The organism is Citrobacter sp. 172116965, assembly GCF_013458095.1.
In the GTDB taxonomy this organism is placed as follows: domain Bacteria; phylum Pseudomonadota; class Gammaproteobacteria; order Enterobacterales; family Enterobacteriaceae; genus Citrobacter; species Citrobacter braakii.
In genome coordinates, this window is the sequence record NZ_CP046673.1 from 2,813,142 (window position 1) to 2,923,679 (window position 110,538).

The 110,538-nt window shown below is 51.3% G+C and carries 126 protein-coding genes, 1 tRNA gene and 3 pseudogenes (1 of these 130 cut by a window edge); 39 read left to right on the forward strand and 91 right to left on the reverse strand.

Annotated features, from left to right (window positions below; translation table 11 throughout):
• The 5 genes from manX to mntP all read left to right on the forward strand — a co-directional run.
• Positions 1-653, forward strand: partial view of a PTS mannose transporter subunit IIAB gene (manX, locus tag GPJ68_RS13575; protein ID WP_019076976.1) — the 3' portion only. Its footprint begins 310 nt before the window's first position; the window shows 653 of its 963 coding nt (coding positions 311-963); the start codon falls outside the window, past its left edge; it ends in the stop codon at positions 651-653.
• A 58-nt stretch (positions 654-711) separates the two neighbouring features.
• Positions 712-1,512, forward strand: coding sequence for a PTS mannose transporter subunit IIC (gene manY / locus GPJ68_RS13580; RefSeq protein ID WP_016153395.1), 801 nt, complete (start codon positions 712-714; stop codon positions 1,510-1,512).
• A 12-nt stretch (positions 1,513-1,524) separates the two neighbouring features.
• On the forward strand, positions 1,525-2,376 hold the full coding sequence (locus tag GPJ68_RS13585) for a PTS mannose transporter subunit IID (protein ID WP_016153396.1): 852 nt from the start codon (positions 1,525-1,527) through the stop codon (positions 2,374-2,376).
• A 60-nt stretch (positions 2,377-2,436) separates the two neighbouring features.
• Positions 2,437-2,895: a DUF986 family protein gene (locus GPJ68_RS13590; RefSeq protein WP_016153397.1), complete on the forward strand. Its 459-nt coding sequence runs from the start codon at positions 2,437-2,439 to the stop codon at positions 2,893-2,895.
• Positions 2,896-3,328: 433 nt separating this feature from the next.
• A complete protein-coding gene (gene mntP, locus GPJ68_RS13595) occupies positions 3,329-3,895 on the forward strand; it encodes a manganese efflux pump MntP (RefSeq protein ID WP_146086834.1) in 567 nt (188 codons plus the stop codon).
• Here the strand turns inward: mntP and rlmA are convergent.
• The 6 genes from rlmA to mgrB all read right to left on the reverse strand — a co-directional run bounded on the left by rlmA (position 3,892) and on the right by mgrB (position 8,234).
• Positions 3,892-4,701: a 23S rRNA (guanine(745)-N(1))-methyltransferase gene (rlmA, locus tag GPJ68_RS13600; RefSeq protein ID WP_103283743.1), complete on the reverse strand. Its 810-nt coding sequence runs from the start codon at positions 4,699-4,701 to the stop codon at positions 3,892-3,894. The genes mntP and rlmA overlap by 4 nt on opposite strands.
• A gap of 63 nt (positions 4,702-4,764) precedes the next feature.
• On the reverse strand, positions 4,765-6,510 hold the full coding sequence (gene ftsI / locus GPJ68_RS13605; RefSeq protein ID WP_180836714.1) for a peptidoglycan glycosyltransferase FtsI: 1,746 nt from the start codon (positions 6,508-6,510) through the stop codon (positions 4,765-4,767).
• 219 nt (positions 6,511-6,729) lie between these two features.
• A complete protein-coding gene (gene cspE, locus GPJ68_RS13610) occupies positions 6,730-6,939 on the reverse strand; it encodes a transcription antiterminator/RNA stability regulator CspE (RefSeq protein WP_001062678.1) in 210 nt (69 codons plus the stop codon).
• 12 nt (positions 6,940-6,951) lie between these two features.
• Positions 6,952-7,095: a DUF2627 domain-containing protein gene (locus GPJ68_RS13615; RefSeq protein ID WP_006684179.1), complete on the reverse strand. Its 144-nt coding sequence runs from the start codon at positions 7,093-7,095 to the stop codon at positions 6,952-6,954.
• 636 nt (positions 7,096-7,731) lie between these two features.
• Positions 7,732-8,016, reverse strand: a complete 285-nt coding sequence (locus tag GPJ68_RS13620) for a YebO family protein (RefSeq protein ID WP_016156797.1) — start codon at positions 8,014-8,016, stop codon at positions 7,732-7,734.
• A gap of 74 nt (positions 8,017-8,090) precedes the next feature.
• A complete protein-coding gene (gene mgrB / locus GPJ68_RS13625) occupies positions 8,091-8,234 on the reverse strand; it encodes a PhoP/PhoQ regulator MgrB (protein ID WP_016153402.1) in 144 nt (47 codons plus the stop codon).
• Between the two features lie 164 nt (positions 8,235-8,398).
• Here mgrB and GPJ68_RS13630 point away from each other — a divergent pair, with 164 nt between their 5' ends.
• The gene (locus GPJ68_RS13630; RefSeq protein ID WP_016153403.1) at positions 8,399-8,638 is read left to right on the forward strand and encodes a YobH family protein; all 240 of its coding nucleotides are present in this window, start codon (positions 8,399-8,401) and stop codon (positions 8,636-8,638) included.
• 112 nt (positions 8,639-8,750) lie between these two features.
• Here GPJ68_RS13630 and kdgR read toward each other — a convergent pair whose 3' ends face one another.
• A complete protein-coding gene (gene kdgR, locus GPJ68_RS13635; protein WP_016156798.1) occupies positions 8,751-9,542 on the reverse strand; it encodes a DNA-binding transcriptional regulator KdgR in 792 nt (263 codons plus the stop codon).
• 174 nt (positions 9,543-9,716) lie between these two features.
• Here kdgR and GPJ68_RS13640 point away from each other — a divergent pair, with 174 nt between their 5' ends.
• A complete protein-coding gene (locus GPJ68_RS13640; protein WP_047416598.1) occupies positions 9,717-11,090 on the forward strand; it encodes an MFS transporter in 1,374 nt (457 codons plus the stop codon).
• Between the two features lie 49 nt (positions 11,091-11,139).
• Here GPJ68_RS13640 and icd read toward each other — a convergent pair whose 3' ends face one another.
• Positions 11,140-12,390, reverse strand: coding sequence for an NADP-dependent isocitrate dehydrogenase (icd, locus tag GPJ68_RS13645; protein ID WP_003030769.1), 1,251 nt, complete (start codon positions 12,388-12,390; stop codon positions 11,140-11,142).
• A 202-nt stretch (positions 12,391-12,592) separates the two neighbouring features.
• On the opposite strand from icd, the gene rluE reads away from it, so the two are divergent.
• From rluE to purB, 5 genes are read left to right on the forward strand one after another with little or no spacing between them, the layout of a single operon-like run.
• Positions 12,593-13,216, forward strand: a complete 624-nt coding sequence (rluE, locus tag GPJ68_RS13650; protein WP_053389061.1) for a 23S rRNA pseudouridine(2457) synthase RluE — start codon at positions 12,593-12,595, stop codon at positions 13,214-13,216.
• 13 nt (positions 13,217-13,229) lie between these two features.
• On the forward strand, positions 13,230-13,691 hold the full coding sequence (locus GPJ68_RS13655) for an NUDIX hydrolase (RefSeq protein ID WP_016153407.1): 462 nt from the start codon (positions 13,230-13,232) through the stop codon (positions 13,689-13,691).
• Between the two features lie 53 nt (positions 13,692-13,744).
• Positions 13,745-14,851: a tRNA 2-thiouridine(34) synthase MnmA gene (gene mnmA, locus GPJ68_RS13660; protein WP_104651392.1), complete on the forward strand. Its 1,107-nt coding sequence runs from the start codon at positions 13,745-13,747 to the stop codon at positions 14,849-14,851.
• Positions 14,852-14,885: 34 nt separating this feature from the next.
• Positions 14,886-15,527 (forward strand): high frequency lysogenization protein HflD, encoded by a 642-nt coding sequence (gene hflD, locus GPJ68_RS13665; RefSeq protein WP_016153409.1) that lies wholly within the window; start codon positions 14,886-14,888, stop codon positions 15,525-15,527.
• Positions 15,528-15,530: 3 nt separating this feature from the next.
• Positions 15,531-16,901, forward strand: coding sequence for an adenylosuccinate lyase (gene purB, locus GPJ68_RS13670; RefSeq protein ID WP_016153410.1), 1,371 nt, complete (start codon positions 15,531-15,533; stop codon positions 16,899-16,901).
• Between the two features lie 74 nt (positions 16,902-16,975).
• Here purB and ruvB read toward each other — a convergent pair whose 3' ends face one another.
• The 6 genes from ruvB to aspS form a co-directional block, all read right to left on the reverse strand.
• The gene (gene ruvB, locus GPJ68_RS13675; protein ID WP_016153411.1) at positions 16,976-17,986 is read right to left on the reverse strand and encodes a Holliday junction branch migration DNA helicase RuvB; all 1,011 of its coding nucleotides are present in this window, start codon (positions 17,984-17,986) and stop codon (positions 16,976-16,978) included.
• 8 nt (positions 17,987-17,994) lie between these two features.
• Positions 17,995-18,606, reverse strand: a complete 612-nt coding sequence (gene ruvA / locus GPJ68_RS13680) for a Holliday junction branch migration protein RuvA (RefSeq protein ID WP_016153412.1) — start codon at positions 18,604-18,606, stop codon at positions 17,995-17,997.
• Positions 18,607-18,686: 80 nt separating this feature from the next.
• Positions 18,687-19,208, reverse strand: coding sequence for a crossover junction endodeoxyribonuclease RuvC (gene ruvC / locus GPJ68_RS13685; protein ID WP_003034867.1), 522 nt, complete (start codon positions 19,206-19,208; stop codon positions 18,687-18,689).
• A gap of 34 nt (positions 19,209-19,242) precedes the next feature.
• Positions 19,243-19,986, reverse strand: coding sequence for a YebC/PmpR family DNA-binding transcriptional regulator (locus GPJ68_RS13690; protein ID WP_016153413.1), 744 nt, complete (start codon positions 19,984-19,986; stop codon positions 19,243-19,245).
• 28 nt (positions 19,987-20,014) lie between these two features.
• Positions 20,015-20,458 (reverse strand): dihydroneopterin triphosphate diphosphatase, encoded by a 444-nt coding sequence (gene nudB, locus GPJ68_RS13695; protein ID WP_016153414.1) that lies wholly within the window; start codon positions 20,456-20,458, stop codon positions 20,015-20,017.
• Between the two features lies 1 nt (position 20,459).
• A complete protein-coding gene (gene aspS, locus GPJ68_RS13700; RefSeq protein WP_016153415.1) occupies positions 20,460-22,232 on the reverse strand; it encodes an aspartate--tRNA ligase in 1,773 nt (590 codons plus the stop codon).
• A gap of 264 nt (positions 22,233-22,496) precedes the next feature.
• On the opposite strand from aspS, the gene GPJ68_RS13705 reads away from it, so the two are divergent.
• Positions 22,497-23,063, forward strand: coding sequence for a hydrolase (locus GPJ68_RS13705; protein WP_016156803.1), 567 nt, complete (start codon positions 22,497-22,499; stop codon positions 23,061-23,063).
• Positions 23,060-23,155 (forward strand): annotated as a pseudogene (locus GPJ68_RS25210) (hypothetical protein); the annotation flags it as partial. The gene GPJ68_RS13705 and the pseudogene GPJ68_RS25210, both read left to right, overlap by 4 nt.
• Before the next feature lie 256 nt (positions 23,156-23,411).
• Here GPJ68_RS25210 and GPJ68_RS13710 read toward each other — a convergent pair.
• The 34 genes and pseudogenes from GPJ68_RS13710 to GPJ68_RS13870 form a co-directional block, all read right to left on the reverse strand.
• On the reverse strand, positions 23,412-24,584 hold the full coding sequence (locus GPJ68_RS13710; protein WP_180836716.1) for a tail fiber domain-containing protein: 1,173 nt from the start codon (positions 24,582-24,584) through the stop codon (positions 23,412-23,414).
• Positions 24,585-24,992: 408 nt separating this feature from the next.
• Complete coding sequence (locus tag GPJ68_RS13715) at positions 24,993-25,685, reverse strand: hypothetical protein (protein ID WP_104651395.1); 693 nt, start codon at positions 25,683-25,685, stop codon at positions 24,993-24,995.
• Positions 25,685-25,996: a hypothetical protein gene (locus GPJ68_RS13720; RefSeq protein WP_104651396.1), complete on the reverse strand. Its 312-nt coding sequence runs from the start codon at positions 25,994-25,996 to the stop codon at positions 25,685-25,687. The genes GPJ68_RS13715 and GPJ68_RS13720 overlap by 1 nt, the downstream gene beginning before the upstream one ends.
• Positions 25,989-29,159: a host specificity protein J gene (locus GPJ68_RS13725; protein WP_180836718.1), complete on the reverse strand. Its 3,171-nt coding sequence runs from the start codon at positions 29,157-29,159 to the stop codon at positions 25,989-25,991. Before GPJ68_RS13725 ends, GPJ68_RS13720 begins: the two co-directional genes overlap by 8 nt.
• Before the next feature lie 52 nt (positions 29,160-29,211).
• Complete coding sequence (locus tag GPJ68_RS13730; protein ID WP_180836720.1) at positions 29,212-29,811, reverse strand: tail assembly protein; 600 nt, start codon at positions 29,809-29,811, stop codon at positions 29,212-29,214.
• Positions 29,812-29,865: 54 nt separating this feature from the next.
• A complete protein-coding gene (locus GPJ68_RS13735) occupies positions 29,866-30,198 on the reverse strand; it encodes a hypothetical protein (RefSeq protein WP_223861874.1) in 333 nt (110 codons plus the stop codon).
• Between the two features lie 29 nt (positions 30,199-30,227).
• The gene (locus GPJ68_RS13740; RefSeq protein WP_088728406.1) at positions 30,228-30,938 is read right to left on the reverse strand and encodes a C40 family peptidase; all 711 of its coding nucleotides are present in this window, start codon (positions 30,936-30,938) and stop codon (positions 30,228-30,230) included.
• 1 nt (position 30,939) lies between these two features.
• A complete protein-coding gene (locus GPJ68_RS13745; RefSeq protein WP_047352799.1) occupies positions 30,940-31,698 on the reverse strand; it encodes a phage minor tail protein L in 759 nt (252 codons plus the stop codon).
• Positions 31,695-32,033, reverse strand: a complete 339-nt coding sequence (locus GPJ68_RS13750) for a phage tail protein (RefSeq protein WP_063856272.1) — start codon at positions 32,031-32,033, stop codon at positions 31,695-31,697. Before GPJ68_RS13750 ends, GPJ68_RS13745 begins: the two co-directional genes overlap by 4 nt.
• A gap of 2 nt (positions 32,034-32,035) precedes the next feature.
• Positions 32,036-35,539: a phage tail tape measure protein gene (locus tag GPJ68_RS13755; RefSeq protein WP_180836722.1), complete on the reverse strand. Its 3,504-nt coding sequence runs from the start codon at positions 35,537-35,539 to the stop codon at positions 32,036-32,038.
• A 46-nt stretch (positions 35,540-35,585) separates the two neighbouring features.
• Complete coding sequence (locus tag GPJ68_RS13760; RefSeq protein WP_032665364.1) at positions 35,586-35,921, reverse strand: zinc ribbon domain-containing protein; 336 nt, start codon at positions 35,919-35,921, stop codon at positions 35,586-35,588.
• Positions 35,922-35,976: 55 nt separating this feature from the next.
• Complete coding sequence (locus GPJ68_RS13765; RefSeq protein WP_180836724.1) at positions 35,977-36,258, reverse strand: DUF4035 domain-containing protein; 282 nt, start codon at positions 36,256-36,258, stop codon at positions 35,977-35,979.
• Between the two features lie 8 nt (positions 36,259-36,266).
• Positions 36,267-36,650, reverse strand: a complete 384-nt coding sequence (locus GPJ68_RS13770) for a phage tail assembly chaperone (protein ID WP_001549114.1) — start codon at positions 36,648-36,650, stop codon at positions 36,267-36,269.
• Between the two features lie 32 nt (positions 36,651-36,682).
• Positions 36,683-37,102: pseudogene (locus GPJ68_RS13775) on the reverse strand (phage tail tube protein); the annotation flags it as partial.
• Between the two features lie 59 nt (positions 37,103-37,161).
• Positions 37,162-37,509 carry a DUF3168 domain-containing protein gene (locus GPJ68_RS13780; RefSeq protein WP_180836726.1) on the reverse strand — a complete coding sequence of 116 codons (348 nt, stop codon included), beginning with the start codon at positions 37,507-37,509 and terminating at the stop codon, positions 37,162-37,164.
• Positions 37,506-37,955: an HK97-gp10 family putative phage morphogenesis protein gene (locus GPJ68_RS13785; protein ID WP_058671167.1), complete on the reverse strand. Its 450-nt coding sequence runs from the start codon at positions 37,953-37,955 to the stop codon at positions 37,506-37,508. The genes GPJ68_RS13780 and GPJ68_RS13785 overlap by 4 nt, the downstream gene beginning before the upstream one ends.
• Entirely contained in the window at positions 37,952-38,290 is a 339-nt protein-coding gene (locus GPJ68_RS13790) for a phage head closure protein (RefSeq protein WP_104717539.1), read from the reverse strand. The genes GPJ68_RS13785 and GPJ68_RS13790 overlap by 4 nt, the downstream gene beginning before the upstream one ends.
• 8 nt (positions 38,291-38,298) lie before the next feature.
• Positions 38,299-38,619 carry a head-tail connector protein gene (locus GPJ68_RS13795; protein ID WP_016150483.1) on the reverse strand — a complete coding sequence of 107 codons (321 nt, stop codon included), beginning with the start codon at positions 38,617-38,619 and terminating at the stop codon, positions 38,299-38,301.
• Positions 38,616-38,828, reverse strand: a complete 213-nt coding sequence (locus GPJ68_RS13800; protein ID WP_180836728.1) for a hypothetical protein — start codon at positions 38,826-38,828, stop codon at positions 38,616-38,618. Before GPJ68_RS13800 ends, GPJ68_RS13795 begins: the two co-directional genes overlap by 4 nt.
• A gap of 38 nt (positions 38,829-38,866) precedes the next feature.
• Complete coding sequence (locus GPJ68_RS13805; RefSeq protein WP_180836730.1) at positions 38,867-40,075, reverse strand: phage major capsid protein; 1,209 nt, start codon at positions 40,073-40,075, stop codon at positions 38,867-38,869.
• 13 nt (positions 40,076-40,088) lie between these two features.
• Positions 40,089-40,742 carry an HK97 family phage prohead protease gene (locus GPJ68_RS13810; protein WP_016150486.1) on the reverse strand — a complete coding sequence of 218 codons (654 nt, stop codon included), beginning with the start codon at positions 40,740-40,742 and terminating at the stop codon, positions 40,089-40,091.
• The gene (locus GPJ68_RS13815) at positions 40,729-41,958 is read right to left on the reverse strand and encodes a phage portal protein (RefSeq protein WP_016240220.1); all 1,230 of its coding nucleotides are present in this window, start codon (positions 41,956-41,958) and stop codon (positions 40,729-40,731) included. Before GPJ68_RS13815 ends, GPJ68_RS13810 begins: the two co-directional genes overlap by 14 nt.
• The gene (locus GPJ68_RS13820; protein ID WP_008323320.1) at positions 41,958-42,143 is read right to left on the reverse strand and encodes a hypothetical protein; all 186 of its coding nucleotides are present in this window, start codon (positions 42,141-42,143) and stop codon (positions 41,958-41,960) included. The genes GPJ68_RS13815 and GPJ68_RS13820 overlap by 1 nt, the downstream gene beginning before the upstream one ends.
• Positions 42,144-42,153: 10 nt before the next feature.
• A complete protein-coding gene (locus GPJ68_RS13825) occupies positions 42,154-43,911 on the reverse strand; it encodes a terminase large subunit (protein ID WP_180836732.1) in 1,758 nt (585 codons plus the stop codon).
• Positions 43,911-44,408 (reverse strand): phage terminase small subunit P27 family, encoded by a 498-nt coding sequence (locus GPJ68_RS13830; RefSeq protein ID WP_003841734.1) that lies wholly within the window; start codon positions 44,406-44,408, stop codon positions 43,911-43,913. The genes GPJ68_RS13825 and GPJ68_RS13830 overlap by 1 nt, the downstream gene beginning before the upstream one ends.
• 191 nt (positions 44,409-44,599) lie before the next feature.
• Complete coding sequence (locus GPJ68_RS13835; RefSeq protein ID WP_180836734.1) at positions 44,600-44,800, reverse strand: hypothetical protein; 201 nt, start codon at positions 44,798-44,800, stop codon at positions 44,600-44,602.
• A complete protein-coding gene (locus GPJ68_RS13840) occupies positions 44,797-45,147 on the reverse strand; it encodes an HNH endonuclease (protein ID WP_180836736.1) in 351 nt (116 codons plus the stop codon). The genes GPJ68_RS13835 and GPJ68_RS13840 overlap by 4 nt, the downstream gene beginning before the upstream one ends.
• A complete protein-coding gene (locus GPJ68_RS13845) occupies positions 45,135-45,368 on the reverse strand; it encodes a hypothetical protein (RefSeq protein ID WP_180836738.1) in 234 nt (77 codons plus the stop codon). Before GPJ68_RS13845 ends, GPJ68_RS13840 begins: the two co-directional genes overlap by 13 nt.
• A gap of 907 nt (positions 45,369-46,275) precedes the next feature.
• Positions 46,276-46,473 carry a hypothetical protein gene (locus GPJ68_RS25220; protein ID WP_224774718.1) on the reverse strand — a complete coding sequence of 66 codons (198 nt, stop codon included), beginning with the start codon at positions 46,471-46,473 and terminating at the stop codon, positions 46,276-46,278.
• The gene (locus GPJ68_RS13850) at positions 46,430-46,699 is read right to left on the reverse strand and encodes a hypothetical protein (protein WP_104651375.1); all 270 of its coding nucleotides are present in this window, start codon (positions 46,697-46,699) and stop codon (positions 46,430-46,432) included. The genes GPJ68_RS25220 and GPJ68_RS13850 overlap by 44 nt, the downstream gene beginning before the upstream one ends.
• A gap of 7 nt (positions 46,700-46,706) precedes the next feature.
• Complete coding sequence (locus tag GPJ68_RS13855) at positions 46,707-47,321, reverse strand: glycoside hydrolase family 19 protein (protein WP_180836740.1); 615 nt, start codon at positions 47,319-47,321, stop codon at positions 46,707-46,709.
• The gene (locus GPJ68_RS13860; protein WP_044702861.1) at positions 47,322-47,603 is read right to left on the reverse strand and encodes a phage holin family protein; all 282 of its coding nucleotides are present in this window, start codon (positions 47,601-47,603) and stop codon (positions 47,322-47,324) included.
• Positions 47,590-47,976, reverse strand: coding sequence for a phage holin family protein (locus GPJ68_RS13865; RefSeq protein WP_001283172.1), 387 nt, complete (start codon positions 47,974-47,976; stop codon positions 47,590-47,592). Before GPJ68_RS13865 ends, GPJ68_RS13860 begins: the two co-directional genes overlap by 14 nt.
• Before the next feature lie 93 nt (positions 47,977-48,069).
• Positions 48,070-48,321, reverse strand: coding sequence for a hypothetical protein (locus GPJ68_RS13870; protein ID WP_233615108.1), 252 nt, complete (start codon positions 48,319-48,321; stop codon positions 48,070-48,072).
• Positions 48,322-48,561: 240 nt separating this feature from the next.
• On the opposite strand from GPJ68_RS13870, the gene GPJ68_RS13875 reads away from it, so the two are divergent.
• Complete coding sequence (locus tag GPJ68_RS13875; protein ID WP_128612392.1) at positions 48,562-49,647, forward strand: hypothetical protein; 1,086 nt, start codon at positions 48,562-48,564, stop codon at positions 49,645-49,647.
• Positions 49,648-49,665: 18 nt separating this feature from the next.
• Positions 49,666-50,178 (forward strand): hypothetical protein, encoded by a 513-nt coding sequence (locus GPJ68_RS13880; RefSeq protein ID WP_128612393.1) that lies wholly within the window; start codon positions 49,666-49,668, stop codon positions 50,176-50,178.
• Between the two features lie 22 nt (positions 50,179-50,200).
• Here GPJ68_RS13880 and GPJ68_RS13885 read toward each other — a convergent pair whose 3' ends face one another.
• The 12 genes from GPJ68_RS13885 to GPJ68_RS13940 all read right to left on the reverse strand — a co-directional run bounded on the left by GPJ68_RS13885 (position 50,201) and on the right by GPJ68_RS13940 (position 56,562).
• Positions 50,201-50,563: an antiterminator Q family protein gene (locus tag GPJ68_RS13885; RefSeq protein WP_180836742.1), complete on the reverse strand. Its 363-nt coding sequence runs from the start codon at positions 50,561-50,563 to the stop codon at positions 50,201-50,203.
• 14 nt (positions 50,564-50,577) lie between these two features.
• Positions 50,578-51,567: a DUF968 domain-containing protein gene (locus GPJ68_RS13890; RefSeq protein WP_180836744.1), complete on the reverse strand. Its 990-nt coding sequence runs from the start codon at positions 51,565-51,567 to the stop codon at positions 50,578-50,580.
• A 7-nt stretch (positions 51,568-51,574) separates the two neighbouring features.
• Positions 51,575-52,366: a KilA-N domain-containing protein gene (locus tag GPJ68_RS13895; RefSeq protein ID WP_180836747.1), complete on the reverse strand. Its 792-nt coding sequence runs from the start codon at positions 52,364-52,366 to the stop codon at positions 51,575-51,577.
• A 109-nt stretch (positions 52,367-52,475) separates the two neighbouring features.
• A complete protein-coding gene (locus GPJ68_RS13900) occupies positions 52,476-52,844 on the reverse strand; it encodes a RusA family crossover junction endodeoxyribonuclease (protein WP_180836749.1) in 369 nt (122 codons plus the stop codon).
• Positions 52,841-53,161, reverse strand: a complete 321-nt coding sequence (locus GPJ68_RS13905) for a LexA family transcriptional regulator (protein ID WP_180836751.1) — start codon at positions 53,159-53,161, stop codon at positions 52,841-52,843. The genes GPJ68_RS13900 and GPJ68_RS13905 overlap by 4 nt, the downstream gene beginning before the upstream one ends.
• A 1-nt stretch (position 53,162) precedes the next feature.
• Complete coding sequence (locus GPJ68_RS13910) at positions 53,163-53,381, reverse strand: hypothetical protein (protein ID WP_071692359.1); 219 nt, start codon at positions 53,379-53,381, stop codon at positions 53,163-53,165.
• The gene (locus GPJ68_RS13915) at positions 53,368-54,036 is read right to left on the reverse strand and encodes an MT-A70 family methyltransferase (RefSeq protein ID WP_104651420.1); all 669 of its coding nucleotides are present in this window, start codon (positions 54,034-54,036) and stop codon (positions 53,368-53,370) included. The genes GPJ68_RS13910 and GPJ68_RS13915 overlap by 14 nt, the downstream gene beginning before the upstream one ends.
• A complete protein-coding gene (locus GPJ68_RS13920; protein WP_180836753.1) occupies positions 54,036-54,479 on the reverse strand; it encodes a hypothetical protein in 444 nt (147 codons plus the stop codon). The genes GPJ68_RS13915 and GPJ68_RS13920 overlap by 1 nt, the downstream gene beginning before the upstream one ends.
• 2 nt (positions 54,480-54,481) lie before the next feature.
• Positions 54,482-55,465 (reverse strand): hypothetical protein, encoded by a 984-nt coding sequence (locus GPJ68_RS13925; RefSeq protein WP_047715876.1) that lies wholly within the window; start codon positions 55,463-55,465, stop codon positions 54,482-54,484.
• Positions 55,422-55,634 carry a DUF4222 domain-containing protein gene (locus GPJ68_RS13930; protein WP_077888139.1) on the reverse strand — a complete coding sequence of 71 codons (213 nt, stop codon included), beginning with the start codon at positions 55,632-55,634 and terminating at the stop codon, positions 55,422-55,424. Before GPJ68_RS13930 ends, GPJ68_RS13925 begins: the two co-directional genes overlap by 44 nt.
• A 240-nt stretch (positions 55,635-55,874) precedes the next feature.
• Positions 55,875-56,339 (reverse strand): YmfL family putative regulatory protein, encoded by a 465-nt coding sequence (locus GPJ68_RS13935; RefSeq protein WP_032207800.1) that lies wholly within the window; start codon positions 56,337-56,339, stop codon positions 55,875-55,877.
• 25 nt (positions 56,340-56,364) lie between these two features.
• Positions 56,365-56,562 carry a Cro/CI family transcriptional regulator gene (locus GPJ68_RS13940; protein ID WP_032207801.1) on the reverse strand — a complete coding sequence of 66 codons (198 nt, stop codon included), beginning with the start codon at positions 56,560-56,562 and terminating at the stop codon, positions 56,365-56,367.
• Between the two features lie 92 nt (positions 56,563-56,654).
• Here GPJ68_RS13940 and GPJ68_RS13945 point away from each other — a divergent pair, with 92 nt between their 5' ends.
• The 17 genes from GPJ68_RS13945 to cmoB all read left to right on the forward strand — a co-directional run bounded on the left by GPJ68_RS13945 (position 56,655) and on the right by cmoB (position 67,477).
• Positions 56,655-57,314: a LexA family transcriptional regulator gene (locus GPJ68_RS13945; RefSeq protein WP_072284236.1), complete on the forward strand. Its 660-nt coding sequence runs from the start codon at positions 56,655-56,657 to the stop codon at positions 57,312-57,314.
• A gap of 958 nt (positions 57,315-58,272) precedes the next feature.
• Positions 58,273-58,349: transfer RNA gene (locus GPJ68_RS13950), tRNA-Arg, on the forward strand.
• 362 nt (positions 58,350-58,711) lie between these two features.
• A complete protein-coding gene (locus GPJ68_RS13955) occupies positions 58,712-59,032 on the forward strand; it encodes a hypothetical protein (RefSeq protein WP_047416128.1) in 321 nt (106 codons plus the stop codon).
• A 102-nt stretch (positions 59,033-59,134) separates the two neighbouring features.
• A complete protein-coding gene (locus tag GPJ68_RS13960; RefSeq protein ID WP_255489266.1) occupies positions 59,135-59,617 on the forward strand; it encodes a hypothetical protein in 483 nt (160 codons plus the stop codon).
• Positions 59,617-60,447, forward strand: coding sequence for a chromosome partitioning protein ParB (locus tag GPJ68_RS13965; RefSeq protein ID WP_137361859.1), 831 nt, complete (start codon positions 59,617-59,619; stop codon positions 60,445-60,447). The genes GPJ68_RS13960 and GPJ68_RS13965 overlap by 1 nt, the downstream gene beginning before the upstream one ends.
• Positions 60,444-60,938: a hypothetical protein gene (locus GPJ68_RS13970; protein WP_180837436.1), complete on the forward strand. Its 495-nt coding sequence runs from the start codon at positions 60,444-60,446 to the stop codon at positions 60,936-60,938. The genes GPJ68_RS13965 and GPJ68_RS13970 overlap by 4 nt, the downstream gene beginning before the upstream one ends.
• On the forward strand, positions 60,935-61,147 hold the full coding sequence (locus tag GPJ68_RS13975; RefSeq protein ID WP_180836755.1) for a hypothetical protein: 213 nt from the start codon (positions 60,935-60,937) through the stop codon (positions 61,145-61,147). Before GPJ68_RS13970 ends, GPJ68_RS13975 begins: the two co-directional genes overlap by 4 nt.
• Positions 61,144-61,341, forward strand: a complete 198-nt coding sequence (locus GPJ68_RS13980) for a hypothetical protein (protein WP_255489268.1) — start codon at positions 61,144-61,146, stop codon at positions 61,339-61,341. Before GPJ68_RS13975 ends, GPJ68_RS13980 begins: the two co-directional genes overlap by 4 nt.
• 1 nt (position 61,342) lies before the next feature.
• Positions 61,343-61,531, forward strand: coding sequence for a hypothetical protein (locus GPJ68_RS13985; protein WP_101701132.1), 189 nt, complete (start codon positions 61,343-61,345; stop codon positions 61,529-61,531).
• Positions 61,532-61,534: 3 nt separating this feature from the next.
• Complete coding sequence (locus tag GPJ68_RS13990; RefSeq protein WP_180836759.1) at positions 61,535-62,308, forward strand: hypothetical protein; 774 nt, start codon at positions 61,535-61,537, stop codon at positions 62,306-62,308.
• A gap of 1 nt (position 62,309) precedes the next feature.
• On the forward strand, positions 62,310-62,882 hold the full coding sequence (locus GPJ68_RS13995; protein ID WP_104651429.1) for a 3'-5' exonuclease: 573 nt from the start codon (positions 62,310-62,312) through the stop codon (positions 62,880-62,882).
• Between the two features lie 37 nt (positions 62,883-62,919).
• Complete coding sequence (locus GPJ68_RS14000; protein WP_065944758.1) at positions 62,920-63,156, forward strand: excisionase family protein; 237 nt, start codon at positions 62,920-62,922, stop codon at positions 63,154-63,156.
• 58 nt (positions 63,157-63,214) lie between these two features.
• Positions 63,215-64,528, forward strand: coding sequence for a site-specific integrase (locus GPJ68_RS14005; protein WP_104651430.1), 1,314 nt, complete (start codon positions 63,215-63,217; stop codon positions 64,526-64,528).
• The gene (locus GPJ68_RS14010) at positions 64,507-65,280 is read left to right on the forward strand and encodes a DUF72 domain-containing protein (RefSeq protein ID WP_172452814.1); all 774 of its coding nucleotides are present in this window, start codon (positions 64,507-64,509) and stop codon (positions 65,278-65,280) included. Before GPJ68_RS14005 ends, GPJ68_RS14010 begins: the two co-directional genes overlap by 22 nt.
• A 52-nt stretch (positions 65,281-65,332) precedes the next feature.
• Complete coding sequence (locus GPJ68_RS14015; RefSeq protein WP_016153418.1) at positions 65,333-65,728, forward strand: MAPEG family protein; 396 nt, start codon at positions 65,333-65,335, stop codon at positions 65,726-65,728.
• A 40-nt stretch (positions 65,729-65,768) separates the two neighbouring features.
• The gene (gene cmoA / locus GPJ68_RS14020; RefSeq protein WP_016153419.1) at positions 65,769-66,512 is read left to right on the forward strand and encodes a carboxy-S-adenosyl-L-methionine synthase CmoA; all 744 of its coding nucleotides are present in this window, start codon (positions 65,769-65,771) and stop codon (positions 66,510-66,512) included.
• Positions 66,509-67,477 (forward strand): tRNA 5-methoxyuridine(34)/uridine 5-oxyacetic acid(34) synthase CmoB, encoded by a 969-nt coding sequence (cmoB, locus tag GPJ68_RS14025; protein ID WP_016153420.1) that lies wholly within the window; start codon positions 66,509-66,511, stop codon positions 67,475-67,477. Before cmoA ends, cmoB begins: the two co-directional genes overlap by 4 nt.
• A gap of 166 nt (positions 67,478-67,643) precedes the next feature.
• Here the strand turns inward: cmoB and cutC are convergent, their stop codons facing one another.
• Both cutC and GPJ68_RS14035 read right to left on the reverse strand, forming a co-directional pair.
• Positions 67,644-68,390, reverse strand: a complete 747-nt coding sequence (cutC, locus tag GPJ68_RS14030) for a copper homeostasis protein CutC (protein WP_080858819.1) — start codon at positions 68,388-68,390, stop codon at positions 67,644-67,646.
• 2 nt (positions 68,391-68,392) lie between these two features.
• A complete protein-coding gene (locus GPJ68_RS14035; protein WP_016153422.1) occupies positions 68,393-68,959 on the reverse strand; it encodes a VOC family protein in 567 nt (188 codons plus the stop codon).
• Positions 68,960-69,197: 238 nt separating this feature from the next.
• Between GPJ68_RS14035 and argS the strand changes: the two genes are divergently transcribed.
• Together argS and mrdA are read left to right on the forward strand one after the other, a co-directional pair.
• Positions 69,198-70,931: an arginine--tRNA ligase gene (argS, locus tag GPJ68_RS14040; protein WP_016153423.1), complete on the forward strand. Its 1,734-nt coding sequence runs from the start codon at positions 69,198-69,200 to the stop codon at positions 70,929-70,931.
• Positions 70,932-71,114: 183 nt separating this feature from the next.
• On the forward strand, positions 71,115-73,034 hold the full coding sequence (gene mrdA / locus GPJ68_RS14045; RefSeq protein WP_180836771.1) for a penicillin-binding protein 2: 1,920 nt from the start codon (positions 71,115-71,117) through the stop codon (positions 73,032-73,034).
• On the opposite strand, the gene GPJ68_RS14050 is transcribed toward mrdA, so the two are convergent.
• From GPJ68_RS14050 to tar, 15 genes and pseudogenes are all read right to left on the reverse strand, one after another.
• Complete coding sequence (locus tag GPJ68_RS14050) at positions 73,006-74,145, reverse strand: glycoside hydrolase family 105 protein (protein ID WP_180836775.1); 1,140 nt, start codon at positions 74,143-74,145, stop codon at positions 73,006-73,008. The two genes, mrdA and GPJ68_RS14050, sit on opposite strands and share 29 nt — an antisense overlap.
• Entirely contained in the window at positions 74,146-75,732 is a 1,587-nt protein-coding gene (locus GPJ68_RS14055; protein ID WP_016153426.1) for an MFS transporter, read from the reverse strand. It lies immediately after the preceding gene.
• Between the two features lie 262 nt (positions 75,733-75,994).
• Positions 75,995-76,387 (reverse strand): flagellar protein FlhE, encoded by a 393-nt coding sequence (flhe, locus tag GPJ68_RS14060; RefSeq protein ID WP_016153427.1) that lies wholly within the window; start codon positions 76,385-76,387, stop codon positions 75,995-75,997.
• Entirely contained in the window at positions 76,387-78,465 is a 2,079-nt protein-coding gene (gene flhA / locus GPJ68_RS14065; protein WP_016153428.1) for a flagellar biosynthesis protein FlhA, read from the reverse strand. Before flhA ends, flhe begins: the two co-directional genes overlap by 1 nt.
• On the reverse strand, positions 78,458-79,609 hold the full coding sequence (gene flhB / locus GPJ68_RS14070) for a flagellar biosynthesis protein FlhB (protein WP_180837424.1): 1,152 nt from the start codon (positions 79,607-79,609) through the stop codon (positions 78,458-78,460). The genes flhA and flhB overlap by 8 nt, the downstream gene beginning before the upstream one ends.
• A gap of 140 nt (positions 79,610-79,749) precedes the next feature.
• Positions 79,750-80,079, reverse strand: a complete 330-nt coding sequence (locus GPJ68_RS25225) for an alpha-L-rhamnosidase C-terminal domain-containing protein (RefSeq protein WP_255489845.1) — start codon at positions 80,077-80,079, stop codon at positions 79,750-79,752.
• 12 nt (positions 80,080-80,091) lie between these two features.
• Positions 80,092-82,416 (reverse strand): annotated as a pseudogene (locus GPJ68_RS14075) (family 78 glycoside hydrolase catalytic domain); the annotation flags it as partial.
• Between the two features lie 24 nt (positions 82,417-82,440).
• Positions 82,441-83,742 carry an MFS transporter gene (locus GPJ68_RS14080; RefSeq protein ID WP_047416581.1) on the reverse strand — a complete coding sequence of 434 codons (1,302 nt, stop codon included), beginning with the start codon at positions 83,740-83,742 and terminating at the stop codon, positions 82,441-82,443.
• A 106-nt stretch (positions 83,743-83,848) separates the two neighbouring features.
• A complete protein-coding gene (locus tag GPJ68_RS14085; RefSeq protein ID WP_047358306.1) occupies positions 83,849-84,700 on the reverse strand; it encodes a helix-turn-helix domain-containing protein in 852 nt (283 codons plus the stop codon).
• A gap of 487 nt (positions 84,701-85,187) precedes the next feature.
• Complete coding sequence (gene cheZ, locus GPJ68_RS14090; protein ID WP_029139578.1) at positions 85,188-85,832, reverse strand: protein phosphatase CheZ; 645 nt, start codon at positions 85,830-85,832, stop codon at positions 85,188-85,190.
• 13 nt (positions 85,833-85,845) lie between these two features.
• A complete protein-coding gene (gene cheY / locus GPJ68_RS14095) occupies positions 85,846-86,235 on the reverse strand; it encodes a chemotaxis response regulator CheY (RefSeq protein WP_016153434.1) in 390 nt (129 codons plus the stop codon).
• An 18-nt stretch (positions 86,236-86,253) separates the two neighbouring features.
• Complete coding sequence (locus tag GPJ68_RS14100) at positions 86,254-87,303, reverse strand: chemotaxis response regulator protein-glutamate methylesterase (protein ID WP_016153435.1); 1,050 nt, start codon at positions 87,301-87,303, stop codon at positions 86,254-86,256.
• The gene (gene cheR, locus GPJ68_RS14105) at positions 87,300-88,172 is read right to left on the reverse strand and encodes a protein-glutamate O-methyltransferase CheR (protein WP_016153436.1); all 873 of its coding nucleotides are present in this window, start codon (positions 88,170-88,172) and stop codon (positions 87,300-87,302) included. Before cheR ends, GPJ68_RS14100 begins: the two co-directional genes overlap by 4 nt.
• Positions 88,173-88,191: 19 nt before the next feature.
• Complete coding sequence (gene tap / locus GPJ68_RS14110; protein WP_104651435.1) at positions 88,192-89,793, reverse strand: methyl-accepting chemotaxis protein IV; 1,602 nt, start codon at positions 89,791-89,793, stop codon at positions 88,192-88,194.
• A 43-nt stretch (positions 89,794-89,836) separates the two neighbouring features.
• On the reverse strand, positions 89,837-91,492 hold the full coding sequence (gene tar, locus GPJ68_RS14115; protein ID WP_046275660.1) for a methyl-accepting chemotaxis protein II: 1,656 nt from the start codon (positions 91,490-91,492) through the stop codon (positions 89,837-89,839).
• 406 nt (positions 91,493-91,898) lie between these two features.
• Between tar and GPJ68_RS14120 the strand changes: the two genes are divergently transcribed.
• A complete protein-coding gene (locus GPJ68_RS14120) occupies positions 91,899-93,158 on the forward strand; it encodes a dicarboxylate/amino acid:cation symporter (protein ID WP_016153439.1) in 1,260 nt (419 codons plus the stop codon).
• Between the two features lie 75 nt (positions 93,159-93,233).
• Here the strand turns inward: GPJ68_RS14120 and cheW are convergent, their stop codons facing one another.
• The 6 genes from cheW to flhD all read right to left on the reverse strand — a co-directional run bounded on the left by cheW (position 93,234) and on the right by flhD (position 98,681).
• Positions 93,234-93,737 (reverse strand): chemotaxis protein CheW, encoded by a 504-nt coding sequence (gene cheW / locus GPJ68_RS14125; protein ID WP_003034638.1) that lies wholly within the window; start codon positions 93,735-93,737, stop codon positions 93,234-93,236.
• A gap of 20 nt (positions 93,738-93,757) precedes the next feature.
• Positions 93,758-95,812 (reverse strand): chemotaxis protein CheA, encoded by a 2,055-nt coding sequence (gene cheA / locus GPJ68_RS14130; RefSeq protein ID WP_104651437.1) that lies wholly within the window; start codon positions 95,810-95,812, stop codon positions 93,758-93,760.
• A gap of 4 nt (positions 95,813-95,816) precedes the next feature.
• Positions 95,817-96,746, reverse strand: a complete 930-nt coding sequence (gene motB / locus GPJ68_RS14135; protein WP_016153441.1) for a flagellar motor protein MotB — start codon at positions 96,744-96,746, stop codon at positions 95,817-95,819.
• The gene (gene motA, locus GPJ68_RS14140; RefSeq protein ID WP_016153442.1) at positions 96,743-97,630 is read right to left on the reverse strand and encodes a flagellar motor stator protein MotA; all 888 of its coding nucleotides are present in this window, start codon (positions 97,628-97,630) and stop codon (positions 96,743-96,745) included. Before motA ends, motB begins: the two co-directional genes overlap by 4 nt.
• A 128-nt stretch (positions 97,631-97,758) precedes the next feature.
• A complete protein-coding gene (gene flhC / locus GPJ68_RS14145) occupies positions 97,759-98,343 on the reverse strand; it encodes a flagellar transcriptional regulator FlhC (protein WP_085951062.1) in 585 nt (194 codons plus the stop codon).
• Positions 98,340-98,681, reverse strand: a complete 342-nt coding sequence (gene flhD / locus GPJ68_RS14150; RefSeq protein ID WP_016153444.1) for a flagellar transcriptional regulator FlhD — start codon at positions 98,679-98,681, stop codon at positions 98,340-98,342. Before flhD ends, flhC begins: the two co-directional genes overlap by 4 nt.
• A gap of 792 nt (positions 98,682-99,473) precedes the next feature.
• On the opposite strand from flhD, the gene uspC reads away from it, so the two are divergent.
• On the forward strand, positions 99,474-99,902 hold the full coding sequence (gene uspC, locus GPJ68_RS14155; RefSeq protein ID WP_016153445.1) for a universal stress protein UspC: 429 nt from the start codon (positions 99,474-99,476) through the stop codon (positions 99,900-99,902).
• A gap of 17 nt (positions 99,903-99,919) precedes the next feature.
• On the opposite strand, the gene otsA is transcribed toward uspC, so the two are convergent.
• From otsA to GPJ68_RS14185, 6 genes are all read right to left on the reverse strand, one after another.
• Positions 99,920-101,341, reverse strand: coding sequence for an alpha,alpha-trehalose-phosphate synthase (otsA, locus tag GPJ68_RS14160; RefSeq protein ID WP_172860486.1), 1,422 nt, complete (start codon positions 101,339-101,341; stop codon positions 99,920-99,922).
• The gene (gene otsB, locus GPJ68_RS14165; protein ID WP_172860487.1) at positions 101,316-102,119 is read right to left on the reverse strand and encodes a trehalose-phosphatase; all 804 of its coding nucleotides are present in this window, start codon (positions 102,117-102,119) and stop codon (positions 101,316-101,318) included. Before otsB ends, otsA begins: the two co-directional genes overlap by 26 nt.
• Positions 102,120-102,294: 175 nt before the next feature.
• Entirely contained in the window at positions 102,295-103,281 is a 987-nt protein-coding gene (araH, locus tag GPJ68_RS14170; protein ID WP_016153448.1) for an L-arabinose ABC transporter permease AraH, read from the reverse strand.
• 14 nt (positions 103,282-103,295) lie between these two features.
• Positions 103,296-104,810 carry an arabinose ABC transporter ATP-binding protein AraG gene (araG, locus tag GPJ68_RS14175; protein ID WP_104651440.1) on the reverse strand — a complete coding sequence of 505 codons (1,515 nt, stop codon included), beginning with the start codon at positions 104,808-104,810 and terminating at the stop codon, positions 103,296-103,298.
• A 115-nt stretch (positions 104,811-104,925) separates the two neighbouring features.
• Positions 104,926-105,915, reverse strand: coding sequence for an arabinose ABC transporter substrate-binding protein (locus tag GPJ68_RS14180; RefSeq protein WP_003034602.1), 990 nt, complete (start codon positions 105,913-105,915; stop codon positions 104,926-104,928).
• 315 nt (positions 105,916-106,230) lie between these two features.
• Complete coding sequence (locus GPJ68_RS14185) at positions 106,231-106,788, reverse strand: DJ-1/PfpI family protein (protein ID WP_095715343.1); 558 nt, start codon at positions 106,786-106,788, stop codon at positions 106,231-106,233.
• A 553-nt stretch (positions 106,789-107,341) separates the two neighbouring features.
• Between GPJ68_RS14185 and GPJ68_RS14190 the strand changes: the two genes are divergently transcribed.
• Positions 107,342-107,845: a non-heme ferritin-like protein gene (locus GPJ68_RS14190; protein WP_016153451.1), complete on the forward strand. Its 504-nt coding sequence runs from the start codon at positions 107,342-107,344 to the stop codon at positions 107,843-107,845.
• Between the two features lie 138 nt (positions 107,846-107,983).
• Here GPJ68_RS14190 and GPJ68_RS14195 read toward each other — a convergent pair whose 3' ends face one another.
• Complete coding sequence (locus tag GPJ68_RS14195) at positions 107,984-108,235, reverse strand: DUF2766 family protein (RefSeq protein WP_016153452.1); 252 nt, start codon at positions 108,233-108,235, stop codon at positions 107,984-107,986.
• A gap of 128 nt (positions 108,236-108,363) precedes the next feature.
• Between GPJ68_RS14195 and GPJ68_RS14200 the strand changes: the two genes are divergently transcribed.
• Positions 108,364-109,785 (forward strand): MFS transporter, encoded by a 1,422-nt coding sequence (locus GPJ68_RS14200; protein WP_172860488.1) that lies wholly within the window; start codon positions 108,364-108,366, stop codon positions 109,783-109,785.
• A gap of 33 nt (positions 109,786-109,818) precedes the next feature.
• Here the strand turns inward: GPJ68_RS14200 and GPJ68_RS14205 are convergent, their stop codons facing one another.
• Positions 109,819-110,457 (reverse strand): RpiB/LacA/LacB family sugar-phosphate isomerase, encoded by a 639-nt coding sequence (locus tag GPJ68_RS14205; RefSeq protein WP_016153454.1) that lies wholly within the window; start codon positions 110,455-110,457, stop codon positions 109,819-109,821.
• Between the last annotated feature and the right edge of the window lie 81 nt (positions 110,458-110,538).

The following is a 110,538-nucleotide window of genomic DNA, read 5'->3' on the forward strand; positions in this document are numbered from 1 at the left end:
CGCGTGATGACAACCCCAGCTTCGATGAATTAGTAGCACTGGCCGTTGAAACCGGTAGCGAAGGCGTGAAAGCGCTGAAAGCAAAACCGGTGGAGAAAGCCGCTCCAACCCCAGTCGCGGCGCCAAAAGCAGCAGTTCCCGCCAAACCGATGGGTCCGAACGATTATATGCAGATCGGCCTGGCGCGTATTGATGACCGCTTAATCCATGGTCAGGTGGCAACTCGCTGGACCAAAGAAACCAACGTAACACGCATTATCGTCGTCAGTGATGAAGTTGCCGCCGATACCGTGCGTAAAACGCTGCTGACCCAGGTTGCACCTCCGGGTGTGACGGCGCATGTGGTTGATGTCGCGAAAATGATCCGCGTCTACAACAACCCGAAATATGCAGGTGAGCGTGTGATGCTGTTGTTTACCAACCCGACCGACGTAGAACGTATCGTTGAAGGTGGTGTGAAAATTACCTCTGTAAACATTGGCGGTATGGCTTTCCGTCAGGGTAAAACGCAGGTAAACAACGCAATTTCTGTCGATGAAAAAGACATCGAAGCCTTCAAGAAACTCAACGAACGCGGTATTGAGCTCGAGGCTCGTAAGGTTTCTACCGATCAGAAACTGAAAATGATGGATTTGATTGCCAAGGTGAAATAACGCCCTGGCATTTACTTAGTTTTCACACTTAAGTCTGTATAGCAATAGGAGAAGTACAATGGAGATTACCACTCTTCAGATTGTGCTGGTGTTCATCGTCGCATGTATCGCGGGTATGGAGTCGGTACTCGATGAATTTCAGTTCCACCGTCCGTTGGTGGCCTGTACGCTGATTGGTGCCGTTCTCGGTGATATGAAAACCGGTATCATCATCGGTGGTACCCTGGAAATGATCGCCCTGGGCTGGATGAACATCGGTGCTGCGGTTGCACCTGATGCCGCATTGGCCTCAATTATCTCTACCGTTCTGGTTATCGCGGGTCACCAAAGCATTGGTGCAGGTATCGCGCTGGCTATCCCACTGGCAGCAGCAGGCCAGGTACTGACCATCATCGTTCGTACTATCACCGTAGCATTCCAGCACGCAGCGGATAAGGCGGCAGAAAACGGTAACCTAACGGCGATCTCCTGGCTGCACGTATCCTCCCTGTTCCTGCAGGCTATGCGTATCGCTATCCCGGCGGTAATCGTGGCGATTTCTGTTGGTACCAGTGAAGTTCAGAGCATGCTTAATGCCATTCCGGAAGTTGTGACCGGCGGTCTGAACATCGCAGGGGGTATGATCGTAGTGGTTGGTTATGCGATGGTCATCAACATGATGCGCGCAGGCTACCTGATGCCATTCTTCTACCTCGGCTTCGTCACCGCGGCATTTACTAACTTCAACCTGGTTGCTCTGGGTGTGATTGGCGCAGTAATGGCTATCCTCTACATTCAGCTGAGCCCGAAATATAACCGCGTAGCCGGTGCACCTGCTGCTGCGGCTGGCAATAACGATCTCGATAACGAACTGGACTAGCAGGTGAGCGAAATGGTTGATATGACTAAAACTACCACCGAGAAAAAACTCACTCCGAGTGACATTCGTGGCGTGTTCCTTCGTTCTAACCTGTTTCAGGGTTCCTGGAACTTCGAACGTATGCAGGCGCTGGGTTTCTGTTTCTCCATGGTGCCGGCTATCCGCCGCTTGTACCCGGAAAACAACGACGCACGTAAGCAGGCTATTAAGCGTCACCTGGAATTCTTTAATACCCATCCGTACGTAGCGGCCCCCGTATTGGGCGTTACGCTGGCGATGGAAGAGCAGCGTGCAAACGGCGCAGAGATTGACGATGGTGCCATCAACGGTATCAAAGTTGGTCTGATGGGACCGCTTGCAGGCGTGGGCGACCCGATCTTCTGGGGTACCGTACGTCCGGTATTCGCCGCACTTGGCGCAGGTATCGCGATGAGCGGCAGTCTGCTTGGACCACTGCTGTTCTTCATCCTGTTTAACCTGGTTCGTCTGGCAACCCGTTACTACGGTGTGGCATACGGCTACCGTAAAGGTATCGATATCGTTAAAGATATGGGCGGTGGCTTCCTGCAGAAACTGACTGAGGGGGCGTCAATCCTCGGCCTGTTTGTCATGGGGGCATTGGTTAACAAGTGGACGCACGTAAACATCCCGCTGGTGGTTTCCACCATCACCGGTCAGGATGGTCAGACTCGTGTCACCACTGTGCAGACTATCCTTGACCAGCTGATGCCGGGTCTGGTTCCTCTGCTGTTGACTTTCGCCTGTATGTGGCTGCTGCGTAAAAAAGTGAACCCGCTGTGGATCATCGTTGGCTTCTTCGTCATCGGTATCGCGGGCTACGCTGTCGGACTGCTCGGCCTGTAAGACTGTTGTACATCACCGGGGGCTTGCCCCCGGTTTTTCTATTTAGAGGGTTGAGGATTCATGACTATCACGGACCTGGTGCTGGTTCTTTTTATCTTTTCGCTGCTGGCGTATGCCATTTACGATCAGTTCATCATGCCCCGCCGTAATGGCCCTACTCTGCTGTCTGTCGCCCTGCTTCCTCGTAGCAGAGTCGACAGCGTTATCTTCCTTGGCTTGATTGCTATTCTTATCTACAACAACATCACCAGCCACGGCGCGCAATTTACCACATGGTTATTATGTGCACTGGTATTGATGGGACTGTATCTGTTTTGGATCCGTACGCCAAAAATCATCTTCAAACAGAAAGGCTTTTTTTTCGCCAATGTTTGGATTGAATATAACCGGATTAAAGAGATGAATTTATCTGAAGACGGTGTCCTGGTGATGCAATTAGAACATCGAAGATTACTGATTCGCGTACGGAATATAGACGATCTCGAAAACATATATAAACTTTTAATTTCAAATCAATAAGTTACAAATATAGCCTGAACTATGTTTTTTATATATCCATTCAAAAATAAACATAGCTAAGGCTATATCCCACCGCTCATAATGTTATTTATTTTAACGTTTTATTTATAAATAAATCTAAATGAAAATCGTTTTCAATTAGAGGCCAAATATTATTTCTGCGTTTCTTGTTTTATATTCTCAAAATATGTTAAGGTTGCGCCCGTCGTTGGGGAGTAGCCGATTTCCAGACTCCGGAAATGTACGTGTCAACATACTCGTTGAAAAACGTGGCGCGTACGGACTGATCTTACAGGTTCAGTCAGGCGAGACCATAGGCACATCAACTGCAATGCATACCTGAATGGCGCTGTATTTACAGTGATTCCAGCCTGTATGCATGGTTACTGGGGGCAGTGATGTGTGTTATGGATACCCCGGTCAGGACGCTGTTATGAATCTCACCGCTACTGTTCTTCTTGCTTTCGGCATGTCGATGGATGCTTTCGCTGCATCAATTGGCAAAGGCGCCACCCTGCATAAGCCCAAATTTTCTGAAGCACTGCGCACCGGCCTTATTTTCGGCGCCGTTGAAACGCTTACGCCGCTCATTGGCTGGGGCATGGGTATGCTCGCCAGCAAATTTGTACTGGAGTGGAACCATTGGATCGCCTTCATTCTGCTGATCTTTTTAGGCGGACGAATGATAATAGAAGGCTTTCGTGACGACGGGGATGAAGATGAAGAGCCACAGCGCCGCCATGGCTTCTGGCTGCTGGTCACCACCGCCATTGCAACCAGTCTCGACGCAATGGCCGTCGGGGTGGGTCTGGCTTTCCTGCAGGTCAACATTATTACCACAGCGCTGGCCATCGGCTGCGCCACGTTGATTATGTCTACGCTCGGCATGATGATCGGTCGTTTCATTGGCCCAATGCTGGGCAAGCGAGCTGAAATTTTGGGCGGGCTGGTACTGATAGGTATTGGCGCCCAGATCCTCTGGGCACACTTCCACGGTTAATTCAGGCGCTGCCAGATATGAATACTAAAGTCTGTCTGGCAGTCAAACGTCGTTTTTCCGGCTAACGTTTCCCACACTTCCGGCTTTGCCCGCCAGGCGAACGGCGTCATTTGCAGTAACGCAACGGCCTCGCTACCTTTGAGCTGCATCTGATACCCCAGCGCAAGACTCTCTTGCAGAACAAAACCGTCCAGTTGCTCAGTGTGTGGCGCATGCAAACGCACCTCATCATAAATCAGCCCTTTCAGCTCCATTAAATGACGCGGACCCGGCGTGGCGGTAATAACCCAGCCACCCGGTTTTACCACGCGAGCCAGCTCCGGCGCTTTACAGGGCGCATAGATCCGGATGGTGGCATCCATTGACTCGTCGGCAAACGGCAGGCGATGGCTGGAGGCAACGCAAAAGGTCACCTGCGAATAACGTCGGGCTGCGGACTTAATCGCCACTTTAGAGACGTCAAGACCAAAGGTTGTACAGCCCGTCAGAGCATCAGCAAACGCATGGGTGTAATACCCTTCCCCACAGCCAATATCCAGGATCGCCGCATCTTCTGAACTCAACCTCTGGGTGAGCGCATCCACAATTGCATCGCGCAGCGGCTGATAATGTCCGGCATCGAGAAATGCCCGGCGCGCCTGCATCATCTCCGCGCTATCACCCGGATCGCGCGACCGTTTGTGCTGAACCGGCAGTAAGTTGACATACCCTTCTTTCGCCACGTCAAACTGGTGCCGCCCAGGGCAGACAAAACTGTTATTCGCTTGAGTAAGAGGCTGGTGGCAAAGAGGACAGGAAAACGACATGACAACTCCGGCAGGTGACTTAAGGGCGCAAGTGTAACGCGAATTGCGCCCTGGGAAAATAACTTACAGCGACGGCGAGGATACGTTGCTGCCGTGCATTACCAGCAGATGATCGGAGCCGGGAGGCATACCGTCCGGCTTTACGTTTTCCAGACGCAGGACATCGCCCATTATCTGGCTGAATACCGGTGCGGAGACTGCCCCCCCATAATAAGCACCGTTTTGCGGGTTATTTATAACCACAACCAGCGCGAACTTTGGGTCGCTTGCTGGCGCAACGCCCGCCGTATAGGCCACATATTTATCGACATATTTGCCGTCATCGCCAATTTTCTTTGCCGTTCCGGTCTTAACCGCGACGCGATAATCTCTGACCGCGGCCTTGGTTCCCCCGCCGCCGGGTAGCGCGACACTTTCCATCATATGTTCAACCTGGTGAACCAGCGCCTCCGGCATCACCCGCGTACCGATTACCGGCGGATCGATACGTGTAATAGAAAGGGGTCGATAGATACCAAAACTGCCGATGGTGGCATATACATGCGCCAGTTGGAGCGGCGTCACCATTAATCCATAGCCAAATGCGAAGGTTGCCCGGTCCAGATCGCTCCAGTAACGGCGTTGAGGCATTAATCCGCGACTTTCCCCGGTTAAACCCAGTCCGGTTGGATCGCCAAAGCCAAAGCTTTTATAGGTATTCAGTAATTTCTGTACCGGCATCGCCAGCGAAAGGTGTGACACGCCGGTATCGCTCGATTTCTGCAAAATCCCGGTCAGCGATAGCTCCGGGTAAAATCCGACGTTGCGGATACGATGCCCATCAACAATAAAAGGATGAGTATCAATCACGCTGTCAGGCTGTACTATCCCCTGCTGCAAAGCGGTCATAATCACCAGTGGTTTTACGGTTGAACCGGGTTCAAAGGTATCGCTAATTGCACGATTACGAAAATCATCCAGTACCGCGCCATCACGGTTATTGGGATTGAAATCGGGAAAGCTTGCCATGGAGAGTATTTCGCCGGTGGCAATGTTGACCAGCACTGCGGCCCCTGATTCCGCTTTATTCCATGTCACGGCATTGTCCAGCGCGTCTTCAGTAACCGTCTGCAAGCGCTCATCAATGCTGAGCTGTAATTCATGCGCCGGCACCGGCATCACTTCCGTGATATTTTCGATGACATGGCCAAATTTGTCTTTCCGTACCAGGCGGGAGCCAGGTTTGCCCATCAACTGGCTATTGAAGCTTTTCTCCAGCCCTTCAATCCCCTGACCGTCAATGTTGGTGAAACCAATCAGATTGGCCGCAACATGTCCGGCAGGATAAAAGCGGCGGGACTCTTCACGCAGGTTGATTCCCGGCAGATCCAGTTTGTCGACCCATTCTGCCTGCTGAGGAGAGATCTGGCGCGCCAGATAGATAAACCGCCCGGCTGGATTGCTGTTAACGCGTTCAGCCAGCGTGCTGAGCGAAATATGCAGCGTCTTCGCTAACGCCTGCCAACGTTCGTTATAGCCAACGCCACCCTTGCTGATAATCGTCTTCGGATCGGCCCAGACGGCGTTAACCGGAACGCTTACCGCCAGCGGTCGCCCTTCTCTGTCGGTTATCATTCCGCGTGGCGAAGCGATGGACACCTCGCGTAAGGAACGCATGTCTTCCTGTTTTACCAGATTCGTCGGCGTGACAATTTGCAACCACGCAACCCGCCCCAGCAGCAATCCAAGGCTCAATAATATTGCCACACAAAGCAGGGCAAAACGTACGGGAGTAAAATTGCGCGCATCGCCGTCGTTTTTCTTTTTCACCCGAACTCCAACAAGATAGTTTTTCAGGTGTCTGATTTAACGGGAAATGCCGCAAGAAAGCGGGGAAAACTATGCTACGAACATCACGCCTTTGCAACAAAGCGCTAATGGATGGGCATTCAGTAATATTTTGACGTAATTTGAATTAAAAAGCCCCGCATAAGCGAGGCTTTATATCTGAGATGGATGCGCAAAAGCGCTTCAAATCAGTGGTGTCGATCAGATAGCTGTTACGTTAACAGCAGCCGGACCTTTCTGGCCGTCCTGAATTTCGAACTCAACGTTCTGGCCTTCAGCCAGAGTTTTGAAGCCGTTACCCTGGATAGCGGAGAAGTGTACGAACACGTCTTTACTGCCATCAGCCGGAGTAATGAAACCAAAACCTTTAGACTCGTTGAACCACTTAACTTGACCTTTAATCTTTGCCATTTGCAAAATTCCTTAGAGTATTTTCTTCGCCCGCGGGCATAACATAGATAAAACTGAGACATTACTGCTTGAGGCACTAATATAAGGTTCGGCAGAGAAGCGGTATTCAACGTCAACGTGTTTACTCAGGACTTCTTTACTGAAAATGCCACACATAAACAGAACTGTACCTCGTTTAACCCAAAACGTGTTATCACATACAACGTTAATAATGGCAAGCCATTTTTAAACGTGTCTCGATCGGTCGCACAAATCCCGTCGTCCATCAAACAGCAACTGCACAGTTATGCGCCAGGTCGAGTAGAATTATATTCTCGCCTCTCTCCCCTATCCCCGCCTGACTTGCGCCATAGCCGGGATATTTCTACCATAGCTCAATAGCTTCAGTTGTTCCAGGTTATCTGTTACGGGTTCTGCCAGATATCATTTTTTATGCTTAGTAATGCATAAAATGTCACAAGCGTAAAAATGAGATCCGCCTTCTGGTTTTGCACCAAAATAATGAAAGAATGATGACAAGGCACAAAAAAAGTAAGAGAAACGTTTCGCTGTTAATAAAACGATCGTTATCACAAAAATGACATAATCATATTTTTTACGTATGGAAGATTATATTTATATCAGACTGGGGATAAGATATTAATTAGTCGGAGCATCTGAAAACACTGAGAATAGATGACTGCCCGGCCGCCAATTACACGACGGGGACAGAAGAAAATAATCTGACGCGCTGACGACAGGATGAAGCAACTGAGAACAACAACAACCGTTCCTCATCCTGCCATACCTTTTTTACCGCTCAGCTACCAGGCGGATGATGTCATCGTCTTCATCCTTAATGGGCAGTGCAGTAGGCTCTGCCGCTTTCTCGGGTTCGTTAGCTTCGCAAAGGCGACGTAACAAAGCGTTCTGTCTTTTTTGCTGATCTAACAATGCTTCAAGCAGCTCAATCTGTTCGTTAGTACGCGAACTTGCCCGATTGATAAAAAACCAAAGAACAAGCCCAACAATCAGAACCACCACCGATACCGCTAAAGACGCAAAACTCAACGCGCCAGAATTCAAAACTTCGTTCATTTTACCACCTCAATGTAGACAGTGTAGTTTACCACTGCCGCACAAGAAGGTAATCAACTGTTGCGAAAATGCGCTTACCAGGGAATAAATTTATTGAAGGCACAAATACCGCTGAAAAATTGTACGTCCTGATCGCACATGATGTTGAACACCTGCGCCCACATCAGTATGCATACCAGTACAACAACAATCAGCACTACCCAGCGAATTTTTTTCACTCCAGCTCCACTCTTCAACTCCACATCTTATGTCTATAAATTATCATGCGTTACCTAAACCCAGCGTTAACTGTATAGGCATTCAATCTTTTTAGGAATGATTGACTTGTTTCATACCGTGTACAGGCTAATCTAATAACAATGAGAAAAGATAAGAGGTTGTAATGCGTCTGATTATCCGCGCTATTGTGTTGTTAGCTCTGGTTTGGATCGGTTTATTATTGAGCGGCTATGGAATTTTGATTGGAAGTAAGGAGAATGCTGCCGGTCTGGGTCTGCAATGCCAATATCTGACTGCCCGTGGAACCAGCACGGCACAGTACGTCCACACCAGTAGCGGTATCATTGGCCTGTCGGATTGTCCCTTGTTAAGGAAAAGCACGGTCATTATCGATAACGGCTAATAATGCAACATTACATTCGATACGTTATTTACGCCAGGTAACGTTATGACTGTTCATAAAAAACCCCAGGTACAAAATACCTGGGGTTTTTAACATTCGCGATTACGTCAGATTAGAACGGATAGTCATTATAGCCCATTTGTTCTGAAATCTTGCGCGCTGCCGTATGCAGCATTGCCACATACTCGTGTAAACGCTCTTCTGAGAAACGCAGCGTTGGGAATGAAATACTCAACCCCGCAATAACCACGCCGAAACGGTCAAACACCGGTACGCCGATGCAGCGCAGGCCTTCTTCCTGTTCTTCGTTATCTTCGCCGTAACCCTGCTCACGTACTTTATCCAGCAGTAGCAGTAATTCATCAGTATTCGTAATGGTACGATCGGTGCTGCGTTTGTACTCAATGCCATCCAGAATCTGCTTCACTTCATCGCGGTCACGCCATGCCAGCAGAACTTTACCGATAGCCGTACTGTACAGCGGATTACGACGACCAACTCGGGAATACATGCGCAGATTGTACATAGAGTCGATTTTGTGAATGTAGACGATGCTGTCTTCATCCAGCGCACCGAGGTGGACTGTCTCTTTAGTCAGGCGCGAAAGTTCGCGCATCTGAATGTCAGCGCTACGGATAAGATCGACGTTTTGCAACGCGCGCGCGCCCAGCTCGAATAATTTCAGGGTCAGTGAGTATTTCTCAGACTCCCCTTCCTGTGCCACATAACCCAGCGTTTTCATGGTCTGCAAAAAGCGATAAACGGTGCTTTTCGACATCATGACGCGTTGCGACAACTCGGTAATACCAATTTCGCGCTCTTCACCCAGCGCCTGCAGAATGCCAAAAACTTTCAGCACGGAAGATACAGAATCGGGTTGCTTATCCAGATCTGCGATTGCCATTTATCACCCCTTTCGAGTGTTTTATAAAAATCAGAACCGGTTTTTATTATAATTTCACGTACCAACCCTCGCAATCGCTCTTTGCTCACTTAGTTACAAATCTGCGACCTAACACCTGAATATCAATGCTAAAATTAATACTCTCATCATAAATTCCACAAATATCGACTTTCTATGGAAAAAATTCAGGCCGATGGTCTGCCATTGCCCCAGCGATATGGCGCAATTTTAACCATTGTTATTGGCATTTCTATGGCAGTACTCGACGGTGCAATAGCGAACGTGGCCCTGCCAACTATCGCCGCCGATCTTCAGGCCTCACCTGCCAGCTCAATCTGGATTGTGAACGCCTATCAAATCGCGATCGTCGTTTCGCTCCTGTCCCTCTCTTTTTTAGGCGATATGTTCGGTTACCGGCGCATTTATAAGTGTGGCCTGGTCGTGTTCCTGCTTGCATCGCTATTTTGTGCCTTGTCAGATTCGTTGCACATGCTGACGCTGGCTCGCGTCGCCCAGGGTTTTGGCGGTGCGGCGCTAATGAGCGTGAATACGGCATTGATCCGACTTATTTATCCCCAGCGTCAACTCGGGCGAGGGATGGGGATTAACTCTTTTATCGTCGCGGTCTCCTCGGCCGCGGGTCCGACCATTGCCGCAGCAATTCTTTCTATTGCCTCCTGGAAATGGCTGTTTCTGATTAACGTCCCGCTGGGAATAGTCGCCCTGTTGCTGGCGATGCGCTTTTTGCCGCCCAATGCGTCCCGCGGCACTAAACCACGCTTTGACCTGCCCAGTGCGGTAATGAATGCCTTAACGTTTGGCTTGTTAATTACGGCGCTCAGCGGCTTTGCACAAGGACAGTCGCTAAAACTGATTGGAGCCGAGCTTGTGGCGCTTATGGTGGTGGGTTTTTTCTTTATCCGACGCCAGCTCGCGCTGGAGGTGCCGTTACTGCCGGTAGACCTGTTACGCATTCCACTGTTTTCACTCTCGATTTGTACCTCGATATGTTCATTCTGCGCACAAATGCTGGCATTGGTTTCCCTGCCCTTCTTTATGCAAACGGTGCTCGGACGCAGCGAGGTCGAAACAGGCCTGCTGTTGACGCCATGGCCGCTGGCAACCATGGTGATGGCGCCGCTGGCGGGATATCTGATTGAACGCGTTCACGCCGGGCTGTTGGGCGCACTGGGCATGGCGTTGATGGCCAGCGGGTTGTTTTCGCTGGTGCTGCTGCCCGTTTCCCCCTCCGATTTTAATATCATCTGGCCGATGATTCTGTGCGGCGCGGGCTTTGGCTTGTTCCAGTCCCCAAATAATCACACCATCATCACCTCCGCGCCGCGTGAACGCAGCGGTGGGGCGAGCGGTATGCTGGGGACGGCGCGCTTGCTGGGTCAGAGTACCGGGGCCGCACTGGTCGCGCTGATGCTAAACCAGTTTGGCAACAGTGGAACGCACGTCTCGCTGATAGCCGCAGGCATTCTGGCCTCGCTGGCAGCAATTGTGAGTGGTTTACGCATTACGCAACCGCGAGTTCAGGCATAAAAAAACGGGAACCTCTCGGCTCCCGTTCTCACACAACCCAGAATCTGGATTACATGTTTTCGATGATCGCGTCACCAAACTCTGAACATTTCAGCAGTTTAGCGCCATCCATCAGGCGTTCGAAATCGTAAGTTACGGTTTTCGCGTTAATCGCGCCTTCCATACCTTTAACAATCAGGTCAGCCGCTTCAACCCACCCCATGTGGCGCAGCATCATTTCAGCGGACAGAATAATGGAACCTGGGTTCACTTTATCCTGACCTGCATACTTCGGTGCAGTACCGTGGGTTGCTTCGAACAGCGCACATTCGTCACCGATGTTCGCGCCCGGCGCGATACCAATACCACCAACCTGTGCGGCCAGCGCATCGGAGATGTAGTCGCCGTTCAGGTTCATACAGGCAATCACATCATATTCAGCCGGACGCAGCAGGATCTGTTGCAGGAACGCATCGGCGATAACATCCTTAACCACGATCTCTTTACCGGTTTTCGGGTTCTTGATTTTCACCCATGGACCGCCGTCGATCAGTTCACCACCGAATTCTTCACGCGCTAACTGGTAACCCCAGTCTTTGAACGCGCCTTCGGTGAATTTCATGATGTTACCTTTGTGTACCAGGGTAACAGAATCACGATCGTTAGCGATGGCGTATTCGATCGCCGCACGAACCAGACGTTTAGTCCCTTCTTCAGAACACGGTTTGATACCAATACCGCAATGCTCCGGGAAGCGGATTTTCTTCACGCCCATCTCTTCGCGCAGGAATTTAATCACTTTCTCGGCATCTGCAGAGTCCGCTTTCCATTCGATACCTGCGTAGATATCTTCGGAGTTTTCACGGAAGATGACCATGTCGGTCAGTTCAGGGTGCTTAACCGGGCTAGGCGTGCCCTGGTAATAACGCACCGGGCGCAGGCAGACATACAGGTCAAGTTCCTGACGCAGGGCAACGTTCAGAGAGCGAATACCGCCGCCAACTGGGGTGGTCAGTGGGCCTTTGATGGCAACACGATATTCACGAATCAGATCAAGGGTTTCAGCAGGCAGCCAGACGTCCTGGCCATAAACCTGAGTGGATTTCTCGCCGGTGTAGATTTCCATCCAGGAGATTTTACGCTCGCCTTTATAGGCTTTCTCGACAGCAGCATCGACAACTTTGATCATCGGTGGGGTTACATCAACGCCGATACCGTCGCCTTCAATGAACGGGATAATCGGATTTTCAGGAACGTTGAGTTTGCCGTTTTGCAGGGTGATCTTCTTACCTTCCGCCGGAACAACTACTTTGCTTTCCATTCACCTCTCCTTCGAGCGCTTCTGGTTCTGCTCGTCTGTCATCGCGCTGCATGTGCGTTTGCGTCCTGCTGCACGAATGCGTTAGAGCAATTTTTTGTTAATGTTTTGTAATGAGCATGTCAATACTACCCTAATGTTCGTCGCCATGAAAGACACTCGTTCTTAGGCTATAATGCGGCAATTGATATAATCTGAAAATACCATGCAAAAAACTTCTTTTAGAAATCACTGGGTTGAGCGATTCAGCTCACGACAAGTCACCAAACAGCGTAAAGAAAACCAGCCAAAACGCGTGGTTTTGTTCAATAAACCCTACGATGTTTTGCCACAATTTACTGACGAGGCGGGCAGAAGCACGTTAAAAGATTTTATTCCCGTGCCGGGAATCTATGCTGCGGGCCGACTCGACCGGGACAGCGAAGGACTTTTGGTGCTGACCAATGACGGCGCGCTGCAGGCGCGGTTAACGCAACCTGGCAAGCGCACGGGGAAAATCTATTACGTCCAGGTCGAAGGCGAGCCGACAGCAGAAGCGCTGGATGCGCTGCGTACCGGGGTGACGCTCAATGATGGTCCCACGCTGCCCGCAGGTATTGAAATAGTAGAGGAACCCACCTGGCTGTGGCCGAGAAACCCGCCTATTCGGGAACGGAAAAATATCCCCACCAGTTGGCTGAAAGTTACTTTATATGAAGGCCGTAACCGCCAGGTACGTCGTATGACAGCGCATGTTGGATTCCCGACGCTGCGCCTCATCCGCTATGCCATGGGAGATTACACGCTGGAAAATCTCGCCAACGGTCAATGGCGGGATGCAACTAACTGAATAAGGAACAGGTATGTTCAAACCGCACGTCACGGTCGCCTGCATTGTGCATGCAGAAGATAAGTTCTTAGTCGTTGAGGAAACAATCAATGGCAAAGCCCTGTGGAATCAACCTGCAGGACATCTGGAAGCGGATGAAACCCTGGTGCAAGCCGCCGCTCGCGAACTGTGGGAAGAGACGGGCATCAAAGCGCAGCCGCAGCACTTCATCCGGATGCATCAATGGATTGCGCCGGACAAAACGCCCTTTTTACGTTTTCTGTTTTCTATCGAGCTTGCCAATATGTGCGCTACTGAACCTCATGACAGCGATATAGATTGCTGTCGCTGGGTCAGCGCAGAAGAGGTTCTCTCAGCGCCAAATCTGCGTTCGCCGTTGGTTGCGGAGAGTATTCGTTGCTATCAGAGCGGACAGCGCTACCCGCTGGCGATGATCGGCGAATTTAACTGGCCGTTTACAGAGGGTGTCAAGTAAGGGGCTGCGTGCTAGAATATGCCGCCTTGAAGTTCAATGTCGTGAGTATTCCTATGTCTGAAAGCCCAAAAAAAGTGATCGTCGGCATGTCCGGCGGTGTCGATTCCTCCGTTTCTGCCTGGCTGTTGCAACAACAGGGTTATCAGGTAGAAGGCCTGTTCATGAAGAACTGGGAAGAGGACGATGGCGAGGAATATTGCACAGCGGCCGCCGATCTTGCAGATGCGCAGGCTGTCTGTGACAAACTCGGCATTGAACTGCATACCGTCAACTTTGCTGCAGAATACTGGGACAACGTCTTTGAACTGTTCCTTGAAGAGTACAAAGCGGGCCGTACGCCAAACCCCGATATTCTGTGCAATAAAGAAATCAAGTTTAAAGCCTTCCTCGAGTTTGCCGCCGAAGATTTAGGTGCCGATTATATCGCCACCGGTCACTACGTGCGCCGCGCCGACGTCGACGGCAAAAGCCGCCTGCTGCGTGGACTTGATGGCAATAAAGACCAGAGCTATTTCCTCTACACGCTCGGTCATGAACAAATCGCGCAAAGCCTGTTCCCGGTCGGCGAACTGGAAAAACCGCAGGTGCGTAAAATTGCCGAAGATCTCGGTCTGATTACGGCCAAGAAAAAAGACTCAACCGGTATCTGCTTCATCGGCGAACGTAAGTTCCGCGAGTTTCTCGGTCGTTACCTGCCGGCTCAGCCTGGCAAAATCATCACCGTTGATGGCGAAGAGATTGGCCAGCATCAGGGGCTGATGTACCACACACTGGGTCAGCGTAAAGGTCTGGGCATTGGCGGGACGAAAGAAGGCACGGAAGATCCGTGGTACGTGGTGGATAAAGATGTCGAGAACAACATTCTGGTTGTTGCTCAGGGTCATGAACACCCGCGTCTGATGTCCGTTGGCCTGGTGGCGCAACAGCTGCACTGGGTCGATCGCGAACCGTTCACCGGCACAATGCGCTGCACGGTGAAAACCCGCTATCGTCAGACCGACATTCCGTGCACCGTTAAGGCGCTGGATGCTGAGCGTATTGAAGTCATTTTCGACGAGCCAGTCTCGGCGGTAACGCCGGGTCAGTCGGCTGTCTTTTACAATGGCGAAGTGTGCCTCGGCGGCGGCATTATCGAACAACGATTGCCTCTGCCGGTATAATTACTTACACATCTAATACAAGGAAGCAGTGAACGTGGCAAAGAATTATTATGACATCACCCTCGCTCTGGCAGGCATTTGTCAGTCGGCACGCCTGGTGCAGGAACTGGCGCACCAGGGGCATTGTGATGCCGATGCATTGCACGTTTCACTGAACAGTGTCATCGACATGAATCCCAGCTCTACGCTGGGCGTGTTTGGCGGTAGCGAGGCCAACCTGCGTTTAGGTCTGGAAACGATGCTCGGCGTGCTCAACGCCAGCAGTCGTCAGGGGCTGAACGCGGAACTCACCCGCTACACGTTAAGCCTGATGGTGCTGGAGCGTAAGCTGTCAGCCGCTAAAGGCGCTATGGACACGCTGGGAGACCGCATCAACGGCTTGCAGCGCCAACTGGACCATTTTGATTTGCAGTCAGAAACGTTGATGAGTGCGATGGCAGGCATTTATGTTGACGTCATCAGCCCACTCGGCCCACGTATTCAGGTTACGGGCTCCCCGGCCATCCTTCAGAGCCCACAGGTTCAGGCTAAAGTACGCGCTTCCCTGCTGGCTGGCATTCGCGCTGCCGTGCTCTGGCATCAGGTTGGTGGAGGCCGTCTGCAACTCATGTTTTCTCGTAATCGCCTGACGACTCAGGCTAAACAAATTCTTGCTCATTTAACCCCGGAGTTGTGATCTATGGAATTATCCTCACTGACCGCCGTTTCCCCTGTCGATGGACGCTACGGCGATAAAGTCAGCGCGCTGCGCGGGATTTTCAGCGAATACGGTTTGCTGAAATTCCGTGTACAAGTTGAAGTACGCTGGCTGCAAAAACTGGCCGCGCACGCAGCGATCAAGGAAGTTCCTGCTTTTGCTGCCGACGCAATCGGTTTCCTTGATGCGATTGTCGCTAACTTCAATGAAGAAGATGCTGCGCGTATCAAAACCATTGAGCGTACGACCAACCATGACGTGAAGGCAGTTGAGTATTTCCTGAAAGAGAAAGTGGCGGATATCCCGGAACTGCACGCTGTTTCCGAGTTCATCCACTTCGCGTGTACCTCAGAAGACATCAATAACCTGTCTCACGCGCTGATGCTGAAAACCGCCCGTGACGAAGTAGTTCTGCCGTACTGGCGCAAGCTTATCGACGCGGTGAAAGATTTGTCCGTACAGTATCGCGATATTCCTCTGCTCTCCCGTACCCACGGTCAGCCAGCCACCCCGTCTACGCTGGGCAAAGAAATGGCTAACGTGGCTTACCGTATGGAGCGTCAGTACCGCCAGCTCAATCAGGTCGAAATCCTCGGCAAAATCAACGGTGCAGTCGGTAACTATAACGCCCACATCGCCGCTTATCCGGAAGTGGATTGGCATCAGTTCAGCGAAGAATTTGTCACCTCGCTGGGTATCCAGTGGAACCCGTACACCACGCAGATTGAGCCGCACGACTACATTGCCGAGTTGTTTGATTGCATCGCCCGTTTCAACACTATCCTGATCGACTTCGACCGCGATGTATGGGGTTACGTGGCGCTGAACCATTTCAAACAGAAAACCATCGCGGGTGAAATTGGTTCCTCCACCATGCCGCACAAGGTGAACCCAATCGATTTCGAAAACTCCGAGGGTAACCTGGGCCTGTCTAACGCGGTTCTGCAGCATCTGGCGAGCAAACTGCCGGTCTCCCGCTGGCAGCGCGATCTGACGGACTCTACCGTTCTGCGTAACCTGGGCGTGGGGATTGGCTATGCGCTGATCGCTTATCAGTCCACGCTGAAAGGTGTGAGCAAACTGGAAGTGAACCGCGATCATCTGCTGGATGAACTGGATCATAACTGGGAAGTGCTGGCAGAGCCTATCCAGACCGTGATGCGTCGCTATGGCATTGAAAAACCATACGAGAAGCTGAAGGAGCTGACCCGCGGCAAACGCGTTGACGCCGAAGGTATGAAGCAGTTTATCGACGGTCTGGCGCTGCCTGAAGACGAGAAAACACGCCTGAAAGCAATGACGCCGGCCAATTACATTGGTCGCGCCGTCACCATGGTTGATGAACTGAAGTAATCTGTTTTACGCCTGTCAGACCTGCATCATATCGTAGGCCTGCCAGGCGTAGCGCCATCAGGGATTATTGAGTCTTATGGCATTTCCGGCGGTGTAATGCCAAAGTGGTTCCACGCCCGCACCGTTGCCATACGTCCGCGCGGAGTTCGCTGCAGAAAACCTTGCTGAATCAGATACGGCTCCAGCACGTCCTCAATGGTTTCACGCTCTTCCCCAATCGCCGCCGCCAGGTTATCCAGTCCTACCGGTCCACCGAAGAACTTATCGATAACCGCCAGCAGCAGCTTACGGTCCATATAATCGAATCCTTCCGCATCCACATTGAGCATATCCAGTGCCTGAGCGGCAATATCTGCTGAAATTGTGCCGTCATGCTTCACTTCGGAGAAGTCACGTACCCGGCGTAATAAACGGTTGGCGATACGCGGCGTACCACGGGCGCGGCGTGCCACTTCCAATGCGCCTTCATCGCTCATTTCCAGTCCCATAAAGCGGGCGCTGCGTCCAACAATGTGCTGCAGGTCTGCCACCTGATAGAATTCCAGGCGCTGTACAATACCGAAGCGGTCACGCAGCGGAGACGTTAACGAACCGGCGCGCGTCGTCGCCCCGATCAGGGTAAACGGCGGCAGATCGATCTTAATCGAACGTGCGGCTGGTCCTTCGCCAATCATGATATCCAGCTGATAATCTTCCATCGCCGGATACAGCACCTCTTCCACCACCGGTGACAGGCGATGGATTTCATCGATAAACAGCACATCGTGCGGTTCAAGGTTGGTGAGCATTGCCGCCAGATCGCCCGCTTTTTCCAGTACCGGACCGGAAGTGGTGCGCAGATTAACGCCCATTTCATTGGCAACAATATTGGCAAGCGTGGTTTTACCGAGACCTGGAGGACCGAAAATCAGCAGGTGATCGAGGGCTTCACCGCGCAGCTTCGCCGCCTGGATAAAAATTTCCATTTGCGAACGCACCTGAGGCTGGCCAATATACTCTTCCAGCAATTTGGGGCGGATCGCGCGATCCACCAGATCTTCAGGGGTCGTGCTGACAGCCGAAATCAGGCGATCTGCTTCAATCATCCTTTACCTCACAATGCCGCGCGAAGCGCTTCACGAATCAGGGTTTCACTGCTGGCATCAGGGCGAGCAATTTTGCTCACCATGCGGCTGGCTTCCTGTGGTTTATAGCCTAACGCCACCAGCGCAGCAACCGCTTCCTGCTCGGCGTCATCCGTTGCAGGACTGGCCGGAGAGGTCAGGACCAGGTCAGCCGCCGGCGTGAAGAGATCGCCATGCAGGCCTTTAAAGCGGTCTTTCATTTCTACAATCAAACGCTCTGCGGTTTTCTTACCTATGCCCGGTAATTTCACCAGCGCGCCAAGTTCTTCGCGCTCAACGGCATTAACGAACTGCTGTGCAGACATACCAGAGAGGATCGCCAGCGCCAGCTTCGGCCCGACGCCATTGGTTTTGATTAACTCTTTAAACAGCGTGCGTTCTTGTTTGTTGTTAAAACCATATAGCAGTTGAGCGTCTTCACGCACCACAAAATGGGTGAAGATAATCGCTTCCTGCCCGGCTTCCGGCAACTCGTAGAAACAGGTCATCGGCATATGGACTTCATAGCCTACTCCGCCGGTTTCCAGAAGGACCAGCGGGGGTTGTTTTTCAAGAATGATGCCTCTGAGTCTGCCTATCACGTGACGCTCCTGCGTTAAGGGCTAAAAGGTAATGCGCTATCATAAAAAAAGGCTGGATAGATATCCAGCCTCATTTATCACTAACGTAACCGACCTCGCGCCAGATTCAGCCGCGACTCGCTCATTTGCATGGCGTTCTGGCTGACGTGGCAATGGGTAATAGCAATCGCCAGCGCATCCGCGGCATCCGCCTGCGGATTTGCCGGGAGTTTTAGCAGCGTGCGCACCATATGCTGAACCTGGCTTTTTTCTGCGCTGCCGATACCCACCACGGTCTGTTTTACCTGGCGGGCAGCGTACTCAAAGACCGGAAGATCCTGATTGGTAGCCGCAACGATTGCCACGCCGCGCGCCTGCCCCAGCTTTAGCGCCGAGTCGGCATTCTTCGCCATAAAGACCTGCTCAATGGCAAAATAGTCGGGCTGGAACTGGGTGATGATTTCCGTCACGCCTGCATAAATCAACTTCAGACGTGATGGAAGATCGTCGACTTTGGTGCGAATGCAGCCGCTACCGAGGTAGGTCAGCTGTCTGCCGACCTGACGGATTACGCCATAACCGGTGATGCGCGACCCCGGGTCAATGCCGAGAATGATAGACATCACGCATCTCCTGTTAGTTTATGGCTTAACCACATCATTCGAGCGTTGCAGCAACCTCATCGGAGATTTCGCCGTTGTGGTAAACTTCCTGCACGTCGTCGCAGTCTTCCAGCATATCGATCAGACGCATCAGCTTCGGTGCCGTTTCTGCATCCATATCCGCTTTGGTGGAGGGGATCATAGACACTTCAGCCGCGTCCGCTTTCAGACCAGCCGCTTCCAGCGCATCACGCACTTTGCCCATCTCTTCCCACGCGGTGTAAACGTCAATCGCGCCGTCGTCGAAGGTCACAACGTCTTCAGCGCCCGCTTCCAGTGCCGCTTCCATAATGGCGTCTTCGTCGCCTTGTTCAAAAGAGATCACGCCTTTTTTGCTGAACAGGTAAGCTACGGAACCGTCGGTACCGAGGTTGCCGCCCGTTTTAGTGAATGCGTGACGCACTTCCGCAACGGTACGGTTACGGTTGTCAGACAGACACTCAATCATAACGGCTGTTCCGCCAGGACCGTAACCTTCATAGATGATGGTTTCCATGTTCGCATCATCGTCGCCACCAACACCACGCGCGATTGCACGGTTCAGGGTGTCACGGGTCATGTTATTTGCCAGCGCTTTATCAACCGCGGCGCGCAGACGTGGGTTAGCATCCGGATCGCCGCCGCCCAGTTTGGCTGCCGTCACCAGCTCACGAATGATTTTGGTGAAAATTTTACCGCGTTTAGCATCCTGCGCTGCTTTACGATGTCTGGTGTTGGCCCATTTACTATGACCTGCCATAAATAATCTCTCCAAAAAGCGCGCCTTTTCAGGCGACGTTAATTACAAACTCTTCAATCGCCTGCCGGTTACTCCACGACTTGGTTAACTGCGCGGCTTCGTGCGCATTAACCCAACGGTAGGTCAGATGTTCGGTGAACACGATCTCTCGTTCAGAGGGAAGTGCCAGGCAAAACCAGGATTCAGTATTACGCTCAATTCCCGGCGCATAGCGATGACGTAAATGGCTAAAAATCTCAAATTCCACCGTGCGCTGACAGTCAATTAAGGTCAGTTGCTCAGTCGCAACATCAATGGCGACCTCTTCCTTTACTTCGCGCATCGCGGCTTGCGACGCGGTTTCACCCTCTTCAAGGCTGCCGGTGACCGACTGCCAGAAATCAGGATCGTCGCGTCGCTGTAACATCAGCACTCTCCCGGTGTCCTTTGCATAAATCACGACTAACACCGAGACAGGCTGTTTGTATCTCATATCAGTTATTCTCGGCCTTCTTAACAACCTGAATGCTCAGTTCCGCCAGCGCGGCTTCATTGGCAAAGCTTGGTGCTTCAGTCATCAGACATGCTGCAGCCGTGGTTTTCGGGAAGGCAATAACGTCACGAATGTTGTCAGTACCGGTCAGCAGCATCGTCAGACGATCCAGACCAAACGCCAGGCCCGCATGCGGCGGTGTACCGTATTTTAGCGCATCCAGCAGGAAGCCGAACTTCTCGCGCTGTTCTTGCTCGTTAATGCCCAGAATGCCGAATACCGTCTGCTGCATATCACCGTTGTGAATACGCACGGAACCACCGCCCACTTCATAGCCGTTGATGACCATATCGTAAGCGTTGGCAACCGCGTCTTCCGGCGCAGCTTTCAGCTCAGCGGCAGTCATGTCTTTTGGCGCGGTGAACGGGTGGTGCATCGCGGTCAGACCGCCTTCACCATCGTCTTCAAACATCGGGAAGTCGATAACCCACAGCGGCGCCCATTTGGCTTCGTCGGTAATGTTCAGGTCTTTGCCCAGTTTCAGACGCAGCGCGCCCATCGCGTCGGCAACCACTTTCTTGTTGTCGGCACCGAAGAAAATCATGTCGCCGTCTTGCGCACCAGTACGCTCCAGAATCGCATCTACGATTTCTGCGTTCAGGAACTTAGCAACCGGGCTGGTGATGCCTTCCAGGCCTTTCGCACGCTCGGTGACTTTGATGTAAGCCAGACCTTTCGCGCCGTAAATCTTAATAAAGTTACCGTAATCGTCGATCTGCTTACGGCTTAAGCTCGCACCGCCCGGTACACGCAGGGCAGCCACGCGGCCTTTCGCATCGTTCGCCGGACCAGAGAACACGGCGAACTCAACGCCTTTCACCAGATCGGCAACGTCAACCAGTTCCATCGGGTTACGCAGGTCTGGTTTATCAGAACCGTAACGACGCTCGGCTTCGGCAAAGGTCATGATCGGGAAATCACCCAGATCCACACCTTTAACTTCCAGCCACAGGTTACGCACCAGCGCTTCCATCACTTCACGCACCTGCGGCGCGGTCATGAAGGAAGTCTCAACATCGATCTGAGTAAATTCAGGCTGACGGTCAGCACGTAAGTCTTCATCACGGAAGCATTTTACGATCTGATAGTAGCGGTCAAAACCGGACATCATCAGCAGCTGTTTAAACAGCTGAGGAGACTGCGGCAGCGCGTAGAACTTACCTTTATGAACACGAGAAGGAACCAGGTAATCGCGCGCGCCTTCCGGCGTAGCTTTGGTCAGCATCGGAGTTTCGATGTCGAGGAAGCCGTGATCGTCCATAAAACGACGCACCAGGCTGGTAATTTTGGCACGCGTTTTCAGGCGCTGCGCCATTTCAGGGCGACGCAGATCCAGGTAGCGATACTTCAGTCGCGCTTCTTCGGTGTTTACGTGGTTAGAGTCCAGCGGCAGCGAGTCTGAACGGTTGATGATGGTCAGATCGGAGGCCAGCACTTCAATTTCGCCAGTCGCCATATCGGCGTTGACGTTTTTCGCGTCACGCGCACGCACGGTGCCCGTAACCTGGATACAGAACTCATTACGCAGTTCGGAGGCCAGCTTTAACGCATCCGCACGGTCCGGATCGAAAAATACCTGCACGATACCTTCGCGGTCGCGCATATCGATAAAGATCAGGCTACCAAGATCACGACGACGGTTGACCCAACCACACAGAGTCACCTGCTGCCCCTCGTGGGACAGACGTAGCTGTCCGCAATATTCTGTACGCATGAGATATCCCTTAACTTTGCCGCAGGCGGATTGTCACCTGTCTCGCAGGTGACGAAGTCGCAGCTTTAGCTGAATGTCACAACTGAATGAAAAAAGGCGGCTATTATACTGGAAATTCTGCCGCACGATAAGTCCGGTACTGACTGTACGCCTGTTTCCTGGACGGGCATTGCGTAATCTCACAAAAAATAACAAAAATTGTCGTCCCTTTCACACTGATTCGCGATTAAGGTGTAACGGAATTCTTTTTTTACTGGAGTGATCATGCTGGAACTGAACGCAAAAACAACCGCTCTTGTTGTTATTGATCTACAGGAAGGTATCCTGCCTTTCGCTGGCGGCCCATACTCGGCAAACGACGTGGTTGCCCGCGCCGCGCAGTTGGCGGAAAAATTCCGTGCCCACGGTTCCCCGGTGGTAATGGTGCGCGTCGGCTGGTCTGACGATTATGCCGAAGCGCTGAAACAGCCAGTTGATGCTCACGCTCCGGCCAAAGCGTTACCCGAAAACTGGTGGAATTACCCGAGCGCTCTGGGTAAATGCGCCAGCGACCTCGAAGTGACCAAACGCCAGTGGGGGGCTTTCTACGGCACCGATCTGGAATTACAACTGCGTCGTCGGGGCATCGAGACCATCGTCCTGTGCGGCATTTCCACAAATATTGGCGTGGAGTCAACGGCGCGAAATGCGTGGGAGCTGGGTTTTAATCTGATCGTTGCAGAAAACGCCTGTAGTGCCGCCAGCGCTGAGCAACATCAGGGCAGCATGACGCATATTTTCCCGCGTATCGCACGCGTACGCAGCGTGGATGAGATCCTGCAAGCGCTATGATTTATATCGGTTTACCCCAGTGGGCGCATCCCAAATGGGTGCGTCTGGGGATCACCAGCCTTGAAGAGTATGCCCGCCACTTTAACTGCGTGACGCGGATATTTTAAAAATCACTAAAGAACGCCCAAGAGCATGTGTTTTCTTTAGTATATTCAACACATTAAAAATTAACATCATGTGAAATTCGGTAAAGTTCATACGTGTTATAACGTCCCAATCATGCCCCAAAATGCCCCAAAGCAAACATTTTTGCCCCATGCATGCCCCATCCACACCCCCCGAAAAGCAGCACTAAGCCTTGCGAACCGATGCTAAACCTTGTGCCACTTTTAATGGTCCAGAGCAGAATTATCTGGCGGCGAGTTGTTCAACAATTTTCTTCAGCGCCACCATGTCTTCTTTCAGTTGATTGATTTCTTTCTGCTGCGCTTCGTTTTCATCCATCAAAGACAGAATTGTCGCATGATGGAGGGCGACAGTTACCCCACTGTCACCGGCCTGTACTGACAACGCATCTTTAACTATGCTTCCGTCATCCAGTTCAACATCTCCAACGGTTATTCTGGCCTCAGGGAATACCTCATATAGTTCATCTGCAATAACCCCTATACCAAATCTCCCCGACATGTCCCTGGACTTATAAACCCAGGTCGCCGCCTGAATACGCCGCATTTTCTCCCGCGGATTGTCTATTTCCTTAATCTGATCTTTGGTTTTCCTGCTGGATGTGGCACTGACCCATGAACCATTGGCGGCATAGGCATTGCCATTTGCAGACATGGAGAATGCAGCGGCCAGGCTGAGGTCTTTATTCACCACGGTAAATCGATGCCCACCCGCACCTTCGCCACGCTGGTTGATGTACTCAGACGCGCCGCTTGAGGTATTCCAGCCACTGTAGTTTCCACCATCTGCCGGAGCTCCTGGTGCTGTCATCACTGTCCGGATCCACCCGCCTATCGTGGCGTTTCCGTTTATCGTTCCCCCACCCTTTTTATCAATACTGTTCAGTCTGGCATCATTACCCTGACAAAATGAACCAGCAACACTACCAAATGGTGACGATGATCCTGTGCCTCCCTGATTTAATGGCACCACGCCGTCAACTTTTGTGGCCATATTATCGGCAAGGTATTTCCATGACGGTCCGGTGAAGGTAGTGCCGTCAGGCAATCTGACAGTGATGGTTCCGGTGCCGCTGAATACCTGCTGCCAGTTCTGTTTGTCGTAGTTCAGGCTGAGAAGCGCCTGGGTATTCTGAACGACCATTGCGGCAGTGACCATATTCAGCGCCACGCGGGGAACGGCAGACCAGGCGGCTCCTCTCGCTCGCGGCCCGGTGTAATTACTGACCAGCGTCAGCCGTGTATTGCTGTTAACTTCCAGTACGGGAAGTGTGAAAGGCACACCACCCACGACAACCACAATAAAATCACCTGCAGCTAACTCAGTGGTGAAAGTGGTGTCAGTTCCGGCAACCGAGGCTGAGTTATTGTTAAGGGTTAACGTTCCTGCTGACATGGATATCTCCTGAATTCAGATAATAAAAAACCCACCGGAGCGGGTTATTTTTTGTAGGTTTAATTCGAACAGTTCGAACTGGTGAAATTATTCTTATTCACCCATCGCCAGTTAAATGGATAACCGGCCTGATATTGTGTCTGGTTTACAATTTTACGTATCCCGTAAATGAGCACGTCTGTTTCCTGATTGCCGATCATCGCCGTTGCTGTACATAAGGGTAATTTCTTTTCGAGAGTGCCGGAACATGCAGTTAATGATAAAAATGCAAGAACGATTAATATAATTTTCATATTGTTACTCGCTGTAGTTATTCATATTCAAAATATCAATAGCGGACAACAATAGATAATAGATTTAACAGATCATTTAAAATACATTGATCGTTTAAAACGATCGTACAGGCATTCAATATTTTGACACTTCAACTGCAATAACTGTATTACCTGCATTTACAGGGGCCATTGGCTGCGCGCTACCAGATGGAATTGCCTGAGTGGCAGCGGTATAAATTCGGGTGCTGGCCCCGTTATATACAGCTGTAAAAGTAACCGGAACAGGCCAGAGCTGACCGCCCGGTCCACCGCCAGATATTCGCCATACCTGCTGACCTGCAACATCCGGGATAATTGCCCATTTACCCGCTCTGCTCTCGTCAATATAAATGCCTCCATTTGCCCCGATTGTTCCGACAGTTACCACGTCCGTCAGGATTTTCGATTCATGAGTAATAACCAGATTCCCCGTCTGGTCGTCCCAGACAGCCAACCCATACGGAGGATTTGGCATGGGCTGAGGGAATATAGTGAATAAATAGACTGTCAGGGTAAATGCGGTATTTAGTATCTCATAGGCCCGTACAGCCAGTTGTCCGTTTGATTCAATCCAGACAGCACACGCGGCCTGACGGGATGTCAGAACAAACGGGATAACAGGTTGTGTTGCATCAGGTATATTAACCAGTTGCTCAATATAATGTAGAGCACCATTCGATACTGACGAAAACGTCTGCTTTGAATACAGACAAACAGGTACTGACTGGGGGGTGATAAATGTTTCGCCGCTTTTCAACGATAATAACGCACCATATCTGTTAGCCATTATGCATTTTCCAGAAAAACAAAAACATAGCTCTCATTTGCCTGAGGCTGGTTCAGAGAGTTATCAGTGCCTGCGCCAATTACAATACTATTGCCTGAAACGGCTATTGTTCGGCGCCCCTCTACATACGCTATAGTTTTTGCCAGACCCAGCATATATCCGAGCCTCTTCCCTGCCGGCACGTTGAACGAATATGCACCTGACGTCTGGCCGGCACTCAGCTTTATCGTTCCAATGATTGATATTGGTTTAATACCAAAGTTTGCTGATGATCCGTCCTCATGCCAGCAATCAAAACCAAAATCAGACATTAGGCGCTACTCCGGTAATATGCCCCAGCTGTACCAGCAGTCGCCCGCTGGGCCCAGTAAATGACAGGTTGTTATCAGCCTTAGACAGACACCAACCGCCCTGATTTGCAATTTTATAGCCCGTAGACCAGAATGCGCCTGAGATTTTGCCGTTAGTAATCGCAGCATCCGCAATTTTCGCACTGGTGATACTGGCGTTCTGAATAAACGCATCGCTAATAAATACCTGACCATTAACAACAGCAAACGGAGAATACTGCGTATCACCACTGCCACTCATCAGGACAAACTGGTTGGCGTTAAACCCGACGCGAGTGACTACCGGCTTACCCGCCTCCGCCAGCACCGCGATCGACATCCCGGCGTTATACATCACACCGTTTATTCGAACCCCGGTTTTAAGGGTGTAAATTGCAGATGCACCGGTAGCATCAACCACGGCGGTGAGCTTATCTTCCAGTGCAGCAGTCACGTCATTGAACTGCGCCTGTACCTGCGTAGACAGCTCAGCCATCGCCTTATCCACACTGGCAACCGTCGTTTTAATTACCAGAATATCCGCGCGGACTTCACCATACTGCGCCCACTGATGTTCAGCCGTTGCGTGGTTGGCCAGCACGTTCTGTAATGCGGCTTCGAGGTTGGTATCAATATCGCTTGTCAGGCGGTCACCGTCGGCAGACGTCAGGAAGTCACCAGCAATATGTCCCAGGTAGTCGTCAGCATTCGCATTAGATTCGCCACGAACCCAGTCGGTCCAGCCTGATTCATTACCCGTTCGGTCTACCAGCTGCGCGCGGTACCAGAATTCCTGCCCCGCCTTCAACCCTAGTTGGGTGTATTCGGCAGACGGATAAGGCACATCCGACAGTAAAAGAGGATTTGAGAAATCACTGTTCGCGGTGTACTGAATTTCCGTTTTCAGCGTGTCCCCGGTATTAGCCGGGAATCCCCAGTTCAGGCGAATCCCCCAGTTGATCGGCGTTGTCGCAAAGCCGACAGGTTTTGGCGGATTTCCCACCTTACCCGTCAGCGTTTTTTCTTCGGAATAGCCCCAGCCAGAGGAAATTTCAGCGGCATTAATGGCACGCACACGCACGAGGTAGCGCCCTGCATAAATACCCGATACATCAAATGAGTTGGTGGAGCTGCGCGGCACGTTTACCCAGTTACCATCATTGCGGCGCCACTGTGCCTCGTAGGCGATGGCGTTCTGCGCCTGGTCCCAGCTCACCCGCATGGTCTCAACGCTGATATTCTGCTGAACCACTGAAAACGAGCTGATCACAATGTTAGCCGGCGGCGACTGGTTACCCGGCGGGATCACACTCACCGGCCGCTGGTCAATGATGGCTCCGGTATCGATACGGGCATATTTATCCGGGTCGTGCCATGCGCCGGTAATCGAGAAGGTACCATCATTGTTATCGGAGACACTGACAACACGATACTGCTGGGCGTAGAGTTCATCTGACTCAACCACCCATACAGCTTCGGCCTGTGGTGTCTCACTGTATGCCGTGGTGACTGTGACTGATTCCACGTTAACCGCCTGAATAGTCCTGCTCTGTGACGCACCGGAGGGAAGATTGAGAATAAGGCGATCGCCTGCTGCAGCATCAGCTACGCGGTCAAGTTTAATCACGCGACCGTTAACAGCACTGATGCGGCCGCCCATAACTTTGCCGGACAGAAGCTCGTCTGACACGGCGATGATGTATCCCGGCTGCGGAATGTTTCCGTCCAGGCCAACATCAAACGAAACAACGCGATCCTTATTGTTGGTGAGAATACCCCAGCGCCCCTTTCGGTTCGCTTCTGACTGCCTGGTGCAGCCGATAGCTGTCATTTCCAACTGATTGAAGCCGTATCGCGCCACCAGCGCCTGCTCAAATACCGGCTCCATCGCGTCGGCATAAGCGTTACCCGGGTCTGACCATGAAACCAGCGCTGTGGTGTAGCGGCTTTTCGTGGTGCTGCTCGAATAGGTGAATCGACCGCCAACAACGTTAGCGCGCGTGTAGCTGTAATCAACATCGCGCGGCATGTCAGCCAGGGCCACAATCTGATCCCCGCCCCAGTAGGTCATGCCACGGAAGATAGCAGCAAAATCGCGCAGGACTGTGTAGGCGTCGTTCCGGTCCTGAATGTACACGTTGCAGGTGTAACGTGGCTCGGTACCGTTGCCTCCTTTGCCGTCTGGTACCATCTGATCACAATACTGGGCAACCTGATAAAGCGTCCATTTATCAATATTCGCAGCGGTCAAACGGTGCCCAAGGCCAAACCGGTCAGAAACAACCAGATCGTAAAAAATCCACGCAGGGTTATCCGTCCATGCCCACTTAAACGCACCGGTCCATGTACCGCTATAAGTGCGGCTTTCAGGGTCGTAGGTATCAGGAACGCGGATAACACGGCCGCGGGGCTCGCAGGAGATCTGCGGGATAGAGCCGTTAAACTGGCTTGAATCGAATTCGATGTAGAGTAACGCTGTGTTTGGATATCGTAACTTGGCGTCAATAACCTCAGTGAAGCTCTGCAGCGTCATCGTGTCGCCGATCTTCGCGCTGTTGGCGTCAGAGGTAATCTTACGCAGGCGGATTGTCCAGGTGCTGCCAGCCTGTGGTAAATCGATGCGGTGGCTGCGCTCATAACCAGACGTCGTTTTTCCGGTCACGCTGGTATTGAGTACCGTCTGCCATGTGCCGCCGTCCGTCTGCAGGTCAATCGCATAATTGACCGAGTAGCCGACCAGATCGCCGTCGTCCTCCTGTTTGAAAAGCGAGGGCCATTTCAGACGCAGGCGAACTGCTGAAAGCTGCGTATTGGTAAACGTGCGCGTCCAGGCTGTAGCACTTGATACCTCAGATCCCACGCTGATTTCGTTTTCGGTACCGGGAATACCCTGAATATATTTTTGCGCCTGCGTTCCCGCGCGAAACTCCCACGTCACGCCGCTGAAGTTCTGGGAACCGTCAGCATTCTCCAGCGCCGTTCCGTCCAGGTAGATATCCTTGCCGGTGAGCTGTCCAGCAAACTCCCCTTCCCCAAGCGCAACGAGGATCTTTGCCTTCGCTACTGATTGCAGATCATCAGGCTGTTCGGTAGGAGTTCGGGAACTGGAGCTCCCCCCTTTTCGTCCGGTAATTTTATTCGCCATATCGCGCCCATAAAAAAGCCACCCGAAGGTGGCTTGTAAAAATGTTTGTTAACTACTGCTGATCTTCGACATAAATTCCGGCAGAAATAATTGCCCCGCCGATTCTCCGGCGTCCGTACAGGAGCGGTACCGGGTAACCCTGTGCGGCGGTATTTGTCACCCCGCCGAACGCATACGATGCACGGTTATCTGCGCTTTGTTTGCTGGCCAGGCCTGCAGGTTGAGGAGATAACATTTGGACAACACCTCCCAGCATCATGGCTGCACCGAATTTCGCAGCCCCGTACCCCACCGCTGATAGAGTGCCACCTGAAAGATAGCCAATGGCTACCCCAACAACGACGAGCACGGCGCCAAGAATTGTCTGTAATACCCCGGCTTTTTTACTTCCGATTACAACCGGGACAATTCGAATGACTTCACCGGTTACAGGAAAGCCAAAATCATCCTTTCCGATATTTTTTTTATCTTTAAAGACGGCATAAGTCAGGCCCCTTGCTTTGCTGGTGATCAGGAATTTCTCCAGCCCGTTTATAGTTTTTGTAAGAGAGTTGATCGCCTCAGCGGTTGTGCGTATTAATCGATGGTGAACCTTTCCATAGGTTTTACCCAAAACACCGCCGAGTTCGATTCGGGTCATGACCTCTGACATTTTATTTCTCCATAAAAAAGCCACCCGAAGGTGGCTTAGCTTATTTTTAACTTTTCAAAGGCATGATCTGGCAGCCGTAGCCCAGTGATCGTTCCATCCTTTCGCGACGGCGTAAACTTTAACATCGCTTCCGCCTGCTTCTGATTTATCGATATTCACCACTGAAAGGGCCCCGAAAATATCGTCTGATGCTGTTATTTTGTAACCTGACTCAGTTGGTATGCTGGAACTTGAAGATCGAAGCTCCACCCATTTAGGGGCCAGGCATCTGTTAACCTGATCTGCGCTCTTTGACGTGTGCTCAGAAAGAATAGGCTTTTGTGATTCGAGGGAGTTTACAGAGCAGCCAGCCAAACCAATAACTAGCACCAAGAATAGCTTTTTCATTTTCATGCTCCTTTGAAATTTCGTAAAGGTTAGCATAGAGATCTGTGACGTAGAATCTTCATCGTCCTTTCCTGCCAGTAGCCACCATACGGCACGCGCTGGCTCAGATGTCCGTACAGGTGGTGCAGCAGCATATTTCCCTCCAGCAGTATCCCAGCGTGATTCCACTTATCAGCCTGGACCTGCATGATCACCATATCGCCGGGTTTCGGTGGCCCGTCGAATTCCCGGAAACCGCACTCGTACCAGCAATCCTGATAGAAGTTGTCCGGATAGTCGTTTTCCCACCAGGGATAATCCACCCGGTAATCATGGAGCTCGATACCGTGCGTTTGCCGGAAATAGCTCATTACCAGCCCCCAGCAGTCGAAGTGTCCAAGCACAAACGGACGCTCCAGTAGCGGCAGTTCTCCGCGCGGCTGGATAGTGCGTAAATCCCCCTCCGGCCAGCTCACAATATGCCAGGGTAAAAGCGTTGCGTCGCATTGCGCTTTATCCAGTTCGCTCGGTTGCGTTGTGGCGTCAGGGTGACTGTGAACGATGGCGATCACCGTTCCCCAGTCCTCAGCAGCTGCGTAGTCTTCGTGGCAAAGGACAAAATTGTCCTCCGGCGCCGCGGCAAGATTCCGGCACGGGAAATAACGTTCAACGCGGCTTTTCTGCGCCACCACGCCGCAACACTCAAGAGGATATTCAGCTGCAGCATGCGCCATAATCGCATCAATGGTTTTCTGACGCATATCAACTCCTGATCAAAGACGTGCCCGGGAAGCCCCCAAACGAGAGTTCGTTATTTTCGCCGAATCGGAGTTTGCAGGCAGTCAGCGTGCCATTGCATTCATCCAACGACGGATCGCTTACCGGGTTGTTGTTTTTATCGAAATAGCGGGTGCCAGCATAGTCGCAGCCGTCGCCGGTACGATATTTATTCCGGATGCACCAGGTACACAGGGAATGAAGCTGTCGCGTCGGGATCATTTGCCCCTGCAGGTCCATCGGGCTGGACAGAACAAATTCAACGGTTTCACCGGCAAGCTCGCCCGTTTTCCCGTCGATATACCAGACCTGCAGCTTTTCCTGAGTCGGGTCTGCTGTGGGGTTGCCGTCCGCGAAATTTCTGGCATCGAGATATTTCTCTTTTGTGTCGTGAATAGTGACTTTCGCCTGCAGCAGATCGTCATAGGCAAGACACAGGGCAGAAATGGAGCTTTCGATGTTCGCAACCGTCAGTGATGGCGTTGCATTGCTCCCACTGGTTGATTTCTCCAGGCCTTCCAGCTGATACGGCCAGGCGGCGTATTCATTTCCCTGCCACCAGATTGGTTTCGCCGGAAGCTTGGACTCATCCCCACCAGCGGCGATGATTTCCGCTTCCGTGTGGGGAATGCGGTAATTGTGAAAGCGGAGAACGTCCGTTAGCCCAAAGGAAGAACCGTCCACCTCAATCAGACGAACATCGTTTCCGGATTCAAGCTTCTGATAGTCTGCGTTTAAGCTCATGGTTTAAATGCCTGGATGAATGTTGCTTCAAGGTTGAATTTCCCCGCACCCAGCCCGGTGGGTTTATACGTTTCGCAACGATACAAACCCAAGGGCTCTAGCGGCGGCTTCCACTGAAAGGCTTTCGTTCCTTCATGCCTGTCGAGAAAAGACTTAATGGCAGAAATGTAGGTTTCGTTGCCAGTGAAGTTAAGCGTCCACTGCTGAGTTCTGGTGTTCAATCCATCTCCTGAAACCTGCTCATATCCATCGCCAAACTGGGCTTTCCTGACGCGGAAACTTATATCAGCCTCCGCGTTAATCCGTGGGCACCAGGTGAAAGTTTCAATGGCCATAATTATCGCGTTCCTTTCATTGCGTTCCAGATGTCGCCGCCGGGACGAATGTCACGCATCACATTTTGCTTATAACGTCGATCAACAAATTCCCCGACCTCGGCACCAAATTGCTCAAGGCCTGGCGAGGCCTGTGTTTGAGTGTTGCCGTTGCCATCGATGGTGATATAAACCTGTGGCGCCGAAGATACAGACTGACCTCCGCCACCTCCGACCGCACGAACGCCCAGCGAACCATCAGCGGCGCGCGTAAGCGGCATAATGGCTTCCGGACCAGCCTCGGCAAAAACCCCTGCGCCTTTGGCAAAAGCAAACAGCTGAGGCGTCTGGAAAACGCCATTGCTGTAAGCGCTCAGGGACGGAGAGTCGTAAACATTACCCTTCGCATTAAATGTGAAGTTCGCGCCAGCATTCTGAATAGCGGTACCGCTGCTGGCGGTTGCGGCTGACGAGGCACCAAAACTGAACAGTGATCCAATTGAGCTGACGCCATTAGCAACAGCCATGTTCACCAGAACGTTCTGGATAATCTTCAGTACGCTCACGCCCCAGTCCTTCCAGCTGTCAACGTTGCCATTGAGCATGTCGGTGATCGTGGTAACCGCGCCACCCATGGCCTGCTTCATGCCGTCAGCGGCCATGGAAGAATAGTCAGTAGCTTCGTCCACCCAGTTCGCATAACCCTCAGACAGTCCCGTCATCCAGTCGTCACGCTGCGCATCAGAAGCTGCGTAATATCCCTCCTGGTCGCGCAGGCGCTCTTCGAGGTAGCGCTTATTAAGTGCCAGCCCCTGCTGATAGAGCGTCTCGTCGATTTCACCAGCCTGACGCTGGCGGAGAAGATCGGTATTCTTCTGCTCAAACTCCTTACGCAGGTTGAACTGCTCCTGAAGTCTTTCACGGAACCTGGTTCCCTGCCCGTAGCCCAGCAGTTGCGCTTCATTGGCTGCGCGGGCGCTGGCGTTACTGTCAGCAAGGTTGGCTTCGTAATTTCGCAGTTGCTCACGCAATTTAACCTGGTCAATCAGCGCAGCATTCTGCAATACCGTCTTTTTCTGGGCTTCTGTCAGAGAAGCAAGCTCCCCCTGGCTGACCTGGTATTTAACCTTCGCCAGTTCAGTATTCTGGCCTTGCAGGGCAATCTGCTCTTTTTGCTGCTTGATAAGGCGCTTATACACATCCTCGGTTTTCTCGCCTTCGGTTTTACCGCCCTTCGCCTTAGGTTTGTTGGCCTCATTATTCCGCCATTCAGCAAGACCGTTATTAATCAACTCCTGACGGCCTGTCTGGAATTGCGGATCACTGGTTAACCCCAGGTCATCGGCTGCATAACTCAGTCGCAGGCGCTCTTTTGCTTCACCCTTCAGGCGTGACAACTCCAGATCCCGGCGGCTCTTTTCGAGGGCATCGGTTTGCTTTTTGTCGAGGTCGGCCTGAGGAAGTCTGACCGGGACGTTAGCCAGCCCCTGACGCGCCATAAGGAGTTGGTTACCCAGGCCGAGTAATCGATTAAGTTCATCGTGCTGCCCATTCATCAACAGAAGTGATTGATAAGCCCGGTTCTGATTCGCTGCCTCCTCCCGAATTAGCGTCACACGCCGATGCTCAAGACCTTCAAGAACCTGTTGGATAGAGGCAGATTTCTCCTGCATCTGGGCAAGCCTTTCCTGCTCAACAGATAACTGTTCAGTGACTGTAGCCAGTCCACGGGTCACGGTATCCAAAGATGTCAGGTGGTTAATCATGAAACCACCGCTGGTCGTTGGACCGGGATTACTGATCACTGACTGATAACCAGCCATCTGCTCTTTCAGATTTTCTATCTTGCTCTTTTGTTCATCTATCAGCCTGTTCTGCTCATTCAATGCTGCGCGCGTTTTCTCAGCATTGTCTGAAGCTTCAGGCAAAGACATTGCCTTCGACTTTTTACTGACTTCATCAATCGTGGTGGCGTATTCCTGCGCCGAACGACGGGCCTGCTCCTGATTTTGATAGACCGCATACCAGGCACCAGCACCCAACATGACCAAACCCGGTATTCCGCCGATGAGACCAAGTGCACCACTCATCAGGCGAGTACCGACTGATGTTACATTGTTGAGATTTCGCTGGGTGGAGATGCGATTTGCCAGATTCCTGTCTCTGGCTGCCTCCGCAGAAGCCAGCCGTCTTTCAGCAATAGCCTGAGCGTCGGCATTTTTTGCAGCCACCAGCCCTGCCTGCGCACGCTCAAGCGCAGTTCTGGCCCTGACTTTTTCTGTGGCGGAGCCACTTGCAAGAGCAGTGGTCAGCCTGGCTTGAGCTGCTGTGACTTTGGCTTCCGCTGCCGCAATTTTTTCTTGCTGAGCGGCCTGAACATCTGCACTTCGCGATCTTTGAACAGCTTGCTGGGCTCGATAAACTTCTGCCCTTGAAGCTGCAACAGCAGACTGAGCCGCTTTATCCTGCGCGACAGCAAGGGCAACCTCTGATTTCGCAGCTGAAATTAGCGCACCTGTTGCGCTACTGGCGCTGGTTACAACTCCGCTGAGGTATCTTGCCAACCCAACACCAACAAGCGCCCCAGCGACTGTTGTAATTGTTGACATATTGTCAGCAACGTCATTCAGAGCGCCGCTCACTGCTGATGAAGTAAAAGAATCAAGCGTCTGGGCAACATTATCCAATCCGCCAGACAACGCATCAGTAGCACCGGTTGCCTGGTTTACACCGCCCACCCAGGCCATGAATGAGTTAGTTACTTTTTGAAGGGATCCGGAAACCGTTTGTGGCATGCTGGCAAATTCGCCCTGCAATGCTCCTAACTGGCTCATTAAAGCTGGGACAACCTTATCGATCGTAAGCTGTCCCTGGTCAGCCATGCTCTTGAGGTCTTTACGGGCTACACCCATTCCCGCAGCCAGAGCGCGGATTACCCGATCACCGGCTTCGTTAACGGCATTAAATTCTTCACCACGAAGAACGCCTTGTGCGAGCGCCTGGCTGAACTGAGTAATAACAGAGCTCGCCTCCTGAGTGTTAGCCCCGGAAAGTTTGAGGCCGGTAGAGACAGCTTCGGTAATTTTCAGAACTTCGTCAGAGCTATAACCGTACTCGCGCATTGAGGCAGCTGCTCGGGAAAAAAGGTTTGCGTTATCTGAAAATGCCGTGCCGGTTCTTTGGCTGATTTCCATTAACTGACGCTGTGAAGCGGCAAAATCATCAGCAGAAGATGATGCCTGTTTAAGACGAGCGTTTACGGAGTTCCACTCATCAGCAATCTGCACAATTTTACCCGTTGCAAAAGCTGCCGTAGCTGCGGCAGCAGCCCTTCCAGCCGATGCAAATCCGGCAGTCAAATCAGAGAGCGCCCTTTCGCTCTCTCTGGCAGCAGCAGCGGCCTGCCGACCACCATTCTGCATGGTGCGGTAATAATCCTGCCCCATTCGTGAGGCGCGGGAAATTTCCGTCTGGAAAGATTGAGAATTGGCGGAAATTTTGATTATTAATTCGCGTAAGGTTGCCATTTATCCAAACTCCAGACGTAAAAAAACCGCCGAAGCGGTTTTATTTTTATTGTTTCCAGACCTTTTGCCTGGCTTCTTCAAGGTATTCCTCATCGGTTTTAGCCGGAGGTGATTCGGCCATCAAATCACTGCCACAATGTTTACATTTAATGGCTGCGTTTTTGATTATTTCCGCACAGAACGGACACTTTTTCATACCCTCATTTTCAATTAAGTCTTTTTCTTCAGCTGCAACATCTTTCTTAATTACCAGCGAGTGTACAAAGGCAATAATAAACAGCAATGCACCATAAACCCACCAAGCAAAGAAAGAGCGGCCTTTGCTTTGAGCTATTAAGGCTGGAACTAAGCCTATTACAATTGAAACAAGTAAAATTTCCATTTTCTATCCCCAGAATTATTAGTGGCTAAAATCCTAATGTTTTCTGGGTAAAAAGTCACTGAGTTGCAGCAGCAGTTAGCGCCGCCTCAAACCCTGCAAACGGGTCCTTCGGTGCTGATTGCTCATCACCACCCCATCGCAGGATCGCATCGTCCAGCGGTACTTTTGCCCCCTGCGAGCCGTAGATGGCAGAGACGAGCTGGGCGGCCTGAATGTCGCCACGGATATCGCCAACCGGACTTTGCCTGTCGTACTCAATCCACATCAGAAGCTCGCTTGCCGTCATATTCTGCCGAAGCTCTGAGAGCGTGCGCCCCATCCGGAGCGCAAGCGACATCAGAAACTTTACGCCGGGGGTTGAGACTTTTCCCGCGCTTCGTCCGCGTTGTTGATCAGGTCAAGCGCCTGCTTGAGCAGGCGTGAATGGACGGGGCCGTAGATTTCACGCACCTGCTCTTCTTCGTCTACGCTGAATACCGGTTGCTTATCGGTGTCGCACAGGACGTCAATGAAGAGCACCACGTCAGCGCAAAGATTACGGTGTGCCTTTTCCGATACCGACACATTTTCATCATCAGCACCCGCTTTCACCACCTCCTGCCAGCGCAGCCAGGCTTCTCCAGACGGCTCACGGAGAACCACTTTGACGCCTTCCCACTCAGGAACGGCGACCGTCTTATGACGAAATCCCGACATCTTAGCCAGGGCGAGATTTTTAATATTCTTCATGCGACCTCTCAGGAGCCAGACTCGATGTTTTCAGGCTTACCTTTCAGGCGCAGGGAGAACGTTGCCGCCACTACGCCGTTGGTACCTGAAGACCAGGTGTGCTGGCGGATTTCAGCCAGGAACTTAAAGCCCTTGCCGGACGGGAAGATAACCTGGAAAGCGTAGGTCGTATCGTTGTCATAGGCCTCACGCAAGGCGTCCTGCGCCGGATTCTTGTAGAAGTTGCCGGACAGAGAGATTTCTGATGGAGAAGGCAGGCCGTTGATGTTCTCCTGCTCGGTAGAGCAAAGTGTTGTTACGTCGATATCCTGCTTCTGACCACCGGTGAACTGAATTTCTTTGATGGTGCAACTCAGATCGAGGAAGGTTGCGGAATCCATCGTTTCTTTGGTGGCTGGCAGGGAGGAAATAAGGATCTTCGTCAGCTGCGATTTTTCATAAAGTGCAGACATAGCTGTCTCCTGGAAAAAGAAAACCCGCCATCAGGCGGGTTCGTTGGGTGAATTAATTGTCAGGGGGTAACTTTAAAATCCAGGGTGGCACGGTAGAGCCGATAATCTGGCTCGTAACCGGGGATTTTTACCACCTCTGTAGGGTTTAAGGGCTTAAGCGAAGTGAGCGCCAAATCTCTCAGGGTGCGTGATTCAGTGATCGTAGTGGAATACACATCTACCTGAATGGAAACCCTGCTCTCTGCCTGGCCGCACAGCACGTCAGCGGAAACATCATCGACGATGGAAAAAATAATCCAGGGTGGCGAGACAGACGGTTTTCCGTCACTACCTAATGGCGCAACATAGGGGTATACCCGTCCTTCTGCCAGGGAAGAAAGCAAGGCGTAGATATTATCTTCATTCACTTGCTCAATACCTCATCAATAGCCTGATTCATCCTGGCAATGGCGACGCTGGCGGCCTCTTCCTCGCGAGTATCGTAAGCGGGTCGCACAAACGGATGTGCAGGCATGTTCGCGGTGCCCAGCTCAACGAATCGCCAGTAAAAGGCGTTTCTCGGGTTATTCGCCTTCATCGTGTTATCGCTGTTTCCGGTGCGCGGGTTAACGCCACGAATATGGACGCCGGAAGAAATCTCCCCGCGGCGGCGGCTTTTTTGGGTCACCACCACCACGTTTTTTTTCAGTTTGCCGGTTCGTTCAGGCGCCCTTTCTACCACCTCGTCTTTCAGAACCTCTGCACCAGCTCGAGTGGCATCACGCAGAACTTTGTTGTTTTCGGCGCGGCTCAGTAATTCCAGATCACGGGAAATCGCTTCAAGGCCAGAAAAATCAAGACTGATATCAATCACTTTTCCGCTCCATTTTTGCAGAGTATTTCCAGCCTGGTGGCTTTGCTGTCGGGTATGGGGGGACTGATGATATTCAGTACCGCGCCTTTAAATGGTCCTGTGAGCACCTTTAATCTTGACGCAGCAGTCACATCACGCCGGAAACGGACCCACACCCGGATCGTTGCCTGCGCCGTTTCCGCACCCGATTGCAACTGCTCCCTGCCGCTGATACCCAACACTTCCGCCCATATGGTCTTTCCCTCCCGCCACTCTTCAACCGGCTGGCCTGTCGTATCACGAAAAGAAGTAAAGTTCAGGATAGTAACGCGATGGCGTAATCGACCTGCCTGCATACTCCCTCCTACGTTCCCGGTCTTTTGCGGTGCTGTTTGAGAATCGCCTCAACACCGAATGGAATAGTATTGACGCTGTCGTGACTTACTGGCTCTCTGTTCTCATACCAGTGCGATACCAGCAACATCAGGGCCAGCTTGACATCGTCATCAATTACCAGTCCATCCGGGTCATCTTCCGGAACAGCGTCATCATAAAGATGGCGATTAACAATTTTTTCGGCATGTTTCAGAGAGGCATTAAGGTACAGTTCCAGCATTACATCTTCGGCATCGTCATCACTGTCGATGCGGCATTGGTAGCGAAGCTCTTGTATGGATGGCTTCATTTGGTTTTCCCGCGTTTTGTTACCGCTGGCTCTGGCTCTGGCTCTGCAGGGACATGAACACCGCCACCACCAAATTTGATAATGCCTAGTTCGGCAGCAATTTCCTCAGCGCGGACAGGTAGCTCACCGTCCGGATACACCCCTGCGGGAATGGATTCGACAATACAACCATCTGGGGACCACTTAAGTTCACGCAATAATTCAGGCATAAATCACCTCGAAAAATCGGGGCCGAAGCCCCAGAGAATTAAGCGCCAGTGCCGATCTGCAGCAGTTTAATGGCCTGAGAATCCACCAGCATTCCCCCGGTTCGTTTGGTGGTGTAGAAACCAACGAATGGTTTTTTGGTGTAGGGGTCACGAAGAATGCGGGTGCCGATGCGGTCAACAATGGTGTAACCACGCTTGAAATTGCCAAATGCAATTGCTTTAGCATCAGCCGCGATATCCGGCATCTGTTCGTTCTCTGCCACACCGTACCCGGCCAGAGAGGAAGGCTGACCCAGTTCCAGACCAGGACGCCACAGGTAGTTGCCTTCTGAATCTTTCAGGATTCGGATAGCAAACAGACTGTTGTTGTTCATCATGAACTTAGCGCCATTACGATGCACTTTACGCAGCGTGTAGACCAGTTTGATGATCGCATCAGCCGTTACGCCTGCCGCAGCGCCAGAGCGAATGTGCTGGAGAGTACCAAATGCACGAGTCTTGTCAGGATCAAGCGTGGAAGCGTATGCCAGAAAACCTTTCGGCTTCTTCGTCCCGTTACCGCTGGTAAAGGCGATTTCTTCCTGCTCTGCAAACTCAATTGCCAGTTCGCTGTTGATCCAGTCTTCGACGTTGAAAAAGGCATCATCCAGCATGGTTTGAGTCGCCTGCGGGTTACCGTAAATTTCTCCCATGAACGGCTCAATCTGACCGAGTTTAGACGCATCGGTTTCCGGGCGGGCATCAGTTTCACCAACCCAGCCGGAAGCCGTACCGCCGAGATTAACCAGTTTTTTATAGTTAGCGCCGCCGACTGTGATGGTTGTCGCCTCCTGGCGCATCACCACTTCATCTTTCAGAAGATTAAGGATCGTGCGATCCAGCTCTTCCGGCACGGCATAGCCACCATCTTCATCCACACCGACCTGCAGAGCTTTGCGTTCAAGTTCGCGCAGCCCGTCATCTTTACCCTTGCGCATAAAGCCAATGAAAGCGGTTTTATGTTCGCTTGCGGCTTTGCTCTGAGGACCACCGGCTGGACGTTTAACCTGCTTCAGTTCCTCTTCCAGCGCAGATTTAAGCTCATCCAGTTCAGACAACTTGCCGTTTAAGTTTTCAACCTCCCCCGCCAGCTTGCCCTTTTCCTGTTCAACTGCTTCCAGGCGCTTATCGTTCTTTTCTTTGAACGCATCAAACTTCGCCTGCAGTTCCTGCGCGACCTGCTCTACGTCTTTAACGTCAACTGACATAATTAACTCCTGATTAAAATTTGATGTTTTTCAGTGCATCCAGTGCGGTACTCACTTCATCAACATCACGCTGTGAAAGTGAGCTATAACCCCCGGCCATGAATGCTTTAGCCTGGGTGCGTGAGAGCCCAACATCGCGCAGGACTCGTTCAATACTTTTTTGAGAAGGGATTTCTCCGCGGGAAAATGCGCTTTTGACATCACTTACACGCGCTTCATCGTTCGACGGAAACGTGACGAGACTGACTTCCCACAGGTCGATCTCTTTGAGAAGGAACACGCCCTTAACACGGTCGTACTCCCAGTCTTTCAGCATGTAACCAATAGAAAGGCCGGTTAAAGAACCGGCCTTCATGTGGGCGTGTGCGCGTTTCGAAAGGGGGTCGTCATCAATGAGTAACCGACCTTTAACATAAAGGCCAACCTCATCCTCTTTCATCTCAGTGTAAATACCGATGGGTTCATCCATACGGTGCTGCCAGAGTAATGCAGGGAGAGCATTCTTTTCTTTCCATGCCTGAAGGGAGGCCGAAAAAGCGCCTGGCACAACAACATCATCGTAGCTGTCCTTTACGCCAAAAACAGAGCCATAGCCTTCAAACTCCCCGCTGTCGCTGACAGACTTTAGCTGTAGCGGAATATCCAGCCGCTGTTTAGTCATCGGCATTATGTTGTTCCTCGGTTGTTTTGTTCTTGCTGCTGTCTGACGGCTTCGTCGTCATGTTCATTGGCGTAAGGTAAATATCTCCTCCTGCGCGTGGGTTAAGTTCTTCAAGCTCCCGGCAGTCATTTGGTGAGTAAATCCCCCAGTTAATGCCTGTTGAATACGCCTCAAATCGCGACTTCATATCCCCGCGCAGCAATGCGCCGGCATTGAATTTTGCGTAGTACACACCCTGCTTTGATTCCTTCACCAGCCCGATGTTGATTCGCTGCTCAATACGGGTCATATACGGAACGAGTGAATAATTGATAAACCCCATGCCGAGATTTTCAATATTGTTAAACGTCGAGCGGTCAGTGTTCTGCACCATGTGCATCGGCACCCGGAACAGGCGGCATATTTCCTCCAGCTGGAATTTCCTGGTCTCAAGGAACTGACTGTCTTCCGCATTGAGCGCCATCGACTTCCAGTCCAGTCCCATTTCGAGAATCATTGGTCGGTGCGCGTTGCTCAGCCCGAGGTGACGATCCTCAAAATCCTTTTTCAGCCTTGCGTAAGCAGCGTCAGTGAGCGTTTGCTCAGTGCGGAGTACGCCGGAGGTAACCGCGCCATTTGAGAACAACCGCGCCCCATGTTCCTCTGTTGCCATTCCCAGAGATATTGCTTCTCTTGCATAGGCTATAGGGTTCAGCCCCACCAGCCCGTCAAAGGTAAGCGTTCTGACATGCCAGATATCATCCTGCCCAAGCACGTCTGTTGAGCCATCGGGGAATGTTACCTGGTAAACCGGTTGCCACTGGCTGTTAAGCTTTGGTTCAACACACCCTGGGTCAATGGGAAGAAGCTCCACCACCTCGCCAAGCGCTTTAACTTTGTAGGCGTAAAAATTACCGCGAAGACAAAGACAGACAATGACCAGTTCCCAGAACTCCTGAGGGGTCATGTAATCATTTGGCTTCATCGTCAGTAATTTATGCAGCCTTTCGGAAGTCGCTTTTTGTTTACTGTTTCCGGTTATCTTGTACAGGTTACAGGGCAGCATGCCCATCGACTCAGCAAGAACCCTGATACAACCGAAAACTGCTGTAAGCCGCATGGCTTTCTGGCTGCTTACCCTTTTCCCTGTATAGGTGTCGTAAGTCATTCCCACTGCTTCAGCGAGTTCTGCCGGAGTAGTGACAGGGGCGTCACTTTTTTTGAACATTCCGGGGAAAAACATCAGTCAGTCCCTCCTCGCAATGTTTTCCCGGCCAGCGAAAGCGTGCGGGAAACCAGCCATGACCAGATAAGGCAAAGCATACCCGCACTGATTAAGCCTCCAGGCGGATAAATCATCCATACACCAAACGAAAGCAAAATAGCGCCCATCACCCCGATCAGTGGGGCGAGAATCATCAGGATCATAACTGCCTCTTTATAATGAACGGACGCCGTAACTTTCCAGATGGTCAGAGAGGCTGTCCTGTTGTTCGCCGCCGTTTACAAGCATGCGACTCATTGCGGTAAACAAGGCGGCAGGCCCGTCTATTTTCGCTTCTGGCGTGGATTTGTTCGGAAAGATATTGTCGTTTTTGTCAGGCTTGACGGTGACGTTAGACATCATCCAGTTCATAACCGGATGATTGCTGTGATGAAAACGCCCGCCATAAACCAGAGACTCCACCTCTTTCATTGACTCAGAAAAGTTTCTGACCGTTTGCGGAACCTCCACCAGCGGTACACCCTCTTCTGCCAGAGCCAGGCTAAACTGCGTTGCGCTCCAGGGGTCGAACCCGGTTTCCTTCAGGTTTTCGCCACTAATCCATTCCAGAAAATCAGCTTTAATCTGCGCATGATCGATAACATCACCATCGGTCAGTTCCAGCTTCCCAAGCTCAGCCCATTTGCGATACATCTGCGCCATTTGAGCGGAACATTTTTCCAGCCGCCCTTCGGGTAACCAGAATTTAAAGTCTGCATGCGCGTGACCGTTGTCTGCCCGCCAGAGTTTTACCGCAGCACAAATATCAATCTTGTGGGCCAGATCCACACCAGCCCACATCGGGTAGGTTTTCAGCTCATGACGGGGGGCTATAAACTCACAGTTTTCCCACTTAATCATGTCCATCCAGGCTGACTCAGCGGTCACCCAGATATTCATGTGTTTGGTGAAAAAGTTAACCCTGGCGGAAACCTGTTCTTTGGCCTTCTTAGCCAGACGGCGAAGGTCATCCCAGCGCTTACAGATACCGAGTCCGGGGTTAGCCTTTTGCCAGACCGTTTCATCAAACGGATCATCATCTTTATCCAGCGTGAAGATGATGGCAAAAAAGGTGTCATCCTTCACCGCGCCTTCCACTTCGCTGTTATAGCCACGCAGAACCTTAATGGCATAATCGCGCAGCTCGTAACAAATCCCTTCTTTGTTAAACCCGGCTGTCGTTATGCCAAACAGAAGAGACTGCAATCGTGCGCCGGTTGCAGTCTCCAGAACGTCCCAGACATCACGGGTTTTATGCGCATGAAGTTCGTCGACGATGCCACAATGGATATTGAGACCATCCAGATTATTGGCATCAGAAGAAAGCGGTTCAAACTTGGATGCTGTCTGCTCCTGGTAAATCGCCAGTTTATTGAATTCAAACAGTCGCCCCAGTGTGGGTTTCGCTTTTTTAACCATGTTTTTCGCATCTTCAAAAACGATGCGAGCCTGATCCCGCGTTGTCGCTGCGGAATAAACCTCTGCCCCGCCCTCACCATCGGCGCCAGCCATATAGAGGCCAACGCCGGAGGATAATGTCGATTTGGCGTTTTTACGGGCTACCTCGTTATATGCCGTGCGAAACCTGCGGACCATCACAGGACGTCCACTGCCATCATTACGCAGAACAATTTCGCCTGTTTCTTCATTTACCAGGGGGATAACAAAACCGAAGATGTTGATCAGAATGAAAACATGCCAGTCCATCAACTCAATCGGCTGGCCTGCCAGTGCTCCTTTAACATGAGGCACGAATTTATAAAAATTGAGGATATGCTGTGCGCGGGGCTCGCTGAAATAGATGCCACGTTCTTCACCGTGCCTCAGATCATCAAGAAATCGCTGGCAGGAAAGACGGACAAACTCACAGGCAATAACTTCCCCGGCAACGACGCGTTCGGCGTAACGTATGCCATCAGTAACTTTTGCCATCAGTCCCTCGAATTTAGAAATTGACTTAACAGATCATCATCGTCTGGTTTGTCTTTACTGACCTTAGACCTGCTGGAAGGAGTCATACCAAACTCCGCTAACATCGCGCGAAGTCGCTTCCAGGCATCAGCTTTCATCATGGCTGCCGGATGCGGCTTGATCATTCGAATTTCACGTTCTTTCCCTTCATCAGCATCATCATCGCTGTATACCGCATAGGTATAACCTTCCCGATCCAGCGTTTCACAATGATGGCGGTATTCCGTATATGCCTCTACCAGCAACTCCAGAGCCCTGGCATCCAGTTGAGATATGACGCCAATGGCATCAAGTTCTTCGGCCATCCGCTTAAACCAGTACTTCCCCTGCTTGTCGAAATGCTTGGGAACTGGGGGTACCCCTTTAGGTGGCTGCGGCTCGTTTTTGTTGATAGGCCGTTTGGATGGGTTACCCCTCACCAAACGCAGATGGGTAGGGGTTTTCGGCGGTCCAGACATAATCGAAAACTCCTATTAATCATCGGCTGGGGTACCCCAAAAAAAGTTTTCTAACCTGCGGCGATGTGAAGAAAGGTTAGGCGGCGGTCCTTAGCAGGCAGGGGCCTGAACTTTTGACCCGCCCTCCCCCGGTAGTGAGAATAGATATCATTCACCTCAAATGATTGCATTTGAAATCATTTTGCGTTTCATCAGTCGAGATGGAAGTCATCACTGAGGTTACGGCGCCGCGCGCTGCTCGCATTGTGCGGGCAGGCGCTGGAGTTATAGCCTGACTGGCCGCAGTAACCGCAGCGCAGGTTCGCACGGCGGGTTGAGCCTCCCCATGTCTTTGGGCAGTTCGCTACGGTGTGCAGCGTCGAGCCGCAGTAGGTGCAGCGTGTATAGCTCATCGGGCTCTCTCCGTTGCGGTCTTGCGCTTATGGCATGGCCAGCACAGCGATTCAAGATTGCTGTCGTCGTCTGTGCCGCCGTGAGCTTTCGGGATAACGTGGTCGACCGTTTCCGCTGGGCGTGGTCTGCTGTTGCGCAGGCACTGCTGGCAGATGTGTCGATCACGCTTAAGGATGCGGGCGCGGATGATATCCCACTTACTGCCGTAGCCACGCTCATGGCGACTCTTGCCCTGCTGATGCTGCTGCCAGCCCTCATTGCGATGCTGCTCACAGTAGCCTGATCGGTCCGTTGTCGTACCAGGACAACCGCGCTTGCGACATGCGCGAGGGATTAGTGCTGGCATCGTTCAATCCTCACGGAACCATAGAGCACCTGCCGTTTAACTTCACCGTTCTCTGTCGTCATATAACCACGCTCATCAGGAACGGCTGCGATTACTTCGCCCTTCTCATCGTCAGCAGTGAAGACATGCTTTATCTCTTTACCATCAACTAAGACGAGGTACCGCTCTTTGCGCAGGTCAATCTTTCTTCCTGGATCATCATCCAGAACTGTAAGCCTCATGTGCGTTTCCTTTTAGACGTGAGCCTGTCGCACGGTAAAACCGCCGAAAGTTAACGGTTTACCCAGGCTCACAGCTGAAAGACTTTCTTTGATGTGCGCGTGCGAAGCGCATGAAATTCCGATCCGGATACCATGTGTTTTTATCAGGATATCCAAACCTATTTGCTTGCCTTATTTTGGTCGTCACGGAAGTAAATCCGTGCAATGGAGATATGAGCAATGAGTCTAGAAAAATTATTAATCAAAGACAGGAAGTGCGGTACCTGTTCTGTTTGTTGCCATTCGTTACGAATCGAACAACCTAATCTTAAGAAACTCGCCGATGTGCCATGCCAGCACCTTAGACCACAAGGGGGATGCTCGATTTATAATGCACGCCCAGATGTATGCCGTACCTGGTATTGCGGATGGCGAATAATGGATGTTGGCCCAGAAATGAGACCCGACCGGAGTGGGGTTCTGATCCGTTTCGATGGCTCCTCATTCTGTTTTCAACCCGTAGATAAAGATCGTGTATCGTCTTTGCTCGATTCAGAGCCGCTGCGCGTTTTGGGTGCATCCATAGCCAATGGAATGAAGGTTGAAATATCAGTCCCCACGAAGGAAGGGTATTGCTCAGCCAATTTGGACGTTACTGAACTTATGTCAGAGGTCGTTAAAAGTAGAGAGTATGAAAAAATGCGGTCCGCACTGCTTGCGGCTATCCAGTTTGCGTCACATTCAAAGACAGACCCTGTAGAACCACTGGAGTGATTATTCGAGTCGGAGCCCCCTCCGACTCTTTAAAATGGTACTTCTTATAATGCTTAAATTTTTCTAGTGGTCTGACTTCCTCATTATTAATCGACACCATTAATGATTTATCAGATCGAACAGTTATTTTTTTCATTGCATGGTTTTCTCTAATTTAATGAGTCCAGCCAGCCTCTTCTGATTTGCAGTTCGCCTGCCACGCTCTGTTGTGAGCCAATATGTCCCGTTTCGTCTGTTTATCCAGCACGGCAATATCGTGCTCAGTGAGGTAGATGATGCTTACCCAGTCACATGCCGTGTCCGTTACTTCAGGTTTTGCGGGTAAATTTTTCGCGCAACTCGCGGTCAACATCGTCATCAGGAAGATGACTAACAGTTTGCTGTACATCCCTGGCTCCTTTTGTTGTTTCTACCCGGCGTTCGGCTACCGCTTCTGTAGCTGCTGCACGCTCTTCAGTGCGTTGCTGGTCCGCTTTTGTTTCGGCGATACTGGTACCGCGAGATTTACCCAGACCAAAAGCACCGGCAATTGCTGCCAGCGCGGCAACAATCAGGCCGATAATCATTTCAAGTCCCATAGTGACCTCACACCAGTGCGGCTTTAGCTTTGGCGTAACGTTCACGGCGGTCTTTAATGCCGTTCTGCCCGCCGTTAATAATCTGCGTGACGCGTTCCACATCCCCCGAATAGAGGAGACAACCGCGTAACGTGAAGTACCATGCCGCCGAACGGGCCGCGTGTCGCTCTTGCGTCAATAGTTCCGGAGTGCTCACAAGGTCAAGCTTCAGCGCTGTACCGCATTTGGTGTAGTTCTCACGACCAGTGATTTGCAGCAGGCCACGACCGCGATATTTCCAGCCATCACCCTGACTGTTATTCCCCATGCGGTCACCGTAAACCAGATTGGCTATTTGTGGCTGATGAGCGACCTGTTTACCATCAACACGACCCAGCATTTCACACTGATACGGCGTCAGGCGATTACCGAAGGTTTTCTTCAGCCCTTCAACCGAGTAGTTAAAGTTTTCTACCAGCGAGGTAAAGCCATTGGATTCATGCCCAACTTGTGCAATGAACATGGCCTGATCATTAATCGCTGTAATTCCAAAGTCTTTCATTGCCGCATCAATGTGCGGAAACCAGGGCGCAGAAAGCCCGGCGCTGATACCAGCCGCCTGCTGAAATTGTGATTGGTTCATTTATTGCCTCAGATGATCAACCAGGCGTGCCACGTTGCCTCTGACGGCGACCAGCACAGACAGGAAAATAATGTTGGCCCCGATAGTGGCCCACGATGAATAAGGGTAGATACCGCAAAGATACGCCAGCGGTACGGCGCTATAGATGACCGTAAGCAGCCACGCTAAGCGAGATATCCATGGTCGATGTTGGGAATCACCGCGACGGTAAAACATCAGGGTCAGCACTACCCCAGCGCAAAGCAGCGCGTTGATTGTTGCCGATGGGTCATTTAGTACCACCTGAACCTCCCCGGCGCGTTATCAGCGCCACCAGCGAGCCGACATCCTGGTTGTTCAGGAACGTCAGGATTTTGACAGCTAAAGCCGAAACGATTACGGCACCGATGGCATCCAGAGGCTTATCACTGTAACCAGTCCAGTCAGCCAGCTTTGAACCCACCAGCCCTGAGCAGATGATCCCGGCGATGTAGGACACGACAAAATACGCCAGCCGACGCGTTGCACTAAGGTCCGCAGCTGTTGCAATGTAAAATACAGCTCCGGCAAATGCGCCAAACACGACGCCGTAATCGGTTCCGGACAGAAATCCATAAACACTGGCACCAGTCAGGACACCACCAGCCAGCCCAGTACCGGAAATCGGATCGGACATTTAGCCCCCTCTTTATTGCTGTGAGTCCTCTCAGAAATGAGGGGAATAAAAAAGGCCGCATAAGCGACCTTCGACATTGGGTTATTGGTGTTTTTATATCCAGCGGTTCATCAATTCCGGCTGTACCTTTTGAAGCACTTCTTGCGGTGATGATGCCTCAATAATTTCTGAGAATACACATCCCCTATCATTGAGCATATGCTTAGACCTAGCCATTTTAGCGCTATCTCTATCAAGATACTCTTCTGAAACAACAAGATGCTTCTCAACTTCCAAACCTTCCTCTTTATGCTGGTAAACGTAATAAAACCCCATGGAATCTCCTTTCGTTTGGGTGTCTGTCATGAATACCACCATAAAGCAAAAAACCCCGCCAAAGCGAGGTTTAAAATCTTATAAGTACGTGTCTAAGTGACCACTCTTAACACAGTAATCTAGAAAATGCGGACCGCGTTAATGCTTTTTTGAATTTTTTGATTTATCTTATTGTTTACAGACAGTTACCGTCTACTAGCCATGTTGATTACAACAAAATAAAATCAACCTAATCAGATGGTTACGTTCACGAGACAAGGAACAAGGCTAATGAAAGAAAGTCGCAGCAAGGTCATTCAATATAAACGCGCGGTCATTCCTAACTGCACAGCAACGCTTCAGCAGATCATTGACTCAATAATTTCTGAGAATGGCACTGCTCACAAAGTCAGCACCCGCAGGGAGCAGATTAATCCTTCTGATAGTAACAGCGGCTTCAGAATGGTAAACCGAAGCAGTACATTCAAAACAGTGTTATTCGGACAACTTATTTTATTTGAGCAGGGTAAAAGCCAAACCCTTATGACAATCGCTGATGATGTCAATTATTATGACATCAACGCTATAACTTCGAAGCAAATAAAGCTAGCCGAAGATGATGCAATAAGTGAACATGACAAAGAAAAAATAACAAGAGAATTCGTTGATTCAATACTTTACTTTGGAATTCGTGACAATCACGTGATGATCGTTCAATCATCTTCCCTTAGAACTAAGGATATAGAAAACCATCTGAATTGGTTAATACATTCATTCGGCAACATCTTTAATGGTGATAATTTTCTTGTCCTTCAAGATAAGCCGACAGAGGACACCATAAGAAAAATGCACGAGTCACCTGTAAAGAAAATAAATCTTGGAAGTGTTCCAATCAAAAACGCAGATTCAAATGATGTAGTAAGTTTAAAAAACATCAGCGACCCACTTGACCTTCCTGTAAATATCAGGGAACCGTTAGAGAAGGTCAAAAAGATTAAATTTATGCCTACAGGTAAAGGCGGTGACATAATGAAAGCCGCTTTTGGTGAAGGATGGTTTAATAATTTACAACTTGAAGATTCTCTTGATGAGTCAAATTTACAAGTTAACTTAGAAATAACTTATTTCCGAAAAACAAATAAAGATGGACAGCGTGTGCTCGATACTTTGGCGACATCACTCCGGAATCTAGATGATGAAGATATCAGCATCAATCTACAAGGTGGGGGAGTTATTAAAGGAAGCGATCTGAAACTATCTGGAAAAATTAATGTCCAATATAATAATGGACTTATTGATGAAAATGACTTATATTTACAGATGCACAAATGGTTAGCTTCAAAGGTTCAAACTGGAGAAGTAAAAGTTAAAAACTAAATTTATTGGGAGGCGGAGATGAGTTTCTTTAAATTTATATTAAGATTCTTTTCCGCCTTTACTATTGGCTTTATTGTCTTTTATTTTGCTTCCAAAAAAATCGACTTAAGTGGTACTTCTGCACCATGGTCACTCATAACCTTACTGGCATTTCCTTTCAGCTATTGCATTGCAGCATTTTTCAAGGTGTCTGAAGCTGACGAAAATATATCATTATCCGATAGTGAACTTAGAAGATTACGGCCAATAATCGATATAAAAAAAAGACATCTCGCATTTTTAATTATTTTTTATCTCCTAGCTGCTTTTTCAGGGGCAATTGGTATGTTTGCCATACCAAAAGACTCAATGAGTTACTTGTATTTCATATCCTCCTGCGGTGGAGGAATTGCGGCCTCACTGTATTCTTTCTTTTTTATCAGCTCTATAAATAGCGAAATACAGCGATTCAAAAGCATTTTATTACATCGAGCTGAAAATAATAAAAAAACAAAAGAGTTTATAGATTCATTAAACAAAAAAGCGGATTAAAACCCGCTTTCTTGTCTTTCTATTAATCCATCTCTAAACTAATTTCTAGCATCGAGAGGCAGCCATCAATAAACCCCTCGGCCATCTGTATCTCGATGCGTATCAATTTCTCATCCTTCTTTCGCGCTTTAGCTATCTTCCGCTTCGAGATACCGTACATGTAGTGAGCGACAAGAAGCGAATGCTCATATGGCTTTCGGCTTTTCAGTCGTGCCAGGCAACCTTCAATGATAAGCGCATCATCATCAGTACATGACAATCTGGTTTTGCTTGTCTGCGGTAAAAGTCCCTTGAATCCTGCCGCGATCGGGGAGTAATCCACACCAGAATTATCGCTTGATGCCCAACCGCCCCAGCGCTCTAATACCATATGAATATCTCGCATGTTATCTCCACTGTTCATGCCAGTACGCCGATTGCCAGCGCACGATCTATAACCCGAAACACCAGGACCAGTTGGTCACCGTATTTCGCTTCAAATGCCACAGGATCAGCATGCAACTCGTCGTGATGCTCTCTGCACAGAGGAATCACAAACAGGTCGTGTGCCTTTGTACCCATTCCACCCTGCCCGTGGCCAATCAGGTGGTGGGGGTCGTCAGCTTGCTTGTTACAGCAGACGCACGGCTGGGCCTTAACCCATCTCGTGTATTTCTCATTCACCCAGCGGCGACGCTTGGGTTTAAGCATGAAGGATTCCGGCGTCTCCGGGTCTACCTTCATTGCCACTATCTTTTTCGCTTTCTCCTGCACCAGTTGTTGAGCGGGTAATGTCGGAACAATATCGCTTTCACGTGTTACCGACTGGTGAGTCTCTTCATTCAGACGAAGAGCTTTATGGGCTACGGCTTCAGGTATCTCGTCAGCCAGGTCGTTCCTGACCATCCACCAGCAAAACTCCGGCAGCGTCAGAATGTGGTCCTCACTGAAACCTAATTGGCCGTTTACAACCTTCAGTATCCAGGATACCAGGTTTTCACGTGCTATACCCGCCAGACCTTCAGTGAACTGATCACGAATTTTTAAGTCACAGCCCCAGCACGTGCGGATTGAGCCAGGCGCATGCCGGGTGATGGTGTAGTTGCGGTCGTGCCACTCGCTGTGTGGGTACTGACATTCCAGTTTTCTTTCGAGCCAGGCATCCAGTGAATTGAGTCCACCAGCACAATGTATGACCTTCTGATTTTCGAAGACATCACGCATTAACGGATCGTTATGAAGCTCCTGAGTTGTCTCAGCCAGCAGACCAGATGGTAACTCAGCCATTGACTCTGCCTGTGGCTCGATAAGAACACGCCCATGTCTGAACAGATGCATCAGTTCACTGCCTGGGCGAAATATCACTACCCCGGTCATCGGTGCAACTTCAGGTGTAAGTAGAGCTCTCACTGTTACCTCAGGCTACGATGTCGATTATTTTTAGTAGTTCACTAAACTTAGATTCGAAGAAATGTGGCTGTGTTTCTCTTGGGTTGGCTGGACTGGTGATGTTCTTCCCGTACATGCAACCTTTCGCAGTTAGCGACCAGAACTTTTTAACACCATTGACACCGGTGCGACTGTGGCGCTCTTTTTGCTCAACAATGCCAAGCCTGGACATCATGTGATAAACCTGATTCGCTGTGATGCGGATATTTTTTGCTTTGAGGAGAGCACTTAGTGACTGTGTCGGGCGACTGGAACCGTCCAGGGCTCCTGCGGGAGCATCAATAGCATAATGCGGCATTAGATCCGGTAAACCTGCTACCTGCTGGAGCTTTTGATAAGCGCCAAGTTTGGATGAGTTCGAAAGATTGAGCAGTTTTGCAGCAGATTCAAGCAAGATTACCCCAGCCTGAACACGATCGGATGCACCTGCAGATTTTCCTGATGTTTGAATGGCATCAAACGTCCTGATCACTTTCAGATTGAATGCTGCGCTAATCCACATTGCGTATGAGTAAACTAATTCACGGCAAACATATGTACCCTGCAATTTTCCGCCTCTAATAACACTTACTGGCTCAGGTACATCCGAGTTGCAAATTTGCAACTCGGTTATTAATTGCTCCGTTTGTTCATTTCGAAGCCAGAAAGCTGGCTTATGTTTATCAAGTCCACCTGCTGCTCGGTGAAGATCATTGAGGCTATAACGACCAACAACGTCACGACTTACGGATACACCATCAATTACCATCAACTGATTCATAACCTTCTCCACTTATTGAAATGCGAAGCGGACTGCACCCCACTACGCCGGTTTTCGTATTTTACAGACTTCGAAATGTGCTTGCATTGTCACCTGTATGTTTGAACAGTTATTTATAGTGACTAATATTGATTTCTACTCTTCCGGGCTTTGCTACCGGCCCCCACTCGATAGCCATCCGTTTAACCTGACTGTCGTCTTCCCAGACTCTGGCATTCGTCAGTGCGTCGAACAGCGCTTTGTTGTAGTTGTCCAGATCCCGCCGTCTGTTATCTGGCGGGAAAAGAACTATGTTTACCTCAACGTTGACGTTAACTGGTTTCGGTATGCCGCCGTACTGCTGCACAACAGAGGCATAAACGTTCTTTTTGAACTTCCTCCCCATCTCACTAATCAGATGTTTACCCTTTAACGCTCCACGGTCAGGGGACCGGTAATAGGTGTTAACTGTTGGCGGGAATGGCAACGTTAATTTCATTGCTGAACACTCCTCGCTTCCAGCCATAACAAGGCGCGTTCTCTTGAATCACTATCACCGTTAATGAGTGACTTGATGATCGATATCGCGTCTGCCTCATCATTTCCTGAAATAACGGTGATCCCTCTGGAAAATCCAGGCGCAACTGAGATATATCCCTTCTTCGCTATGGCCTTCACATGTTCCGCTGCCGCATTTGGTGATGAGCAACCAATTAGCCCTGCCAGTTCACATATCGTTGGAGGGAATCCAAACCTGCGCTGATAGTTCACGATTGAACCAAGTACTTCACTTTGTCTCACGGTAAGTTTGTTCACTTCAGCGCTCCTTAATCCGCTTGTTCAGAATCCCGACTTCGAGATACAAATGTGATGGCGTAAAGCCAAGTTGCTTAACCATCCCCATGGCACTGTTAAAAATTGGTCTGGCTATTTCGTCACAATTCATACCAGGGTTAGCCTTGCGTTTAGCGCTTATTTCCTCGTTGCATCTTCTGGCGATGTTACGAAGCGCGTTACGTGCTTCAACGTCCTGCATAAACCACCTCCAGCAGCGGAGCAGGTTTAGCAACGTAACCAGGGAACATGATTACATCAGGGTTTTCTGCCTGATTTCCCCAGTGATGCCAGCCGAGAACAGCGCAGCGGCTGAACAACTCAATGCGTGACACATCGCCGTATAATTGCTCCAGACGGTAACGCGCTTCTGCTGGCTTCTGGCTGTGTTCGCCGAGTGGGCTGTAGATAACCTGCTTCACGCCTGCGTTTAACCGTTCCAGCCCTTTACCACGGGTGGCGATGAGAAGATCCTCTGTATTGGCGCGGGTATAGTTACCACCGTTCATTCGGGTCTGAGCGTTCAACAGGTCGAGGAAGTCGTAAAAGTCCTCTACTCCACCAGCCTGAAGCGCTTTATTGATATGCTGTTCTGCCAGTGCGTTAAGCTTCACCCAGGTGAATCCCTTCATGGTCCGAACCTTAAAACCCCATGCCTCAGCAAGTTCGATCGCTTCACGGGTATGTGTACCGGTGAACCACATGGCCAGAACGGAATCTTCCGCAGCCAGCTCCCAGACGGGCAGACGTTTTATGTCGATGAGTTTCATCGTGCCGTAATGGTTTTCCGCTGCGCCATTGCTGATAGTGTTCCCGTATTCCCATGGTGGATCAGCGTAAATCAGTGAATAGTTCATTAACGGCCTCCCGAAAATCGACCAGCCAGATAGCATCCGTCTTCGGCAATAACTGCTGGTTTAGCCAGGCCAAGACAGCGCTGACGTTCTGTCAGTATTGCTGCTCGCTCTGATTCAATGGCTGATGCACTGAACGCCTCCATGTAAATCGTCGCGGCACGGTGAAAAAGACCTTTCGACTCTAGGCCTTTCGCCGTTTCCATCAGGGTGGTGACTTCAGGAGTTGGTTCAAACACCTCGAAGTGGCAATCTGCTGGCGGTTCCGCGTAGTAACGGAATTGACGGCCATCACGTTTACGTGTTGCCAGTTCTGAACCATAAAGTCGGCAAACAGTGAGTTGAAGTTGGTCCTGGCTGTATTGGGTCAGACCTTCGATGATGTCCCTGGTCGTGGAGCCGGGGTTCATGGCAATAAACATCTGTACCGTTTTCAGAATGCTCATCATTACCCCCTGAATCCTTCAGGAATGCGTGTATCGCACTCGTATTTGGATTTAAACATTGGGTCCTCTCGAACCTCATGTTTGCTCGCTGACGCTGATAACTTCAGAGACAACTCATCCCATTTTTCACGCAGTTTCGAAGGACTAAGAATATTTTTGCACCAGAAAGGATCACGATTAACACGACCGTACAGTTCGCAGATCTGGCGGTGATTGCGATTATCTTGAGTGCACATCAGACGAACCTCGTTAGCCCAGGAAACCCAGTTAGGCTCTTTAGGGCGAACAAGTTCACCGTCAGACTCAGCGGCTTGCTCGTAAAGTCGGATAATCTTTCCCCAGATCCATTCTGCGCAGGTTAAATCTTCCTGAGTTCCCCATTGACGTTTTGCCGCACTGAAAACCACCGCTGTGGGATGACGAGACAGAAAATCATTTGGATTAACCAAAGCGTCCGGTTGCGAAGCTTCCGGACAAGAAGGGGTTTTATTCTCTGTAGTACTCTCTGTTGTATTCTCTGTAGGATCATCAGTGCATTTTGACCTGATGACATCGGTTCGTTTTGACCTGATGGAGCGTGTCACTTTGACTTCTTCCATCGTGTCATTTTGACCTGATGGAACAGCGCATTTTGACCTCTTCGATTCGGTCACTTTGACTTCATCTAAAAGCTCGCTTTCATAGTTGATTGTGTAGAAGTTTGTCATGTCGCGTTGAGACTTGTTCAGTTGCTCAATTTTGAGCACACCGAGTGTCTTCAGGCGGGTGAAGGTGCGCTTCAGGGTCGACTCAGACCAGAACGGGAACTGCTCCAGCCACTGTTCTGTCGTGTTGTAAATCCAGCGAACACCATCACTTTCCATGCCTGATTTGGTTTCTTGCAGCCAGTAATTAATCTGCTGCAAAGCAATCGCCTCATTCAGGCCAATGCTGTATGCAAGGTCAGGATTTATTACTATTGGCCGGGATGTCATTAACAGGCTCATTCGGACCCTCTATTTCCCTGAATTTACGCTGAAACTGTTCGAGAGGACTGAAGCACTCATGCTCGTATCCGTCGCGCAGGTATATAACCCGTTGAGTTTCTGGCTCCCACCGGATAACCCTGACTGGGACGCCGTAGCTGTCTTTAAACCGTCTGTTGAGTGCTCGCATTCGACCTTCTCCGCCTGGCCGTTGAAATCACCTACAACCCAATCGGCAAACTGGTAGCAGACAGGCTCAAAGCATCCGGATACCATTACCCCATACACGAACTGCGCCGGACCTTTTCCACCCGGCATAGGTCGAGCAATTAGTTGCGACCTGCGGTACTGTGTTGTTACACTGTTCATGCGTTAGTTTCTCCACTGAATACGACACGCCACGACGCCAGGAGCTGCACACTCGCTGGCGTCACTTCTTTTGACGGCGGCTGAATAAGGCCACAATCGCGCGGATTTCTTCTTCACGCGCTGCCAGATGACGGCGGTGATGTTCCTGAATCTCTTCGGCTTCATGCTTTTCAATCACTCCATCTTCAAGCGCTTTCTGGATAATCTGATCAACCTGCCCTCTTGCAGCTGCTGTACGCATTGCACGGCTGAACAAGTCAACACGGTCAAGATCTTCCAGGCTTGGTACGTCCACCAGCAGTGCGCCGCGACGCTTAGCAAAGTAGTCAGCAACAAATGACGTATTGGAAATGTCCTCCATCGCTTCCAGCTCAGTGACTTCAAAGAACCGGCATCCGTTTTTCTCGTACAGGTTGTTGTTGAACTGGGTTTCTGACATGCCCAACGCACCAGCCATAGCCTGGCGGCCTCCTGGGTACGCCTTACACATCGCTTTCACTACTTCCTTCAGGGTTTGCTCTACCATCTTGTTTTTCCTTTGGTAGTTATGTTTAAGCTGCTGTGTCTGTAGACTTTTGGTAAAGGCTGGCATCGTATTTAAGCTTGCCTTTAGTGATACGTTCGATAACAAAAGCTTGCTTCTGAGGGATCACATCACCCCATCTGCACACTGCAGGATGGGAAATTCCCAAAACACTCGCGGTTTTTGATACCCCTCCGAAGTGTTCTATGACGTCAGTTTTAAGCATGGTTCCTCCTGGTTAACTCACGCCTTAAAGGTAACAAAAGGTACATTAAATAGCAAACAACAGTTACAAGGAATCAATGTAACATTGGTTACATGAAAACAGAGATGAAAGACCGAATAAGATCCCGGCGAGTCCAGCTCGATATAACTCAGCAGACCCTGGCTAAACGCCTTGGGGTGAGTAGAGTATCCGTTACCAAATGGGAGAACGGTACAACTAAGCCTGACGGAGAAAACCTTCACCAACTAGCGATGGCTTTACAGACCACTCCTGAATGGATTCTTTACGGCAAGGGTGATGAGACTCAAGATGACACCAAAGTTATCCCATACCTGAAGCCACCTACCGCCGTTCCTATTATCTCTGCTGTTCAGGCCGGGGTATGGACTGATACCTATGCATGCTCAAGGCTTACTGATGTGATTTCATGGACTCAAACCACAGCAAACGTTTCTGATGAAGTTTTCGGATTGGTGGTTCGTGGTGAGTCAATGACTAACCCACATGGACTTCCATCAATTCCTGAGGGCTCAATCGTTATTGTTGAGCCACATTACGGACAACTTGATGACCTGTATGGGAAAATTGTCGTAGCAATACTTGATGGTTCAGCAGAAGCGACTGTGAAGAAACTTGTTTGGGATAGCCCTTACTCATATCTCATGCCGCTTAATCCCGCCTTTAAGCCGATCCCCATTGATGGCAATTGCCGCATTGTAGGCAAAGTTGTTCAGATAACGCAGAACATCTAAATAACTCATTTCTAATGCCAGATATCATTCTGGCATTTTTTTCGCCTTCAAGGTAACAAAAAGTACATTAACTTACTTGACCGCCATGGTAACTAAAGGTACATTTAAAACACACCAGACGAACCCATAGTTACATTCATCTGGTGATGCCTCGGTATCCTGTAATGGCTGTCACTTACCACACTTTGTGGCAGCCATCTTTTTAGGGAGCATAAGGCGGTCACGGTAAGCATCTCGCGGGGTTCTTACCGGGACTGGAAGAGTTACCACTTGGAGACGGTCCTTTTAAATGTCCTGGACAGTGGCGCTTCGGCAGCGATATCCGCCGCGACAAGATTATGCAAACGGGAAAGGTCGTTAAAACTCGTTAGGCCGATGAGTTCAAATGGCAATAAAGAACTGACAGCCGGGAAAGACCGGCACACAACGATGAGAGCATTATCTGTGAATAAGCACATCGACCCGCAACGCGGACGTGATGCCCAACCGATAGCTGTTTAGAAGCATCATTTAGTGCTCTCTTCAATGTGTCTTAGCTGCTCGGCTGGCAACCTACTGCCATTAACACAGCTTTCCCTGCATGAGAGGCTAACTGCAGGGCGCGGACTCGACGCGTAGTACAGGTGTAACCCGCAACACGAAGTTCGAGTGACGTCCGTCTGGTAAGTGGCTACGGCCTGCAACTGGATGAAACGCCAAGGGTGACAGCCGGAGAGACGGAGGTATGTCCACTCCCTGAAGCTGGAACGGTGACTACTACTGATTATGTAGAGTCTTAGCCAATGAGCCATATCAAGCAAGCTGACAGTCGGAAATGAGCGACGGACGCGGGGAAAGAACCGTGACAGGAGGGAAGTAGACACCGCGAACACAACAGGTAAGAGCATTTGTATGTTGGCTGTGATTGTTAAGTCTGTCGCAACGCCAAGATTGAAAAGAATGCAGTGCTCTTACCGTTGTGGCATTAGCTCAGCTGGATAGAGCAACGGCCTTCTAAGCCGTGGGTCGCAGGTTCGAACCCTGCATGCTGCACCAGAATCACGTTGCCAGCGTGGTACTAGGAAGTAAGAAAGCTGTGTGGAGTCTTGGCGGTACCAGTACCAACCTTTGAAGTCCCTGGTACCGCCCTTTTTACTCAACTGAAAGCGCGTTCTGTCCCTTGTCATTAAGTGCCAGTTCGTTAAATCCAAAACCAGCGGAACGCGCTTTCAATTGAGTGGAGAACTAAGCACCGGCATTGCAGTACCGGTTATGGCGATCAGCCTCAAGCATCCACTGGGTGCTTGGTGATGGTAATAACGCCATCTCAACCTTACAGGAGACGTTGAGACTGTTCTGGTTGAATTGGAGAAATATTCTTAGCCCGCTTCGCGGCGGGCACTTTTTCTGGAGGTTGTATGTCTGCAAATGATCTGGCGGTTAAGTACGGTACTTACCAGCCCGAAAATTTACTGATTATTCTCCCACTGGACGAGGCATCAGACATCATTCGCGAGCGTCTTCGCGCCGAAGTAAGGCGTGAGTTGGAATCTGAATATGAAGATCGTATTTCAGACGCCGAAGAAGATGCTTCCGAATGGGAATCAAAATCTGATAGTTACGAATGTGATGCTACCTGCTTCGCCAGAGCAGTTGAAAAGGCTTTACTGGCACCATCATTCGAAGAGGCAAAAATTATTCTCGAACGAGTTCGATCGGATAACAGGGAATATTTTTAACTAATCATTAATTCAACGAATTAGGCAGCATCCATAGTGCCGGGATTCGTTCAATCAAAATTCAGCGCCGTGCAGGGCGCATATAACACGGAGAAACTAACCATGACGACCACACAGAACGTCACTGAGTTACAACCACGTATGACCAGAGAGCAACTGATCGATGCAGCCCGTAAAGCGGCCCCTCTCCTTCCGGTTGCTTACCGCGTGATAATGACCGAACTGGCTAACCGCCTTGATATCGTCAGCGTTGCGCTGTGCGAGTCAATGGAACAGCGTAAATCACTGGCCATCGAGAACACCGTTTTACGCGATGACGTTGTCTGCTGGGCCAAAGAGTGCGACCGCATCGTTGAACGTCATACCAAATCGCCGACCAATATGCACATGCTGGAGGCGCAGAGAGAATTACGCGAGTTAACTCCAGTAACCGATCAGGTTATTCGCGATATTGAAGCCACTGGCGTGGAAAAGTACGCAAACGCCACTCTTGCCATAGGGAAAGAAGAGCAAGAAGAAAGCATTGTTTACGCAGGAAATCAGGCTCTGTTGTTTGCTAACCAACTTCGTGAAGGTACTGCGTAATGGCTGCTAACTCATTCAAACAGATGTCCCGTGACGGGACCATCAAGCGCACCGATACCGGGATGTTTATCAGCCTTGAACATATCCACGTGCGTGAAGGTTTCAACAAGCGTGAAGACGACGAACGCACCCGCCAGGCAGATGACGACCTGTTTAACTATCTGATGAACGGTGGCACCGTCCCTCCACTGGAAGTTATCGCACGTGATGAAGGTGGTGTGTGGGTTGTTGAAGGTCACCGCCGTCGCCGTTGCTATGCGCGTTGTGCTGAAGCAGGTAAGCCAGTAGACCGCATTCATATCATGCCGTTCAACGGTAACGATGTGCAGCGACTGGCTCGCATCATGACCAGTAATAACCAACTTCCCCTTTCCGATATTGAACAGGCTGCTGTTATTCAGGAGCTTCATAACGCTTTCAACCAGACCACCAGCGAGATTGCAAAGCTGGTTAACAAATCTGTGCCGACTGTTGAAAAACTTCTGCTTCTAAGCACTGCTAACCACGACGTTCAGAATGAAGTTAAATCCGGGGCCGTGTCCGTAGATGTGGCAGTTGACCGCGTAAAAGAGTTCGGCGAAAAGGCCGGGGAGGTTCTCCAGAAGGATAAAGCTTCTGCTGCTGCCAAAGGCAAGAAAAAAGTCACCCGAAGCGTTATAGCGCCCGAAATTAGCATTAAGAAAGCGCGTCGCCTTGTAGAGCTGATCAGCGTGGTGGGTATAAGCGACACAGGTGTTATCGCTCTCGAAGGATTGGTACATGCAGAAGTCGTGGAAATTATCGACGAGCACAAAGCTATCGCCGCTCTGCGTCATGGAGAAACATCATGATTACCGAAAAAAATAATGTTTTTTATTGCGACTGCGGTTTTTCATGGCGGCGCGGTATGAGCGGTTCACATAATTGTGAGGATGGATTACGGGCAAAACTCACAGACATGGCAGTACAGCTCGCTAACGCCGAGAGCAAGTGCAGGGAGCTGGCGGCGGAGAGTGTAACCGTGAAAGAGTGCGCATCAGATGTTATGAGGCACGTATATCGTAGTAAGACCTATCTTGACAGCAGTCGCGTTGTGGATGCCATTCAAGGTCTTCAATGCGCCATTGAGCGCAAAGCTGGAAAAGCCCCAGCCACCGACGCTTTCCTGGCTGAAGTGCGGGCCAGCGAACTTGATAGCTTAGCTGGCGTGGCTAAAACAATGTTGGTCAAGTTCTCCAACCAGAGGTGCTCATCAGATATGCATGAGGTTGTTGGCTGGAAGATGGTTCTCCAGCAGGCCAGTAATCGCGCCACCCAACTTCGCAAAGGAGCCGCGCTATGAGCAAGCCAACCGATGAGGAAATCATCCAGGTGCTTCGTGACCATGGCAATTGCATGACCTATGTGGTCACTCACTGGTTACGCGATAAATACAAGGGAACCAAGACAGCGTATGTACTGCGCCGCCTGAAAAAGCTTGAGGCCCTCGGTGCAGTGAAGCGAGTGAAAACCAGTTATGCGGTTCAAATCTGCTGGGAGACAGCCCAATGACAGCACTCAACAAACAGGCGCTGAACTATGACCCCGCTGACCCTGACAAGATGCGGCTACCTGCTGGCGCTACGTGCGGTAACTGCCATCACATCCGGCGCTGTAAAGCCATGTTCGGCCACACAGAATCTGACACATATTGCGATTGGTCACCATCGCGATTTATCGATGGCATTGGCGTGAAGGGGGAGTGAGATGGCTGACAAATCACCTTTAGAGCGTTTGCAGTCTGCAAACAAAGAGAATCAGAGAATGGTCATGGTGAGCGTCGGAACGCTCAAAGCAGCGCGAAGTGAAATTATGGCCCACGTCTCCGTAAACGGGAAAGGAGTGATGACAGATATCGTTCTTAATCAAATTAACGCAGTTATCGGGAAGGACTAACTCATGACAACTAACAACCACCCAGCGAACGGTCCTGTATCACTCGATCGCCTGCACCAGATAAGCGAAATACTCAGCAAAGCATCAGCTCAAAGTGATGGCGGTAATCTCGGCTACGCAATGGCTGATGCTGTGAAGGTGATTGATGGGGCTATTGCGGCGTTTGATGCTGAGCCTATGGCGTGGCGATGGTTCCACCTAAATCAATGGCATGTTACCAATGATGAGGAGCGAGCAAGGGATTTGGCTTGGGATGGCGTCAAAGTGATACCACTCTACACTGCCCCGCCAGCGCAGGTAGTGCCGGAGAATTACGTAACAGCAGAACACCGTCGCGTTATTGAAATGCTGCTCAATGTTTGCGGGGCCGCATTCGAACTCGCAGATGATAGCTGTCAGCAAGAGGTTGATGGCGAAGAGTGCCACGTTGTTCCAGACGACGCATTTCAGAAGCTAAGTGATGCGCTGGACGAAATCGAAAACACTCTCCCGACAGAAGATGTCGACAGGCCAGACGTATTTCTTGCCTGGTCGGCAATGCCAAGGGCAGCGCTGAAATCTATTCTCCAGGCTGGCAACTCTCCGGTAACTCCGGATGGTTGGTGCAGAACTTGCCGACCGGTGACGATGAGTGACATGCGATTTGTCGTTTGCCCTGAATGCGGAAACAAACGCTGCCCTCATGCCAATGACCACAGGAATGCATGCACAGGCAGTAACGAGCCTGGACAGGTTAGTAGCGCATATCCAGCAGCACCGCAGCAGGAGAATATTTAACGTGAACAATTTAATGATCGACCTTGAATCCATGGGCAAAAAACCGAATGCCCCTATCGTCTCCATTGGTGCCGTGTTCTTCGATCCGCAAAGCGGTGAACTGGGTCAGGAGTTTTACACCGCCGTTAACCTTGAAAGTGCTATGGAACAGGGAGCAGTGCCGGATGGTGACACTATTCTGTGGTGGTTAAGACAAAGCCCAGAAGCACGATCAGCAATCTGTGTTGATGATTCTCTGCCAATATCGTCTGCCCTATCTGAACTGAGCCATTTCATTAATCGGCATTCTGATAACCCAAAATATTTAAAAGTTTGGGGCAATGGAGCTACTTTCGACAACGTTATATTGCGCGGCGCATATGAGCGCGCCGGCCAGGTTTGTCCGTGGCAATTTTGGAACGATCACGACGTCAGAACCATCGTCACATTAGGCAGAGTTGTGGGTTTCGATCCAAAGCGAGATATGCCATTCGATGGGGTTGCACATAACGCACTGGCCGATGCGCGACATCAGGCAAAATACGTGTCCGCGATCTGGAATAAGTTGATTCCGGCCACCAGCAGCGATCTGTAATTCCCCTGGGTGCAGCCAGGGTAATGGATAAATAACCATGAGCAATATTCTCCAGTTAGCCCCCAACGAGTGGGTCTGTGAAAGCGTTCTTATCGCGGTTACCGGGCTCAAACCCGGTACCATCCTCCGAGCCAGAAAAGAATGCTGGATGGTTGGGAGGGAGTATATCCACGTATCGCCTGACGGGAATCCTAAACCTTCCAGTGAGTGCATGTATAACAGAAAGGCTGTAGATGCCTGGGTCGCTTCAATGAAAAGCAAGCAGCCAGGGTGATTTGATGCCATGAAAAAGGTAAGCTCGTATCGCTCTTGGGCGTCTGGAGGTAACACCAATGGATAAAGTCACATATCCAACAGGCGTCGAAAACCACGGTGGCACTTTACGCATCTGGTTTAATTTTAAAGGTAAGCGTGTCAGGGAAAGTCTCGGTGTCCCTGACACCGCTAAGAACAGGAAGATAGCCGGGGAACTGCGGACATCAGTATGTTTTGCCATCCGCACAGGAACATTTGATTATGCAACCCAGTTTCCTGACTCCCCTAACCTCAAGGCTTTTGGTGTAAGTAAAAAAGACATTACAGTGAAAGAACTTGAAGAAAAATGGCTGGATCTGAAACGGATGGAAATCTGCGCGAACGCATTCAATCGCTATGAGTCTGTCGCAAGGAATATGGTGCCGAGGATCGGAGGTAATCGCCTGGCGTCAGCAGTAACCAAAGAGGAATTGCTGTATCTCAGGAAAGATTTGCTAACTGGTTACCAGAATCCGACGAAGAACAAATCCCCGGCAAAAGGGCGAAGCGTTGTTACTGTGAACTATTACATGACGACAATGGCCGGAATGTTTCAGTTTGCTGCGGATCACGGTTACTTAGAGGTGAACCCATTCGAGGGAATTAAGCCTCTGAAAAAAGCCAGGGCAGAACCAGATCCTCTTTCTCGTGATGAATTTATTCGCCTGATAGATGCGTGCCGGCATCAGCAGACGAAAAACCTGTGGTCATTAGCAGTGTACACAGGAATGCGTCACGGGGAACTGGTCTCCCTGGCCTGGGAAGATATCGACCTGAAGGCGGGAACAATTACCGTCAGGCGTAATTATACGAAACTTGGTGAGTTCACTCTACCGAAAACCGAGGCAAGCACAGATCGAGTGGTGCATCTTATCCAGCCCGCAATCAGTATCCTGAAAAATCAGGCTGAAATGACAAGGCTGGGCAGGCAACATCACATTGAAGTTCAGTTACGTGAGTATGGCCGTGTGGTGAACCATGAGTGTACATTCGTCTTTAACCCGCATGTGGTAAGACGCAGTAAGCAGGTCGGATTTATCTACCGGGTCGATTCTGTAGGCGACTCATGGGAAGCGGCACTAAAGCGCGCAGGAATCAGACACAGAAAGGCGTACCAGTCACGACATACCTATGCGTGCTGGTCATTATCTGCTGGTGCAAACCCGAGTTTTATTGCCAGTCAGATGGGGCATGCGAGCGCCCAGATGGTGTTCAATGTGTATGGGGCATGGATGGCTGACAGCAGCGCAGAGCAGATCGGAATGCTGAATCAGAAGCTGGCAGATTTTGCCCCATTGATGCCCCATAGCCACGAGAACAGTGCGGGAGGATTATTAAAATCAGTAAGTTAACCCCTAACGCCCGTCATGTTAACTGTGTGGAGGGCAATACCACGCTGTACGCGCTGCCAAAAGCCGACATTGTGGCCCGCTGGCATGCGCAGACTACCGATGCGTTTCGATTTTGTTTTAAGTTTCCGGCCACCATTTCGCATCAGGCCGCGCTGCGTAATTGCGATGACCTGGTACAAGAGTTTTTCACGCGCATGTCGCCACTTGAATCACGCATTGGGCAATACTGGCTGCAATTACCCGCGACTTTTGGCCCGCACGACCTGCCTGCCTTGTGGCAGTTTCTTGATGCGCTCCCCAAATCCTTTACCTACGGTGTGGAAGTTCGCCATCCGGACTTCTTTGCCAAAGGCGAAACAGAGCAACGATTCAATCGAGGCCTACATGAGCGCAGGGTAAATCGGGTGATTCTGGACAGTCGACCGGTACATGCCGCAATACCACATACTGAAGCGATACGTGACGCCCAGCGCAAGAAGCCAAAGGTTCCGGTGCATGCGGTGGTGACGGCAAACCATCCGATGGTACGCTTTATCGGCAGCGATAATATGGCACAAAACAGCGCGTTTTTTGCCGTCTGGCTGACCAAGCTGTCGCAATGGCAACAAACCACAACGCCGTATCTGTTTTTACATACCCCGGATATCGCGCAGGCCCCGGAGCTTGTCGATACGCTATGGGCAAATTTACGCAGCGCCCTGCCAGAGATCGGATCAGCTCCGTCTATTCCACAGCAATCTTCTCTTTTCTGAAAATGCCACCTATCATAGTCAATGCCATCAGCCATTTTAAAAGGGAGTTTGTATGGTAAGCGCGCTTTATGCCGTATTGGGTGCGTTATTGTTAATTAAGTTCTCCTTTGACGTCGTTCGCCTGCGCATGCAATACCGCGTTGCATATGGTGACGGAGGTTTTAGTGAACTACAAAGCGCTATCCGCATTCACGGTAATGCGGTGGAATATATTCCCGTCGCATTGGTGCTGCTGTTATTTATGGAGATGAACGGCGCAGAAACGTGGATGGTGCATATTTGCGGGCTGATTTTGATTGCCGGACGACTGATGCATTATTACGGATTCCATCACCGGCTTTTCCGCTGGCGCCGTTCAGGCATGAGCGCGACCTGGTGTTCGCTGTTGCTAATGGTGCTGGCGAATCTTTGGTATATGCCCTGGGAGTTGGTTTTCTCCCTGCATTAGCGCACAATACGCCACTTTATTTTTCCCGGATTTTTACGTTATGTCTCACCGCGACACGCTTTTTTCTGCGCCTATCGCCAGTCTGGGTGACTGGACCTTTGATGAACGGGTAGCTGAAGTCTTCCCGGATATGATCCAGCGATCCGTTCCTGGCTATTCCAATATCATTTCTATGATTGGGATGTTGGCCGAACGTTTCGTACAACCCAACACACAGGTCTACGATCTGGGCTGTTCTCTGGGCGCGGCGACGCTCTCGGTGCGTCGCAATATTCATCACGAGAATTGCAAAATTATTGCCGTTGATAACTCCCCGGCCATGGTTGAGCGCTGCCGCCGTCATATTGACGCCTATAAAGCGCCGACACCGGTTGACGTTGTCGAAGGCGATATTCGCAACATTACTATCGAAAACGCCTCGATGGTGGTGCTGAATTTTACCCTGCAATTCCTTGAGCCACCTGAGCGCCAGGCATTGTTGGATAAGATTTATCAGGGGCTGAACCCCGGCGGCGCGCTGGTACTGTCTGAAAAATTCAGTTTCGAAGACGCTAACGTTGGCGAGCTGCTGTTCAACATGCACCACGATTTCAAACGGGCAAATGGCTATAGCGAGCTGGAAATCAGCCAAAAGCGCAGCATGCTGGAGAACGTGATGCTGACCGACTCGGTCGAAACGCACAAAGCGAGACTGCATCAGGCGGGCTTTGAACACAGCGAATTGTGGTTCCAGTGCTTTAACTTTGGTTCTCTGGTGGCACTGAAAGCCGAGGTTAGCGCATGATCGACTTTGGTAACTTTTATCAACTGATTGCCAAAAATCACCTTTCCCATTGGCTGGAAACGCTCCCGGCGCAAATCGCGACCTGGCAGCGCGATCAGCACGGCTTGTTTAAGCAGTGGTCAAATGCCGTCGAGTTTCTGCCCGAGCTGACGCCGCATCGCCTGGACTTACTGCATAGCGTTACCGCCGAAAGCGATGAGCCGCTCAGCGACGGTCAGCTCAAACGTATCGACACCTTGATGCGTAACCTGATGCCATGGCGTAAAGGGCCGTACTCGTTGTACGGCGTCAATATAGATACCGAGTGGCGCTCGGACTGGAAATGGGATCGCGTTCTGCCGCACTTGTCTGACCTCACCGGGCGCACCATTCTTGATGTCGGCTGCGGGAGTGGATATCACATGTGGCGCATGATTGGCGCGGGGGCGCATCTGGCGGTTGGTATCGATCCTACCCAACTGTTTCTGTGCCAGTTTGAGGCAGTACGTAAACTGCTGGGCAATGACCAGCGCGCTCACCTGCTGCCGCTGGGTATTGAGCAGCTTCCGGCGCTCAACGCCTTTGATACCGTATTCTCCATGGGAGTGCTTTATCACCGCCGTTCACCGCTGGAACACCTGTGGCAGTTGAAGGATCAGTTGGTGAAAGATGGCGAACTGGTACTGGAAACGCTGGTCGTCGAAGGTGATGAAAATACCGTACTGGTACCGGGCGATCGCTACGCGCAGATGCGTAACGTTTACTTTATTCCTTCTGCGCTGGCGTTAAAAAACTGGCTGGAAAAATGTGGGTTTGTTGATGTGCGCATCGCTGATGTCTGCGTCACCACCACCGAAGAGCAGCGCCGCACCGAGTGGATGATAACCGAATCCCTGGCCGACTTCCTCGACCCGAACGATCACAGCAAAACGGTGGAAGGCTACCCGGCCCCATTACGCGCGGTATTGATTGCACGTAAGCCGTAATCATTTTTGCCAGATAGCACTCTTTCTGCAAAATAGTTCAACTTGCAGCAAGGCAGACAACTACGCTGCGGCTTGAAATATGCAGGATAAAAAAAGGCCCCTGTTGAAATTGCAGGGGCCTGGTACGAGCAAGCATCATATTGGGCGACATGATGCAACGGTAAAATCAGCTGGCCTGGTGGTGTGCAATGATTGCTTTCATTTCCGCAACCGCCGCCCCGTCTACTGCATAGCGTGAATACTCATCCGCCTGTGCATCCGAAGACATCGACAACCCCGAATTGCGATAACGCATGGGGGAAGCCAGCCATACTCCGGCAGAACTGTGGACTTCCTGCACTCCAGCATCAAGGAACAGGGACAAATTCGAGGCGCGAACCCCCGCTCCGGCCATAATGATTGGAGCATCCCCCTGCGCAATAAGTTCCATAATTTTTGTTAAACCTTGCGCCGCATCTGATTTTTGCCCGGAAGTCAGCACTCTGGCGATGCCCAAATCAGCTAATTTTTTTAGCGCATTGAGTGGGTTAGCGCACATGTCAAAGGCCCGATGAAAAGTGACGTGCAGCGGTCCCGCCGCGATCATTATTTTCTCCATGCGCGGCATATCGACATCACCCTCTGCATCTAAAATGCCGGTTACCAACCCTGAGAACCCCAGATCTCTTACCATTGCAATATCATCCAGCATTGCAGCGAATTCACCGTCGGTGTAACAAAAGTCGCCCCCGCGCGGGCGAATAATGGGATTGACCGGAATCGAGATATGCTGGCGAACCGAACGCAAGACGCCCAGGGACGGTGTTAAGCCCCCTTCTTTGGGCGCCGAGCAAAGCTCAATGCGATCCGCGCCGTTTTGCTGCGCCGTGCGCGCGCACTCCATGCTGTAACAGCAGATTTCCAGTAATGCCATACTCACTCCTGACGTTCGCTTGCCACAATGGCCTCAATCGACCACGGATGGAATTTTATCGTCACGCTGCCATCGCTGACCGCCAGCGTTGGATTCGGTAAACGTTCGCGCTCGCCTTTTGGCGAACTGGTTTTTACAAATATACCCGGCTGGCTCAGCCCGTGATCTGAAAGCAGCGCCAGCGCTCGTGCATTCAGCGTCTCCACCTCACCCGGCAGAACAATTTCAACATGCTCCCAGCCTTCATGCGGATAACGTTTTTCGCCCGGCCACGGCAGTTCTACGATAGTAAATTGCCAGTGTTGCACACAAACTGGCTCATCGAGTTTGAACAAGCAAATCGGTCGGCCATTGATGATATTTTCTGACAGCAATTCGCCGCACTGTTCAAACCCACGACGCCAGCGCTCTGCGGTGGTATTTTGATGACAACGCAGAGAAATGTGATCGGCTTCAAGCGATGAGATATCCAGCCCAAGGCGAGTGGAAAGATCCGTTAACGCCTGAATGAAATGCGGTAAATCTGCGGAAATATCATGCAGTTCTGCAACTGTTTGCCAGTTCGCCATAATGAAAGCTCATATCCATATTCAAAGCCGCTAATTTACCCTGTTGCGCAGCCCCAACCAACTGCTGATTTTCTTAAGCGCAATATGAATAATTATACGTAATGACAATGTTTATATTTCAGGCTGCTGGCGATACTCGCAATGCTGACGGCAACGGGCATTTGCAGTATACTCCCGCCCTTAATTCTTAAACTGGTGCGGTGCATTTTAAGCCGCTTCATAAATGTAAGGTATTCCGGTGAATATTCAGGCTCTTCTCTCAGAAAAAGTCAGTCAGGCCATGATTGCTGCAGGCGCGCCTGCAGATTGCGAACCGCAGGTTCGTCAGTCAGCAAAAGTACAGTTCGGCGACTATCAGGCTAACGGTATGATGGCTGTCGCTAAAAAACTGGGTATGGCGCCGCGACAACTGGCTGAGCAGGTGCTGACTCATTTGGATCTCAACGGGATCGCCAGCAAAGTTGAAATTGCAGGCCCGGGCTTTATCAATATTTTTCTCGATCCGGCATTTCTGGCGCAGCACGTTCAGCAGGCGCTGGCTTCCGATCGTCTGGGCGTCACCCAACCGGCTAAACAAACCGTTGTGGTTGATTACTCCGCACCTAACGTAGCGAAAGAGATGCACGTTGGTCACCTGCGTTCCACCATCATCGGTGACGCTGCGGTGCGTACGCTGGAGTTCCTCGGTCACAATGTTATCCGCGCCAACCACGTCGGCGACTGGGGTACTCAGTTCGGTATGCTCATCGCATGGCTGGAAAAACAGCAGCAGGAAAATGCTGGCGAGATGGCGCTGGCTGACCTTGAAGGTTTCTACCGTGATGCGAAAAAACATTACGACGAAGATGAAGCCTTCGCGGAACGTGCCCGGAGTTATGTCGTGAAGCTGCAAGGCGGCGACGAGTACTTCCGTGAGATGTGGCGCAAACTGGTCGACATCACCATGTCGCAAAACCAGTTAACCTACGATCGCCTGAACGTCACCCTGACCCGTGACGACGTCATGGGTGAAAGCCTGTACAACCCGATGCTGCCTGGCATCGTGGCCGATCTCAAAGCTAAAGGCCTGGCTGTTGAAAGCGAAGGCGCTACCGTCGTATTCCTTGATGAGTATAAGAACAAGGAAGGTGAACCGATGGGCGTAATCATTCAGAAGAAAGATGGCGGCTATCTCTACACCACGACCGACATCGCCTGCGCCAAGTACCGTTATGAAACGCTGCATGCCGACCGCGTACTTTATTACATCGACTCCCGTCAGCATCAGCACTTAATGCAGGCCTGGACCATCGTGCGTAAAGCCGGTTATGTGCCGGACTCTGTGCCGCTGGAACACCACATGTTCGGTATGATGCTGGGTAAAGACGGCAAGCCGTTCAAAACCCGTGCGGGTGGCACGGTTAAACTGGCCGATCTGCTGGATGAAGCGCTGGAACGCGCACGCCGTCTGGTAGCGGAGAAGAACCCGGACATGCCTGCCGACGAGCTGGAAAAACTGGCGAATGCGGTCGGTATCGGCGCGGTGAAATATGCCGATCTGTCCAAAAACCGTACCACCGACTACATCTTCGACTGGGACAATATGCTGGCGTTCGAAGGGAACACTGCGCCGTATATGCAGTACGCCTACACCCGCGTACTGTCCGTGTTCCGTAAAGCGGATATCGACGAAAGCGCGCTGGCAAATGCGCAGGTGATTATCAGTGAAGATCGCGAGGCTCAGCTGGCTGCGCGTCTGCTGCAGTTTGAAGAAACGCTGACCGTTGTTGCACGTGAAGGTACGCCGCACGTGATGTGTGCTTACCTGTACGACGTTGCCGGTCTGTTCTCCGGCTTCTACGAGCACTGCCCAATCCTTAGCGCTGAAAACGAAGAGATTCGTAACAGCCGCCTGAAACTGGCACAGTTGACGGCGAAAACCCTGAAGCTGGGTCTGGATACGCTGGGTATCGAAACCGTAGAACGTATGTAAATCAGCTCACCTATCAGGTCTGACTCCGAAATTCGGACTCAGGCCTTTTTTATTTCTGTAACAGGCCATCTGTAACAACTCACAAGGAATGACACATTTCCGTAGAGATATGGAACATTTTTTGCCTGTCATCCCGTTTAAGCCTCCGTATCATGAGGCGGCGAATTAATCGGGTACGGGTCAATGACATTCAGAGATTTTGAGGCGGAGGAAAAACTCTTCCAGCGGCGTGTATTGGTGGCCTTTGGCCTGGTGGTCATCTGCTTTGGCATCCTGATTTACAATCTCTACAACTTACAAATCTGTCAGCACCAGTATTACACCACCCGCTCAAATGCAAACGACATCAAAATGCTGCCCGTGGCCCCGACGCGCGGCATGATTTACGATCGCAACGGCATCCCGCTGGTGCGCAACGTAACCTGGTACGACATTTCCGGTACGCCTTATAAAATCAGTGATATGAATGCCCTGATCAGGCAGCTCACGCCTATCATTGACCTCACTCCTGATGACATTGACCAGTTTCGCCATGCGCTGAAAGCCAGCAGCCGCTATCGCCCGGTCGTGCTAAAAAATGCGCTGACCGATGTGGAAATCGCCCGCTTCTCGGTTAACCAGTTTCATTTCAGCGGCGTCAATATCAATAGCTATGAAGACCGCCAGTACCCTTATGGCGCAGCGCTGGCGCATGTCCTTGGCTATGTGTCAAAAATCAATGACAACGACCTGAAAGCGCTCGATCAAAAAGGCCTGACAGAGAACTACGCCGCCGATCACAACATCGGTAAGCAGGGTATCGAGCACTACTATGAAAATGAACTGCATGGGAAAACCGGTTATCAGGAGGTCGAAGTTGATAACCACGGACGCATCGTACGCCTGATCAAAGATGTGCCGCCCGTTGCCGGAAAAGATATCCATCTGACGCTGGACCTCCATTTACAGCAATATATTGAGAGTCTGTTGGTGGGCCAGCGGGCCGCCGTTTTGGTTGAGGATCCACATGACGGTTCCGTGCTGGCAATGGTTTCGAACCCCAGCTATGACCCCAACCCGTTTGTCAAAGGTATCAGCTATCAGGACTATAACAAGCTGCTTCAGGATAAGGACCTGCCGTTAATCAACCGCGTCACGCAGGGGTTGTATCCTCCCGCCTCCACGGTCAAACCGTATATGGCGATGTCAGCATTACTGGACGGCGTGATCACGCCGCAGACCCGTTTCTTCGGCGCCCCCACCTGGACGCTCCCCGGCACGGAGCGACATTACCGTGACTGGAAAAAAACGGGCCACGGTATGCTGGATGTCACCAAAGCAATTGAAGAATCTGCCGACACATTCTTTTATCAGGTGGCGTATATGATGGGGATTGACCGTATTAACAGCATGCTCAGCCAGTTTGGCTATGGCAAGCCGACCGGCATCGATCTTGGTGAGGAGTATAACGGCCTGCTCCCGAGCCGCGAATGGAAGCAGAAAGTGCATAAAAAAGCCTGGTATCAGGGAGATACCATTTCGGTTGGCATCGGCCAGGGCTACTGGATTGCCACGCCGATCCAGATGGTTAAAGCCATGGTCGCGCTGATTAACAACGGCAAGGTTATCGCCCCTCACCTGCTACGTGATGAAGAGAGCGGAAAAGTCATCACGCCGTACCAGGCACCCGAAGCACCGTCACAAATTGCCTCTGCTTCGTCCCCCTACTGGGGACTGGTGCGTCAAGCGATGTTCGGCATGGCGAATGAGCCAAACGGTACCGGTTATAAGTTCTTTCACACCGCGCCTTACGGCATTGCAGCGAAAAGTGGCACATCACAGGTCTTTAGCCTGAAAGAAAATCAGACCTACGATGCGAAAATGATCCCCGTACGTCTGCGCGACCACGTGTTCTATACCGCATTTGCGCCATATAAGAACCCAAAAGTCGCCATAGCGTTAATTCTGGAAAACGGCGGCAGCGATGGCGTCACCGCCGCACCAGTCATGCGTCAAATCATGGATCATCTGTTTGCTGCGCAGGACGACGACGCACAAGCGGGTCCGATAGCCGCAACGCCATCGGACACCGATATCAAAAATACTTACGCAAGTATTCGGTAAGGCATAGCATCGCCATCGCCTGACCGTAAGGCATGGAGGTCCGTGGGATGTTGCGGTAGAAATCGAGATTGTGGCCCATCCCGGTACCAAACGAGGTATGCAGCAATTCACCTTCCGGCGAAATATGTTGCACAATGCCTCTGATGGCTTTTTCGGCTACAGCCGCATAGTCTTGTCCGACATAGCGTTTACGTACCGCTTTGAGGATCCCATAGGCAAATCCGGCGGTTGCCGAGGCTTCCAGATACGACTGCGGGTCGTCCAGCAAGGTGTGCCACAGTCCGCTTTCATCCTGGCACTTCGCCAGCGCCGCGATTTGCGCGTTCAAAACCTGCACCAGATAGCGGTGCACTGCATTGTTTTCCGGCAAATCAACTAATTCGAGGAAATCCGGGATGACTATAGTTAACCAGCTGTTGCCACGCGCCCAGCGAGCGTTGGCGAAGTTATGCTGTCCTTCATAGCTCCAGCCGTGGAACCACAGCCCCGTTTCTTTATCCATCAGGTTTTGCACGTGCAGCAGGAACTGATAGGTTGCCTCTTCAATATACTCGGGACGGTTGAGCAACTTGCCAATCTTCGCCAGCGGTAAGACCGTCATCATCAACGTGTCATCCCACATCTGCTGGTGATTTTCTTCCGCCAGCGTAATGTGCTGCATACCGCCGAATTGGGTACGCGGCATATCATGCATTGCCCACTCAGCCCAGCTGTCGAGCCACGGCAGATACGCGGGATTACGCGTCTCTTCATAGCGATATACCAGCGTTAAAAACGGTGCCATGGTGTTAACGTTTTTGGTCGTTGCACCTTCCGCAAAGCGATCGGCAAACCAGTTGTCGATAATATCGCGCATCGTGGCATCGCCGGTTTGCTGATAATACTGATACATCCCGTACAAGCCGATGCCGTGCGTCCACTCCCATCCCGCCCAGCCTTTGGTATCAATAACGCGTCCGTCATCCAGACGTAGCAAGAACTCGCCGGTCTCATCATGAATATTGACCAGGTTATGCGTCACCTTTTTGATCAACGCTTTTAATTCATCCCTGGCAATAAAATGTTCTGGCTGGCGCAACAATGGACTGTGTTTAACCGGATAAACAATCATTTACTTAACCTCTGTCAATGTCGAATTCAATACAGCACCCTTTTCCAGTTTCGGTGCCGCTGGTTTATTACGATTCAGGTAACCAATATTGTTGTTACCCCAAAGTGATTCATAAGGCATGCCCGATAGCATCTCTACGGTCGCGCGTCCTTTAGCGGAAAGTCCTTCCAGCACGGGTTGCCCGGACTCACGCATTTTTGCTGTCTCTTCGCGCAGGGTGCTGTGCGTTTGCAGGTTCAGTTTGAAGCGCAAGGAAACCAGGAAACCCAGCGCCAGAACAATCAGCGTTCCGCAGCTCAGAATTAACAGGATGGTATGGCTGACCGCCGCGGGTTGTGCGCTCTGACCGGAGACAAAACCAGACAACTGCATCACAATCCCCACCAGCATCACCGCTCCCGCCTGCGACGCTTTACGCGTTAACGTCATAATGCCGGCGAAGATCCCTTCCCGACGCTGACCGGTGATCACTTCGTCAACGTCGGCAATATAGGTGTAGATATTCCAGGGAACGTAGTTGATACCACCGCGTCCTAAACCCGCAACGGCGGAAACCAATAGCAACAGAGAATAAACATCGCTTAATCCGGCGTAATACAGCCCCGCATAGGAGAGTGAACTGAGGCCAAACAGGACGACCACCATGCGATAAGACGGCGCAGGTCCGAAACGGATGCACAATGGGATCATGGCGATAACGGCAATAAACTGGAAGATAGCCATCGTACCCAGCAGGTTTGACGCCATCGATGCTTCCTGCATCAGCACAAACACCACATAGTAAGTAAAGACGGCGTTAAAGACGTCCTGGGCAATATAGCCGCCAAGATACATTCCTAAATGCTGGCGAAAGATACGGATGCGCAGTGTTGAACTCAGTTCCACAAATAAACGGTTCATACTCTGACTTAAGGTCAGGCTTTTCTTCTCTTCTTCGGCTCGCAGCGCCGCCTCAGTCCACTCTTCCCGTGGGCGTTCCCAGGTAAAGAACCAGACGAAGGTCAGCATCAGTGCACACAGCACAGAAAACACCAGGCTGGCGTAGAAAAAAGAGACGGGGTTGTCCTTGCCAAACAGCGTCAGCAGAACGCCAGGTAAGAATGAGGCCAGAATGGCAGACATTTGCGCCATCGAAATGCGCGCGCCGGAGAATTTGGTTTTCTGTTTAAAGTCATCGGTCATTTCGGGTACCAGCGTTTCGTATGGCACCAGAATCATGGTGTAGACCACGTCAAAAATCAGATAGGTGAGCAGGTAGTACCAGAACCCCATATCACCCACCCACATTAGTGAGTAGCTAAAGACACAGGGGATCCCCAACAAAATAAAAAACTTACGTCGCCCAAAGCGTTTGCCGAGCCAGGTGGAGCCAAAGTTATCGGTTAAAAAACCCATTAATGGGCTAACAACGGCATCCAACACCCTGGCGGTAGCGAAGATAAAGGTTGCTTCGATTGGCGTCAGGCCACAGAACGTCGTGTAAAAATAGAGTAGCCAGGCAGCGGTTAACGCCGTGGTGCCTGCGCCTAAAAAATCCCCCGAACCGTAGGCAAAATAGTTAACCAACCCAATTTTACGTGTATTCATTGCCGTTACCCCTGCACATTATTGGGAGGCCCCGCAATCCTCGCTTTGACATTGGGCCTCCTTACAGGGCCACAGTAAAAGCTAACAGCAAGTGAAACCTTTCTATTTTTGCCAGGGGTATTCGTGAAATGGCAACAGCACAAAGAGTCCGGCAACGTATGTCACCTATTTTATAAAACAGCGTTTCTATTTAATCAAAGAGGCGGACTAGAATTGCGAAGCAGCCAGCAGTTTCTGCTGCTGGCCGGAATGAAGGGAGGCGTTAACGATAGTTCACAATCACCTGATTGCTCTGAACTTGCAAGGCGGGGATCAGGCGACCGCCACCGGGTACTTCCCAGACAAAATGCATCGGTTCGATGGCGGGAACATTATTGAATCCGTTGGTGGTCCCGCTTTGCCCGTCCAGCTCAACACAGCGGGACTGGGAACATAAACGTACCCGTAAACCCGCAGGCGTTGGGCCATTGAGCTCATAGCGCCAGGCCACCAGCGTCATCAACCCCGAGACCGGCTGGCTGGGCGTCAGAGGTGAAGACGAGGCTGACTGGCCGCGGTGATTTAAAGTAATCCCCATGCCGCTGGCCTGCCAGGCGCCTTCTCCGGCAGCCTGCGCTACCAGAGGAAAAAACAACAACCACAGTAATTTACGCATTACTTACCTCCAATAGTCGCCGTCATACGGATATGGCGGTTGTCAGACAGCTCCATGTTCGATAACACCACCAGTTGCGGAATGCTGCGACGTAAAAAGCGTGCCAGTAATGGACGCAACGCGTGGTTAACCAACAAGACCGGCGGCGCACCCAACATTTCCTGACGGGACAGCGCTTCCTGAGTCTGGGCCAGCAGTCGGTCTGCAAGACCCGGCTCCAGACCGCCGCCGCCCTGCAGCGCCTGCAGAAGCAAACGTTCGAGCGGGGTATCAAGGCCGATAACCTGAACCTCTTCATTACCCGGGAACCACTGCTGAGTGATGGCGCGTCCCAACGCAACACGTACCACCGCGGTAAGCTCATGCGGATCGTTTTGCAGCGGTGCATGTTCAGCCAGCGTTTCGAGAATGGTGCGCATATCGCGAATCGGTACTTTCTCATCCAGTAAGTTCTGCAGCACTTTATGCAGCGTAGTGAGCGTCACGACGCCCGGAACCAGGTCTTCTGTCAGTTTTGGCATCTCCTGCGAAACGCGGTCCAGTAGCTGTTGCGCCTCCTGACGGCCAAACAGCTCAGCAGCGAACTGCCCAATCAGGTGATTAAGGTGCGTGGCGACAACGGTACTGGCTTCAACAACCGTAAAGCCCTGAATCTGCGCCTGTTCCTTCAATGCGCTTTCAATCCAGATAGCGTCCAGACCGAAAGCCGGATCGACCGTTTTCTCGCCCGGCAGCGACCCGGCGGCGGTACCAGGGTTAATGGCCAGCCAGCGTCCCGGATAGGCGTCACCGCTGCCAATTTCCACCCCTTTCATCAAAATACGATAGCGGGCCGGCTGCAGATCCATATTGTCGCGGATATGTACCACCGGCGGCAGAAAGCCCATATCCTGGGCAAATTTCTTACGAATACTGCGAATTCGCCCCAGCAATTCGCCATCTTGCTGAAAGTCCACCATTGGGATCAGGCGGTAGCCTACCTCCATCCCCAGGGAATCCTCCAGCTGTACGTCATTCCATGTTGCTTCCACCACGGAGTTGTTTTCCGGCATTTTCACCGGCTGCGGCTCATCCGGGGCTTTTTGCTCACGACCACGCATCCACCAGGCCAGACCCAGTAACGCGGCGGTAAACATCAAAAACACCAGGTTCGGCATCCCCGGAACCAGACCCAAAAGACCAAGCACCGCCGCACTAAGCAGCATGACACTAGGATTACTGAACAGTTGGGTCACCATCTGTTCGCCTACATCCTGGTCGGTACTCACGCGGGTCACGATAACCCCCGCCGCGGTGGAAATTACCAGCGCAGGAATTTGCGCCACCAGCCCGTCACCGATGGTCAGCAGGGTATAACTTTCCGCTGCGCTACCCATGCTCATACCATGCTGCAACACCCCGACTAACAGACCGCCGACCACGTTGATCACCATGATCAAAATACCGGCGATGGCATCTCCACGTACGAATTTACTCGCACCGTCCATAGAGCCGTAGAAATCCGCTTCCTGCGTCACCTCCGAGCGTCGTTTTTTGGCTTCATCTTCGCCAATCAGACCCGCATTCAAATCCGCATCAATCGCCATCTGCTTGCCGGGCATACCATCCAGCACGAAGCGCGCGCCAACCTCGGCGATACGCCCGGCACCTTTGGTGATAACCATAAAGTTGATAATGACGAGAATAACGAAGACCACGATACCGATCGCAAAGTTACCGCCCACGAGGAAGTGACCAAAAGCTTCAACCACCTTTCCCGCCGCCGCCGCGCCGGTATGCCCTTCCATTAAAATGATACGCGTCGACGCAACGTTCAGGGCGAGGCGTAATAATGTGGTAAACAGCAAAATCGTCGGGAATGCGGCAAACTCCAGCGTACGCTGGGTGAACATCGCCACCAGCAGCACCATGATCGACAGCGCAATGTTAAACGTGAACAGCAAATCGAGGACGAAAGCCGGCAACGGCAACACCATCATCGACAGGATCAGCAGGATAAGGATCGGTCCGGCAAGGATTTGCAGTTGCGTGGATTTCAGGTTGCTGGGCAAACGCAACATCGCGACCAGATTAGCCATCAGTATTCTTCTCGTTCATGAAATCCAGTGCTTCAGGCACCGGAAGGTTTTCAGGTTGTGGTGGACGCTTGCCGCCGGCGAGACGCCAGCGTTTTAGCTGCCATACCCATGCCAGCACTTCGGCAACGGCGGCATATAATTGACCCGGTATTTGTTGACCAATCTCAGCATGACGGTATAGCGCACGCGCCAGCGGTGGCGCTTCTAACGTAGGGACTCGATGTTCAGCGCCAATCTCACGAATGCGCAACGCCACCAGCCCCGCGCCTTTGGCAACAACTTTCGGCGCGCTCATTTTGTTCTCGTCATACTTCAACGCCACCGAATAGTGCGTGGGGTTGGTAACAATCACGTCCGCTTTCGGCACATCCGCCATCATGCGACGCTGCGCGGCCGCGCGCTGCATTTTGCGTATTTTGCCCTTAACGTGCGGGTCGCCTTCGCTTTGCTTAAATTCGTCACGAATATCCTGACGCGACATGCGCAGCTTTTTCAGATGGCTGTAAATCTGGAAAAAAACGTCGAACCCCACCATCGGAATAACGCCAAGCACCACCAACAGCGCGCACATGCCAACTAAATCCAGGGCGTTGCCCATCGCCGTAATCGGCGATTCCGCCATCAGACGCATCATCGCCGGCCAGTTATGCCAGAGATAAAATCCGGCCACGCTCCCAACCAGCGTGGATTTCAGTATCGCTTTGAGCAGTTCCGCCCCGGTTTGCGCTGAAAACATGCGTTTAATGCCCGGCAACGGATTCAGCTTAGAGAACTTGGGCTGCAGAGATTTACCGCTGAAAATCAAGCCGCCAAGCATCACCGGGGAGATTAATGCCACCAGAACGACGCCGGTAATCAACGGTAACAGCGCAATCATCGCGTCTTTAATCAGCAGGATGATTTGGCTGAGGATCAGGTTAGGGTCATTGACCATACTGTGGTCAAAACGTAATCCGGCCGACAGCATACCGGCCAGTCTGCGGGCAAGCGACTCCCCGCCAATCCAGATAATGCACACGCCCACCAGCAAAATAAGCAGTGAGGTCAGCTCTTTGGATCGGGGGACTTGCCCTTCTTCCCGTGCTTTTTCAAGTCGGTGGGGTGTGGGGGCTTCTGTTTTGTCGTCGTCGCTTTCTTCTGCCACGGCATTACTCTCGTCGTCACGGTCACGAGTATTATCGCGACCGCAACCATTGCCAATGCGTCGAATAGCGAAACGAAAACAGAGGAATTCGAGCGTTCGTTTGCCACGACAGCGCGAACGCTGCCGTGACAACCACGCGGTTAGCGCTGCCAGATAACGCGATAATGGCCCGATCCCACCTGCGCGCTATAGCCGCCGTCTACTGGCGCGAAGTCGAGGCCATCGGTATCGAGCAGCGTTTGTGCGCCATCAAGGATCACCATTGAGTGAGTATTCGGCGGAATATCTACCTCAAGGGTGATGGACTGTAAGCCATCGCGCGCCGGTTCCTGCGTCCAGTGGACGGCAATATCACCATATACCGAGCCGTATCGCGCTTTCAGCCATGTCAGGCCACCGCCCGGAATAGGCCGCAGTACTGAAGATTTAAAGCCCGGCGCGTGTTCTTCGGTATTTATTCCCGCCGCCACGCGATACAGCCATTCACCGATCGCCCCGTAGGCATAATGGTTGAAGGAGTTCATGTCCGGGCTCCACATTGTGCCGTCCGGTTTCACGCCATCCCAGTGTTCCCAAATCGTCGTTGCCCCGGCTTTTACCTGATACAACCAGCTTGGGAAGTCCTCTTTCATCAGCAATTGCCACGCCGCGTCGGCCTGTCCGTTTTCGCTCAATGCGTGACAGAAATAGGGTGTGCCGACAAACCCCGTCACCAGATGACCGTCATTTTCCGCCAGCAGTTCCAGCAGCGTTTGCACGGTGCGCTCGCGGTGCGCGTCCGGCACTAACTGGAAGTAAAGCGCCAGAATATGCGCCGTTTGCGTGCGTGCCGCCAGCCGCCCGGTGGCGGTAAAAAACTCATTGCGGAAGCTTTCGACAATCGCGGTATGCAGCGCCTGATAATGGGTGTGATCAACGTCATTTCCCAGTGCTTTGGCTGATTTCGCCAGCAGCAGCGTGGACAACGCATAGTAGGCCATGCAGGTCAGTTCATTCGGCGTTGCGCCAAAATAGCTGCCCTCTTTGGCATCCAGCGCAACCCAATCGCCAAACTGCAGTTTCCACGACCACTGGTTCTCAACAGCGTTGTCATGCATAAACTCCACCCAGGCTTTCATGCTGTCGTACTGGCGGGCCAGCGTCTGTTTATCGCCGTACATCAGGTACAGCGTCCACGGGTTAATCACCGCCGCATCGGCCCAGGCTGCGGCGGAATGGGTGCGCCCGTGGGATAAAAAGCGGTCGTTGTCGCATTTGCCGGTGAGGATATCGGGGATGACGTGCGGCACACCGCCCTCTGGCGTTTGGTCATGCTGAAGATCGGTCAGTCATTTGGCAAAAAAAGTGCGCGTCTGCATCAGATAACTCGCAGTGCGGCAGAAAATTTGCGCATCGCCCGTCCATCCCAGACGTTCATCGCGCTGCGGGCAGTCGGTTGGGATATCGACGAAATTGCCCTTAAGCCCCCACATGATGTTGTGATGCAGTTGGTTGAGATCCGCATTTGAGGTTTCAATGTGACCCGTCGGCGTCATCGCGGAATGCAGCACGACCGCGACAAAATCATCCCGCGTCGGCGTGCCAGGCCAACGTTCAATCAGCACATAACGGAAACCCTGAAAGGTAAAATGCGGGTGAAAACATTCTTCACCCTCGCCGCGTAAGGTGTAATCAATGCACTGTTTGGCGGTGCGCAGGTTCGCCAGATAAACATTGCCTTCGGCATCCAGCACTTCAAAATGGCGCAGCACCACGCGCTCACCTGCCGCACCGCGCACCCGAAACTCCACCCAGCCGCTGAGGTTCTGGCCAAAATCAAGCACCGTCTCACCTTTTGGCGTCGTGATGATTGAGCACGGCGCAAGCCGTTCTATTTCTTGTACCGGGCAGGCCGTTTGCGGTTGCAGCACCGAAGTCTCTGCCGCAAGCGTCGTCACCGCACGCCAATGCCCGGCGCTAAACGCAGGCTCGCTCCAGCCGCGCTGCTCCCGACGTGCGTCATACACTTCGCCATCATAAATTTCAGCAAACAAAATAGCGTCATCGCAGCCCTGCCAGTGTGCATCCGTGGCGATTACCCGCTGGCTACCATCGCGGAGCGTCACCACCATATGGCAAATAAACCCCGTCTGCTGGCCGTAATAGTTGCGATAGCGGTTGAAGCTCATATCCCCTTTATACCAACCCGCTCCCACCATCGCGCCAATCACGTTTTCGCCTTCTCGCAGGTGCTCGGTCACATCCCAGGTTTGATACAACAGATGGTGGTGGTAGCTCGTCCAGCCGGGCGATAACTCATCACGCCCGACTTTTTCGCCGTTGATCCACAGTTGGTACAGCCCCAGCGCGCTGGCATGTACCACCGCCGAAACAATGTCATCACCGTCGGGCAAACTGAACGCATGGCGCAACAACGTGCCTTTTGAGTTGTCTTTATCCTGCGGCGTTTCAGCCGAGATAAACACCCCTTGCCACGCTTGCGCTGGCAGGCCGGTAATAAACGTTGCCGCCGGGCTCCAGCCGCTCTCTTCACCGTGGTTGTCGGTAATATGCACCCGCACAAAATAGCGTGTCGAGTGCTGGCAGGCGACGTCGGGCAATTCGATATTACTGGAGCGGTCATCGTGCATTTCGCCGCTGTCAAACAGGCATTGGGCAAAATCTTCTTGCGCCGACAGCTGCAAACGCCAGCTACGCTGCTGTACATTGCGTAAGGTGCTGGTGATTATCCAGCCGAAAACCGGCAACGTTTCGCAGCCCGTCAGCGTGGTTTCATAGTTGAGCGTAATCTTTTCTACTGCCAACATAATTTTTCCCTCAGTGGCTCATATTCAGGCTTTGGCCCGCAAAGTATCGTGCGACGCCTGTCCGTTATCAGACGTCGCCACCATTTCTGTTTCTGCATTAAATTCATTACGTTGCTTGCCGTGGAAGCACAGCCAGCCGATAACCATGCCTATCGCCACAATCGCCGTCAGCAGGCAATAAAGAACTACCGGCCCCGCGCTCAACAGCACAGGAGTGACGAACGCCAACAAGCCGCAGGTCAGACGGGCGACACCGACAATCACCCCTTGCGCGGTGGCGCGTAGCATGGTGGGGAATGACTCTTGCGCCCACACTTTCATGATGCCTTCGAAGGCAAATCCTGTGCCGATATTGGTAAACAGCAGGCAGCAGAACCAGGAGAGCGGCGAGAAATTAAACAGTACCGGCACGAAATAACCACCGGACATCATCACCGCGCCAAAAATAAAGAATGGAACCCGTTTTGAGGTATCAACGATGCGCATAAACATCAACCCAGACGCCACGCTCACTGGCAGAATCAACAGCCCCCACAGCGAGTGCGTGCTGACCGAAATGCCCACCACATTTACCGCTACATAAGCCCCAAACTGCCCGCCGGTATTGGCCGCCAGATTGGTGAAGGTATAAAAGATGCACAGCGAGATAAACGGCCACAGGTATTTGCCTTCGAGCAGATCGCGCCAGCCGGTTTTCTGCGCCCGCACGGTGGCGATGCCACGACGCAGTTCATCCTTTGCCGCCAACCACAGCGGCGACTCAGGGATAGACCAACGCAGGATCATCAGCACAACCGCCACCAGCCCAACGTGCATATACATGATTTGCGCGCCAATCAGCCCCCAGTCGCCGACGATAGCGGAGATCCCCATCGTGGCGCCAATTCCCACCAGCCAGAGTAAATTGGACAAGCCGATAATCTTGCCGCGGTTTTCATCGTTCGCCGCTTCGGAGATAGTCGCCAGAGAGACGGGTAAATCAGCCCCTGTCGCCAGCCCCACCAAGAGTGTGCCCAGCACCAGGAACGGGAAGTTCAAACCAAAGGCCAGCGCCAGCGTGCCGATAAAAATCATCACCATCGTAATAATAAAAACATTACGACGACCAATACGGTCTCCAAGACGACCGCCACCAAAAGCCCCAGCGGCAATACTCAGCGTTAATAATCCAGATAAAATGCCAATTTGTAGTGCAGTAATACCCATTGTTTTTTGATAAATGACTAAGGCTGTACCACTGGAAACAATAGCCGCCGAATCAATATATGATGCCATTCCAGACACCACCCCAATATACCAAGGGTTAGGTGTTTTATTTTTTGACATAACGATTCCCTTAAATTTACAGATAGTAAGGCGAGAAATAAGCGTATGGCCTACCCCCGTCACGATGGATGGTAGTAATAATTTTTTATTGTTATTAACCTAACAATTAAATCGCTATTAAAACTCGTGAATGAAGTTCACGTTCATGGCTTGGAGGATAATGGAAATACCGTCGGTACGATTCAGTCAACCTGATCGCATTCATAAAACCACAACGTGCCGCAATTTCACTGATGGTTTTATCCGTAGTGCGCAGTAATTCTTGAGCTTTTAATACACGATACAACATCTGGAATTTAACCGGAGTATAACCGGTCACTCGCTTAATTAAGCGATACATCGTGCGCCTGGCGACACCGTTATCATCACTCAACACATTCCAGTCTAAATGACGCAAGCTACTGGTCTTGAGCATACGGATCAGGTTGGCTCGCCCTCGCTCATCAGGGCTAAGCGCCCCAGTTTGGCGGTCGCACTGGCAAAGTGTGTTGATGATGTTCAGCAAAGCGACTTCACACAATGAAAAATAGAGCACGTCATAGTTACTCTCGTTACGTGAGATTATCTCCTGGCTCAATACCTCAATACGCGCCAGCGCTCCCTGAGTTAACGCCAGCGCGGTAGGCTGTAGAAGTTTTTCTTTTATACAATCGAGCAAATTATCAATGTGCTGTAAAAAATGAAAACTGCGCGGGCGACGAATCAATATATTAATAACCGACAGATTATTAGTTGAAACATAACTATGGGTATCGTTAGCGGTCACTAAAAAAAAGTCACCCTGGCAGATAAAACGAACCAAGTCATTAATAATATGAAACCCGCTACCGCTACGGACAATCACCAGTTCATCAAAATCATGCCCGTGCACACCTTCCATTAATTGGTTATTCATCGAAAAAAGACAAAACGCATGTTGCTCTGAATGAAAAAAATCATTCTCACGTAAAATTCGCATATCTCCCCCGCCGCTATTCGAGTAAAAACACTCGGGATATCGATAAATAACCTACTGACATAATATATTGCCTTGCACTGATAACCATTTAACTGCAATTATTATGACAAGTCTATATATCGCACTGTCACTCAGGCGTAACCTGCTGTGACCTCAGCATCATTTCGGCAAATAACCGCCAAGTTATGGCATAAAAAAGAGGATATACGCCGTGCAGATGAACCCACGTCATCCAGACATTCAACCGGGTACGAATCATAGTACAGGACACATTGTGCCGACTGGCGGCCCAATAACCCTGCGGGATCCACAGAAGCGCCGCGCTCGGTATGCAGCGAGCGAACCCGTTCTGGCAACTTCACCGTAAAAATGGATAGTAAATAAAGAGAACGATAGGTATCTGTAGGCCGGATAACGCGCAAGCCGTTATCGGTTAGAATGCCCGGCGGCGAGCGCCTGCCGGGCCAGCAAATAAAAACGCTACGGATCAGAACCCGAGGCTATCCAGCAGGTCGTCAACCTGATCCTGACTTGCCACCACGCCAGCTTTTGAGGTGTCAACCTGCGGGCCGTTAAGCAAGCTTTCGTTTTCACGTTTCGGACGAGCGCCCTGCTCTGGAATGTTTTCCAGCAGAACCATCAGCAGCTGACGTTCAATCTCCTGGATAACATCCATCATGCGCTTGATGACCTGACCGGTGAGGTCCTGGAAATCCTGCGCCATCATGATGTCCAGCAGTTGAGCGTTAGTAAAGCTGGTATGCCCTGGCACATCACCCAGGAACTGGCGGGTATCGGTGACCAGTTCACGGGCGTCAGACAGCTCGATCGGATTTTCGAACCATTCATCCCAGCGTTTGGTCAGGTCTTTGGCCCCTTTTTCCATCGCGTCCTGGTGCGGCTGCGAAGCTTCCACACTGTTCAGCGCGCGCTCTGCCGCCTGTGCGGTCATCTGCACAACGTAATCGAGACGATCGCGGGCATCGGGAATCGCTTCTGCCGCTTCGGCAATAGCCTGATCCAGCCCCAGTTCACGCAGGCTGTCGCGCAGCATTCGGGTCAAACTGCCGATGCGCGCGATGATGTCCCCGGCTGAATGTTCGTCAGCAGGTTTAATTTGTGGTTGCATCATCATTATCACACCCTCACATGCCCAGTTTCTCAAAGATTTTATTGAGTTTCTCTTCTAGCGTCGCCGCCGTGAACGGTTTCACGACATAACCACTGGCGCCAGCCTGTGCCGCCGCAATGATATTCTCTTTCTTCGCTTCCGCCGTAACCATCAGCACCGGCAGGGCGGACATTCCGCCATCAGCACGAATGGTTTTCAGCAGTTCCAGGCCATCCATGTTCGGCATATTCCAGTCGGAAATGACAAAACCAAATCCCCCAGCCTGCAGCTTATTCAGCGCGTCCACGCCGTCTTCGGCCTCTTCAACATTGTTGAAACCCAGTTCTTTGAGCAGGTTACGCACGATGCGACGCATGGTGGAAAAGTCATCCACAACCAAAAACTTAAGCTCTTTATCCGCCATAAAAAATAAACTCCTGATTCAAATACGTATTGCCTGTCCGGCACTGATTTTCGCCAGCATTTGCTGGCTTACCTGGCTAAGATCGACCACTTCGCTTACGCCACCCATATTGATGGCCTCGCGCGGCATGCCGAACACCACACAACTTGCTTCGTTTTGCGCAATGGTCCAGGCACCCGCCTGGTTCATCGCTAACATTCCGGCGGCGCCATCGTTGCCCATACCCGTCAGGATCACTCCCACGGCATTACGCCCCGCATGTTTTGCCACCGAATGGAACAGCACATCCACTGAAGGCCGATGCCGGTTAACCGGTGGACCATCATGAATTTTGATCTGGTAGTTCGCCCCGCTGCGCGCCAGTTCCATATGCTTGTCACCAGGGGCGATATACGCATGCCCTGGAAGCACGCGCTCCCCGTCCTCAGCCTCTTTCACGGTGATCTGACACAGTTTGTTCAGACGCTCGGCGAATGAGCGGGTAAATCCTGGCGGCATATGCTGGGTAATAAGAATACCGGGACTTGAAAGCGGCAATGGCTGGAGTACATGGCGAATTGCCTCTGTTCCTCCGGTTGAGGCGCCAATCGCCAGCAGTTTTTCAGAACTGAGTAACGGCCCCGCTTTCAAGGTCACCTGTGCCGTCATGGGTTTGTGGGCCGCCAGTTTTGCCCGCGACGCGGTGCGGATCTTCTCAGCGATCATTTCGCTGTAGGCCAACATCCCTTCACGGATCCCCAACTGTGGTTTGGTGACAAAATCAATCGCTCCCAACTCCAGCGCCCGCAGCGTGACCTCAGAACCTTTACCGGTCAGCGAAGAGACCATAACCACTGGCATCGGACGCAGACGCATCAGTTTCTCAAGAAAGTCGAGGCCGTCCATGCGCGGCATTTCCACATCCAGCGTCAGGACGTCGGGATTGAATTTTTTGATTAAATCCCGGGCAACCAACGGATCCGGCGCCGTCGCCACCATTTCCATATCACTGTGGCTGTTAATAATTTCGGTCATGATTTGACGCATCAGTGCAGAATCATCAACCGATAAAACCCTGATTTTACTCATGCTTTATCCTTACCTGGCGCATGCGCATACACCGTCTGTCCACGCAAGCTAAACTCGCGCACGAGGTTGCTAAAGTTTTCTGAATGACCTGCAAACAGCAGCCCATCTGGTTTAAGAAGTGGAACAAAACGGTGCAAAATGTCCTGCTGCGTCGTTTTATCAAAATAGATCATCACGTTACGGCAAAATATGGCATCGAAGGGGCCTGGCACGTTGTACTGCTTATCCAGTAAATTCACGCTGGAAAATTCAACATGCCCCGCCAGTTCCTGCCGAACGCGTACCAGTCCTTCATGCGGTCCGGTGCCGCGCATGAAATAACGCTGCAGCTGCTGCGGTGACAGCGTCTTTAGCTCATCAAGGCGGTAGATGCCGCTTCTGGCTTTTTCCAGCACTTCGGTATCAATGTCGCTGGCAAAAACACGCCAGCGGCCCGGAGCCATACCTAAGGTATCGGCGAGCGTAATCGCAATGCTGTACGGCTCTTCTCCGGTTGACGCCGCCGCGCTCCAGACACGGTATTCACCGCTGCGCCGACGAGCATGATCTGACAGCACTGGAAAATGATGCCCTTCGCGAAAAAACGCGGTCAGATTGGTAGTCAGGGAGTTAATAAAAGCCTGCCACTCAGCACTGTTCTGGTTAGCTTCCAGCATGCTGAGATAGCGACCAAAGTCATCCAGTCCCAGGGTTCGCAGACGGCGGACCAGGCGGTTATAAACCATGTCCCGCTTATGGTCGGCCAGTACGATCCCCGCACGCTGGTAGATTAATTGACATATCCGACGAAAATGCGCGTCAGACAGCGCGAGGCGCTGTGTCATCTGTAACAATAATGACGTTTGCCCAGGGGGCAGAGATGATGTCATAGCGCCTTCTCAATCACATTCAGGATACAACGGGCACAACCTGCGGCTGCGCCAATTCTTGTTTTGCTACGGTTTGCTCTTCAAGCTTAAAAAATGCGACACAGGCAGAAAGATTATCGGCCTGCATGGCAAGTTGTCCGGTGGCGGATGCGGCTTCTTCCACCAGCCCGGCGTTTTGCTGCGTCACGGAGTCCATCTGGCTGACGGCCTGCGCCACCTGCTCGATGCCTCTGCGCTGTTCATCAGAAGCAGAAGCAATCTCGCCCATGATGTCGTTAACCCGGGTAACCGAGCTGACAATTTCCGTCATGGTGCGCGCTGCCATATCAACCAACTGCGAGCCCTGATGCACTCGGGTGACAGACTCCTCAATGAGCCCCTTAATTTCTTTCGCCGCCTGTGCGCTACGGCTTGCCAGATTGCGCACTTCGCCCGCAACCACGGCAAAACCACGCCCCTGCTCACCCGCGCGAGCGGCCTCAACCGCGGCATTCAGCGCAAGGATGTTGGTCTGAAAGGCAATGCTGTCAATCACGCCGATGATGTCGCCAATTTTCTGCGAGCTCGCGGAAATCTCATGCATGGTGCTGGCGACTCGGGACGTCTGTTCGCCGCCTTTATGCGCTGTATCTGCCGCACTTTTGGCAATTCCTGACGCCTGGCGCGCGTTATCCGCATTCTGCCCAACGGTTGCGGTCAGTTGTTCCATGCTGGCTGCCGTTTGCGCCAGCGCGGCCGCCTGCTGTTCAGTGCGCGAAGACAAATCGTTATTGCCCATCGCGATTTCTGAAATGCCGCTATGCATGGCTGAGCTGCCCTGGCGTACTTCGCTTACCGTTTCACGCAGTGCCTGCTGCATTTTCTTCAGACTGGCAAAAATGGCTGAGATCTCATTGCGCCCATAAACCGCTACCGGCCGGGCCAGATTACCCGCGGCAATGCTGTCAAAATGACTGCCCACGATAGCCAGCGGCTGGACAATCATCTTGCGCGACCAGTACAGCGCACCGCTGGTGAGCAGTGCCGCCAGTACCACCATGGTGGCGAAAATCCCCCCCGACATATGGTAATTTCGCTGGCTCTGCTCTCCTGCCGTTTGCAACACGCGATCGATGTTGCTCTGCCACGCATTCACATTTGCATCAAAAGCATCCTGAGCAGCCTGCACCGGCGCGGTCAGAAAATCTGACAACTGATTGTTTTCAAGCCAGGTGGCCTGATGCGCGAGAGCGCTGTGCCACTGGCTGAAACTTTTCTCCGTTGCGCCAAACAGCGCCTTCCCTTGTGCCGTCGTATCCGATGTCGCCATAAAGCGTTTAAACATCAATTCAGACTGCGCCAGGCTATCACGTGCGAGGGTCATCAGCGTGTTGATATCCTCTGGCGGATAGCTCAGGGCGGTCAGCGTCCCTGCCTTATTAAGGGCCGTACTGGCCTGTAATAACACAGCGCGGGTTTGGGCCAGCGCAGCGCGTTGCTGATTACTTCGTTCGACCTGATTCAGGTTCTGAAAACCGTCCCGAAATGCCCAGAAGGACAAGCCATTACTGCCAATCTGCAAAACACCGCAGAGGATTAAAATCAAAAAAAGCGTGGTCGAAATTCGAATACGATTAAACATCAACGCTCCCATTGGGCGGCACTGGCCGCGGTTTAACTATCAGTCAAAATGTTTCCCAATTCGTATCTTGTTCATTGTTCTGGCGCGGATAGGATGCGGCCGCCGTTGCAGGTAATCGTGTATCGCGTGGCTTAGCCGACGCCGGACGTGACGCAAGGCGGAAAGTCGACACCGACTGCGTCAGGCGGCTGGCCTGTTCTTCAAGAGCAGCGGCAGCGGCAGCCGATTCCTGTACCAACGAGGCGTTCTGCTGCGTAACGCGATCCATCTCGGATACCGCGAGCGCCACCTGATCAATCCCCCGGCTTTGCTCGTCGGAGGCCGAGGCAATCTCGCCCATAATGTCGGTCACCCGCGTTACGGCATTTACGATGTCGTTCATCGTTTCGCCTGCGCTTTCTACCAATACGGACCCGGTATCCACTCGGGAAACCGAATCCTCAATCAACGCTTTGATCTCTTTCGCTGCCTGCGCACTGCGACTTGCCAGATTACGCACTTCGCCCGCAACCACGGCAAAGCCACGGCCTTGTTCACCGGCACGCGCCGCTTCAACCGCCGCGTTCAGTGCGAGAATGTTGGTCTGGAAAGCAATACCATCAATAACGCTGATGATGTCGGCGATTTTCTTCGAGCTATCGGCGATTTCGTGCATGGTGTTCACCACGCTATCAACCACTTTGCCGCCATGCTGTGCGGTATCGGAGGCACTTTTCGCCAATTGCGAGGCCTGACGCGCGTTGTCCGCATTTTGCTTCACGGTTGCGGTCAACTGTTCCATGCTGGCTGCGGTCTCTTCCAGCGCAGAGGCCTGCTGTTCAGTACGAGATGAAAGGTCGGTGTTCCCGCTGGCAATTTCGCTGGTCCCGGAATAAATCGCATCAGAACCTTCACGCACCAGGGTGACGGTTTCCGTCAGCGAGCGCTGCATATGATCAACCGTACTGGCCAGCTCGCCGATTTCATTACGACCGCTGACGGCCAGGGTCGCGGTCAGGTTACCGCTGGCGATTTCCCGAATATGGGCAATGACGCGAGACAGAGGATTAAGCAGGGTATGGCGGATGCCGTACCACACCACCACCAGAATCAGCACCAGCACTACGGCCAGCACGCCAAGCTGCCATTGGGCGAAATGGTAATCTCGCGCACTTTTATCGAATGCCTGAGCGTAAAGCTTTTCGCTAACGCTGGCGTACTTGCCCAGCGCCTCACCGAGCGCGTTTTGCATTCCCTGAGTCGGTTGCGCGAAATAGGCATCCATATTGCCGTTCTCCAGAAACTGAACCAGTTCTGTTAAGGCCGCATGGTACTGCTGATATTTCTCCTCAACGTTGCCGCTGGCTTCTGCCATCTCGGGTAACGGTGTGATGTTTTTAAATTTTGCGTAATGTGTTTCGGCCTGCGCCAACGATGCTTTCGCATTCTTCAGCAGATCGTTTTTCGCGCTGCTTTGCTGGTTGGACGCGTCCATCATCATGCGTGCAGAAGAACGGCTTAAATTGATACGTGTTTGCAGCATCAGATCCCATGTTGAGGTGAGTTCACTTTGCTGCTGTCGAAGATCGTTAGAAATAACAAAACTTTGCTGATTCTGCTGCAATGAAGAAAACAACAGACCACCGGAAACAAGCTGTAGCAGTGCGAAAACCCCCAGCACCATCATCAGCATTGTGACAACGCGGATACGGTTAAACATAAGGCACCTTCCTGAAAACGAGTTATCAACGTTATCGGCAGTCGCTGAGATAACTTTACGTTTGCGAAAAGGAAATCCTGAAGGGACGTGAAGCCTCGCGGAAGGAGGGGAAAACGGGTGTACGGCAACCACAAATCATTCACATAAAAACGTCACAATTATCATGTGAATAACATTCAAATTTATCTGTGGGCGCGGTCATATTGGATGAAATAGTCATTATTTCGTGACCAGGATCACAAATACATATCCTCTGCACCACAACAAAATGGATAAAAAATTAAAAAAAGTTGTATCAGCTGGCGCTTTAATTCAATTTATATGATGAATACTTAGTTACCAATTAATAAATATAAAAAATGAGTAACCGAACAATAAATGTTAAATCCTTACTGAGGGCTTTTTAGTGGCAAATGCAAACAAACTCACGTTGTTTATCGTGATCTTCATGTTGGCGGGGATCCTGTCAGGGGCGGTGATCCACTCGTATGCCGCCCCCGGCGTAGTGACCGCCTGGGCCGATAATATTACGCTTCTCACCGACATCTTTTTGCGCCTGATTAAAATGGTGATCGCACCTTTAGTATTCAGCACCCTGACCGTCGGTATTATGCGCCTGGGGGAAACGTCTACCATCGGGCGCGTAGGCGGCAAAGCGATGATCTGGTTTATTAGCTCTTCCATACTGTCTATTCTGGTCGGTCTGTTTGTGGTTTCTCTTGAGCAACCCGGCAGCGGCCTGAACCTGGCGATCCCGCTGGAAGCCACTGATACCGGCCTGGCCGTGAGCGGCATGAGCCTGAAAGGTTTCCTGACTCACACCATCCCAACCAGCATAGCCGAGGCGATGGCCAACAATGAGATCCTGCAAATTGTGGTGTTCTCGATGTTCTTCGGTATTGGTGGCGCATCCCTTGGTGAGAAGTTCAATGCCCCGCTGGTTGCCGCGCTGGATGTGGTCTCCCACATTATGCTTAAGGTGACTGGCTACGTGATGTACGTTGCGCCGCTGGCCATTTTCGCCGCCATTTCCTCCGTTATCTCCACCCAGGGTCTGGGGATCCTGCTTAACTATGCATCGTTCATCGGCGGCTACTATGTGGCTATTTTGCTGACCTGCCTGGTTCTGCTGGCGGTCGGTTATGTCATGCTGAAAAAAGAGGTTTTTCGTCTGGTAAGCATGCTGAAAGATCCGGTTCTGGTCGCATTTACTACCAGCAGCTCGGAAGCCGCCTATCCAAAAACGCTGGAGCAATTAACCAAATTTGGTTGCTCGCCTAACATCGTGTCATTTGTATTGCCTATCGGTTATTCATTTAACCTGGTCGGCTCGATGGTTTACTGTTCATTTGCCTCGATGTTTATCGCGCAGGCCTATAACATTCACCTCTCCTTTGCAGAAATCACCGTCCTGATGCTGACGCTGATGCTGGCGTCAAAAGGGATTGCCGGCGTGCCGCGTTCTGCGCTGGTGGTGCTGGCAGCAACTATTCCGAGCTTTAATATTCCGGTTGCCGGGATTCTGTTACTGATGGGTATTGACCACTTCCTGGATATGGGACGTTCAGCAATCAACGTATTAGGTAACGGGATTGCAACGGCGATGCTGGCACAAGATGAAGGTTTACTGGAAGAAGAACCGGAGCTGGTTGAGCGGGAAGCGTAAGGGGAAATCTGCCGGATGTGCTACGCGTATCCGGCCTACAACAGCAATCATTGTAGGCCGGATATGATATAGCGGTTACGCGACGTGGCTGGCGGCAATATCCAGCAGCGCCATTTCTTCGCTATTGAGCAGCTTCTCAATGTTAACCAGGATCAGCATCCGGTCACCCAGAGCCCCCAGTCCCGTCAGGTATTCCGTCGACAGCGTTACGGCAAATTCCGGTGCCGGACGGATTTGATCCGTTGTCAGCGACAGCACATCCGAGACGCCATCGACCACAATCCCGACCACCCGCTGGCCCAGATTCAGCACAATCACCACGGTGTTTTCGTTGTAGTCCACATCGCTCTGGCTAAACTTCACGCGCAGGTCAACAATCGGCACAATCACACCGCGCAGATTGGTGACACCTTTGATAAACGCAGGCGTGTTAGCAATACGCGTCACCTGATCGTACCCACGGATTTCCTGCACTTTCAGGATATCGATACCGTACTCTTCATCCCCCAGCGTAAACACGAGGAATTCCTGACCTGACGGTTCGCCGGCCAGTTTAGTTACATTACTCATACCGGTCATATTATTCCCTTCTCACTCAATCAGGCGGCTGTGATCGCCACACGTTGTTCGCGGTTTAATCCCTGCAATGCAGAGACATCGACAATCAGCGCGACGCTGCCGTCGCCGAGGATCGTTGCTGCAGAAATACCTGGCACTTTGCGGTAGTTGCTTTCCAGGTTTTTGACGACCACCTGGTGTTGACCAATTAACTGATCGACCAGCAGCGCGTAGCGACGCCCTGCACTTTGCAAAATCACCACAATACCTTGAGTCGCTTCGGTTTTTGCGCCTTCAACCTCAAAGACTTTCCACAGCTCAACCAGCGGTAAATATTCGCCACGCACTTCCAGCACGCGCTCTCCTCCGGCCAGCGGATGGAGATCTTCTTCGCGCGGTTGCAGTGATTCCATAACGGCATTCAGCGGCAGAATAAAGACTTCGTCGGCCACGCGCACGGACATGCCGTCGAGGATCGCCAGCGTCAGCGGCAGCAGAATTCGGATAGTCGTCCCCTGTCCCTGTTTGGACTGGATCTCAACATGGCCCCCCATCTCCTGGATATTTCGCTTCACCACATCCATACCCACGCCGCGACCAGAGACATCCGTCACCTGTTCAGCGGTCGAGAAGCCCGGGGCGAAGATCAGCATACCGACTTCGTCATCGCTCATGTTTTCGTGGATCGGCATCCCCTGGGAGATAGCTTTGGCGAGGATTCGTTCACGGTTCAGACCGGCGCCATCATCGGTGACTTCAATACAGATATTCCCGCCCTGGTGCTCCGCGGAAAGCGTCAGATTACCGATTGGGCTTTTCCCGGCTTCAAGGCGTTTTTCCGGCAGTTCAATACCGTGATCGAGGCTGTTACGCACCAGGTGCGTCAACGGATCGATGATGCGTTCAATCAGGCTCTTGTCGAGTTCGGTTGAGCTTCCCACCTGTGTCAGTTCAACCTGTTTACCCAGCTTACCGGCCAGGTCACGCACCAGACGCGGAAAACGACTGAACACATACTCCATGGGCATCATACGAATCGACATCACCGACTCTTGCAAGTCGCGGGCGTTACGTTGTAACTGACCCATACTGGTGATGAGATCGCCATGATTGACGGGATCCAGTTCGTTAGAACGTTGTGCCAGCATAGACTGGGTGATGACCAACTCACCGACCAGGTTAATGAGCTGATCGACCTTCTCAACCGCTACGCGGATGCTGGTCGACTCGCTGGCGCGGGCGGGTTTGTCGCGTTCCGCCCGTCCGTTTGGCGCTTCACTGGCGGCGGCTTTCGCCGCTGGCGCAACGGCAACCGGCTGCGGCTTCGCGACAACGGCTACCGTTTCAGCTTCTGCTTCAGCTTCAGTTTCAACGGCTACCGGCGCTGCGCTGACGGTTTCGAATTCAATCTGATCAGCTTCAATCACAAAGCACAGCACTGCGATGATGTCATCTTCTGCGAGGTTGCCATCAAGCGTTGCTGACAACGTGTCGCTCCCTTTCACCACATCGGTTAAGGTCGCCAGGTTCCCCAGCTCCTCTTCCAGTAAATCCACTTCATTGGCTTTCAGTCGCGTGAGAATAATGCGTTTCTTGCTCTCTTCGCTTGCGGACTCAGGCTGTGCAACCGCCTCTTCCTGCATTGCAGTGCTGTCAACAACGCTCAGTTTTGCGGTGTTGACGACTGCCGGTGCGGTTTCACCTTTCGCTTCGAGCGCTAACTGTCGTAACGCATTACAAATGTACTCAAAGCTGGCGGCATCCGGCTCCTCTGAGTTTTTATAGGCGTCGAGCTGTTCCTGCATAATATCTTTCGTTTCCAAAAACAGGTTGATAATGTCGGCATTGAGCTGCATCTCGCCACGCCGCGCTTCATCCAGCAGGTTTTCCATCAGATGGGTCGTTTCCTGCAAAATGGTAAAGCCGAAGGTGCCCGCCCCGCCTTTTATCGAGTGCGCAGCACGAAAAATTGCATTCAGCTGTTCGGAATCCGGGGCTTCAGGAACCAAATCAAGCAGGTGTTGCTCCATGTCAGCCAACAGTTCGTCAGCTTCATCAAAAAATGTTTGATAAAAATCGCTTATATCCATGCTCACGCTATCACCTCGGATTGGCTGGTGGCGATGTGGGAACGCTTGCCGGCGGGAGTTCCGCTGGCTGTTGTAAGACACTTACCGGCTCATTCTGGCTTTCAGCGTTTTCATGCAAAATGGCCTCTTCCGCCTGCTTATTGAGAACCAGCAGGCTAATACGGCGGTTGATAGCGTCTTCAGGACCGCGATCGCTCAGACGCATCGTGGCGGCCATACCTACCACACGTAATACTTTTCCATCATCCAGACCGCCGCTAACCAGTTCGCGACGCGACGCGTTAGCGCGATCGGCGGACAACTCCCAGTTGCTATACCCTTTTTCACCATTGGCGTAAGGGTAATCATCCGTATGGCCGGAAAGGCTGATTCGATTAGGAATGCCGTTAAGCACTGGCGCTATGGCTCGCAGGATATCGCGCATATACGGTTCCACCTCAGCGCTACCGGTTTTAAACATCGGGCGATTCTGACTGTCGATAATCTGTATCCGCAGCCCTTCCTGAACTAAATCAATTTTCAAATGCGGGCGCAGCGCACGCAGTTTGGGGTCAGATTCAATCAACTGATCGAGATCGCCGCGAAGTTTGCTCAAGCGGCTTTGTTCCATGCGTTTTCTCAGATCATCGATATTCGGCTGCTTGTTCACCTCTCCCTGCTGCTGGGTGTAATCATCCCCGCCGCCTGGAATGGGACTTTGGCTATTCGAAATACGATTTCCCCCGGTTACCGCAGTAGCCAGCGGCGTACGGAAATATTCGGCAATCTGGATCAATTCTTTAGGGCTAGAGATGGAAATGAGCCACATCACCAGAAAGAAGGCCATCATCGCGGTCATAAAATCGGCGTAGGCGATTTTCCACGAACCATGCGCCCCACCACCGTGACCTTTATGCTTGCGTCGCTTTACAACGATAATGGGATGGGCCTGATTTTTCATGCGTCCTCGGTCGTCTGCTGCGCAGTTGGATTTCTCACCGCACGAACATGCTCTTCCAGTTCGATAAACGATGGACGTTCGCTGGAATACAGAGTCTTACGACCAAATTCGACGGCAATTGGCGGCGCGTAACCATTCAGATTGGAGAGCAGAGTTATCTTCACACACTGCATCATTTTGGTGGTTTCAGCGCTTTTCTGGCGCAGAACGCTGGCAAGCGGAGAAATAAATCCATAGGCCAGTAAAATACCGAGGAATGTCCCTACCATGGCATGCGCAATCAGCGAACCCAGTTCAGCCGCCGGACGATCGGCAGAAGCCAGCGCATGGACAACCCCCATGACCGCCGCCACGATCCCGAACGCCGGTAATGAATCCCCCACCATCGCCAGACTGTTGGCCGGGACTTCGGCCTCACTTTCGTGCGTCTCAATCTCTTCATCCATCAGCGCTTCAATTTCAAACGTGTTCATGTTGCCGCTGATGATCAGACGCAGATAATCGACAATGAAATCAAGCATCACGGCATCAGCAAGAATGCGCGGATAGCTGGCGAAAATTTCACTCTCTTTGGGGTTTTCGATATCGCGTTCAAGCGAGAACATGCCCTGCTGACGTGACTTGGCCATCAGGCGATACAACAGCGCCAGCAGATCCATATACATCGCTTTGGTGTATTTTGATCGACGAAAAAGCATCGGGATGGCTTTCATCGTCCCCTTAATGGCTTTCCCGTTATTGCCGACGATGAATGCCCCAATACCCGCGCCACCGATAATCACCAGCTCAGCCGGTTGATAGAGTGCCCCAAGGTGTCCGCCGGTCATCATGTAACCGCCGAAAACTGTACCAATAACAACCAGGTAACCTAATAAGATAAGCACGACATCATCCTTTCGCAATTGACTATGACAGGATGCGCAGTCGGGAGTGCAGTTAACTCGAGGTCAGGACAAAAAAAAGCAGCGGTAATCGCTTACCGCTGCTGGAGTGTTTGTCCACACCGTATCAGTTAAACAGCCTGTTCGATCTGTTCATCCAGCAGTTGTGGAATAATATCGGCAGCATTCTGGGAAAGTTTACGTCTTTTTACGGCGCGTGATGGCGGTTGGCATAAACTGCAGGCAAAGCTGCCTGCGGGTTGGTGAGCGTGGGTAATAAAATTCCCACCGCAGCAATTGCATCGGGACAACTCCAGCAATCCGCTGTCGACAAAACGCACCAACGTCCATGCGCGAGTTAACGCCAGCAGTGGCCCTTCTTCTGGCTGCGGGCACTGCTCAAGGTATAAACGATACGCTTTGATCACGGCATCCACGCCGCTGCACAAACCAGTTTTGAGCAGGAATTGCCATGCGTTGCAAAACATCGAAGCATGAATGTTTTGTTCCCACGTCATAAACCAGTCGGTGGAGAAAGGCAGCATCCCTTTTGGCGGAGGGCTGCCGCGTAATTCTTTATACAGCTTGATAAGTCGGCCACGGCTTAATTGCGTTTCGCTTTCCAGCATTTGCAAACGGGCGCCCAATGTGATTAATTCCATCGCTAGCTGGATATCACGCGCTTCCTGAACAATGCTTTTTTCGCTCATCATCAAGCCCTTTTCTTGCGCGCTGCTTCATCGATGTCGCTTAACAGTCGCGTTGAAAGCATGATACCGGTATGAATTTGCTGAAGATCGTCAACGCGGGAGTCTTGCGTCAGGCGAGTAACGGTCTGGTGATCGTCGAAACGGAAATGACAGACCAGTTGGTTTGTTTCAGCCAGTTTGACCATTTGTGGAAGTGTTAATGTTGCCAACGTGTCCGCCATTTCTTCGCTGATACCAAGGCGAAACATCGCAGATGCTTTGTCCTGAACGATCAAACGCTGTGCAAGCAATAAATATGACAAATTGATGTCATAGATGTGTTTCAGCAACTCGGATGTATGCATTATTTGCATCCATAATAACCAACATTGTTTTCATGCGGTGAAACCGCACCCCGTGATGTCGCCGGGAAGGCCCGGTAAAAAAAAGCAAAAGGTCAAATACATAGCAGCGTGACGGCACTTACGCGTTGTCTAAACATTCCCTTTTCAGAAAGCCGCGCCCCTTACAAGCTCACATCAATTCTTACAAATGTCTAAGATTTTTCCTAATTCGACGCAACTCTACCCGCCGCCCGTTACACATACAACGTAGCTATGCAGCGAATTTGAAGAATATGTGACATAGATCACATAAACTAGCTAAACACTTAACATAAATCCATCAGCACAGCTTTTACTTTGCTTATTTTTTAACCTCAAATTCGCCATTTCAATTCCTGACATACGAATATTCTTGCAATAAAAGCGAATAGTATTTTGTTCACAAACGTTAATATCACCTTGTGAAATAGCGAGCTTGATCACATATTTAATCTAAAACACCATTTCAATTAAATCCTTTATAAACAATGACTTAAATATTAATGGTGATTAATTAATACCGGGTAGTGATAACCCATTAAATGTTAACTTTTGTTAATTTTTAATTAACACATTGTTTTCATTAGCGGTGAGTTTTACTTAAGTAAGCTGAACGTATTTACAAGTTATATGGCGCAATTATTCTATTTATAAGAATAATTAATGAATAACCATGATGACATTCACACTATCCGGGAAGGAAACGTTGCAGTATGGAGTAAGCCGAGCAATGCTGAGAAACCCTCTCATAATTCTTGAAAAAAGGAGCGAGTTATGAGCTATACACACATTCTTGTGGCCGTTGCCGCCACCCCTGAAAGCCAGCAGTTGTTAGCCAAGGCGGTTTCAATCGCTCGCCCTGTCAACGCTCGTATTAGCCTGATAACCCTGGTCTCAGACCCTGAACTTTATAATCAGTTTGCAGCACCTATGCTGGAGGACCTGCGTGAAGTGATGCAAGAGGAGACTCAGGATTTTATCGACAAGCTCAGCAAAGAGGCACAGTACCCCATTGAGCATACCTTTATTACCTATGGGGCACTGAATGAACATATTCTGGATGTATGCCGTAAACACGCGGTCGATCTGGTCATTTATGGCAACCATAACCACAGCTTCTTTTCGCGCGCGTCCTGCTCAGCAAAAAGCGTGATCGGTGCCAGCCACGTGGATGTTCTGCTGGTTCCACTGGCTGGAGATTGACCTGCGTTTTCTGAGCGTTACGCCAGTTTAGTGCAGGGAGAAACGTTGTCTGGCAATGGCTGTTTACTCTGACGTGGGATGACTTTTTCCAGATCGCAAATGAACCTCGCCTGCCAGTTGTCGATATCGTTTTTAATGATAGTTTCGAGCATCTCAGCGTGGCGGGAGATACGCTCAGCAAGCGGCATCGTCAGAGCCTGGTTTAATGCGCCAGCCACTTCGTCGCGGTCATAAGGATTAACAATAAGCGCGGCAGTTAGCTCATTCGCGGCCCCGGCAAATTGCGATAACACCAGCACGCCGGGGTTGGCGGGATCCTGCGCGGCCACGAATTCTTTCGCAACCAGGTTCATACCATCTCGCAGCGGCGTCACCAGCCCTACATCAGAGTAGCGGAAGATTTTCATCAGCAATTTACGATCAAAGTACTGGTTCAAATAATAGAGCGGCGTCCAGCCCAACTGCCCATATTTACCGTTAATCCTCCCCGCTTCAGTCTCCAGTTGGTGCCGAATATCCTGGTAGGCCTGCACCTCTTCACGCGAAGTTGGCGCTATCTGGGTGTAGCGAATTTTACCGTGGTGCTGCGGATAGTGTTCCAGCAGAGCCTCATAGGCCTGAAAGCGCTCCGGCAAACCTTTAGAATAATCCAGACGCTCAACGGAGAAGATATTCTGCACATTTTTGAGTTCTGCTTTCAGTTGCGCCAGCTTCGGCGGCAAAGGTCCTGAAGCCTGGCGGGCGATCTCATCCGGCTCAATACCGATGGGATACACCTGGGTACGAAACGCTTTTCCCCATGCGCGGTGGCGCTGCTCGCTCTGAGTGGTTACCTGAGTCTGGGCTGCCAGACAATCCAGAAAAGCCTGACGATCGTTCTCGGTCTGGAAACCGAGTAAATCAAAATCGCACATCTGCTCAAGTAGCGTCTGATGTGGGGGTAAGGCATTAAAGATTTCCGGCGTCGGAAAAGGGATGTGCAGGAAAAAACCGATACGGTTATTCACGCCCCGTTTACGCAGTTCGCTGGCAAACGGCAACAGATGGTAATCATGAACCCAGATTATGTCGTCATCGTTGAGCAGCGGCAGCAGTTTATCTACCAGCAAGGCATTCACCCGCTGATAGCCCTCCCATGCAGGACGCTGAAACTGCACCAAATCGAGGCGATAATGAAATGCAGGCCATAAAACCGCATTAGAAAACTGGCAGTAATACTCTTCGTAATCCTGTTCACTCAAATTAAACGAAGCCCAGGTAATGTTGCCACGCGTGACTTTTTTTAATGGTTTGTCCTCATTACCCGTGTCGCCACTCCAGCCAAACCACAGGCCACCAGCAGCCTTCAACGCGCCCAGCACACCGACGGCAAGCCCACCTGCGCTCCCTTTGTCATCGGGTGAGGCGATACGATTAGATACTACGACTAAACGACTCATAGCCACCTCTTCTGTTATTCGTTGCTTTCGATTCTTGCTGCGAAGAGTTAATTTGTTCCAGCCAGTGCCAGACATCACTCACGCCATCCAGACGCCATGTCGCCTGCGTCGCTCCATTCCCCACCTTCACGGAAATGCCCCCAGCGCGATTAACCACGCCAAATCCTGTTTCGTCCGTCAAATCGTCACCAAAAAAAACGGGGATCCGTCCGGCAAAAGGTGCTTCCTGCATAAATGCGGCAATTGCGTCGCCTTTGTTCGTACCCTTTGGTTTTATCTCCACAACGCATTTTCCGTGCTGTAAAGCCAACTGCGGCCATCTGTGCGTGATACGCTCAGCCAGATTAATTAGCGCCGCTTCATGTTCCGGGGCCTGGCGATAGTGCAGTGCGAACGCCATCCCTTTTGCTTCAAGCGTTGTACCCGGCATCGTCGCCAAGGCGGTACTTAATAGCTCTCCTGCTTCGCGCTCTATTGCCGCAGCCAGGCGCACTATATGAGTTTGACCATTGATGTCACGGCGCTCTGCCCCATGCACTCCGGCGAGCGGAAAACGAAAGGGAGTGGTAAGCGCGTCAAGCTCAGCCATCGAGCGCCCTGAAATCAATGCCAGCGCACCCGCATTATGCGTCGCCAACTGATGTAATAACTGCAGGATTGTCTGAGGGACAACGACCTGGTCTGGATAAGGTTTGATCTCAGCCAGTGTCCCATCGAGATCAAAAAAATAAGCACAGCTTGCAGATTTTTCAGGGGGTAAGATCAGTGATGCTGTCACCCGGTTATCCTCCTCATCATGGTCTGTACGCCGCGCGGATCGCGCCGTATATATGATGTATGACGGATATAAGTATAGACAGTGTGACCATGCTCGCCATTTGGAAAAACAATCGCCAGCCGGGTAGCGGCTGGCGATGAGCTAAAGCTAGACTAAAAAGTTGGGGTTAAAATCATCAAACAGTACGCTTCGCTTTTTGCTTGTAACGGTCGAAGATCACCGCCGCCAGCAGGATCAGACCACGTACGACATACTGTGCGAACGGAGAGATGTTCAGCAGGTTCATTGCATTCTCAACCGTTCCCAGAATCAACACCCCGGCTACCACATATGAGATTTTTCCGATGCCGCCTTTAAGCGAAACGCCCCCTAACACGCACGCGGAAATCACGATCAGCTCATAGCCGATTGAGGTCATTGGCTGGCCGCTGGTCATACGTGATGCGAGGATAATCCCGGCGATGGCGGATACCAGCCCGGACAGAATAAAGATAATAATTTTGGTACGAACGACCGGAACCCCAGCCAGACGTGCCGCCTCTTCATTCCCCCCAATGGCCAGCGTGTTACGACCAAACGTGGTTTTATTGAGCAGTAAGCCAAAAACGATGAAACAGACGACCGTGATCCAGATAGGTGCCGGCAGACCAAACCAGTTGGCGTAGCCGAGAGTGAAGAAGCGCTCGTCTTCAATCCCTACCGCCTTACCGTCGGAAATAATGTAGGCCAGACCACGCACAATCTGCATCGTCGCAAGGGTCGTGATCAGGGCGTTAATTTTCAGCCGCGCAATCACGAACCCATTCACCAGACCACATAGAATACCGAGCAGTAGCCCGGCAGCCACGCCAATCCACAGGCTTTCGGTCATATTAATGACCACGGCTGTAGTGACCCCGGCGCAGGCAATCACGGAGGCAACGGACAGGTCGAAGTCACCGGATGCCAGGCAAAACAGCATCCCACACGCGACCATACCCGACATCGATACCGCCAGCCCCAGCCCCTTCATGTTGATGAAAGTGGCAAAGTTAGGCACAAAGAGGGAACAAACCAGGAACAGCGCGGCGAACACGACCAGCATCCCGTATTGATCCCAAATGCGACCAAGATTTAGCGCCGACTTTGCAGCACCTGAACCCGATGTTGAAACGGAAGACATCATTCTCTCCTTATTCAGGCTACAGCCTGGCTAACTTTTGGCATAGCAAGGCTTAACGCCTGGCGCTCATCCGACTGTTCATGAAGTAACTCACCGGCAATTTCGCCTTCTCTCATCACCACGATACGGTCGGCGACACCGAGCACTTCTGGCAGATCGCTGGAAGCAAACAGCACGGCCACGCCGCGCGCCGCGAGGGCATAAATCACGTTATAAATTTCATGCTTGGCACCCACATCAATACCGCGTGTAGGTTCGTCCAGCAAAATCACTTTCATCTCTTCCGATAACCAACGGCCGAGAATAGCCTTCTGTTGATTACCGCCGGAGAGGTTCATAATCAGTTGCTCCGCGCCCGGCGTTTTAATATTGAGTGAGCGAATATGGTGATCGGCATTGGTCTCTTCCCAGCCGTTGTTGATCACGCATCCGCCCAGAACATGTTTACGACGGGCACTGATGTTGATGTTGTTACGTACCGAATGGACCGGAATGATCCCTTCAGCCTTGCGATCTTCCGGGCACAGCATCATCCCCGCTTCTATGGCGTGGCTCGGTTTACGGATATCAATAGGCTGTTCATCGATAAACACCTGGCCTGCCGTGATACGCGTGCCGCCAAACAGACCTTTCATTAATTCGCTACGTCCGGCGCCCACCAGTCCAAACAATCCGACAATTTCACCACTGCGCACTGATAAACTGATCGGGGTACGCACGCCTGGGGCTTTGACTTCATGCAAACGCAGGCGCTCTGCACCATAAGGTCTGGATTTCCAGCCATAAATATCACCGAGGTCGCGCCCGACCATCGCCTGCACCAGCGCGTCGTGATCGACCTGCTGCATATCCGTGAACGTTTTGACGTAATGACCATCTTTAAACACGGTGATGGCATCGCTAAGGGCAAAGATCTCCTCCATACGGTGCGAAACGTACAGGATGATGCGCCCTTCGTTGCGTAGCTCACGGATGACGCGAAACAGATTCTCAATCTCGCGCGCTGAAAGGGAGCTGGTCGGTTCATCAAACGCGATAATTTTGGCGTTGCGCGCCAGCGCTTTCGCAATCTCCACCATCTGCCATTGACCAATGGAGAGGTATTTCAACGGCGTATCGGGATCGATATCCATGCCCAGATGCTTGAGCTGAAGCCCCGCTTCATAGTTCAGCAGCGAGCGGTTCACAATCCCGCCTTTGTGCGGCATCTGCCCTAAATAAATATTCTCGGCAACGGTCATTTCCGGGACGAGATGCAGCTCCTGGTAAATAATGGCAACACCGGCGTTCAGCGCGGCATTGGTGTCCGCAAACGAAACCTCTTGTCCACGGATCGCCAAAGATCCCGTCGTTGGCGCATAGTTACCGCTGAGAATTTTTAATAGTGTTGATTTCCCGGCGCCATTTTCGCCCATCAGCGCATGCACCTGACCGGCATAGCAGTCGAAACTGATATCCGTGAGCGCTTTAACGCCGGGGAACGTTTTGCCAATGCCGCGAAATGAGAGATACGGGGTAGACTGTTGCATAACGTCTCCGTGAGTCAGATCTTTATGCCGGATAGCGGTTTTGCCTTATCCAGCCTACTGAGTACGCAATTCGTAGGCCGGATAAGACGCGTTGGCATCGCATCCGGCATTTGTGTTATTTACCGCCTAAGCCTTTCTTCGCCAGTTCTTCTTTAAAGTTATCGCGGGTAATCAGCACCACATCCGTCACTTCAGTAAACGCTGGTGGCTCTGCACCTTTCGTTACCCAGTTGTAGAGCATCTCACTTGATTTGTAGCCGTGAACGTCCGGGCTTGGCAGGAGTGAACCGTAGAACCCGGTCGCTTCGCCTTTGGAGAGTTCGCTCACGGCATCAACGCCGTTGATGCCGATACCAATCACATTCGGCGCTTTGAAGCCCTGCCCTTCGGTCGCACGTACGCCGCCCAGCACGGTGTTGTCGTTCATGCCGACAATCAGCCAGTGTTTGACTTCAGGGTGCTGAACCAGCATGGAGTTAGCGGCATCGAATGCCCCGGGGATATCATTCGATTTAGTGGGGACCTGGTAGATCTGTTTTTCCGGGAAGCCAGCGGCTTTAAGCGCTTCCATTGAACCCGATGTACGGCGACGCGCGGTATCGAGTTCATTCGCGGTAATGGCCATTACGGCTGTGGATTTCACATCCCAACCGCGCTTTTGCATCTCCTTATACAGCTCCTGGCCCTGGCGCTCACCAATTTTGGTTGCAGCCATCATCACCAGCGGCACGGTATCCATCGGCTTACCTTTGGCGTTAGCAAACTGGTCATCGACGGCAATGACTTTCATATCGTAGCCACGCGCCTTGGCCATAATGGCAGGCCCGAGTTTGGGGTCCGGCGTACAAATCACAAACCCTTTTGCGCCACTTGCAGCCAGGCTGTCGATGGCGTTAAGGGTCTTCTCACCATCCGGGACGGCAATTTTAATCACCTCAAAGCCAAGGTCTTTACCGGCTTTATCGGCAAATTTCCATTCAGTCTGGAACCACGGTTCTTCCGGTTGTTTGACCAGGAAACCGAGCTTCATGGATTCAGCGATAGCGGATTGTGACATAATGGCAGCCAGACCGATGGCAGCCAGCGCTTTAGTGAATTTGTGCATGGTTAACTCCAGCTTTAACGTTCTTTTATGTAGGGTAAAATCAGACGATTTTTTGTAATTCGGACGTAAAACAAGGCATTACCTTTTAGTGATAAGATCAATGCCAGTGCTGAGAGTAGTTTTAGCGGGAAATTGATTCTCCATAAGAGAGCGGCATCACACCACAGAATTACAGTAATTGCGTACATAAATTCAGCGGGAAATGACATAAAAAAACGCGGTTTTGTCGACGGGAAAAAAGAGGGATAGCAGATTAATCCATAACATCAGCTAACGAATCCTTGTTCCCGAATACCGAAGCATTCGGGAACATGATTACCATCGGTAATAAATGTGGTCAGCGTGATCGCGAACCGGAATGTCATCTCCCAGCAGGCGCGCCGCAAGCGTCAACGCAAAATCGAAAATATGCCCTAATCCTTTGCCGCTAATCAGATTGCCATCTTCAACAACCGGCGCATCGATATATTCCCCTTCCGTGACGTTTTGCCACAGATCTCCTGAGCAAACATAGCGACGCCCCTTCAGCAGACTGTTGCCGCCCAACACGCGCGCGGCCGCAGAACATACCGGGCAAATGAGCTTTCCTGCCTGATCATGACGGGATACAAACTGGATGACCGCCTCACTGGCGGCAAGATTAACGCTGCCCTGCGGCCCGCCTGGCAATACGACGGCATCGTAGAGATATGTCTGGCGCGCGGCCAGCGTGCTATCCATCACCATCGGTACGTCATGATAACTCACCACCGCACGTGACTCTGCGCAGGCCAGGGTTTCGACTTCGATATTCAGGCGACGCAGAATATCAAGGGTAACAATCGCCTCCGCCTCTTCAAAACCGGGTGCCAGCAGCACCGCAACCTTCTTCATATGTAACTCCTTGCTTAATCCACATAAACGAAATAATTAATGACGACCAGTGCAGACTGTTAAATTTCTCAATTTGATTAAAACTGATCTGGCGCAAAAAATTAGCCATCAGATAATTTGTACTACTCCATCCCGATCGTGAAATTGCCTTTCAACTTGGGCAGATAATCATCAGATGCCAGACAATACCTTATTGTGGAATTTAATTTTGTGATATGAAACACCATTTCATTATCATGAAAATCATTTAATGACATAAATTTCAACCCCTTACATTCATGTCATCTATATGCCAAAACAGCAGAAGCATGAATACTGTTATGACAATATGTAAAAAAACATAAATACGCAGATTTAAGGATTTTCTTATACCAGGGCAAGCGTTATGCTGAATCTCGATCGGAGCGAATATAATTCGTGATCACTAAAGGACCGGCGGAACGGATTTATTCTGCTAACAGTTTTAATTGTACGTAGAGGTGAAGTGCAGCGGCAGCCCGCTGTACTGGCGTGAGTAACGTACACCCCCCTTTCTGGAAATAAGGATATTGATATGGCTGCAGTTGGAATTGTTCATAAACTCAATACACAAATGAATCTCGAGTTCTACGCCTCGAATCTTTACCTGCATCTCAGCGAATGGTGCTACGAGCATAGCCTGACAGGTACAGCCACGTTTCTACGCACGCAGGCGCAAGGTAACGTGACTCAAATGATGCGTATGTTCAATTTTATGAAAAGTGCTGGGGCTAATCCCATCGTCAAGGCCATGGATGTGCCGGGTGATGAACTGAGTTCCCTTGAAGAATTGTTTCAGAAAACGTTGGATGAATATCAGCAGCGTTCGAGTAAGCTCTCGCGTTTAACCAATGAAGCTGAAGCATTAAACGATGCGCCAACCATTGATTTTCTTCACGATCTGGAAAAAGAGCAGCAGCAGGATGGCGTGCTGTTACAGACGATTCTTGATGAAGTCCGCAGCGCCAAACGCGCGGGGTTGTGCATGGCGCAAACCGATAAGCACTTGCTCAACGTCGTTAACTACCAGCATCACTAATCTTCAGTTTTCATCGCGTTAATGCCGGATAGCGATGCTGCGCACCTTATCCGGTCAACCTCTGATTTTCCCTGGCACGCGCCTCCCATTCTGCGAGGCGCAAAAAAACCTTTCTAAAACCTGAAACAACGGTTTATTTTAGTGGGATTCGTTCTGCGGCGTGAATTTCAACTCGATCAAGGCAACCGCTTTTTGTATTGCGCGCATAGTAACCGGATCGGCCCCTGCAGGATGGCTGGAAAAATCGATGTTTTTCAGTTGGCTGGACATTTTTTCCCGAACTTCTACCGGGGCAATAACATCAAGAACATCCAGAATTTGCTTGATAACCAGCTGACAGGCAACAACGTCCGAGAGCAGTTCCTGATCGGCATTCAATGTTTGGGACATAGTGAGCTCCTTATAGAAAGGTCGTCATAGTACCTATTCAGCGATCGAAACGATAGCCGCGCACACATTACAAATGCGCTGAAAATAAAAAAGGTCCAGTCAGTTTCTTTTGAGATGGCAAGCACAACATGAGTGAACAGTTAGCGGTTGAGAACCAACGCGGTCTTTCCCCGGCAGCATTACTTGTTGCCGGGGCTTTCTTTATGGAATTTATTGACGGCACGGTGATTGCCACAGCCCTACCCGACATGGCCAAAAGCTTTGGCGTACAGGCGGTAGACCTGAACATTGGTATCAGCGCCTACTTGATCACCCTCGCGGTGCTTATCCCCGCCAGCGGCTGGATTGCGGATCGCTTCGGCGCCCGAAAAGTGTTTACCCTGGCGCTGGCGATTTTTACTCTCGCTTCGGTTTTATGCGGTTTGTCCGAAAGCCTTGAGAGCTTTGTAGCAATGCGAATTTTACAGGGTGTGGGTGGCGCGCTAATGTTTCCTGTTGGCCGTCTCGCGGTACTGCGCACCACGCCTAAACATCAGTTGATCACCGCCATTGCGACCCTGACCTGGCCCGCATTAGTCGCGCCTATCATCGGGCCACCGCTTGGAGGATTCATTACCAGCTATGCTAACTGGCGTTGGATCTTCTTTATTAACGTACCGCTGGGAGTTTTGGCGATCGCGCTGGCGCTACGTTTTATCCCGGATATTCATGACGACGAGCGCCGTCCATTTGATATAGCGGGTTTTATCGCGACCTCTGTTGCGATGGTTAGCCTGGTGTATGCCATGGAGTTACTGGGAACCCAGCAGCCGCAGGGCTGGCTAACCGCCGGGCTGCTGGCGCTAGGAACCGTGACCTTTCTGTTTGCCCTGCATCATTTTCGTCGCACTACCTGGCCGATGATTCGTCTTGATGCTATGAGCGTCCCTACTTTTCGCGTCACCCTGTACGGCGGGTCGCTATTTCGAGCCTCTATTAGCGCTGTACCATTTCTGCTGCCGTTAATGTTCCAGGTCGGTTTTGGCATGAACGCTTTTCACGCGGGTTCGCTGGTTCTGGCGGTGTTTGTGGGCAATCTGACGATAAAACCTGCCACCACGCCGTTGATACGCTGGCTGGGCTTTAAGAAACTGCTGTTAATCAACGGTGCGCTAAACGTCCTGGCGCTGTTGGCCTGTGCATTAATTACGCCGCAGACCCCGGTGTGGGTTATTTTGTTGGTGTTGTATCTGGGCGGCGTGTTCCGCTCAATTCAGTTTACCGGTATCAGCACGCTTGCCTTTGCGGACGTCCCCGGGCCACAAATGAGCTACGCCAATACGCTGTTCAGTACGGCAACACAATTAGCGGTAGGCTTGGGCATTTCATTGGCCGCTATCGGAATTCGTATCGGCGATGAGGTGAGTGAATGGCTGGCGTTAGGCAATATTCCGGGTATCAGTTTCCGGCTGGCCTTTGTCGCTATTGCGATTATTTGTCTGGTAGGTATGGTTGATACGCTGCGGCTTGCCCATGATGCTGGAAGCGCGGTTTCTAACAAGAACAAATAGCCCGGCAGGCGAACACCGCCGGGCCAACAGGATTTAGCCAACTATCTCGCGTACAAACGCTTCGATCGCTTTGTCCTGGCAGTTTTCAAAGAAGCACTGCTGGAAGCGCGGACCAGATACGGCGGTTTTTACCAGTTCAGGATCGATAGCGCGCAGAGTGTCCAGATAGTTTTCTTTTACCACCGCCGCTTTCACCTGGTTCAGAATACCCGCGTTACGCACCTGCGGCTCTTTACGCTCTGGCGGATACCCTTCGCCGTTACGACCAGTGAATGCTTTTTCAAACATATAGCGCACATTCAGCTCAGCACCCCAGCCAAAACCTTTGGCGAATGCCAGAGAAAGCGCATTCCCGTTGTTGATCTGAGAGAACAAAAATGCGTCTGCCGGATCGAGACAGTAACCGCACACCACGCCCGGATGTATATTCAGTGACATCATTGCCCCCTGACCCGTACCGCACCCCGTAACCACAAAATCCACGGCTTTGGAATTGAGCAGGATGCTGGCCATAATCCCTAAATGGATGTAGGTCAGATGATGGTCATTTTCGTCGCTCATCCCAACGTTATACACTGGAAAACCTTTCTCATCCGCAACGGCTTTAAGCTCGTTATGAATGATGGCATTTTTGCTTGCCTGGCTGTTTTCCATCATCAATGCAATTTTCATTCTGTAATCTCCTGAATGCGCTGCGGAGGCCCGCTGAAAGTCATAACATTCAGGCCACATTACTATTTTGCAAACTCACTT

What these genes read in the sequence shown, in the direction of transcription:
- manY (WP_016153395.1), top strand. Translation starts at nt 712, where the DNA reads ATGGAGATTACCACTCTTCAGATTGTGCTGGTGTTCATCGTCGCATGT.
- GPJ68_RS13585 (WP_016153396.1), top strand. Translation starts at nt 1,525, where the DNA reads ATGGTTGATATGACTAAAACTACCACCGAGAAAAAACTCACTCCGAGT.
- GPJ68_RS13590 (WP_016153397.1), top strand. Translation starts at nt 2,437, where the DNA reads ATGACTATCACGGACCTGGTGCTGGTTCTTTTTATCTTTTCGCTGCTG.
- mntP (WP_146086834.1), top strand. Translation starts at nt 3,329, where the DNA reads ATGAATCTCACCGCTACTGTTCTTCTTGCTTTCGGCATGTCGATGGAT.
- rlmA (WP_103283743.1), bottom strand. Translation starts at nt 4,701, where the DNA reads ATGTCGTTTTCCTGTCCTCTTTGCCACCAGCCTCTTACTCAAGCGAAT.
- cspE (WP_001062678.1), bottom strand. Translation starts at nt 6,939, where the DNA reads ATGGCAAAGATTAAAGGTCAAGTTAAGTGGTTCAACGAGTCTAAAGGT.
- GPJ68_RS13615 (WP_006684179.1), bottom strand. Translation starts at nt 7,095, where the DNA reads ATGTGTGGCATTTTCAGTAAAGAAGTCCTGAGTAAACACGTTGACGTT.
- GPJ68_RS13620 (WP_016156797.1), bottom strand. Translation starts at nt 8,016, where the DNA reads ATGAACGAAGTTTTGAATTCTGGCGCGTTGAGTTTTGCGTCTTTAGCG.
- GPJ68_RS13630 (WP_016153403.1), top strand. Translation starts at nt 8,399, where the DNA reads ATGCGTCTGATTATCCGCGCTATTGTGTTGTTAGCTCTGGTTTGGATC.
- kdgR (WP_016156798.1), bottom strand. Translation starts at nt 9,542, where the DNA reads ATGGCAATCGCAGATCTGGATAAGCAACCCGATTCTGTATCTTCCGTG.
- GPJ68_RS13640 (WP_047416598.1), top strand. Translation starts at nt 9,717, where the DNA reads ATGGAAAAAATTCAGGCCGATGGTCTGCCATTGCCCCAGCGATATGGC.
- icd (WP_003030769.1), bottom strand. Translation starts at nt 12,390, where the DNA reads ATGGAAAGCAAAGTAGTTGTTCCGGCGGAAGGTAAGAAGATCACCCTG.
- rluE (WP_053389061.1), top strand. Translation starts at nt 12,593, where the DNA reads ATGCAAAAAACTTCTTTTAGAAATCACTGGGTTGAGCGATTCAGCTCA.
- GPJ68_RS13655 (WP_016153407.1), top strand. Translation starts at nt 13,230, where the DNA reads ATGTTCAAACCGCACGTCACGGTCGCCTGCATTGTGCATGCAGAAGAT.
- mnmA (WP_104651392.1), top strand. Translation starts at nt 13,745, where the DNA reads ATGTCTGAAAGCCCAAAAAAAGTGATCGTCGGCATGTCCGGCGGTGTC.
- purB (WP_016153410.1), top strand. Translation starts at nt 15,531, where the DNA reads ATGGAATTATCCTCACTGACCGCCGTTTCCCCTGTCGATGGACGCTAC.
- ruvB (WP_016153411.1), bottom strand. Translation starts at nt 17,986, where the DNA reads ATGATTGAAGCAGATCGCCTGATTTCGGCTGTCAGCACGACCCCTGAA.
- ruvC (WP_003034867.1), bottom strand. Translation starts at nt 19,208, where the DNA reads ATGTCTATCATTCTCGGCATTGACCCGGGGTCGCGCATCACCGGTTAT.
- GPJ68_RS13690 (WP_016153413.1), bottom strand. Translation starts at nt 19,986, where the DNA reads ATGGCAGGTCATAGTAAATGGGCCAACACCAGACATCGTAAAGCAGCG.
- nudB (WP_016153414.1), bottom strand. Translation starts at nt 20,458, where the DNA reads ATGAGATACAAACAGCCTGTCTCGGTGTTAGTCGTGATTTATGCAAAG.
- aspS (WP_016153415.1), bottom strand. Translation starts at nt 22,232, where the DNA reads ATGCGTACAGAATATTGCGGACAGCTACGTCTGTCCCACGAGGGGCAG.
- GPJ68_RS13705 (WP_016156803.1), top strand. Translation starts at nt 22,497, where the DNA reads ATGCTGGAACTGAACGCAAAAACAACCGCTCTTGTTGTTATTGATCTA.
- GPJ68_RS13710 (WP_180836716.1), bottom strand. Translation starts at nt 24,584, where the DNA reads ATGTCAGCAGGAACGTTAACCCTTAACAATAACTCAGCCTCGGTTGCC.
- GPJ68_RS13715 (WP_104651395.1), bottom strand. Translation starts at nt 25,685, where the DNA reads ATGGCTAACAGATATGGTGCGTTATTATCGTTGAAAAGCGGCGAAACA.
- GPJ68_RS13720 (WP_104651396.1), bottom strand. Translation starts at nt 25,996, where the DNA reads ATGTCTGATTTTGGTTTTGATTGCTGGCATGAGGACGGATCATCAGCA.
- GPJ68_RS13725 (WP_180836718.1), bottom strand. Translation starts at nt 29,159, where the DNA reads ATGGCGAATAAAATTACCGGACGAAAAGGGGGGAGCTCCAGTTCCCGA.
- GPJ68_RS13730 (WP_180836720.1), bottom strand. Translation starts at nt 29,811, where the DNA reads ATGTCAGAGGTCATGACCCGAATCGAACTCGGCGGTGTTTTGGGTAAA.
- GPJ68_RS13735 (WP_223861874.1), bottom strand. Translation starts at nt 30,198, where the DNA reads ATGAAAAAGCTATTCTTGGTGCTAGTTATTGGTTTGGCTGGCTGCTCT.
- GPJ68_RS13740 (WP_088728406.1), bottom strand. Translation starts at nt 30,938, where the DNA reads ATGCGTCAGAAAACCATTGATGCGATTATGGCGCATGCTGCAGCTGAA.
- GPJ68_RS13745 (WP_047352799.1), bottom strand. Translation starts at nt 31,698, where the DNA reads ATGAGCTTAAACGCAGACTATCAGAAGCTTGAATCCGGAAACGATGTT.
- GPJ68_RS13750 (WP_063856272.1), bottom strand. Translation starts at nt 32,033, where the DNA reads ATGGCCATTGAAACTTTCACCTGGTGCCCACGGATTAACGCGGAGGCT.
- GPJ68_RS13755 (WP_180836722.1), bottom strand. Translation starts at nt 35,539, where the DNA reads ATGGCAACCTTACGCGAATTAATAATCAAAATTTCCGCCAATTCTCAA.
- GPJ68_RS13760 (WP_032665364.1), bottom strand. Translation starts at nt 35,921, where the DNA reads ATGGAAATTTTACTTGTTTCAATTGTAATAGGCTTAGTTCCAGCCTTA.
- GPJ68_RS13765 (WP_180836724.1), bottom strand. Translation starts at nt 36,258, where the DNA reads ATGTCGCTTGCGCTCCGGATGGGGCGCACGCTCTCAGAGCTTCGGCAG.
- GPJ68_RS13770 (WP_001549114.1), bottom strand. Translation starts at nt 36,650, where the DNA reads ATGAAGAATATTAAAAATCTCGCCCTGGCTAAGATGTCGGGATTTCGT.
- GPJ68_RS13790 (WP_104717539.1), bottom strand. Translation starts at nt 38,290, where the DNA reads ATGCAGGCAGGTCGATTACGCCATCGCGTTACTATCCTGAACTTTACT.
- GPJ68_RS13795 (WP_016150483.1), bottom strand. Translation starts at nt 38,619, where the DNA reads ATGAAGCCATCCATACAAGAGCTTCGCTACCAATGCCGCATCGACAGT.
- GPJ68_RS13800 (WP_180836728.1), bottom strand. Translation starts at nt 38,828, where the DNA reads ATGCCTGAATTATTGCGTGAACTTAAGTGGTCCCCAGATGGTTGTATT.
- GPJ68_RS13805 (WP_180836730.1), bottom strand. Translation starts at nt 40,075, where the DNA reads ATGTCAGTTGACGTTAAAGACGTAGAGCAGGTCGCGCAGGAACTGCAG.
- GPJ68_RS13810 (WP_016150486.1), bottom strand. Translation starts at nt 40,742, where the DNA reads ATGCCGATGACTAAACAGCGGCTGGATATTCCGCTACAGCTAAAGTCT.
- GPJ68_RS13815 (WP_016240220.1), bottom strand. Translation starts at nt 41,958, where the DNA reads ATGTTTTTCCCCGGAATGTTCAAAAAAAGTGACGCCCCTGTCACTACT.
- GPJ68_RS13820 (WP_008323320.1), bottom strand. Translation starts at nt 42,143, where the DNA reads ATGATCCTGATGATTCTCGCCCCACTGATCGGGGTGATGGGCGCTATT.
- GPJ68_RS13825 (WP_180836732.1), bottom strand. Translation starts at nt 43,911, where the DNA reads ATGGCAAAAGTTACTGATGGCATACGTTACGCCGAACGCGTCGTTGCC.
- GPJ68_RS13830 (WP_003841734.1), bottom strand. Translation starts at nt 44,408, where the DNA reads ATGTCTGGACCGCCGAAAACCCCTACCCATCTGCGTTTGGTGAGGGGT.
- GPJ68_RS13835 (WP_180836734.1), bottom strand. Translation starts at nt 44,800, where the DNA reads ATGAGCTATACACGCTGCACCTACTGCGGCTCGACGCTGCACACCGTA.
- GPJ68_RS13840 (WP_180836736.1), bottom strand. Translation starts at nt 45,147, where the DNA reads ATGCCAGCACTAATCCCTCGCGCATGTCGCAAGCGCGGTTGTCCTGGT.
- GPJ68_RS13845 (WP_180836738.1), bottom strand. Translation starts at nt 45,368, where the DNA reads ATGAGGCTTACAGTTCTGGATGATGATCCAGGAAGAAAGATTGACCTG.
- GPJ68_RS25220 (WP_224774718.1), bottom strand. Translation starts at nt 46,473, where the DNA reads ATGTTGACCGCGAGTTGCGCGAAAAATTTACCCGCAAAACCTGAAGTA.
- GPJ68_RS13850 (WP_104651375.1), bottom strand. Translation starts at nt 46,699, where the DNA reads ATGGGACTTGAAATGATTATCGGCCTGATTGTTGCCGCGCTGGCAGCA.
- GPJ68_RS13855 (WP_180836740.1), bottom strand. Translation starts at nt 47,321, where the DNA reads ATGAACCAATCACAATTTCAGCAGGCGGCTGGTATCAGCGCCGGGCTT.
- GPJ68_RS13865 (WP_001283172.1), bottom strand. Translation starts at nt 47,976, where the DNA reads ATGTCCGATCCGATTTCCGGTACTGGGCTGGCTGGTGGTGTCCTGACT.
- GPJ68_RS13870 (WP_233615108.1), bottom strand. Translation starts at nt 48,321, where the DNA reads ATGACAGACACCCAAACGAAAGGAGATTCCATGGGGTTTTATTACGTT.
- GPJ68_RS13875 (WP_128612392.1), top strand. Translation starts at nt 48,562, where the DNA reads ATGAAAGAAAGTCGCAGCAAGGTCATTCAATATAAACGCGCGGTCATT.
- GPJ68_RS13880 (WP_128612393.1), top strand. Translation starts at nt 49,666, where the DNA reads ATGAGTTTCTTTAAATTTATATTAAGATTCTTTTCCGCCTTTACTATT.
- GPJ68_RS13885 (WP_180836742.1), bottom strand. Translation starts at nt 50,563, where the DNA reads ATGCGAGATATTCATATGGTATTAGAGCGCTGGGGCGGTTGGGCATCA.
- GPJ68_RS13895 (WP_180836747.1), bottom strand. Translation starts at nt 52,366, where the DNA reads ATGAATCAGTTGATGGTAATTGATGGTGTATCCGTAAGTCGTGACGTT.
- GPJ68_RS13900 (WP_180836749.1), bottom strand. Translation starts at nt 52,844, where the DNA reads ATGAAATTAACGTTGCCATTCCCGCCAACAGTTAACACCTATTACCGG.
- GPJ68_RS13910 (WP_071692359.1), bottom strand. Translation starts at nt 53,381, where the DNA reads ATGCAGGACGTTGAAGCACGTAACGCGCTTCGTAACATCGCCAGAAGA.
- GPJ68_RS13915 (WP_104651420.1), bottom strand. Translation starts at nt 54,036, where the DNA reads ATGAACTATTCACTGATTTACGCTGATCCACCATGGGAATACGGGAAC.
- GPJ68_RS13920 (WP_180836753.1), bottom strand. Translation starts at nt 54,479, where the DNA reads ATGAGCATTCTGAAAACGGTACAGATGTTTATTGCCATGAACCCCGGC.
- GPJ68_RS13925 (WP_047715876.1), bottom strand. Translation starts at nt 55,465, where the DNA reads ATGAGCCTGTTAATGACATCCCGGCCAATAGTAATAAATCCTGACCTT.
- GPJ68_RS13930 (WP_077888139.1), bottom strand. Translation starts at nt 55,634, where the DNA reads ATGCGAGCACTCAACAGACGGTTTAAAGACAGCTACGGCGTCCCAGTC.
- GPJ68_RS13935 (WP_032207800.1), bottom strand. Translation starts at nt 56,339, where the DNA reads ATGGTAGAGCAAACCCTGAAGGAAGTAGTGAAAGCGATGTGTAAGGCG.
- GPJ68_RS13940 (WP_032207801.1), bottom strand. Translation starts at nt 56,562, where the DNA reads ATGCTTAAAACTGACGTCATAGAACACTTCGGAGGGGTATCAAAAACC.
- GPJ68_RS13945 (WP_072284236.1), top strand. Translation starts at nt 56,655, where the DNA reads ATGAAAACAGAGATGAAAGACCGAATAAGATCCCGGCGAGTCCAGCTC.
- GPJ68_RS13955 (WP_047416128.1), top strand. Translation starts at nt 58,712, where the DNA reads ATGTCTGCAAATGATCTGGCGGTTAAGTACGGTACTTACCAGCCCGAA.
- GPJ68_RS13960 (WP_255489266.1), top strand. Translation starts at nt 59,135, where the DNA reads ATGACGACCACACAGAACGTCACTGAGTTACAACCACGTATGACCAGA.
- GPJ68_RS13965 (WP_137361859.1), top strand. Translation starts at nt 59,617, where the DNA reads ATGGCTGCTAACTCATTCAAACAGATGTCCCGTGACGGGACCATCAAG.
- GPJ68_RS13970 (WP_180837436.1), top strand. Translation starts at nt 60,444, where the DNA reads ATGATTACCGAAAAAAATAATGTTTTTTATTGCGACTGCGGTTTTTCA.
- GPJ68_RS13975 (WP_180836755.1), top strand. Translation starts at nt 60,935, where the DNA reads ATGAGCAAGCCAACCGATGAGGAAATCATCCAGGTGCTTCGTGACCAT.
- GPJ68_RS13980 (WP_255489268.1), top strand. Translation starts at nt 61,144, where the DNA reads ATGACAGCACTCAACAAACAGGCGCTGAACTATGACCCCGCTGACCCT.
- GPJ68_RS13985 (WP_101701132.1), top strand. Translation starts at nt 61,343, where the DNA reads ATGGCTGACAAATCACCTTTAGAGCGTTTGCAGTCTGCAAACAAAGAG.
- GPJ68_RS13990 (WP_180836759.1), top strand. Translation starts at nt 61,535, where the DNA reads ATGACAACTAACAACCACCCAGCGAACGGTCCTGTATCACTCGATCGC.
- GPJ68_RS14000 (WP_065944758.1), top strand. Translation starts at nt 62,920, where the DNA reads ATGAGCAATATTCTCCAGTTAGCCCCCAACGAGTGGGTCTGTGAAAGC.
- GPJ68_RS14005 (WP_104651430.1), top strand. Translation starts at nt 63,215, where the DNA reads ATGGATAAAGTCACATATCCAACAGGCGTCGAAAACCACGGTGGCACT.
- GPJ68_RS14015 (WP_016153418.1), top strand. Translation starts at nt 65,333, where the DNA reads ATGGTAAGCGCGCTTTATGCCGTATTGGGTGCGTTATTGTTAATTAAG.
- cmoA (WP_016153419.1), top strand. Translation starts at nt 65,769, where the DNA reads ATGTCTCACCGCGACACGCTTTTTTCTGCGCCTATCGCCAGTCTGGGT.
- cmoB (WP_016153420.1), top strand. Translation starts at nt 66,509, where the DNA reads ATGATCGACTTTGGTAACTTTTATCAACTGATTGCCAAAAATCACCTT.
- cutC (WP_080858819.1), bottom strand. Translation starts at nt 68,390, where the DNA reads ATGGCATTACTGGAAATCTGCTGTTACAGCATGGAGTGCGCGCGCACG.
- GPJ68_RS14035 (WP_016153422.1), bottom strand. Translation starts at nt 68,959, where the DNA reads ATGGCGAACTGGCAAACAGTTGCAGAACTGCATGATATTTCCGCAGAT.
- mrdA (WP_180836771.1), top strand. Translation starts at nt 71,115, where the DNA reads ATGACATTCAGAGATTTTGAGGCGGAGGAAAAACTCTTCCAGCGGCGT.
- GPJ68_RS14050 (WP_180836775.1), bottom strand. Translation starts at nt 74,145, where the DNA reads ATGATTGTTTATCCGGTTAAACACAGTCCATTGTTGCGCCAGCCAGAA.
- GPJ68_RS14055 (WP_016153426.1), bottom strand. Translation starts at nt 75,732, where the DNA reads ATGAATACACGTAAAATTGGGTTGGTTAACTATTTTGCCTACGGTTCG.
- flhe (WP_016153427.1), bottom strand. Translation starts at nt 76,387, where the DNA reads ATGCGTAAATTACTGTGGTTGTTGTTTTTTCCTCTGGTAGCGCAGGCT.
- flhA (WP_016153428.1), bottom strand. Translation starts at nt 78,465, where the DNA reads ATGGCTAATCTGGTCGCGATGTTGCGTTTGCCCAGCAACCTGAAATCC.
- GPJ68_RS14080 (WP_047416581.1), bottom strand. Translation starts at nt 83,742, where the DNA reads ATGTCAAAAAATAAAACACCTAACCCTTGGTATATTGGGGTGGTGTCT.
- GPJ68_RS14085 (WP_047358306.1), bottom strand. Translation starts at nt 84,700, where the DNA reads ATGCGAATTTTACGTGAGAATGATTTTTTTCATTCAGAGCAACATGCG.
- cheZ (WP_029139578.1), bottom strand. Translation starts at nt 85,832, where the DNA reads ATGATGCAACCACAAATTAAACCTGCTGACGAACATTCAGCCGGGGAC.
- cheY (WP_016153434.1), bottom strand. Translation starts at nt 86,235, where the DNA reads ATGGCGGATAAAGAGCTTAAGTTTTTGGTTGTGGATGACTTTTCCACC.
- GPJ68_RS14100 (WP_016153435.1), bottom strand. Translation starts at nt 87,303, where the DNA reads ATGAGTAAAATCAGGGTTTTATCGGTTGATGATTCTGCACTGATGCGT.
- cheR (WP_016153436.1), bottom strand. Translation starts at nt 88,172, where the DNA reads ATGACATCATCTCTGCCCCCTGGGCAAACGTCATTATTGTTACAGATG.
- tap (WP_104651435.1), bottom strand. Translation starts at nt 89,793, where the DNA reads ATGTTTAATCGTATTCGAATTTCGACCACGCTTTTTTTGATTTTAATC.
- tar (WP_046275660.1), bottom strand. Translation starts at nt 91,492, where the DNA reads ATGTTTAACCGTATCCGCGTTGTCACAATGCTGATGATGGTGCTGGGG.
- cheW (WP_003034638.1), bottom strand. Translation starts at nt 93,737, where the DNA reads ATGACCGGTATGAGTAATGTAACTAAACTGGCCGGCGAACCGTCAGGT.
- motB (WP_016153441.1), bottom strand. Translation starts at nt 96,746, where the DNA reads ATGAAAAATCAGGCCCATCCCATTATCGTTGTAAAGCGACGCAAGCAT.
- flhD (WP_016153444.1), bottom strand. Translation starts at nt 98,681, where the DNA reads ATGCATACATCCGAGTTGCTGAAACACATCTATGACATCAATTTGTCA.
- uspC (WP_016153445.1), top strand. Translation starts at nt 99,474, where the DNA reads ATGAGCTATACACACATTCTTGTGGCCGTTGCCGCCACCCCTGAAAGC.
- otsA (WP_172860486.1), bottom strand. Translation starts at nt 101,341, where the DNA reads ATGAGTCGTTTAGTCGTAGTATCTAATCGTATCGCCTCACCCGATGAC.
- araH (WP_016153448.1), bottom strand. Translation starts at nt 103,281, where the DNA reads ATGTCTTCCGTTTCAACATCGGGTTCAGGTGCTGCAAAGTCGGCGCTA.
- araG (WP_104651440.1), bottom strand. Translation starts at nt 104,810, where the DNA reads ATGCAACAGTCTACCCCGTATCTCTCATTTCGCGGCATTGGCAAAACG.
- GPJ68_RS14180 (WP_003034602.1), bottom strand. Translation starts at nt 105,915, where the DNA reads ATGCACAAATTCACTAAAGCGCTGGCTGCCATCGGTCTGGCTGCCATT.
- GPJ68_RS14185 (WP_095715343.1), bottom strand. Translation starts at nt 106,788, where the DNA reads ATGAAGAAGGTTGCGGTGCTGCTGGCACCCGGTTTTGAAGAGGCGGAG.
- GPJ68_RS14190 (WP_016153451.1), top strand. Translation starts at nt 107,342, where the DNA reads ATGGCTGCAGTTGGAATTGTTCATAAACTCAATACACAAATGAATCTC.
- GPJ68_RS14195 (WP_016153452.1), bottom strand. Translation starts at nt 108,235, where the DNA reads ATGTCCCAAACATTGAATGCCGATCAGGAACTGCTCTCGGACGTTGTT.
- GPJ68_RS14200 (WP_172860488.1), top strand. Translation starts at nt 108,364, where the DNA reads ATGAGTGAACAGTTAGCGGTTGAGAACCAACGCGGTCTTTCCCCGGCA.
- GPJ68_RS14205 (WP_016153454.1), bottom strand. Translation starts at nt 110,457, where the DNA reads ATGAAAATTGCATTGATGATGGAAAACAGCCAGGCAAGCAAAAATGCC.